This window comes from Streptomyces sp. NPDC054842, from assembly GCF_053611025.1.
Genome location: NZ_JBSGZN010000002.1, coordinates 226,495 through 309,158, shown reverse-complemented (window position 1 = coordinate 309,158; position 82,664 = coordinate 226,495). Strand labels below are relative to the sequence as shown.

The window sequence follows — 82,664 nt, the reverse complement described above, 5'->3', positions numbered from 1 at the left end:
GTCGAGTTCGACGCGCTGGCGGGCGTCTCGGCCAAGGTCAGGCGCGAGCTGACGAAGGCAGGAGCGCCGCGGCATCACGCCAACGGCGAGGGCTAACTGCTGGCAGGCGGCACTCGGAGCTGTTCACGAAGGGACGGCGGAGCGGGTCTCGACCGAGCGGGCTCTTTGCGGGCAGCCAGTAGGAGGGCGAAGACAGCACTCCCCCACCGGTCACCGAACTCGGCCCTCCCACCTTCACCTGCTCCCACAGCCTGGTCGGCCTCAGACGCAGCCGGTGCGGGAACTGCGCGCTCAGACAGGGTGAGTGCGCGCTCAGACGGGGTGAGTGCGCGCTCAGCAGGCCCTCACCCGACCGGGCCTCCACGGAACGCGGCCGCGGTTGTCGGAGCTCGGTGGAGGCCCGGTCGGCGTGTGAGGGAGGCTGCCCTCGCCCTCAGGACTACTCTCGCGAACTCACACGACCGCCCCCGTCCCTCTCTCCTTCTTCCTGCGCGCCTCCAACGGGCTGTACCCGTCGGCAACTTCCTTCACGGCGCGGCGGCGCGGTGCCAGTGGTGGCGGGTTGCGGTGTTCCAGGGCGATCGCGATCGGGACGGCGGTGAAGACGGTCGAGGCGATGCCGACCAGGACGCCCGCGATCAGCGCCACGGAGAAGTCCGCCAGCGAGTCGCCGCCCAGTACCGCCAGTGCGGTCAGGATGAACAGGGCCCCCATGCCCGTGTTCACCGTGCGCGGAAGTGTCTGGACCACCGCGTGGTTGGCCGTTTTCTCCAGGTCGCCTTGGGGGTCTCGGCGGCGCGCTTCGCGGACGCGGTCGAAGACGACCACCGTGTCGTTCACGGAGTAGCCGATCACCGTGAGCAGCGCCGCCAGGAAGACGCTGTCCACCGGCCTGCCCAGCCAGGCGAACAGGCCCACCACGAGGAGGACATCGTGGACCATCGCAGACACTGCCGCTGCCGCCAGGGTCCAGCGGAACCGCACGCTGAGGTAGATCAGTTGGGCGCTCACCGCGATGCCCAGGGCCAGGAGCGCCTTGTGGCGCAGTTCGCTGCCAAGGCTCGGGCCGATCTGTTCGTCACGCTCCACCGTGACGGTGCCGCCGGGCTTCTCCAAAGCCGCCTTGACGCGCCGCTGTTCGTCGCCGGTGAGCTTCTCCGTGCGTACGGTGATGTCGCCGTCGCCGGACTCCTGCACCACCGCGCGCGGGAATCCCGCGTCGGCCACGGCGTTGCGGGCCGTGTCCGCGTCGACGGACCTGCTGGTGCTGTACTCGACGAGGCGGCCGCCGGTGAACTCCACGCCGAAGTCCAGGCCGCGGATGACGATTCCTGCGACGGCCACCGCCACCAGGAGTGCGCTCCCGCCGAGCAGGCGGCGACGGTGGCGGACCAGGTTCGGGTTGCGGCCGGACAGCCATGTGCGGACTCGGCCCGTCGAGGCGATGCCCGTCAGACCCGGGCGCTTGCGTACGAAGCTGCGGGCGACGGCGAAATCCGCGAGCGCGCGGGTGATCACGAGCGCCGTAAGCATCGATGCCAGTACGCCGATGCACAGGGTGACCCCGAAGCCCTTGACCGGGCCCGTGGCGAAGAAGAACAGCAATCCCGCGGCGAGCAGCGTCGTGATGTTCGAGTCGATCACCGCGCTCCATGCCTTGGCGAAGCCGGTCTTCACCGGCTTCGCCAAGTCCTTGGAACAGGCGCCCAGGTACTCCTCCCTGGCCCGTTCGAAGACCAGGACGTTCGCGTCCACCGCCATGCCGATCGCCAGGACGAACCCGGCGAGCCCCGGCAGCGTGAGCGTCGCGCCGAGCGCCACCAGAGCGGCGTACGAGATGAGGCCGTACAGCGCGAGGGCCAAGGCGGCAAGCGCGCCAAGGAGCCGGTAGACGACGGTGATGAACAGTGCGCTCAGGGCGATGCCGGTGAGCGCGGCCTTGGTGCTCGCCTCGATTGCGTCGGCGCCGAGCGTCGGGCCGACCGTGCGCTGCTCCACGACGCTAAGAGGTACCGGCAGCGCGCCTCCCTTCACGAGCGCCGCCATCTCGCGCGCCTCGGCCCGGCCGAAGTCGCCGCTGATCTGAGTGGAGCCGCCGGTGATACCGGTCCCGCACACCACGTCCGCACTGACGCCGGGCGCCGAGATGATCTTGTTGTCGAGGGTGATGACGACGCGGCGCTCCGGAGCGCCCTGAGGCGCGCAGGCCGCGTCCGAGGTGATCTTCGCCCAGGTGTCGCCCGCGCCCTTGCGGAAGTCGAGGGAGACCATCCAGCCGTTCAGCGACTGCTGGTCCAGGACCGCCTCGGCGTCCTTGACCCCCTCGCCGGTGAGGGCGGTGGGGCCCAGCTTCAGGTGGTTGCCCGGCTGGTCCGGGTCGGGCAGGGTGCGCGATCCGTCGGCCCCGGGCTTCGCCGAGCCCTTGCCGGCCGTCGCCCCCGTCACCGGGTGGACCGTGAGCTGTGCGGTGCGGCCGATGACCTCGGCGGCCCTGCGTGGGTCCTGCACTGCGGGCAGTTCGACGATGATCCGTTTCTCACCGGAGCGGGCGATGCCGGGTTCGGAGACGCCGAGGGCGTCGACGCGCTGCCTGAGGACCTCCAGAGCGCGGTCGGTGGATGCGGCGTCGGCCTTGACGGTGGGTGAGTCCCGGCTCTCCAGGACGATCTGGGTGCCGCCGCGCAGATCGAGGCCGAGGCGGGCGGGTTGGGTGAGGGCGATGCACAGGGACAGCGCGACGGCCGCCAGCGCGACGACCGCCCTCCACAAGGATGGGCGGGACAAGGGTGGCCGGGACAAGGGTGCGCGAGACATGCGTACTCCACAATGAGGGCAGGACGGAGGGACGCGTGACCGGCCCCGCGCGGGGTGCGCCGGGCAGGAAGGGTCAGGCGTCGATGACGGTCTGCGTGCTCATCGGTGGGGCGGGCCGCGCGGGGCGGCGGACTCGGCCGCTCCGCGCGGCGGCGCGAGTGCGGTGGCGGGGCCCGTGTCAGGCCCGCCCAGGGCGCGGCGCGGGGCCGTGTCGACGGCCCCACGCGCGGGGCCCGCAGGCTGCGGGCCCGGGATGTGTGCGTCGGGTCGGTGCGTGAGCGCGACATGCAGCGCCGGGACGTCGTCCGGTCCTGCCCCTTGTCCGGCGTGCCCCGCCACCGTGTGGTGGGCGAGCGGCCTGCCGGCGGGCACGGGCGCGCTCTGCGCCCCGGCAACCGGGACGAACAGCGCGAGGACGGTGACGACGAGGGTCAGCGCGGACGCGGCCAGGCGCGCGGAGCGGCTCCGTCGCGGCACGCGTCCCCCATCCCTACGGTGCACATCGGGCGCGCACGGCGTGGCCCCGCCAGCACAACGTATGGGCGCCCCGGTCCGTTCCGCCTTTCCCGGTTCCCGACGGAGGCAACGCGGGCTCGAGCCAAACCGGCCAGCCCCGGGGGCAGTTGTCAAGCAGGGCCCTCATCCCAGCGGCGCGGACTGCGGACGGCCCGGGCCCACTGGGCCTCGAACTGGACGTCCTTGCGGCGGGCCCCAAGAGAGGATCGCAGCGCGCAGATCCGCAGGCCTGCCCAGGCCCGGGCCTCCAGCTCCAGGTCCGCCACGTAGGATCGACCGGTTCCCGCCCCGCAAGGAGTACTGCCCGGTGACCACCGTCGCCCCGCCCTCGTGAACCAACGTGGTCTACCGCGACAACTGCAACCTCATGTGGAACAACGACAAGGACACCATCTACCTGTACAAACCCTCCGGCAGCCGCGCCGACGTGCACTCCTACACCAAGAGCGGCTCCGACCCCGACAACAACGGCTACATCGGCTACCACAGCTGATGGCACCGGCACTCTGATGCCTCCTGGGCCGAGCTGGCCACCGGTGCACAGCTCGCCGCAGCGCACGGTTGGCCCGGGGCAGCAGAATTGCGCCCGCTGACATCGAGTAGTGGATCAATCCGGAATGACGTGTTGGCCACCGCCACGGCGGCAACGACCACCGCTCACCACCGAAGGGCAGGCGCTCGCAGCTTGTCGGCGCCGGACAGGCGCGACGGGAGAGCCGACCGGGATGCGAATGTCGGCGGGTGCTGCCGCAGCCAGACAATTTGCCGCGGCCCACGGCCCACGCCGTCCGGGTCACGCGTCGCCGGGGCCATCACGCCCCCGGTTCGCCACCGCCCTGACGGCACACCGTCGGGACTACCTCGGCTACTCCCCCGGAGTCTCCCACTGCCCCCTGACCACCCCGTCCGCGTCCGATACGGCGGCGCACCAGTCGCCCAGCCCGCATCGGCCAGCATGATTGGTGGCGGCCGTCGACGTTGTGGCCGAAGATTTAGCAGGGATGGCCCAGTGGCTTCGCGGCGGCGACCAGGCGGTGGTAGGGGCGCCCGTTGCGGATGCCGGCCACGGGCGCCACCTTTGCTTGCGTCAGGGCGCGTCGGTCTTTATGCCGTCGACGTAGTCGTCGACGTCCTTCTCCCAGTCGTCTAGGGCGTCGTTGAAGTCGTGGCGTGCCTACCGGCGAACTCCGCCCTGTAGGCCCGCACGGTCGCGTCGTCGACACCGTCGCACTCGGCGGGGCGGAAGAGGTGCTGTCCCTTCTTCATGGCGTTGAGGACCTGCTGCTCGATGGCAGCCTTGCATGCGGTCGTGTCGGCCTTGTCGTCGCTGCCGCAGCCGGTAAGCGCGGTAAGAGCGAGGAGGGCGGCGACTGTGACTGTACGGGCGTGCATAGTCCCCCAAGTTGTGAGTGCGTTGGGGGTCATGATGCCTCGTGGGGGGTATCCGGTTTTGGGCGTGCCGACCATGCGGCTCGCGAGGCTCCGCCCGGAGCCCTCCCCGGCGGGGGCTCGCCACGACGACCACAACGCCAGTTGCCCAAGCCCTTCACCTATTTTTCAGCTTGTTGAATTGCCCGTCCTCGTCCGTCCAGCCCGAAGCATCGATCGCCTCGGCCATGAGCAGCGTGTTGTAGTCGTCCTCCAAGAGCGGCTCGCACGCCTCCGGCCGCTTCTTGCCGCCCGCCTGCTTGAACACGGGCCTGGCGAACTCATGTGGCGTCCTGTGCCAGGTGACGAAGTTCCTTCTGCCTCGTTATCAGTGATCATCACCTTTCCATCAGGAGGTTGGTCACTCTTGCAACGGAGCATTAGATTCCACGCAGCCGCCGTAGGCGCGATGATGCTGCTTTCCGCGGGTGCCGCCGAGGCCTCAGCCACCACGGTCATCGGGTTCGGCAACGCGGCCATCGACAACGCATGCACCAACACGGGCACTGCCACTCCTCGCGGCGCTACCACCGCCGGACCGGGCGCCCTCAATGCACTGGCCGTGGCCCTGCCTGTCGGCTCGCCCAGCAACGGCTGCGGCGACCTCGGCGCCAAAGCCGGTGCCGTTGCGGGTGGCGTCGCGGGCTACCTGCTGGGCAAGTCGCCCTCCTGATGCAGCTCAGACTCCGTCGCCTAATGAGTCATCTCGTTTGGTGACCTCTCGATAACAAGGGTGCAGGCGAGGCGAACGCCGCCTTGAGGGCCTGCGATTTCCATCACCTCCATACACGGACGAGATCGTCCCATCCGGCGGCTGCCAGAAGCCGGCCGTCGGATGAGTATCCGACTGATACGAACGGCCGGCTGAGTCCGGTGAGCCGACCCAAGGCAGCGCCGGTCCTCGGATCCCACAACCCCACCTGGCTGTCCCACCCGGCGGTGGCAAGAATCGGGCCGCCGGGAGAGAAGGCGAGGTCGGGTCACATCGTCGCGGTGAATTGCGGTGAACTGGGTGCACTCTTCGCCGGTTGCCACATCCCAGGCCACGTCCGACGGGCACTGGCAGTGGCCAGCAGCGTTCCGCTGGGATCGAAGGCCAATGGGCCGGCTGCACCGGGGCGGCTCATCTCCCACAGTCGTTCATGGATCACCGCGTCCCGTATCACAGCGTTAGAGGCGGCAACGGCAGCCATGTATCGCCCGTCTCTATTGTAGGCGACCGCTCAGCCGTCGGTGTACCGACAGGGGTCGCCGCACCGGATGTGCTGAGGTGCTCAAGGCCGGACGGCGCTTGCGCCGGAGGTCGGCGAGCCCAGACGGCCCGCTCTGGTGGTTGCCGCGGTGCGCGGCCTCGGGGTCAGTGCCGCGCGCAGCGCCGGGGTGAGGATGTGGCGGGTCTGCGCTGGGGTGAGGGCGGCGGGGGTGGGGAGGGGGTTGAGGTAGCGGGTGTAGATGAGGCCGCCGAGGATCGTGACCACGGCCGTGGCGCGGGCGGTTGCGTCCTGACCGCCGAGATATTCAGCAAGCCGGGCCAGCAGCTCGCGTTCCAGGTATTCGCGGATCGCCTCGGCGGCCTCCTCGCCCTGGGTGGTGAGCTGTAGGAAGTCGGCGTCCTCCCACAGGTCCGTCACCGCGTCGATCAGGCGATCGGGGAGGGTGGCCGGGTCGCCGCCGAGGACGTCGTCCACCACCAGCGCGTTGGCGCACTGGAACTGCATCACGTCCGCGAACAGGCTTTTCTTCGAGCCGAAGTGGTACGAGATCAGCGCCGGGTCGACCCCGGCGGCCCCGGCCACCGCGCGGAGAGTGGTGCCCCGGTAGCCGCGCTCCAGGAACAGCGCCCGGGCCACCGGGACGATCGACTCGCGGGTCGGCGGGTTGCCGCGGGGGCGGCCTCGGGTGCGGGCGGAAGCAGGGGCGGCGTTATTCATCAGCGTTGAGCCTGCTTTGCCTGATCAGCACAGTCAAGGGCGTTCCGGTAAGCATATGAAGGGATGACCCCACGCCATGCGCATCGCAGTCTTCGGCGCCAATGGACCGACCGGCCGCCACCTCACCGACCAGGCCCTGGCCGCCGGCCACGAGGTCGTCGCCGTGACTCGCCGCCCCGGCTCCCTCCCCACGCGGCCCGGCCTCGCTGTAGCCGTCGCCGACGCCACCGACCCAGCGGCTGTCGACGCCGCGATCGCCGGGACGGACGCCGTCCTGTCCGCAGTGGGCGCGCGCCTCAGCAAGGAGACCATCACCACGTACTCGGCGAGCGCCAAGGCCATCACCGGGGCCATGCCCCGCCACGGCATCAAGCGGCTGCTCGCCGTCAGCTCCAGCATCGCCGACCCGAACTGGCGTCCCACCGGCGCGCACTTCTTCAACCACGTGCTCGACCCGCTGGTGAACCGACGCCTCGGCCGCACCCTCCACGAGGACATGCGCCGCATGGAGGCCGTAATCCGCCAGACGGACCTCGACTGGACCCTCGTCCGGCCCTCGGGCCTCTTCGAGCACCCCGTCGTCACGGACTACCACACCGCCGAGACCAGCGCCGACGGCGTCTTCACCGCCCGTGCCGACCTCGCCGCGAGCATGCTGCGCGAGCTCAAGGAGCGGCGGTACGTCCGTACGGCCATGGGCGTCATCACCACGGCCGTGAAGCCCAACATCGCCAAGCTGATCTGGAACGAGGGCGTGAAGAAGAAGTGAGCCGGGCGACCGTCGAACTCCGGGCCGCCACAAGGGCGTTCCTCACTCGCCCCCACACGGCCACCCTCACCACCCTCCGCCCCGACGGCACCCCGCACGTCACCCCTGTCCGCTTCACCTTCGACGCGGCCACCGGACTGCTCCGGGTGACCACCCGGGCGGAAGCGCGCAAGGCCCGGAACGTGGTGGCGGGCGGCCCGACGGCCCGTGTCGCGCTCTGCCAGGCGGACGGCTACCGCTGGGTCACCCTCGAAGGCCAGGCCACCGTCACCGACGACCCCGAGCGCTTGGCCGAGGCGGTCCGCCGCTACACCGTCCGCTACCGCGCGGCCCCGCCCGCCCCGCTGGACCTGGTCGTCGTCGAGATCGCCGTCGACCGTGTCCTGAGCCTCAACCTCTGAAACCCCCCTCCTGAAAGCGACGTGACACCGCCGTGCCCAACCTCCCCGTCCTCGACTCCACCCTCCACTACCGCGAGTCCGGCGACCCCGACGGGCTGCCGTTCGTCTTCCTCCACGGCAACCCCACCTCCTCCCACCTGTGGCGGAACGTCCTGCCGGGTGTGGCCGCGCCCGGCCGCCGCCTTCTGGCCCCCGACCTCATTGGCATGGGCGACTCCGGCAAGCCCGACCTCGCCTACTCCTTCGACGACCACGCCCTCTACCTCGACGCCTGGTTCGACGCCCTCGGCCTGGCCGAGGCCGTCCTCGTCGGCCACGACTGGGGCGGCGCGCTCGCCTTCGACCGCGCCGCCCGCCTCCCGGGCCGCGTCCGCGGCCTCGCCTTCACCGAGACGATCATCAAGCCGCTGATCGGTGACGAGTTCCCGGCGGCCGGGCGGGAGTTGTTCACCCTCCTGCGCACACCCGGGGTGGGCGAGGAGATGATCCTGGAGAAGTCCATGTTCATCGAAGGGCTCCCGAACACGCTCGCCACCCCGCTCGACCCTGCCGACCTGGAGGTCTACCGCCGCCCCTTCCCGACCCCGCACAGCCGCCGCCCGGTGCTGGCGTGGACGCGCATGATGCCGCTGGACGCCGAGCCCGCCGACATCGTGGCCCGCGTCGAGCACTACGACGCCTGGCTGGCCGCAAGCCCTGAAGTCCCCAAGCTGCTCGCCGCGTTCGAGCCCGGCCCGGGCGCGATGACCGACCAAGGGGCCGTGGCCTGGTGCGAGGAGAACATCGCGGGCCTGGAGGTCTCCCGCCACGGCCTCGCCGGCCACCACTCCCCGGAAGACCGCCCCGAGGAGCTGGCCGCAGCGATCAACGCCTGGGCCGACCGCCACAGGCTGGCGCGCCAGTAGGTGTCCTTGGTCACGAGGGTGCCGAACGTCCCGGGTGCGCACTTGGGACGCCACTGTGGAACCCAGGAGGAGACGATCGGGTCCGGGGGCCGGATGCCCTCTGCGGTCGAGCGCGGCCGGCCCCCGGCAGGTGGATGTGCGGTGACGTGCTGTGCCTGCTCGGGGTGCTGAAGGTCGCGACGGTCGAACAGATCCAGCAGATCGCGGCCCCGCACATGGGCTACGGGCACGGCCGAACGCGGCTACCCCGGTTCCAAGAGCTGGCTGGGAGCGGCGTCCGAGGCGTGTAAGCCCGGACCTACCTTGGTGAGCCGAAGCACGACAGGGGTCACCCGCATGGTCGGACGTTAGTCCGGAAGGACGGGTCGGGCGTTGTAATGAGCTGGCTGCGGCATCTCACGCAGCATGCGGATGGCGATGCTCCGCACAGGCCCGTCGCGGTCAGACTGAGGCCCCATCACCGGGTCCTCCGCCGGCTCCAGTGGGCGACGAGGCCCTGAGGGAACTACGGCGCGCTTCCCCAGGACACGACGGGCCCGCATCTCTTCGATGTCGGTGAGGCGGGCTCCGGGCAGAGAAGTGGGCGGATCGGCTGGGCGGCACGGATCGCGGACGTCTCCTGGCCGGTGCCGAGATGTCGACGGGCAGTCACGTGATTATCGTACGAGCGGGTCGGCTCGATTCCATCCGGATGCCTGGTGCCAGCGGTACAGCGAGCGTGGTGATTGGGCGCTGGCGGGGTTTCGCAGTTCTACTGGGGCATCTGCCACGGGTGGACGCACGTGACGAGCTCGGGGTGGTAGAGCGTGCCCGGCCCGCATTGGAAGTCGAAGCGCGTGAGCTCGCCATCTCCGAAGCTCACACAGCGGTAGAACCGAGACTGATCGTCCGGGTTGGGGAAGTAGCCTTCTTCCGTGCAAGCCGGAGGCTCGTCGGCCGCTTGAGCTGGGGCGGAGTATGCCAGGCCGGCAAGGGCGAGCAGCAGGGCGGCGGCAAAGTGATGGGTACGGGTCATGCCGTGCAAACGATCTCCGCCTTTTCTGGGTTGTGCCCCGTAGGAGTGAGGAGGATTGCACCGGGCAAGCTCGTTCCGGATCGCATACCGGTCACCAGGCCAACGAACTCCAGCTCCATGGCTGACCGCTGTTCACCGGCCTTCGTATGATGTTTGTAAGTCCGGGCGCGACCTGTCTCAAAGGGCTGCCGGGGACGATTGCGGGCTTGTCTTCAGGCTGCTGGTGGATCGGCGACGCCGCCCGCGTCGCGGGAAGAAATGGTGCGGCTGACCGAATGTGACCGGCCCGTCCGACGTGCGTCAGCGGCGTCGCTGGCCGGCGCGCAGTTCCAAGTCGCCATAGCTGTTGTCGACCGGGTTGACCGTGACGCCGGGGCGACGATCTCGTCGATGGCGTCGAGTACGTCTGACGACAGGGTGACGTCGGCGACGGGCAGGAAGGCCAACAGCTGTTCCATGGTGCGCGGTCCGTGCTCCGGCTCCTGAGGAAGGCCACTCCCGACGACCCTGCCAGCCGGACCGGACTGGTCGTACTGACCGGGCAGCACACACCCCACCGAGACCCGACTCAGCTCGGTGACGTCCCTCTCGCGCGGTGTCAGCCCGTAGGCCGCGGCGATCAGCCCGAAGTGCTCCTACGCGCGCGCCGGGAAGCACTGGAGGGGTTGTTCGCCGAGCGGGAGCTGACGGCGCCGTGGGCGCTGTGTCCGTCGACGACCGACCCGGACACCGCCCGCGAGTGGCTGACCTGGACCGACGTCGGTGGGGAAGGGATCGTTTTCAAGCGACTCACGGACCCGTACGGCGGGCGCCGGTGGAAGAAGTACAAGGTCCTGGCCACCACCGAGGCCATCTTCCCTGTCACCTTGTTGTGTTCGGCTTTGGGGGCTGTTCGGGGGAGGTTGTCATCGCAGTCCCCCGTGGCCTGGAGGCGGCGCAGGGCCAGGATCAGATTGCCGCTGCCGAACGTCGCGAGCGCGGCGACGCCCCACAGGGCCGCCGCGACACCGGCCCGGTCCAGCACGGCGCCCGCGGCCAGGAAGCCCAGCGGCCCGGCCAGGGTGCTGATCGTGACCACGGCCTGCAACACCTTGGGCCCGAAGCCGTCCGGCAGCCGGGCGGAGAGCAGGCCCATCAGCGGCGCGTTCGCCAGGGGCGCGGCGGCCGATGACAGGCCGACGGCGACGACGAGCACGCCGGCCGGCACGGGCACCAGGAGCGTCCACAGGGGCAGAGCGACGCAGACCAGGGCCGTACAGGCAAGTCGTACGGGAGCGACCCGTGCCGCCAGCACATAGGCGGCCACCGAGCCCACCAGGCCACCGGCGCCATCGGCGGCGATCAGCAGGCCGCCGACCCTGGCGTCCCCCTCGAACCGGGCGAACGCCAGCACCGGCAAGGTGATCATCAGGGTCCGCAGCATCAGCCCGAACACCACGGTGGACAGAATCGCCCGGCTCAGGAACCAGTCGCCGCACAGATACCGCACCCCCGCCCACAGGCCGCGGGGCCCGGCCGCGGACCCTCCGGCCCCGTCACCCCCTGCCGGGACGCGGAGCAGCAGCAACCCGGAGAAGGCGAACGTGGCCGCGTCCAGCCACACCACCGATGTGGTCCCCACCAGCGGGATCAGCGCGCCCGCGAGCGCCGGTCCGGCGAATGCCGAGCCGTTCTGCACACCTGCCAGCGCGCTGTTGGCGCGGGCCAGAGAGCGGGCGTGCGGGCTCAGCAGTTCCATCGCCAGCACCCGCTGTGCCGCGTGGTACGGAACGGCCAGCGCCCCGAGCGCCGCGACGATCGCCACGAGGACGGCCAGATTGAGCGCGCCCAGGGTCTGCAGCAGCGGGATCAGCGCCACCACCGGAGCGCGGGCGAGATCGGAGACGACCATGGTCCGGCGGGCGCCCAAGCGCTGGATGACCTCTCCGCCCGCGAAGCCGAGCAGCGCCATGGGCAGCACCTGGCCCGCGAAGACCAAGCCCGCCCGGGTGGCAGAGCCGGTGGTCTCCAGCACCAGCCAGGGCAGCGCGAGCATGGTCATCTGGGTGCCCAACGCCGTCACCGCCCCCGCGACATAGACCGCCGTCAGCGCACTGCTCGGCATGCCACCCGCTGTGCCGTTCGGCGCTCCGCCGGGTGGGAGGGGGGCTGCGCCGGGCCGGGTCGCCGCGATCGTCATCGGGTCGCCCCTTTCTCCTCGGTGGGTACGGGCCATGTGGCCGCCCCGCACCCTGTCGCCCGCCCACCGTCCGGTGCCAGGGAAGGGCCGGCAGTAGCTCACTGCCGGTGCCGCTGCGCTTTCTTCCCTGCCACGCAGCCCGCCCGTCCGGCAGTGTGATGGCCGTCGGAGCCCGTCACAGCCAAGGCCACCGGCGGCGGAAGCGGACACCAACGAAGGGAGGGACGGCGATGAGCGGCGGTATCGGAACGGCGGTGCACGTCCCGTCCTTCGCCGCCCGCGACGGACGGCGAGCGGTCGAGACCCGGTATGTGGACGGTCTCCCGCAGATCGTGGCCTGGGATCTGACGACGGATCAGCGCCGCCAGGCGACCACCGCACCGCTGGGTGTGGAGACCGCCGCCATCGAGCCGGACGGCCACGGCCTGTGGTGGTTCGACGCCGCTCCCGGCGGTCAAGGCCGCTGGCTGCGCGGGCCGTTCGAGGGCGGGCACCCGCGCCCGGCGCTCGACGGCGTACCCGCCGGGCGGATGCACGGCCTGGCCTTCGACCCCCGCAGCGGCCTCGCCGCCGTCGGCGTCGGGGTCGCGGACGGCTCGCGGTACTACCTCGGCCGACCGGGCGAGCGCGCCCGCCTGGTGGCCGAGGAGCCCGGCTATGCGGCAGTGGTGGGCCTGGCCCCCGGCGGCCGACTGCTGGCCACCGCGGGGTGCCCGGCCGGACCGGCCGCGGTCCGGCTGTGGTCACCGGCCTCCGGCGTCCTCGTGGACGCCATCCCCGGCGCGGCGGGGGACGGCGACGGCGGCTCGGTGTGGGCGCTGGGCTTCCGCCCGGACCTCACCACCGCACGTCCGGAACTGCTGCTCGTCCTCGAACGCGCGGGCCGCTACACCCTGGCCTTCTGGCGGCAGGGCGAGGGGATCCGTACGCAAGGTCCCGGCTCCGCCCTCGGCTTCGACACGGAGATCACCGCCTGCTGGTACGGGCCCGGCCGCACGGCGCTGGTCCAGCAGGACCGGGCGGGACGCAGCCGCCTGCTCCGCGCCGACCTCGACCGCGGTACGACGACGGTGCTTCCCACGCCCGAGGGCACGATCATCGACTTCTCCTGCGCACCCGACCGCACGGTCCACTGCCTGTGGAGCCGCGACGGCGAACCGCCCCGGCCGCTGATCTTCCACCCGGAAAGCCCGGAAGGCTCGGAAGGTGCGGAAGGTGCGGAGCACCCGGAACCCTCGGAACGTCTCGACCGCTCCGGCCACTCCGGCCGCTCCACGACGGCGTCACGCGGCACGGCGCCCGGCGGAACGACCGGATCCAGGCGCCGCGAGCTGTGGACACGCCGGCCGTACGGGCAGATCCACAGCTTTGTGGCCACCCCGCCCGGCCGCAGGGCCGGCCACCGCCCCTGGCCGACGGTCTTTCTCGTCCACGGCGGGCCTCACACCCACGACCGGGACGCCTATGACGCCCGGACCGAGGCCCTGGTCCGGGCCGGATTCGCCGTGGTGCGCACCAACTACCGCGGCTCGACGGGCTACGGCCCCCGCTGGCGGGACGACTTCGGCCACCGGGTCGGCCTCGCCCAGCTCGAAGACCTCGCCGCGGTGCGCGGCCACCTCATCGACGCGGGAGTCTCGGAGCCGGGCCGTACCGGCCTGTGCGGCTACTCCTGGGGCGGCTATCTGACGCTGCTGGCGATGGGCGTCCAGCCCCGGCTGTGGGACGTGGGGCTGGCCGTCGTCCCGGTGGCCGACTACACGGCGGCGTACCGGGCGACGACGCCGGCGCTGCGGGAGGTCGACGACCGCCTCTTCGGCGGCACACCCGAGCAGGTGCCACACCGCTATCGCGCGGCCTGCCCGATGACCTATGTGGGCCGCGTACGCGGCCCGCTCTTCCTCGCTGCCTCGGCGGACGACGAGAAGTGCCCTCCGGAACAGATCGAGCGCTATCTCGCCGCGCTGCGGCGCCGCGACGTCCCGCATCGCGTCCGGTGGCTCGGCGGCGGACACGACGTGGGCCGTGACCCAGCCGGACACGCCGCCGCCTGGGCCGCCATGGTGCGCTACGCCGACGACACGCTGCGCGCCTCCCCCAGAACCGCCGACCGCCGCAACAGCGGGCGGACCGGCTCGCACCACCCCGTCCACCACACCGAAGAAACCGAAGAAAGGTCAATCCCATGAAGCGTCACGGACTGCGCGTCGACCCCATCAGCGCCACCGAGCGGGAGCGCGGACTCATCATTCCGCCGCAAACCCAGGCCGCCCTGGACAAGGCGGTCCCGGTCCGGCCGAACGGCCCGGCGCGGACCTGCACCACCCGCACGAAGGAGAACACGGAGAAGAAGTCGCCTCTGCAGTGAGCCCAAGCAGCGCCGTAGCGGGGTGCCACGCCCGGCACCCCGCCGCGGCGCCGGCCGTGCCGGTGAGGACAGGAAAACATCATGACCACAGCTACGGCAGCACCCCGGACGAACAGTCCCCGGCCGGAGAAGCACCGGCCGGACGAGCCCGAGACGACGGAACCGCGCCAGAACCCGCCGACGTTCCTCAGCGACCCATACCCGACTCTGGCCAGGATGCGGGAATCGGCCCCGGTCTCCGTGCTGCACAGCGACGGCGGCCTGCGGCTGTGGATCATCCCGCGCTACGCCGATGTCCGGGCCGCGCTCTTCGACCGCCGCTTCGCGCAGGATGTGCGGCGCGCCCAGGCCCTGGCCGACAACCGGGTCAAGGGCGTCAACCTGGGCACCGAGATCACCCATATGCTCAGCAGCGATCCGCCCGACCACACCCGCCTCCGCCGCGTGGTCCAGGCGGCGTTCAGCCGCAAGCGGGTCGAGGCGATGCGGCCGATGGTCGAGCGCATCACCCTCGAACTCTTCGACGGGCTGGACGCGGCAGCCGCGCGCCACACGACCGGCACCACCACCGCCCCGGTGGACCTGGTACGTGACTTCGCCTTCCCGCTGCCGATCCTCGTCGTCTGCGAACTGCTCGGCTTCCCGCCCGAGGACCGCGACCTCTACCGGGAGTGGTCGACCGCCATCGTCACCCAGGAGGGCGACCACGCGGCGTTCCGGCGAGCCGTCCAGGAGATGGGCTCGTACGTCCTGGCCATCGCCGACCGGCGTATCCGCCGCAATGACCGTCCCGCCGATCTGCTCACCGAGCTGCTGGCGGCCCGCGAGCGCGGGGAGCTGACGGACGACGAGATCGTGGGCATGGTCGCCCTGCTGCTGATCGGCGGGCACGAGACCACCGTGAACCTGCTGAGCACCTCCTGCCTCGCGCTGCTGCGCGATCCCGCCCAGGCCGCCTGGCTGCGCGCCGATCTCACCCGGATGCCCGGGGCCGTCGAGGAGTTCCTGCGCTACGACTCCCCCATCTGTATGGCCACCACCCGCTTCACCACCGAGCCGGTGGACGTCGGCGGGGTGGTGATCCCGCAGGACGAGTTCGTGCTGCTGTCCCTCGGCGCGGCCAACCGCGACCCGGCGCGCTTCCAGGACCCCGACCGCCTCGTCCTCGACCGCCGGGACGCCGGCCATCTCGCCTTCGGCGGTGGCATCCACCGCTGCCTCGGGGCCCTGCTCGGCAAGCTGGAGACCGAGATCGCGCTCACCACGCTCCTCACCCGCTTCCCCGGAACGGCACTGGCCTGCCAGGAGCGCGACCTGCGCTGGCGCAACACGATGATGCTGCGCGGCTTGGAGGCGCTGCCCCTCACCCTGCGCCGCTGACCCCCGCCCTGTCCCTGCCGCCCTCACCGCCTCCCGAACCGTGGCGGCCTGGGGCAGGGGCGGTCAAGGAGAACGGGACACGGGGTGCGCAGGGTGGAACCGCGCCAGACGTACGGCAGGCGAACGGGCCGCCGACCGACGCCGGTCCGCCGATGCGCCGGTCCGCCGGTCCGCCGATCAGGCGCCCGCCCGGGACCGTAAGATCGGGTGCCCTGGGGGTGGGTGAATATGGTGACGCAGCCGGCCCCGTGCTTCACGCAAATGGGTCGCGTAGGCGGCACTGACCGACAAGAAGTCGCTCAACGGGCCCACCCCAGCTCGCTGTAGGAGAGGCCGGCCCGGATGCCCTCGATGGCGACACGGGTGTAGGGGACGATCGGCTCCGGCAGGTCCTTCACGTCCCACCACTCCCAGGCGAGACACCGGTCGCGTTCACATCCCCCGCTGCGCCCTCCCAGTGACGGGGCCGGAAGAAGAGCTGGATTCTCGGCCGGGCTCCGGGACGGTCCACCGTGTGCACCGTGTAGACGAGCTCGAAATCGGCCGGATCGATGACCGGCCCGGCCTCCTCGTAGGCCTCGCGGGCAAGACCGGCGGTCGCCGGCTCCGCCCCTATGCCTCCGCAGGATTGTGATCGTTCTGCTCTTGCGCCTGCGCCCAGGTGATCGCCCATTCGTTGAGCGGTTGTAGGGCCTGACTGAGTGCTGCCCCAAGACGAGTGAGTTCGTAGCCGTCGGCTGAAGGGGCGATGATCCCGTTTGTCGTGAGTTCGCGAAGCCGCTGGTAGAGGACGCTGGATGACAGTCCTTCGCACCGTGCCAGCAGCGTGCGGGCGCCGAGCGGACCCGCACGCAGCTCCCAGAGAATGCGCAGCGCCCATCGTCGGCCAAAGAGGTCCATCGCGGCCATGATCGGGCGGCCGGTCGTCGATCCACGGACCGATGTTCCTGGGCGCGGTGTCGGCATGACCCTCCTTGTGTTTCGTTATTCGAAACACTAGCATCCGTGCCGTGTTTCGAATTTAGAAACAACCTCAACAGGAGCGCCGATGCCGCGAATAGCCCTGCTGGAACTGCCGTACACCGACGAGGCCGACGCGCTGCTCGCGCGCATGATGCCCGGGAACGTCCCGCCGATCGGGCTGTTCCGGATGTTCGCCAGAAACCTCCCGATGGCCGGCGCCATGCACGGATGGGGGCGGTACGAACTGGGCCGACAGCTGACCCTGACCATGCGGGAGCGCGAGATCGCCATCGACCGGACATGCGCCCTGTGCGGCTGCGAGTACGAGTGGGGCGTGCACATGATGATGTTCGCCGAACGGGTCGAACTCACCCACGAGCAGGCGGCCTCCCTGGTGCACGGCGGCCCCGCTGACGTGTGCTGGACGTCCGAGCGGGAACGGCTGCTCGTCCTCGCCGTCGACGCGCTGCACGAGCGTTCCGACATCGATGACGCGCTGTGGGAACGGCTCGTGTCGGTCTTCGACGAGCTCCAGCTGCTCGATCTGCTTCTGCTGTGCGGTTGGTACCACGCCGTCAGCTTCGCCGCGCGCGCCGCGCGTGTGCCGCACGAGCCCGGCGCGCCTCGCTTCGCTGACTTCCTCCCCATCACGAGCGCGTCCGACCGGTGAGTACTACCCGAGAGCCCTCCGAGGCGCGGCTGCTGGTCCCCGCCCTGATGTTCATCGCTCTGGTCGTGGCGGCGGTCGCCAGCCTTGGGACGCCGCTCATCACCAGCGTGGCGACCTCGTTCCACGTCTCGCTCGGCAGTGCGCAGTGGACCCTGACCGTCGCGCTGCTCAGCGGTGCCGTCGCCACGCCGGTCCTGGGCCGGCTAGGAGCCGGCCCGCACCGGCGGGCCACGATCCTCGCCACGCTGGCGGTCGTCGTCGCCGGCAGCGCGCTCACCGTGCTGCCGCTGCCGTTCGCGTGGCTGCTGGCCGGCAGGGTGGCCCAAGGCGTCGGGCTCGGGCTGACGGCGCTGATGATGGGCGTGGCCCGGGACCACCTGCCCGAGGAGCGCAGCGCGGCCGTGATCGCCCTGATCTCGGTGGTCTCGATCATCGGGGCCGGCGTCGGCTACCCGCTGGCCGCGCTGCTCGCCGAGCTCGGCGGCGTACGGGCCGCCTACGGCCTCGGCCTGGTCGTCACCGCCGCTGCCCTCCTGACCGCGTGGCGCTCCATGCCCGAAGCCCCCAAGGGCCGCTCCGCCCACGTGGACGTGGCAGGCGCGGTCGTCCTGGCCGCTGCGCTGCTCCTGGTGCTGTTCCTCGCCGGCGAACGGAATCTGTGGATCCAGCACCTCGCTGTGGCGGCGGGCCTTTCCGTCGGCGCAGTGATGCTGCTCTGCGTATGGGCCGTCATCGAGCTGCGCAGCACGACGCCCCTGGTCGATGTGCGGGCTCTGCGGCACCCGGCGGTCGCCGGGGCGAACCTTGCCATGCTCGTGGGCGGGATCGGCATGTACCTCCTGCTCACGCTCATCACCCGGTACGCGCAGACACCGCACGGCGTCGGCCATGGCTTCGGGCTGACGACCTTCGTCGCCGGGCTGGTGCTCATCCCGTTCTCGGTGCTGGGGTTCGTCGCCGGCAAGTTCACGCCGCGGATCCGGGCGCGGATCGCGGAACCCCTGCTCCTGGCCGGCAGCGCTGTCGTGGTCGGCGGCGGGTTCGCCGTGTTCGCGGCGGCCCGGTCGGACCTGGCCGACCTGTTCGTGGCGATGGGCGTACTCGGCTTCGGCGTCGGCGGCTTCTCGGCCGCGATGCCCGGCGTCATCCTGGCCCTCACCCCCAAGAGCGAGACGTCGAGCGCCATAAGCTTCAACTACGTCGTCCGCAGCTTGGGGTACTCCCTGGGCAGCGCCATCGGCGGCCTGATCCTCGCCGCAGGCACCGGCCCCGGCCACCTCTTCCCCGACGGCAACGCCTACACCACCGCGGCGCTGGTCGGCATCGGCGCCATGGCGATCACGACGCTGATAGGCCTCTTTCTAGCCCGCCGACGCTCGTCCGAGACCACCCCGTAAAGCAAAATCACCACCGGGGCAGCAGGGCCAGGGCGGACCGCGCTGCATCGACCTCAGTGCCGACCGGCTCTGGTCGCCGCCGGTCAGGGCTGGTCGTCCATCAGGTCCATTTCGTTCCAGGCGTATTCGATACGCCCTCCCACCTCACCCGGTCGGGAGAAGTGCCCATTTCTCGGATTGCCTCGGCGATGTCGCGGATCGCCTCGACGGATTTTGCGGTGTTGAGTGCCTGCAGGTTCGCGGCGTACTGGTGCAGCGCCCGGGCGGCGGCGTCCTGCGCAGTGCTCGGTGCTCGTTCGGTTCCGGTCGGCCTGTCGAGGTAGAGGCCGCGCAGGCCCTCTCGCAGCGCCGGCCATCCGTCGAAGCCGAGCTGCTGGCGTCCGGGCAGCGTCACCCGACCGGGTACGTCATTTCGCTGGTCGAGGTCGCTGCCGTGATCGAGGGATCTGTTCTGGGTCAAAGCTGGGGTGAGCCCGTGGTTGGCCACTGGTCCTCAGTGCAGCCCGGTCCTGTAATGCTCTGGGGGACCGGGCTGCCCCACTATGGCAAGGCGAGCCTTTCCACACCGGGCGTGCGAACGGTGGAGGTGCCCGGACTGCGTCGAGGGTCGCGGAAGCCGGCCTGCGGGTCCTGCCCAGGCGCAGGTGTGCGCTCGGAACCGCGGCAGTGCCTGGCAGCGGGGTGGCCCGATGCCCGACGTTGTGGTCTTCGACCACTGGGGCGGCCAAGGCCGGCACAACGCCGAGGTCACCGGGATGTACGGCGGCAAGTCCGAAGAGGCTGCCGGCGGTTCAGCTACCAGGCCCGCTTCGCGGACATCGCCGACGACGGGCGTCGCGGCCGGGCACCGCAGCGGCCGCTCAGAGATGGCCGTCCAGCAACTTTCGTACTTCGGCGACGGTCATGAGCCCCGTGCTGGGCACCACCGCCTCTCCCTCTTTCAGCAGGACCCAGGACGGGGCTCCGGTGATCCCGTATCGCTCGATTGTGGCCGGACAACGTGTGACGTCGGCGCGAACGGCAGTCAGGCGGCCCGTGTAGTCGTCGGCGATGTCGTTCACGACGAGGTCCATCATCCGGGAGGGCTCGATTGCCTTGGGCCAGGTCCCGGTGAAGTATGCGAGGACCGGAACTTTACTCATCCCGAGGATGAAGTCGAACTCCGCGTCCTCACGTGGTCGGTGAACCCGTTTCGCCACAGTGGCTCCTGATCTGACGCCCGTCATTCCTTCTCCATCATCCCTGAACGGTGCGCCAGGTCAGAAGGGGAGGGCCGTCCGTCGCTGAACCACGGTGGTCCCTGGCGCGCCCACCACCCCTGGTGACTTGCCCTGGCCGCCCAGCCGGCCACCGCCGCCCGCCGCGCGTCCCCGCTCAGCTCCTGCCAGGACGGCTCCCTTCACGCCGGCATGAAGGCGGTTCTCCAGGGCGGAGCGGCCCCCTCACCGACCAGATGTTCCGTGAGCATGTCGACAAGCGGGCTGGTTCGCAGCGTCCGCTGAATCCATCCGAGCCGTCTGCCACCGCGCTTGCCAGAGACAGCGCCCCACGACGGGCGTGCCGAGGCTTGGTCCGGTCTCACACCGACCGGCGGTCCCAGCCGGCTGTTACTCCGCTCCCCCGGGCTGCATCAGCCATCCGATGACCTCGAGGCCGAGGCGGCACTCGTCAGCTGCCCTGGGAGACCCACCGCCAGCGTCAGTTCAAGGACCCGATGTGGCGATGAGAGATCGGGAAACAGCTCCCGCAGCTGCGACATCCGGTACCGGACCGTCTGGGGATGGACGAACAAGGCCGCCGCCGTCTCGTCCCGTCTCCCCTGGTGAAGCAGTGATGCCCGCAAGGTCTCCTCCAGCCGCCGTGCGGTCGCGATAGGCAGGGTCCTCAGCGGGGCGAGGGCTCGGGCACGCAGGTCTGCGAACGCGTCCGCGTCGGCGCTCAGCACCAGCTCGGGCAGGTGGTCCTCGGTGTCGCGAATGTCAGAGGACAGGGAACGCGCGCGTACGGCTCGTGCGTATGAGGCGGACGCTCGCGTCCATGGCCGGGCCGGGCCGATCACGGCGGTGGGGTCGGTCAGCTGCCGCAGGAGATGTGCTCGGTCGGCATCGGGGACGAGCAGTACACCGGTGGCGTCCGGCAGATCGTCGAGGACGAGGGTGCTCGGGTCCAGCGCGCGGTAGGCAGGCCGGGCCTGCGCCGAGGGCAGCAGGACCGCGGTCAGCGAGACCGGAGGCTGCCACCCGGCCCGTTGAGCAGAGGCCAGCAGCACGTCCGGATTCGCGCCGGCGAGGAGGTCGCGGGCCAGGTGTTCCAGGTGGCGCTCCTGGTCCCTGCCCCGGGCGGCCAGTTCGTCGGCGTGGCCCGCGGCGCTCGCGGCAGAGAGCTCGTCGATGTAGGCGAAGGTCAGCTCGGCGAACTTAGCAACCTCCGCGGCGGGCAGGCCTGCGGGTACGGCACCCGCTGCCAGGCATCGCCAGGCCACGCGGGCGCCGACGCGATAGGCGCTGAGCAGGGCGTCCATGGAACGGCCGTCGCGGACCTCGCCGCGGCCCAGTTCGTACGCCGCGTCACCGGCGTCGCCTCCTGTGGCGTTCCCGCTCGCGAGGTCCAGGTAGTGCCCCAGGGCGGTGCGGACGGCTCGGCGGATGGTGACGCCCATGTGGCCCGAAAGGGCGTTGGCGTAGGGCGGGACCTCATCGATGATCGCCTGGACGACCTCGTCGGCGGTGCTCTTGAGTGCGGCCCGCAGCGCGGTGACCGTCGTCTCATCCAGGTCCAGTTCGCTGGCCCGCTGGACTGCATAGCTCATCTTTTTGTTCCCTGCGAACAATTCGATCTTCCAGATTCACGTCCTGCGGTCAGGACTTTACGCCCTGAGACGCAGCAGGGTGGAGGCATGACGAGTACAGCCCTCCGCGGCAGGGCGTGGAAACTGCTCGAGATGGTGACGACGCCCCTGCTGCCGTCGGACTACCTCGACCTGGTCAGCCCGCTGCGTGCGGGCGCTGACCTGCGGGGGCGCATCGAGGCCGTGCACCCCGAGACGAATGACGCCGCGACCATCGTGATCAGGCCGGGACGAGGCTGGCGCAGCCACACAGCAGGTCAGTACGTGCGGATCGGGGTCGACGTCGACGGGGTGCGCCTGTGGCGTGCCTACTCCCTCACCTCGCCGACCAACCGCCAGGACGGCCGCGTCACGATCACCGTGAAGGCGATCCCGGACGGCAAGGTCAGCAACCACCTGGTCCGCAGGGCGAAACCTGGCACACTGATCCAGCTCGACCAGCCGACCGGTGACTTCGTGCTGCCGCAGGCCAAGCCGGCCAAGGTGCTCTACCTGACGGCCGGCAGCGGCATAACGCCCGTGATGGGCATGCTGCGCGACACCGAGATCGACGACGTCGTCATGGTCCACTGCGCGCCACGGCCGCACGACGTGATCTTTCGCGACGAACTGCACGACATGGTCGCGGACAAGAAGCTGCGGCTCACCGAGGTGCACACCGACACAGGCGGCGTGCTCGACATCGCCCGTCTCGACGAACTCGTGCCCGATTGGGCCGAGCGCGAGACCTGGGCCTGCGGCCCCGCGGGCCTGCTAGATGCCGCCGAAGACCACTGGACCAAGCACGGCATTCAAGAGCGCCTGCACACCGAACGCTTCCGCCCCAGCATCGTCGTCGCCGGTGACGGCGGCGAGGTCACCTTCAGCGTCACCGGCAGGACCGTCGACGGGGACGGCACTACGCCGTTGCTGGACATCGGCGAGGAGGCCGGCGTGCTTATGCCCTCCGGGTGCCGCATGGGCATCTGCTTCGGCTGCGTCTCGCCGCTCAAGGCGGGCGCCGTCCGCGACCTGCGTACCGGCGAGATCACCGAGGCCGAGGCGGGCGTCCTCATCCAGACCTGCGTGTCCGCCGCGGCGGGCCCCTGCGACATCGAACGGTAGGAGCACTTTGACCGCCATCGACCCCACTGCCCACCTGACTGCGGAGCAGATCGAGGAGCTGGGCCGCGAGCTGGACGCGATCCGCGACGAGGTGATCGCCGGCCGCGGCGAGAAGGACGCCGCTTACATCCGTAAGGTCATCTCCGCACAGCGCACGCTCGAACTGGCCAGCAGGGGCGTGCTGCTGTTCTCGATCTTCCCGCCCGCGTGGGTGCTGGGCACCGCCGGGCTGTCCGTGGCGAAGATCATGGACAACATGGAGATCGGCCACAACATCCTGCACGGTCAGTGGGACTGGATGCGGGACCCGAAGATCCACTCCACCACCTGGGAGTGGGATCACGTCTCACCGGCCGATCAGTGGAAGCACTCGCACAACGAGCTGCACCATACGTACACCAACGTGATCGGCAAGGACAACGACCTCGGCTACGGCATCATGCGCGTCGACGAGGACCAGAAGTGGCACCCGTTCCACCTCGGCCAGCCGCTGTGGAACTTCCTCAACGCCTGCTTCTTCGAGTACGGCATCGCGGCGTACGACCTGGAGCTCGGCAAAAACCTGAACAAGCGCCGCCGCAAGAACCCGGAGTTCCGAGCGCGGGCCAAGGCCGTGGGCCGCAAGATCCGCAAGCAGGTGCTCAAGGACTACGTGATCCACCCGCTGCTGTCGGGTCCCTCGTTTCTGCCCACGCTTGCCGCCACGTTCACGGCGAACCTGGTCCGCAACATCTGGTCCCACTCGGTGATCATGTGCGGGCACTTCCCTGAGGGCGTACAGGTCTTCGAGCGCCGGTCGATCCAGGGCGAGACGCGCGGCCAGTGGTACCTGCGCCAGATGATGGGCTCGGCGAACATCAGCGGCAGCAAGGTCATGCATTTCATGACCGGAAACCTGTCGCACCAGATCGAGCACCACTTGTTCCCGGATCTGCCGAGCAACCGGTACGCCGAGGTCGCGGTGAAGGTGCGCGCGCTGTTCGAGAAGTACGAGCTGGAGTACGTCACCGGGCCACTGCCCATGCAGGTGTTCTCCGCCTGGCACAAGGTCTTTCGACTCTCGCTGCCGAACAGGAAGCCCAAGGTGAAGACGCCGGACCACGAGCAGAACCTCGTCGCGGCCTGATCCGCCAGGCGGAGGAAGGCTTGTGTGTGGCTCTTGCCTCTGGCTCGGCAGCGGTCGTAGTAGCTGCGGGAGGCGGGATCGTGGAGGGCTGCGAACTCGGAGAGGAACATCGCGCGTTTGAGCTGTCGGTTGCCGCCTCGCGGGGCGTGTTCGCCGTGGATCGAGGACCCCGACGATTTGGTGGCCGGTGCAAGGCCGGCGTAGTCCGGTGCCCGGGGTGGGGCTACTTGCCCTTGGCGGCTTCCTTGAGCTTGGAACCCGCGGAGACCTTCACGCTGTAGCCGGCGGCGATCTCGAGCGGCTCGCCCGTCTGGGGATTGCGGGCCGTACGGGGGGCACGGTGGGTCCGCTCGCGCCCGGGATAGCAGTGATCTGCGGAGTCGACACCCACACGGACATCCACCAAGCCGCAGTGATCGACTCGGTCGGCCGTTCACGCAAGCGGCTGTACGGCAAGGATCTGGTGCATGCCACGGCGCGCCCCGCCGGCCTCCACCCGTCCGACCATGACGATCAGCACGCTCGGCAGGCGCGCGGTGGCCTGCCACGTCGCGTCCTACAACGCCGGTACAGCTCACCGTGACCATTGGCATCACCCGCGCGTTCGGCTACCGCATCGCCTCGACCGCGGTGCTCGCTGTGCGGCCATCAACGCCGGAACGTACGTCGCGATCGACCGCGGCGCCTTGCCGCTGTGGCTGGCGAAGAAGCCCAGCCTCCTCGACGGCGGTCCGACGACATCTGAAGGTGAGCGATCGCTGACGACAAGGGGGCGACCACAGGCCCGCGGTCCTGTTCAGGCGCCGACAGCAGTGACACCGAACATCAGGGTGCGGCGACTGACGTCGTAGTGCACGGTCGGTGTGCTGCGCAGGAGGTCCTGGAGCACGTCGGCGTCGTCGGCGTCGACGGTCAGTACCTCTTCCCAAGCGCCCTCGTCGAGGACGAGTTGCAGGGTGAGAGTGCCGCGGGCAGCGGGCTCCCCCGCCACCCAGCTGAACTGGTAGTGGCTGAGTTGGCGCACTTTGATGCTGTCGTCCGTCACGGGTTGCGCAACCTTGGTCGTGGCAGCTCTGGGCATGACGTCTCTCCTCGTGTGAGCTATGGCGGGTGTGCGCAGCGGGCCGTGTCCACTGCTCAGCAAGCAGCTGGCAGCCAGATGGACTACGCACGCCCCTGCAGGCTCAGGGCATTGAGATCAGACTCAGAAAGATCGGCGGAACCCGCCACATGTAGCGCGCACCTGGTCGAATCCCACCCCTCGTGGGGATGACGAAGGAGCTCACCGGCCCGGGTAGCGCATGGATGGAGCTGGACACGGCCCTCCACCGTGCCATCGGCATCGGTGCCGCCGCCGTCACCACCTGGCTCACCACCCGTACCGGCGGTTGGCGTCACGGCGCCCGCCTCGTTGCAGCCCAGGAGGCCGGTGTCGACGAGGACGAGCTGCGTCAGGTCGCGGCCGAGGCGCTGGATCCGGCGACGGTCGGGCGCCGCGCGGCCGACCTCCTCGGCCGGACGCCTCGCACCTGCCGGGCAGTGCTGCGCCCCGTCGGCCGGTGCAGGCGCCGGTCGCCGGTGCAGCCGGTGAAGGCTCCGGTGGCGGCGTACGAGTCGGGGCTCCGGCCGGCGGGTGGACGACGGCTACGTCCCGGCGGGATGGGGGTCACGAGGTGGCCCCGGGGGGCCGGGGGCGCGCGAGCCACCGGTCACTTCAGGTCGTTCACGGCGTCCTTCTGTAGTTGCACCGCCGCCAGCAGGCTCAGTTTCGGCTCCGCCTGGCGCAGCGCCTTCACCGCCGCGACCGAGTCGACGTCCCCGGTGAAGCCGACGTCCGCGAGTCGGGCCCGGACCCAGTCGGCGCGCAGTCGACTCTCGGTGGCGGCGGCGGTGGACTCCACGAGTGTGACGGCGCGTTCCAGACCAGGGCGTTCCTCCGGTGACGCCTCGGTCAGCGCCTGCCGCAGGGCGAGTGTGACCATGTCCGCGTCCCGGATGACCAGCACGAAGTCGTACTTCTTGTTCAGTGCACCAAAGGCTCCCATGAGGGTCACCGTCCCGGTCGTATCCCCTGTCACGCAAGGGACTTGAGTGTTTCCAGAGCCTCGCTCGCGCACGCGGCGGACCTAGGGCGCGGAAGGACCCCGCAGCTCACTACTTCGTCGGCAAGACGGTCTTGTCGGCAATCGGCCCCCAGCCGCTCGTCCTCGACGGGGTTCCGGCCCGGCGTCTGCGGTCCCTGGCCGAGGTGGTTGGTCGGGAAGTCTCCGCACCGCTACGCGGTCCACCTCTCCTTCATGCAGGCGGCTGCCGCAGCAGCGGTTCAAGGCGGTTCCACAGTTCATCCGACACGATCCACGGCGACGTCCCCACACAGGATCTAGTTACGGAGGCGGTCCCTCAGCTTGAGTCCATGATCGCCATGCAGACACATGAGGCACGCGTAGCCGGGGCCGGCACAACGAGCGCGACCGCGGTCTCTGCGGAGATGCGCTCCACCGGTTCACGGCACGGAATGCGGCTAGGTCAGGACATTCGCGAGAGATCGGTGAAGGGGCGTCATCTGATCGCTCAACCGAAGGTCCAGACGCCGTCGCCGAACAGTTGGTCCAAGTCATTGGCGACCTGCTCGATGAGGTCGTCTCCGAAGACGACGAGGGCTTGTTCGGCGTAGTGGGCGAACGTGCCGAGGCGGGCGTCCGCGGTGACGAGGAACTGGAACTCATCGTCGGCGATAGCGCTGCCCGGCCAGAGCGGCTGTCCCGGGCCGCCGACGCGGTGCGGATCGAACTCCCAGCCGTTGAGATATGGACGGCACTCGTAGACCCATTCACCGGGCCGGACGCAGGCACGCAGGCCGCGCTCGATGACGCCTTCGGCGGCTGAGATCGCCGGAGCGCCGCGGTCAAGCATGCCGTAGAACCAACGGCGCGAGTCGAGCGGCGCGGTATACCGTCCGCTCCCGCTGTCGTAGTCGAAGCCGATGCGAGCCTCGCCGCGACGCGCTATCCGTCCGGACTCGGCGTCGTGGAAAGAATGCCTCGCGGGCGGGGCCGCAGCGGGCTCGCCTGGCGGGGTCCAGCGGTGGGACCGGACCATCGTGACGTCCCGGAACCCAACGGCTACAAGGGCGCTGCGCAGCTGCCCGTCGGCCTCGGCGACCAGGAACCCCTTCGCCGGCTGCTGGAACCGCCACAACGGCAGCTTGGCGAGCAGTTCGGCACGTGAAGCGGTCAGGCCCCCGACAGCAGCGAACCCGGTGCCCCGAACGGTCTCCAGCCAGCACGCCGCGGCAACCCTTCCGCGGTGAGTCAGCACGCGGACATCGACGTCCCAGTACGGGATCGAGCCCATCGCATGCCAGACCGACAGGGGGACCCGGTGCGGCCCGGAGCCGGCGGAGAGGTCGAGCGCCTGCTGCACCTGCGCCTCATCCCACCGCACCGATTCAATTCCCCACTCCGGCTGCGGCTGGGGGAAGTCGAGCTCGGCGACTTCGCCGACAAGGACACTGCGCTCCCATCCTGCGGTGAAACCCGCTGCTTCCAGCGAGGCCGTCAGCCGTGACGCTTCTGTGTCGTGGGCGAACACGCGCCACTCCACAGGTTCCACACGCGCAGCCGCGCACTGCTGCACTTGCGAAGCAAGCTGCGCGGTCGAGATCGAGGCGTCCAGGGCGGGGTGATCGACGACGCAGTGGGTGCCGTAGTGCGTGAGGGTCAGCGGTCCGATCCGTTCGACCACGGTGCCGAATCGCGGATGCGCCGAATCGGGGCTACGCAGGCTGCGATCGTACGCTGCCAGCAGTTCGCCCACCTTCATGACCACCGCGGTATTCAAGCACTGCGGTTCCCGCGACGCCATCCGCGGGTGCGGGGAGCAGCGTGTCCGTCACCATCACGAGAGCGCGAGGGCGCGGTCGTGGCAGTGGAGCTGTTCGCCGGGGTCGCCGGCGTGCTCTGCGCGGCCGAGAAGGGTAATGAATTCCCTTACGTCCACGGTGTGTCCGTCGGTCTCGACCGCGTAGCCGTCGTGCGGGGTGGAGGCGGTGACGCCGTGCGGCCTGAGTGCGGCGCGCAGCCGGCCGACGTAGGTGTGCAGGGTGGTGCGGGCGATGGGTGTCGGCTGGGGCCGTCCGCATCCGCCGTTCCGCTCCGCTCCGAGGAGTTCACCATGCGCAGATACGTCCTGGCCCTTGCCGTCTGCGGCGTGCTCGCCGCCCCGCTCGTCACCGCCGTCTCGGCCTCCGCAACCGTCGCCCCGGGCTCGTGGGAGCCCTCGCGCTCGCCTTCCTGCACGTATCTGGCTGAGGTCCGCTGCGACGTCGCTGTGCACGGCGGCCCGCTCGTCGACGAGGTGGTACGGCGCACCCCCGCGACGTACGAGGACGGCACTCGAGTGGTCGAGTACAAGGGCACGCTGGTGGTCCGGATGATCAACTCAGGGACCGGTGTCTCCTACGACGCACGAGCGGCCGTGCCATACCGTCCCCCGCAACACCACAGGCACCTACGCCCTGGTCTCCGGGGCCACGCGCACCGTGAAGTGCGACTTCACTGTCCCCGGCCTCATCACGGCCGGCTCCCAGCTCCTCCCCGCGAGCGTAGAGCGCCCGTGCCCGCGAGCCCCCGCGGACCGACCGGGTCGGCGCCCCGGCACGCACGCGAGGGCGCGAGGTACGCCCCGATCGGTGACCCCGGCCAGGCGCAACGAGCGAGGCCCCGGGCTGTCGATCGAGATGCCGGACGTCTCGATCACTCTGCTCCGGAACCTCGTTGATCATCCGTCATGCCGCACTCGGCCTGCCTCATGCGCTCGTGGAGGGCACCGCTCCCGTGGCCCGTCCCCACTTCCGACTCCCCTGCATGCGTACCTGCTTTCCTGTCTCCTCGTGCAACCCTTCGACGCCTTCGCGAGTCTCCTGATTGCCGAACAGTGGATCAGTGGGTCATACATGGAACAACTTCGGGCAGGCGCCAACGGACCAGCACTCCATCGACCGGGATGTCCGCCGGATGTCCCGGTCCCATCACAGGATCTCAACGCATGGCCGAGCACAGGAGCATTCCCGGCCCCGCTCCCGACACGCGCCCACGTCCTTACCGCGAACGTCGCGGCAGCGCCCCTGACCGGCGGCCTCCCCGCCGCGTCGGCGGCTCGGCAGGCGCGGCCCACTCCGCCACGACCGCACGGCGGAGGTCGACGGGGAAGGCTGTGCGACGTTCTGGGCGAACGCCGGCTGCAGGGCTCGCCTCAGCGACCACCCATGGGGCGATCAGCACAGCAACGCCCGACTCGTCATCGGCAACAGCCCAGCGAAAGGCCCGTCCATGAAGCGAACGCTCACGTTGATCAGTGCACTGGCCATCACCGCGCTGTCGCCGACCACGGCGCACGCTGCGGTCAAGAAGGCCAAGACTCCCCTCAGTTGCGAGTCCCGGACGTTCACCTCGACACCGGGTCCTCGCTTCAACGACCCGGAGGACCCCGACGCCCGGATGAACGTCATGGACCCGATCATCGAATCGATCAACAGCGCCAGCTGCGGGCAGACCATACGCGTCGCCATGTACTCGATCGGCAGCACGCAGCCGGGTCCGGACTTCGCCAACGCCCTGATCGCCGCGCACCAGCGCGGCGTCATCGTCAAGGCGCTGATGGACGTGCACAGCGACAACGCGGTCTGGCAGTCGTTGGTCACCGAGCTGGGCAACGATCCGCAAGCCTCCAGCTTCGCCGCGCTGTGCCCGGGCGGCTGCCTGACCCACTATTCCGGCTCCTCCCTGCACGCGAAGTACTACATGTTCAGCGGCGGGAGCGACGCGAACAGGACCGTGACCGTCAGCAGCGCCAACCCCACGTCCGCCCAGGCCAATACCGCGTGGAACAGCAGCGCCACCGTCAAGGGCAACGTCGACCTGTACAACCTCTACGCCCGCTACTTCACCGCCATGGCCAAGGGGGCGCTCAACGGTCCGGGCCCGCTGATGCCCGACTACTACAGCTCCACCGACGGCCAAGCCGCCAGGACACTGTCCCCGCCCTCCTACCAGTGGCCCAAAGCACGCTCCAAGAGCGACACCTGGGTCGACTTCCTGAACAACGTCAAGGCGCCGGCCACGATCAACATAGCCATGTTCCAGTGGACCTCTCACGGGCAGCCGGGCGACCAGAACTATCTCGAACTGCCGAAGAAGCTGGTGAGCCTGGCACAGACCGGCGTCAAGATCCGCATACTCCTCACCGCCGGCCAAGTCGACAGCAGCGTGCAGAACTACCTGAAGGACCGGCCGAACATCTCCGTGCACGACACCAGCCGCGGAACCGACGCGAACGGCAACGCCCTGCACTACACGCACGACAAGTACATGATGGTCAGCGGCGGCTACGCGGGTGCGGTCAACTCCAGAATCGTGTTCGTCGGCTCCGCGAACTGGACGAGCAACGGCGTCTGGCACAACGACGAGTCGGACCTGAAGCTGGTCGGCCAGTCCAGCTATGACACGTTCATGACGGACTGGCAGAACCAGTACGACCGCTGCTGCGGGACCGCAACGCTGAAGCTGGGCGCCGAGGAGCGCGCCGAGAACACGGCACGCGAGATTCCGATCGACCCGAAGCAGGTCAAGGAGTAGGCATTCCCCGCCGCTCGGTGACCCCTGTGGGTACCGCACGGTGAGTTCTTCGAACCGCACCTGGTAATGCTTCGTTACGTCGGGGCCAAGACCGCCGTCATGCACTCCTCCAGGAACTCGGTCGCGGCCCGCTGATCCTTGAGAGAATCGGGGTCCACGCGGACGCGGCGGAGCTGTGCGAGCAGGGCGGCGGCAGCCCGTTCCTCAGCGGCGGACTTATGTCCGCGTCTACCGTCCCGGACCACGAGGACGGTCCCGAGGAGGCCGGCTACTGAGGTTTTCGCTTCGGGGTGACGGTGATCGCGCTGGTGGGTGTACCTCGGTGTGATGGGGTGTCCGGGTGGGGGCAACCTGACCGTGAAGCAGTGGGCTCAAGGACCTGTGCGGGTGGGGGGATAGGCTGCCCCGGGCCCAAGGAGGTGAGGGAGCAGGCTATGGCCCAACAAGATGGAACCCGCAGTGTGATTAAACTCAACTGGACGCTGCGAGCAGAGATCGACCTGCCGTGTCCGGGCGACGGCAGCGCCTACCGCGAACTGGCCGAACCCTGGTTCACGGCTGCGCTCACCGCACTCGCGGGGCCGCTGCAGGCCGAGTTCACGCCTGACGCGGACTTCTCCGGCCGTGCTGTCGCGCTCAGCCGCGGAGAAGCAGCGCCCGGGGAACTGTGGGCGACCCTGGTGGTGCTGGAACCGGCCAAGCGGCGGCAGAAACCGTACGAGGTCCCCTGGTCCCCGAAGAACTGGAGCGCCTTTCTCCGGGATCTGGAAAGCATGCCCGGTCAAGCGACGGTGGTCCTCAGGATCATCGGCCCCGACGGCCATCCCGACTGGCCGTGGCTCGACGTGTCCGTGGTCAGGGACCGCGACACCCCCGAAGTCGTCTCACTCGTCGCTTCCCGCACCACGGAAGAATTCGCCTCCCCGGGCGTCCGGAGCGAGGCGCAGGCCCGCTGGATCGATTTCTTCCGTACTCAGGTGCACCGGCACGAGGACATCCTGTACGGAAGCATCTCGGACGACGCCGAAGGTGTGACAGGAAGGACCGCACTCGAGGTCGACCTCGGGCTGCTGCTTGAGGACACTTTCCCTGACTTGGGCACCCTCCTGCGGGGATACGCGTGGTGGACGGTCTGTTCCCCGGGTGTTGTGGCGGAACTCGGCGGTGTCGAGGCCCTCCGAGCCAGCGGTGCCTTCCATGAGGTGGAGCCGCTGTCTGGCGGAGGGGCCTCGCTACGGGCGACTGAAAACGTGTGGGACTACGGTGAGGAACGGGTACGGGCGGTCTTCCGCACGTTGGCGCCCGCCCTGCCCGAAGGGGAACCGGTTAAGGGGTTTTCGTCGGACACTCGCAGGCTGGTCTACGAGGACGCAGCAGACTACCGAGGAGCGAGCCGCTGCTGAGGTTCTCGATTCTGGGTGACGTCATGGAGGGGCCGGGATGAGTCCGGTCTCGGTGCTGAAGCCATCGAGCAGGCCGGGCTGGTACTGCATGCGTTTCAAGCGGGTGCGGGCCAGCGCAGCGAGTTCGTCGATGCTGCACGGGGCGAGGTTGCCCAGGCTGTTCTTCAGATGTGCCCAGACGCCCTCGGCCGAGTTGAGGTCGGGTGCGTAGGCGGGGAAGCGGAAGACGGTCAGCCATTGTCGGGCGGCGATCAGCTCGCGCATCGCCGCATCGACGTGGTGGGTGTAGTTGTCCCACACCAGCACGACGGGCCTGCCAAGCTGCTGATGAGCCGCATCCAGCAGACGGGCGAAGTCCTTCTCGCGGAAACCCTTCTTCTCACCCTTGCGGCCGTGGTGCACCAGCATCCGGAAGATGAGCCGGGAGCGGTGGCCGGGCCTGTGGCAGACCAGTCCGGCCAGCGAGATCCGTCCCGATCCCGCGGCCCGGACGGTGACGCGGGGCGTGTGGCCGCGCCGGGACCAGGTCCGTGCCTTCGGCGGCCGCAGCAGCTGCCCCGACTCGTCCGCGAAGCACAACCACGCATCCTGGTCCCTCACCGTCTTTTCCACCCGCGGCCACGTCTCTGTGATCCAGCCGGTCACGGCGTCCTCGTCGCGTTCGGCGGCCCGGCGCTGTGGGACCTGCACGCTGAAGCCCATCTGGCGCAGGATGCGCCAGGTCTGCGCGGGGCTGAAGCGGACATTGAAACGCCGCGCGATCACCGTGGCGATGCGGTCCAGCGTCCACCGTTGGTCCTCCACCCAACCGTGCGCGGCCGGCCCCTTCTCCAGCTCGGCGGCCAGCCAGTCCCGCCAGTCGGGCTTCATCCGCGACTGCCGCCCCGATGCTCCCTTGGACCGCAGTGCCTCCACACCACCCTCCCGCCAGCGGGCATGCCAGGCTTAGGCGGACTTGCGAGAGACCCGTAACCGCCTGGCGACCTGCGGCGGCACGACCCGTTCCACGAATAACTCGGCAGCCTCGAACCGCACTTGCTCCCGCTGAGCCCGTTGCTTCACGGTCAGGCCACCCTCATCGGGGTACCGCATGGCACCGGGATACACCCTCTACCGAGATCACCGTCACCCTAGGTCGAAATCCTCAGTAGCGCGCCTACGAGACCACCGGTGATCGCTTCGAGCACGGCGTCGGCATTTCATCCGCGGACGCCGGGCGTACGGCTGTTGCAGCTTTCTGGCCGTGGCTATCGAGCCAATGGCTGGGAGTGGCCTGCTGTTTGGCGCCAGCAGGCGGACATGTCGGTCTGCTGGGCCGCGGCGCGCTTTGCGACGTCGGTCAACGGAACGAAGACGGCGGCGAACTGGTCGGCGACGCTGTCCAGGCTGGTGGCGGACGGCCCGCGGCCCGGCAATGCGGTGGGCGGCGGCCAGGGTGCGCGGCAGCTTCAGCACGTCGTCGGACGTCGCTGGCGGCCGGCGGCCCCGGGGTCAAGAGAAGCTGTTCGAGCTCCGACAAGACTGGCGCACGGTGGTCGAGTTGACGCGGCAAGATCCACGTTCTACACCGAAGACATCACCGCTCAATCGGACGTCGGCACCCCGTCCATAACCGCGATGTCCTGCTGGACCATGTCCGGGTGGGGTCACTCCGTTCGCCCGAACCTGGTACCCGCGGGCAGAACGCCTTCCCCTACGATCCAGTCCCGACCGCGTCCTCATCGATGAACCGCAGTTCAGGATGGGCCGGATCGGGCCTTGGCGTCCCCGGCGGCAGCACCGGCCGCAGTGCCTCGAACACCTGGCGCAGAGCCTCATCCGAGAACTCCGCGACGGTGGCGGTCGCCTGAAGGACCACCCCGCCCGCGGTCAGCGGAACGACCGAGTGGAATGCCCCGGATGCCCGCAGCTCCTCGGCCCCACCCAGCCGTTCGGTGAGTTCGGCCGGGCACACGGTGGTCCAGGAGTACCCACGCAGAAAGGTCCGCGCCTGAGCCACCGACCGCTTGGCCTTGCGGCCGAGCACGAGATCGAGCCCCGTGTGCTCGACGCGCGGCTCTTCGTCCGCACCCAGTCGCGCGAAAGCGGGCCCCACCCCATCCAGCGCGGCGACCAGGAACCCGACCGCACGCGCACAGAAGGCCGGATCGTCCGCCGCGGCCCCCGCCTCGTCGAACAGGAGCGACGCCTCCACGTTGGGCCGTCGCACGATGATGCTAGAGCTGCGCACATGGGCCACCGGCTTGCGGGAGCGCTCTCGGTGGAAGCGCACATGTGCCGTTTCGGGCGCCCTGAGAAGTTCCGCACCCATCGCGGGCCACTGCGCGGATACCGGCGAAAAGTCCAGGCGGGATGCGCATCCGTCGGCCTGGGTCCCGGCGTACGAAGCGCCGATCCCTTGCCGGTCCTCCGCCATGAGGTCACGTAGCGGACCGTCCAGGGCGGCTCCGAACCACGCGGCGAGCCCACTGCCGACCCCGCCTTCGGTGTGCGCGTCGAAGGTCGCGCTCGCCAGCATCCTCACCGTGCATCTGCCTCTCTGCCTCGTCGCGGTCCTTGCGCGCGGCCGCTCTTTGACCGTCAGCGTCGCTGCGGTGGCGGGGGCCGGCATCGGCGGCAACGCTGGGGGCTTCTTCTTACCGTCGACCTGGTCGGCGGTAAAGCCGGGGTACTGTCGAGGTTCTGGCGCGAGGGCTACCGCGCCGTGCGGGCCGAGCTCCGCGGCCGCTACCCCTGCCACCCGTGGCCGGAGGACCCGGCTGCGGCGGAGCCGACCCGGCGGCTCAATACGCCCTACAGGGGAGCGCCACCGGCAGTTCGGGGTCAGCCGCCACCCGAGCCGGCCGAGGCCGAACCGCCAGAAACCCAACCGGAGTTGGGCTGCGGCCGATCATGTGGCGGATGCCCCGCCGTCGCAGGTACTCGCAATGCCCTGCGCTCCCTCGGGGTCACCGTCCCTCCGGCCCCCGTTCGGCGCGTTGGGTGCGCCACTCCCGCGCGCTGCAGCCGAACTGCTCGCGGAACCAGCGGGAGAAGGCGCTCGGCGCGGAGAATCCGAGCAGGCCGGAGATCTCCGTCAGCGAACGCCTCGGGTTGGGCACGAGCTGTTCCGCCAGCTGGCTTCGCGTCGCGTTGAGGACGGAGGAGAATGTCTCGCCCGACGCCGCTAGGTGCCGGTGCACGGTCCGGCGGTCGACTCCCAAACTGCCGGCGACCTGCTCGATGGAACACCGGCCGGTCGGCAGCAGGACCTCGATCAGGTCCCGCACCCGGTCCAGCACGGTCGTGTCCCGCGAGGTCGCGATCGCGTCGAAGAACTGCCGTGCGTAGGCCCGCAGCATGGGATCCCCCAGGGGGTTGGGGGCGTGGAGGTCGCTGGCGTAGAAGACAATCCCGTCGAACTCGCCGTCGAATTCCACCACGGGACCGAAGACGCGCTGGTGACTCCCGGAATCCTTCGGCGCTCCGTGCGTGAGGCACACGGACAGTGCCTGCCATCGAGCGCCGAGGAAGGTGCGCAGCACTTGGTGGAAGGCGCCCACGGCCAGTTCCACGGACTGGCGGGTCGGCGTCGTCTCCCCCGGCTCCAGGTTCACCTTGAGTGTGGCCAGGCCGTTCACTTCGGACAGTCTGCTGTGCAGCAGCTCGTTGTACATGTGCTCGTGGCGGACGAGGAGTTCGAGCGCGCTGCGGACGTCCGGCTCCTCGCGAATGACCAGGCTGATGGGCCCCAGGCTGGAGAAGCGACGCCGCTCGGCGAGGAGCAGGCCGAAATCCTCCCGTCGAGCGGCCGCCGCCGACAGTTCGAGCAACTGGATCACGGCCACGCCGGAGATCCACCGGTCCTGGACCGCGAGGCCGGCGGGGTCCAGGCCGACCCGCTTCATCAGGGCTCGCGGGTCGATGCCGAGGGACTGGCTCAGCTCCACGTAGCCGCTCAGGGCGGCGTTGCGGACGAGGGGCTTCATCATGGGCGCACTCCCTGGGGTGTGTCCCTGATTGATAAGTCAGACGTCACGTCACGTCAAGCGCCACGACACGGGCTGCCCTACTGTGGCACCACTCGCGATGGAGTGAATCCCCCAGAATCCGGCGCCGAGACAGCGGGGACGCAAGGACATCCATACCGCTCCATCGGAATCCATCAGACGGTCGAAGGGGAGAAGTGTGTCCGCTGTGCACACAAACGCGATCGAGGTGCTGCGCCGGCCCTGCACAGGGCCGGCCGTCTGGAGCGGGGCGGACCTGGCAGATTCTGAGGAGTGGGTCCTGCGGCTGTCGCCCGAGCAGATCGAGGAGCTCGAGTCCGCTCTGCGCGTGGTCCGCGAGCGTGGTGTCCCGCTGCTGAAGGTGGGGGCCTCCGACTTCCCGCTGCCGACCCTGGCCAGCGTGCTGGAACGCGTCGTCGACGTGCTGGAGAACGGCCGGGGGTTCGTCCTGGTCAGACGCATCCCCGTCGAGCGGTACAGCAGGGCGGCGGCAAGCACCCTGTTCTGGGGGCTGGGGCAGCACATGGGCGTCCCGGTGTCGCAGAACGCGGCCGGTCACATGCTCGGTCACGTCCGTGACACCGGACGCACCCTGGCTGACCCGTCCACGCGCGGCTACCAGACGAGAGCGGCGCTGCCCTTCCACACCGACGGGTCCGACGTGCTCGGGCTCCTGTGTCTGACTCCGCCCCGCGCCGGCGCGCGCATTTCCCTGGTAAGTGCCGGCGCGGTCCACAACGCCGTCCTGGCGCGCCGCCCCGATCTCGTCAAGCGGCTGTACCGCACCCACTACCTCGACCGCCGGGGTGAACACGCCCCCGGCGAGCGCCCCTACCACGCAGTCCCCCTCGCCACCTGGCACGGGGGAAAGCTCAGCATGCGCTACCACCGCCGCTACCTCGAGTCAGCCCAGCGCATCTCCGGGGTCCCGCGCCTGGAGCGGGCCGATGTGGAGCTGTTCGACGTCGTCGACGAGGCGGCACACTCCCCCCGGCACCGCCTGGACCTCGACTTCGAGCCCGGCGACCTGCTGCTGGTCAACAACTACGCGGTCCTGCACTCCCGTACGGAGTACGAGGACTTCGCCGAGCCCGAACGCAAGCGCCACCTGCTGCGGCTCTGGCTGACCCTGCGCCAGGGACGCGACCTCCCTCCGCACTTCTGGGGTGACCTCCCGCACGCCGGGGACGGCTCCGGCCGCGGTGGGATCACCCCCCGCGACCTGGCCACGATCCCCGGCTCCGGCTACGCCGGCGGCTTCTGCCGCCCTGATCACCACCCCTCAGGCCCCGACAGGACGGACGACGAATGAACAACCTCGCGGCAGCACTGGCGGAATCGGCCAGAGCTCACGGCGACCGGATCGCCGTACGCCAGGACGACACAGTCCTCACCTACGCCCAGCTGGACGACGCCGCCGCACGCGTCGCCGCCCTCCTGCAGGAGCAGGGTGTCCGGCCTGGTGATCGCGTCGCGCTGGTCATGCCCAACGTCACTCTCTTCCCGGTCGCCTACTACGGCATCCTGCGGGCCGGCGGTGTCGTCGTCCCGATGAACCCGCTGCTCAAGTCCCGCGAAGTAGCCCACGCTCTGAGGGACTCCGGCTCCCGGATCGTGCTGACGGACCCCCTTTTCGCGACGGAGGTGGCGAAGGCCGCAGCCGATACCGGGGTGGAGTGCCTTGTCACCGATGCAGGGTTCGCCGCCCTGACCCGGGCTGCCGAGCCAATGGCCGAGGTCGTCGGGCGGGCGGACGGCGACACCGCCGTCATCCTCTACACCTCCGGGACGACGGGCACCCCGAAGGGCGCCGAGCTCACCCACCGCAACCTGTCGGCCAACGCGGTCACGACAGTGGAGACGCTGACCCGGATCGGGCCGGACGACGTCCTGTTCGGCGGACTGCCGCTGTTCCACGCCTTCGGGCAGACCTGCGCCCTCAACGCCGCCGTCGTCGCCGGCGCCACCCTGACCCTGCTGCCACGGTTCGAGCAGGCTGCGGCGCTGCGGATCCTGCACCGGGACCGGGTCACCGTCTTCCTCGGCGTCCCCACCATGTACACGGCCCTGCTCAACACCGGTGTGCCAGAGGACCACGACCTGTCCCGGCTGCGCCTCGCCGTGTCCGGCGGCGCCTCCCTGCCGGTGGAGGTGCTGCACAGCTTCGAACGGGAATTCGGCGTCACGGTGCTGGAGGGCTACGGGCTGTCGGAGACCTCGCCGGTCGCCGTGTTCAATCCCCCGGACCGTCCCCGCAAGGCCGGCTCGATCGGGGTGCCCATCCGCGGGGTCGAGGCCCGGCTCGTCGCGGACGACGCCACCGACGTTGGCCCCGGCGAGGTCGGAGAGATCGCGATCCGCGGCGAGAACGTGATGAAGGGCTACCGCAACCGCCCCGAAGCAACCGCCGAGGCCGTCCGCGACGGCTGGTTCCACACCGGCGACCTCGCCCGCATCGACGAGGACGGCTACTACTTCATCGTCGACCGCAAGAAGGACCTCGTCATCCGCGGCGGCTACAACGTCTACCCGCGCGAGATCGAGGAGGTCCTCTACGAGCACCCGGCCGTCGCCGAGGCCGCCGTGGTCGGTGTGCCGCACGACGTCCACGGCGAGGAGATAGCGGCCGTGGTGGCCCTCCGGGACGGCGCGGAGGCCACCACCGAGGAGATCCGGAACTTCGTCAGGGAACGGGTGGCCGCCTACAAGTATCCGCGGATCGTCGTCTTCACCGACGCGCTCCCCAAGGGCGCCACCGGCAAGATCCTCAAGCGCGAGATCGTCGTCGTGGAGCAGGAGGCCACGGGGCGCAGCGGCGGACGAGAGTCGCACTCGTGAGGAAGGAGAGGGACGCCCGGGGGGCCCCGGTCCACCCCGGACCGCGGTCCCCGGGCGGACGACCCCGCCGCGGCCGCGGCGGCCGCCGGCCGGCCGGTGCGCGGGTCCTGGATACCCGGGCTGGCCGTGGCCCTGGTCGTCGCGGTGGTGGCCATGGCGGTGGGCGAACGGCTCCCCGTTCTCGGCGGTCCGGTGACCGCCGTGGTCCTCGGCGTCCTGGCCGCCGCCGTCCGCAGCCCGGCCCCCCGCCTCACGCCCGGCCTGTGCCTGGCCGGCAAACCCGTCCTCCAGGCCGGGGTCGCCCTGCTCGGCGCGCAACTGTCGCTCTCCCAGGTGCTCCACGTGGGCGGCAGCTCCCTTCCGGTCATGCTCGGCTCCCTGGCCGCCTGTCTGCTCGCCGCCCGGGTCATCGGACGCCGGCTCGGTGTCGGCGGCGATCTGCGCACCCTCATCGGGGCGGGCACCGGCATCTGCGGCGCGTCGGCGATCGCCGCGGTCACCCCGGTCATCGGCGCCGCGAGCGCGCAGGTCGCCTACGCCATCTCGACGATCTTCCTCTTCAACATCGCCGCGGTCGTCGTCTTCCCTCTGGTCGGCCACCTCATCGGCATGGATCCCCAGGTCTTCGGCCTGTTCGCCGGGACCGCGGTCAACGACATGTCGTCCGTGGTGGCCGTCGCCAACGCCTACGGCCCCGGCGCGGTCGACGACGCTGTGGTCGTCAAGCTGACCCGCACCCTGATGATCATCCCGGTCTGTCTGGGCCTGGCGTTCCTGGCCGGACGCCGCACCGGCTCCGCCCCCTCCGCGCCGGTGCGGCCGGCCGGATTGGTGCCTTGGTTCCTCGTGGCCTTCCTGCTGGCGGCCGCGGCGAACAGCGCCGGTCTCATCCCCGCCGCGGCGCATCCGGGCCTCAAGGAGCTGTCCGTCTTCCTCATCACCGTCGCGCTGTCCGCCGTCGGCCTGTCCACCGATCTCACGGCCCTGCGCCGCACCGGCCCCCGCCCCTTGCTGCTGGGCGCCTGCCTGTGGGTGGTCGTCTCTTCCTCCAGCCTGGCCCTCCAGTACGCCTTCGGCGGCGGCCTGTCGTAGCAGCCCCGCCTAGACGGCTCCGGCCGCCGGCACCCCGGCCCGCGCCCCCACCGAGAGGGCCAGGTCTCCGGAGTGCCGGCGGTGCGCTCGTGACGGAGCCCGCGAGACACCGTCCTCCCCGGCCCGCCGCCTGCGCGTCATCCCCTGCGGCAACTTGGACGACCGGCGTGCGCCGCCCTTGCCGGTGCCATCTGAAGACGACCCCCGTGTCGTCCCCGGCGCACCACACTGGGAGGGATCATGCCCTTCGGTTATGAGACGTCATGGCTCACGGTGCGGGACGCCGGGCCGGAGGAGGCGGCCGACGCCCTCGGCCTCCGGCACCGGCGAATCATGGACTGGACGAGCGGCACCGAGCTGGCCCACCTTCACGGGGTTTCGTCGCCAGACCCGTCCCGGGCTGGACCCTCGCCCACGGCCGGATCCATCTGACGCAGAAGACCCACGCCACTCGCCCGGCCTTCCCCGCCTGCCTGCGGACGCCGGCCGTACGCGTCGGGGACCTCCAGTACTTCGGCCCGGACCGCATCGTCGACCACCACGCCTGGACCAGGGTCGACTCCGGTGAGCTGACCCGCGCCTACGGCTTCATCGGCATGACCGGCGCGGTTCCCCTGCGCCTCGGGGAGCCGGCCGCCGTCGAGAGGGAACTCGGAGTCGGCTGGTGGGCCGTGAGGAGGTCGGCGGGACTGGGGAGATTCCCAAGGGGACGCCTGGCACGCCGCCATGCCCACGGAAGTGCATGCGATGCGCCTTGCCGCGGACTGGAGCGTCGGTCCCCCAGCCATCGCGGATACGACTCTGTCGGCAGTTCGGGGATCCACGGGTTCCCGCCGGGTGTCGAGCCCGAGCGCACCTCCTGACCACCACCCGGCGACGGAGAAGACGCCTCGGCCCACGGGTACGGGCCGAGGCGTCTATTCCGTCCGCGCGAGGGCGCGGCTCACCCGCCCGTGGCGGAACGGCCCGCGAACTCAGCGAACCACGCCAGCATTTCAGGGTGGGTTACGGCGCCCGCACTGCTCACCTCGTCGACGCGGGCCCCCTGGAGGATGCGCTTGACGGGCACCTCCAACTTCTTCCCGGTGAGGGTGCGGGGCACGGCGGCGATCGGCAGGATGACGTCGGGCACGTGGCGTGGGGACAGCCGGCGCCGGACGGCGGCCGCGATGCGTTCGCGCACCGCTTCGTCCAGGTCGGTTCCCTGGGCCGGGACCACGAACAGGGGCATGAAGTAGCCGCCGTCCGGGCGTTCCACACCGACGACGAGGCTGTCCGCGACTTCGGGGAGCTGTTCGACGACCGCGTAGAGGTCGGCGGAGCCCATGCGCACGCCCATGCGGTTGAGCGTGGAGTCGGACCGGCCGGAGACGACGACCGACAGGTCGTGATGGACGGTGACCCAGTCGCCGTGCCGCCAGACACCCGGATACGTGTCGAAGTAGCTGTCCCGGTAGCGCGCCCCGTCGGGGTCGCCGACGAAGCGGAGCGGCATGGACGGCAGGGGCGCGGTCAGCACCATCTCGCCCTGCTCACCGGTCAGCGGCCGCCCCTCGGCATCCCAGGCGGCCAGCGCGACGCCGAGCGCGGGGCACGGGATACGGCCCACCCGCACGGGCAGCAGCGGGGAGCCGCCCGCCAGCACGGAACACACGTCGGTCCCGCCACAGACCGACTGGAGCCAGACACCCGGCGCGAGCCGTTCGTGGACCCAGCGCCAGGTGCCCGGCGGCAGCGACGAGCCGGTCTGGAGGATCGAGCGCAGTGCCCCCAGACCCAGTTCGGCCGCCGGGGACCCGCCCGCCTTCTCCCCGGCGGCGAGGTAGGCGGCCCCCACCCCGACCATCGTGGCTCCGGTCCGCTCGGCGACCCGCCAGGCGCCATGGACATCGGGAAACGTGGGGCTGCCGTCGTAAAGGACGACGGTGCTGCCGTGCAGCAGTCCGCCGACCAGGAAGTTCCAGACCATCCAGCTGGTGGACGTGACGAACAGGTAGCGGTCCTCGGCGCGCAGGTCGGCGCCCAGACCGAGGGCCTTCAGCAGTTCCACGACGATGCCGCCGTGGCCCTGGACGATCCCCTTGGGCACCCCGGTGGTCCCCGACGACCACAGGATCCACAGGGGGTGGTCGAAGGGCACGTCGGCGAACTCCAGCGGCCCCTGCGCGGTCGGCAGCGCGGACCAGGAGTGCTGCCGTACGTCGGCCCGCGGCGCCCACGGCTTGTCCGGAGCGGGGAAGAGGTGGCCGACCGCGAGGACGTGCCGTACGGAGGGCAGCCCCTCCACGAGCTCGGCGACCACCGGGCGTTTGTCGTACCGCTTGCCGCCGTGGCGGTAGCCGTCCGCCGCCACCAGGACGGCCGGGCGTGCCTGCCGCAGCCGGGCGAGGACGCTGGGCGTGCCGAAGTCCGGGGAGCACACCGTCCACACCGCGCCGAGGGAGGCCGTGGCCAGCAGCGCGACGACGGTCTGCGGCAGGTTGGGAAGCAAGCCAGCGACGCAGTCGCCGGGCCCCACGCCCATCCGGCGCAGCGCCGCGGCGACGTCCGCGACCTGCCGGCGCAGCTCCTCCCAGGAGGTCTCCACGGGTATCCCGTCCTCGTCCACGAAGACCAGGGCCGGGCGGTCGCGGGCGGCGTGCGCGAAGCACCGTTCGGCGAAGTTCAGCCGGGCGCCGGTGAACCACCTGGCGCCCGGCATGGAGGTGTCCGCCAGCACCTCGTCATAGCCGGACACGGCGTCCAGGCCGTAGAACTCCCATACGGCGGACCAGAAGCCGGGCAGGTCGGTGGAACTCCACCGCCAGAGCTCGGCGTAGTCGCGGAAGTGCAACTCCCGGTGGGTGCCGAGCCACCGCAGGAAGGACGCGACGTTGGAGTCCCGCGTCTCACGGCGACCGGGCGACCAGAGGAGATCGGTGTCGGTGTCGGTGTTCATCGGTGCCTTTCGGGAGCCGCCGGCCGGGGCGGTGTCTCAGCCGTGATCGGGGTCGAGTTCGCGGAGCAGTTCCTCCGCCTCCGGCCACGGGCCGTAGCCGGAGGCGGGGTTGAGGTGCCCCACGGCTCCCAGCTCCACGAACCCGCTCTTCCAGGCCAGGGCCAGCGCACGGACGCGGTCCAGGCCGCCCAGCGGGTCGTCGGAACTGGCCGCGACAATGCTGGGGAAGGGCAGCGCCGACCGAGGGACCGGCGTCCAGCCGTTCCCGGCCAGCACTTCTGGGGCGGGGTAGCCCTCCGGGAGCGGAGCGTCGAAGTCCGGCGGGGTGACCAGCAGCGCGCCCCGGACGTCGGCCCGGTACTCATGGGCCCAGTGCACGGTGGTGATCACGCCGGCGCTGTGGGCGACCAGGACGACGGGTCCTGCGAGCCTCGAGACCACCTCGTCCAGCGCGGCCACGCGGGCCTTGCGGCTGAGTCCGTCATGTGTCAGCGGCGGCACCGTGCGGACGGTGCGGCCCGCCTCGGCCAGCCGGCCGGCGAGCAGGGTCTGCCAGTGCCCGTCCACGTGGTCGCGCAGGCCCGGGACGATCACGATCGCCGGGGTTGTGGTGCGGGTCATGAGGACACCTCCGTTCGCGTCCTCTCCGGGCCGGCCGGCCCGGACAGTTCGGTGATGCGGAGCAGATCCCGCTCGTAGTGGTGCCGGCCGACCACGAAGGCCACGGTGGCGCCGAGCGCGACGAGCGGGACGAGCCGGAGGGCGTCGAGCAGGCTCGTACGGTCGGCGAGCATGCCCGTGACCGCGGGGCCGGGAGCCAGGCCGAGCAGGCTGTTCGCCAGGGTGAGGGTGGCGAACGCCGTGGCGGCGATAGTCGCCGGGGTCAGGTTCGCCACCATGGCGGCGGCCGGGCCGGCCGTGCCGGCCGACAGCATCGCTCCCGCCGCCAGCGTCATGATCTGGAGCGAGCCGGTGGGGAGGTGGAAGGCGCTCAGCAGCAGGACCAGCGAGCCGAGGCTGCAGACGATCGCGACAGACCACTTCCTGACCGGCCGCGCTTTGCTGATCCGGTCCGAGACGATCCCGCCGCCGATCATCCCCACGCCGATGATCAGGGCGAAGACCCCGGCGGCGGCGCCGGCCTGCGCCGTGGGCAGGTGGTAGTAGCGATCGAAGTAGCTGGGCAGCCAGGCGATGAGGGAGCCCGCGATGAACAGCTGGAGTCCGCTGCCGATGTACGCGCCGATGACGGAGGCTGAGGAGAACAGCCGCGGCAGGAGGGCTCGCAGATGCTCGCGCGGGGCGGTGGCCACGTCCTCGGCGGTGTCCGCCTCTGGCCGGGTGCCGGTGGCCGCACCGCCGTCCGCCGCGTTCCTCGTGTCCGCGTCCGTCTCCGCCCGCGGCCGCAGCCGCTTCTCGGTGACCACGAGGCCGTAGCACGCGGCGAGCACCAGCCCGAAGCCGCCCATCACGCCGAACGCCCAGCGCCAGCCGAACGTCTCGGCCACCGCGCCGCCGATCGCGACGCCGAGGACGGAGCCGAAGGCGCCGCCAGCGATGAAGGCGCCGGAGAGCGTGGCCCTGAGCACGGGCGGGAAGACGCTCAGGACCACCGCGATCCCGACGCTGCCGTAGGCCGCCTCACCGATGCCGACGAAGATCCGGCCGGTCATCATCTCGCCATAGCCCGCGGACACCGCGCACCCCAGCGTCGCCAGGCTCCACACGGTGGCGGCGATCAGCAGGCTCCGCACCCTGCCCCAGCGGTCCGCCAGCAGGGACAACGGGAAGGCCAGCACGCCGACCGCCAGCGCAACGACCCCGCTGAGCGATCCCAGCTCGGCGTCGGACAGCAGCCATTGGGCCTTCAGCATGGGAAAGACGGCGTTGAGGACCTGCCGTGACATGTAGTCGGACAGCAGCAGGCCGAAACTCAGTGCGAAAACGACCCAGGCATAACGCCGGGACACTGGCCAGACGGACGGGAACGCCCTCTCCGGCGGGGACTGCTCAGTGGTGGGGAACGCCATTGTCATCACCTCGCGAGCTTCTGAAGAAGGGGTCAGAACGGTCTGTCGCCCGTGATCCCGGCGCGCTCCATCTTGCGGACGGCGGGCCAGTAGTCCTGGACGGCGTAGTGCTGGGTGGAGCGGTTGTCCCAGATGGCCACGCTGTTCGGCTGCCAGCGCCAGCGCACCTGGTACTCGGGGACCGCGGCTTGGCTGAGCAGGTAGTTGAGCAGCAGGTGCGCGCCGGGGGCGTAGTCCTGCCCGAAGCGGACGTTCCTGGGGGTGTGGAAGTTGACGAAGTGCGTGGTGAAGCTGTTGACGAAGAGGATCTGCTCCCCGGTCTCGGGGTGGGTGCGCACCACCGGGTGCTCCGCGTCCGGGAAGCGGGCCTTCAGCTCGTGGCGCTTCTCCTGCGGCATGACGGCGCCGAAGGACGCCTCGATGCTGTGCCGGGCTCGCAGGCCCTGGATCTGGGTCTTGACGTGGTCCGGCAGCCGGCGGTACGCCTCGACCATGTTGACCCAGATGGTGTCCCCGCCGACCGGGGGCGACTCGACGCAGCGCAGCACGGCCCCCATGGCGGGCGCCTCACGCCAGGTCCCGTCGGTGTGGAGGGCGTTCTCGTAGTGCTCGGCGGGCGAGCCGAGGTCCTTGTAGATGCGGACCAGGCCGGGGTGGTCGGGGTCGCTGCCGGCCACCGGGTGGTCCTCGAGCGCGCCGAACCGCTCGGCGAACGCGACGTGTTCGGCGCGGGTGATGTCCTGGTCGCGCAGGAACAGGACCTTGTACTGGAGGAGCAGGGCCTTGATCTGGGCGAACAGGTCCTCGTCGCGCGCGGCGTCGCCGAGGTGCACGCCGCAGAGTTCGGCACCGATGGTGCAGGTCAGCGGCTCGACCTTGATCGAGCCGAGGGAGTGGGCGCGCACCGTCGCGGGTGCGCTCTCCACCGGGGCGAGGGTCTTTTCCACGGGGCTTCCTCCTGTTGAGGGACGTGATGGGCAGTCAGGTAACTTGCCGGAAAGGCCTGTTCAGAGGACGAAGACGGACGACCCTGTGGTCCGCCCCGCCTCCAGGTCACGGTGGGCGCGGGCGGCGTCTTCCAGCGCGAAGCGCTGATTGACCTCGACGGTGATCCGTCCGGAGGCGACGTGGCCGAAGAGTTCGCCTGCCAGCTCGGCCCGTTCGGCGGGGTCCGCGATGTAGTCGGCGAGCGCGGGCCGGGTCACGAACAGCGATCCCTTGAGCGCCAGTTGCATGGCGTCGATGGGCGGCACGGGCCCGGAGGCCGTGCCGAAGCACACCAGCAGGCCGCGCCGCCGCAGCGAGGCGAGGGAACCGGCGAACGTCGTGGCGCCGACGCTGTCGAAGACGACCGGCACCCCGGCCCCGTCGGTCAGTTCGCGCACCCGCGCGGCGACGTCCTCACGCCGGTAGTGGACGATGTGGTCGCAGCCGTGGGCGCGGGCCAGCTCGCCCTTGGCTTCAGTGGAGACCGTGCCGATCACGGTCAGCCCCAGCAGCTTCGCCCACTGGCACAGGATGAGACCGACACCGCCCGCTGCCGCGGTGAGCAGGATCGTGTCGCCGGCCTTCAGGGGGTGGATCCTGCGCAGCAGGTAGGCGGAGGTGAGGCCGCGCATGGTCATCGCGGCGGCCGTCTCGAAGCCGATCGCGTCCGGCAGCCTGATCAGGGCATCGGCAGGCATCACCCGCTCGGTGCTGTACGCGCCCAGCGGGCTGCCGGTGTACGTCACCCGGTCGGCCTCGGCGACGTGCGTCACCCCCTCGCCCACGGCCTCCACCACACCGGCGGCCTCGACGCCCAGTCCGGCGGGCAGTGGCGCCGGGTACAGGCCGGTGCGGAAGTAGGTGTCGGCGAAGTTGAGTCCGACCGCCGCGTGCCGGATCCGCACCTCGCCCGGACCGGGGTCGCCGACGTCGACCTCTTCCCAGTTCAGGACGTCGGGACCGCCGGTTTCCTGGAAGCGAATGGCGTGTGCCACGGGAGTGCTCCGTTGTTCGTTGCGGACGCCTGCCGGGTGTGCGGGGGCACGGCGGCAGCGGGGAGTGGGGTGGGAGGAGGGGGCCGCCGAAGTCAGTGGATTGCTCCGGCGGCCCCTCATGCCGCGCGCGCCGAGCGGAGCGCCGCGCGGTGGTCCAGTGCGGGTGGGGCGTGCCCGGAGGCGAACGGACGAGATCAGACGTCGCGGAGCATGAAACCGCGCTGCCCGGGACGGCGGTTCGGCACCATGCCGAGCCGGGTCAGGGTCTCATCGGCGTCCGCGTAGTACTCCCCGAGCCGGTAGATCTTCTTGGCCTCGGCGCCGGTGGCGATGTCACGGCCCAGCGCCTCGGAGATCTGGACCATCTGCTCGACCTGCTCGACGGTGGTCATGCGCTCGCCCTTGCGCCGCCACAGGTTGTCCTCGTTGCCCACGCGCACATGGACGCCGAGCGCGATGCCGATCGCGTTCATCGGCGCCACGGCCCGCATGGAGCTCTCGATGGTGAGGACGGCGCCGTCCGGTGTACGGCGGACGAACTCGATCAGGTCTCCGGGGTGGCGGCCGGCGAAGCCGCCCCCGATGGCCACGTAGTTGAGGATCAGCGGGCCGGTGTAGACGCCGGACCGGATCAGCCGCTCCACGGTCTCCAACTGGGCCAGCGTGGCGAGCTGGAAGTGCGGCTGGATGCGGCTGGCGTGCAGGCGCTCCAGGTGCTCCAGGTAGAAGTCCGGGCCGGCCTCGACGACCATGTCGCGATAGGCCTTGTAGTACTCCGGCTTGGCGATCGAGGTGCCCTCGAGGTCGTCGTCGGTCATGATCTCGACGATGTTCATCTGGCTGGTGTTGATCGCGATCGTCACCTGGTCCGGCGCCGGTGTGAGGTCGGCCAGCAGGTGACGGGTGTCGTAGCTGAGCCACTTGGCCTCGCTGCCCTCGTCCTCGGGGGCGAACGAGATCGAACCGCCGATCTGGAGGACCATGTCCGGCACGGCCTCGCGCAGCCGTCCCAGCAGCTCGTTGAACATGGACATCCGCTTGGAGCCCTTGCCGTCGAGCTCGCGCACGTGGATGTGCAGTACGGTCGCGCCGGCGTTGTAGCAGTCGACGGCCGCCTGTACGTGCTCGTCCATCGTGAGAGGAAGGTCGTCGGCGTCACCGGGCAGCCACTCCGGCCCATAGGGAGCGGCCTGGATTACCAGCTTTTCCTGGTTCTCGGGGAAGAGTGAGTCGTCGTGGAAGTGCACGGTCCGTCTCCTGTCGGATCGGTGGTCACCCCGTCGCGGGCGACCCGCGCGGGGTGCGCGCGGGCAGTGAACCGGGGCGAGGGGTTGATGCGGTGATGCGGGGCCGAGAACGCGGGCCTGGACCGGCCTGTCCGAAGGGGACGTGCACAGGGAGTGGTGTGCCCCTTCCGGTGCCTGGCCGCGTCTCTGCGGTGGTGTCACGGTAGAGCTGGACGGGTCTGGACTGCTTGACTGAAGGAGACACAGGACTTGCCATTTGGGGACACCGGACAGGGGTCACCGGACATCGGACATCTTCCGGCTCGCTTCCCCCGAGGCAGGAGCCGAGGAACCCGCCAGGGCCGACTGACCGCCATGCGGAGGGATTTCCAGGTCAGCACCGGAGCGTTCCCGATGAAAGGCCCTGGTCATGCCGCAGATATCGAAGGTCGAGCCGTACGCGGCGATCCGGCGGGACCATCGCGGTGGCGCGACGCGCTGGAGCTGGGGCGTACGTACAACGTCGCCTGGCGGAGGTGTGCACCGCCCTGGACGCCGCTCGGCCGGAGTCGCACAAGAGCCGAGGCCTCGGGATGCCACCGCAACTGACGTGATCACGGTTGGGCGGCCCCGGGATGGTGCCCGCTGCGCCTACAGCCCCTACCTCGCCATGCCTGAAATCTGACCAACCGCTCCTCGCGACAACGGTTCCGGAGCCAATCCCCGCAGGACTTCTGGAGCCGACCACTAGCACTGGTCCGGTTCCCGTTCCCGTTCCCGTTCCCGTTCCCGAGGGAGGATTGCTGCCGCGGCCGGGACATACCCCTGCCCCGTCAGACGTACTTCGGGGGCAGCTCAAGCAGCCACAGGAAGCGATCTTGCCCGGGCGCGAGGACAATAAGCGCGAAGAGATCCTGTCGCTTGTGGCGGGATGCGTGCTTCTGCGGTCCGAAGGACGTGGGACATGGAATCAGTGCGGCCATGACGATCGACGGGCACGCTCCTCACGTCGTACGCCTTCCCGACGAAGACGAGGGCTCGCATCGGCGCCCCGAGCCCGTGGCGCGCGCCGGCCCGGCAGCCCCGCCGAACCTCCCCTCCCACGGCTCACCGAACGAAACAGCGTCCATCCGGAACATAGTGGCGCGGCTGAGTGCCGCCTATCCCTCGGTCGACGCGGGCATCGTCGAGGTGACGGTCATGGGCGCGTACGACGCATTCCGCCAGGCCAGAGTCAGGGCCTACGTCCCGATCCTGGTCGAACGCCAGTCCCGCAGGGAACTCCGCGCCGCCTCTGGTCCTGCCGTCGACGGCAGGGCGGCCCCCGGAACGCTCCGCGCACCCCCCGGACCGGCGAAGGACTGATCGTGATGACGGACGAGAAAGCCGAACGCATCGCGACATTCATCGCGCCGCTCCGGGTGAAACCTGGGTCGAAGGTGCGTCTGGACCGCGCCTTCGATCCCCGCGACAAAGCCGAGGTTGGGACGCGGGACGGGAAAGAGCTGCTGCGGACCGGGGTGTCGCTGCCGGCCGAGTACCAGGAGCGACTGGCCTCCCAGGATGCGTACGGCCTCCTGCTCTGCCTGCAGGCACTTGACGCCGGCTGCAAGGACAGGACGATCCGCCACGTGACGAGCGGCGTCAATCCTCAGGACGTACGGGTCAGCAGCTTCAAAGTGCCCTCCGCCGAGGAACTCGACCAGGACTACCTGTGGCGCTACGCACGGCGGCTGCCCTCGCGCGACGAGATCGCCCTCTTCAACCGCTCGCACTACGAGGAGGTTCCCGTCGTGCGGGTCCACCCCGACAGCTTCCTCCGGCAGAGAACTGCCGGACGACTCGCGAGGACCGGGCATATGGGAGCGGCGCTACCGGGAGACCAAGCGCTGGGAGCGCTACCTCACGGACATCGGGTTCAAGGTGGTGAGTATCTTCCTGAACCTGCCCAAGGAGGAGCAACGCACCCGCTTCCTGAAACGGATCGACCTGCCGGACAAGAACTGGAAGTTCTCGGCGGCCGACGTCCCGGAGCGGCGCCACTGGGAGGAGTACCAGCACGCGTTCTCGCAGATGCCGGCGGCCACGAGCACGCGGTGGGCGCCGCGGTTCGTCGTGCCGGCGGACCGGAAGTGGTTCGCGCGGATCTGTTCACCGCCCTCGCCCTCTGCCTCGTCGTGGCCGCGTTCGAATGCCGCAGCGAGACGGACTCGGTGCTGACGACGTCCACCTTCGACAGCAGGCAGATGAACTGGGTGGCTCTGACCCAGTTCGTGCTCGCGGTGCTGGTGACCCAGTTGGACGGCTTCCGCCGCATTCTCGGGACGACCGAGATCACCGCGCGGCAGTTCGGCTGGGCGCTGCCAGCGGCTCTCGCGCTCCTGCTCCTGTGGGAACTGGGCAAGCTCCTGGCCCGCAGGCCGAGAGGCGTCTGATGCGTCTAGGCCGGTTGCGTGCCGTGCCCGGGATCCGGGCGGTGTCGACCTACCGGCGCGAGTGGCTCCTCAAGGACCTGGTCGCGGGAGTGGTCCTGACCACGCTGCTGGTACCCCAGGGCATGGCGTACGCCGAGTTGGCGGGCCTGCCGGCCATCACCGGCCTGTACACGTCGATCCTCTGCCTGCTCGGCTACGCGGTGTGCGGGCCGTCTCGGGTCCTGGTGCTGGGCCCTGACTCCTCGCTGGGGCCGATGATCGCCGCCACCGTGCTGCCCCTGGTGGCGGCGGACGGGGATCCCGACCGGGCGGTCGCGCTGGCGTCGATGCTCGCCCTCATGGTCGCGGCCATCATGATCCTGGCGTCGGTGGCGAAGCTGGGTTTCATCGCCGACCTGATCTCCAAGCCGACGATGATCGGCTATATGAACGGCCTGGCCCTGACCATTCTGATCGGTCAGCTGCCCAAGCTGCTCGGCTTCAAAGTCGAGGCGGACAACCTGATCGGCGAATGCGCCGGCCTCGTGCGGAAACTCGCCGACGGGGCGGCGGTGCCGGCCGCCGCAGCCGTGGGCGGCTGCGGGATCGCCCTGATCCTGGTCCTGCAGCGCCTACTGCCGAAGATCCCGGCAGTGCTCGCGATGGTGGTCCTGGCGATCGCCGCAACGACCGTCTTCGACCTCGGGGCGCACGGCGTCGACCTGGTCGGTGAGCTGCCCGAGGGCTTCCCGCCGTTCACGGTCCCCGACGTCCGACTCGCCGACCTCGCGCCGCTGTTCGGCGGTGCGCTGGGGATCGCCCTGGTGTCCCTGGCCGACACGATCTCCAATGCGTCGGCCTTCGCGGCCCGCTCGGGGCAGGAAGTCCGCGGCAACCAGGAAATGGCCGGCGTCGGGGCGGCAAACCTGGCGGCCGGTCTTTTCCAGGGCTTCCCGGTCAGTGCGAGCGGATCCCGTACGGCGGTGGCGGAGCGCGCGGGGGCCAAGAGCCAGCTCACCGGGGTCGTCGGCGCGGCGCTCATCGTCCTCATGCTCGTGCTGGTTCCGGGCCTGTTCCGCAACCTCCCCCAGCCGGCCCTCGCCGCGGTGGTCATCACCGCGTCGCTGTCCCTGGCCGACATTCCGGGGGCGGTACGGCTGTGGCGGCAGCGCCGGGTGGAGTTCCTGCTATGCCTCGCGGCCTTCACCGGCGTGGCCCTGCTCGGCGTGCTGCCCGGCATCGCCGTCGCCGTGGCCCTGTCCGTCCTCAACGTCTTCCGACGCGCCTGGTGGCCGTACAACACGGTGCTGGGGCGGGTGGAGGGCCTGGAGGGCTACCACGACGTGCGCTCCTATCCGCAGGCCGCGCAGTTGCCGGGCCTGGTGATCCACCGGTTCGACGCCCCGCTCATCTTCGCCAACGCCAAAGCCTTCCGCGACGAGATCCGGCGCCTTGCCGACACGGACCCGCGGCCGACGTGGATCGTGATCGCGGCGGAGCCCATAACGGACGTGGACACCACGGCCGCCGACGTCCTGCAAGAACTCGACGAGAGCCTCAACGCCCAAGGCGTGCACCTGGTCTTCGCCGAGCTCAAGGACCCCGTACGGCGCAAGATCGAACGGTACGAGCTCACCCGTACCATCGACCCCCGGCACTTCTTCCCCACCGTGGAGGCCGCTGTCGACGCCTTCCGCCTGCGCACCGGGGCGGAGTGAGCACCCCGCAGGTTCCCGCCCGACATCGCTCCTCTTCCGCCCGCCGACGAGCGGTGAGCTGAGTCGACCTCTGACACGAGCCCTCGGGCCGTCGCCGTCCGGAGTCTCGTGCCTTCAGGGTGAGGGCGTGAGTCGGTGCCACATGAAAATGCAGCTCTTCAGGCCGGCAAGTGACGGCATGGGCAGCACGGACCGGATCTTCTCGGTCCCACCAGGACGACGGACATCCGGCGTTCGCGGTCCTGGAACAGGCTCCGCAGCGCGTAGACGTACTGCAGGGCCTCGGTCCGCAGCAGATGGGCATCGCGTACGACCACCACGGGCCAGGCAGGAGCGGCAGACGACTTCGTTCTCGCCGTCCTGCTGTGCGTCGGCCAGCCGTCGCGGCCGCGGACACCGAGGCTCGGCGCGTCACTGCCCACGGTGCTCGTCAGGGGGCAGCAGCCGCGATGAGCCGTCCCCGTAATCCCACGCAGCCCCCGACGTTCCAGAAGTAACAGGCTGAGGACGTGTGTTGACGGCAGGCCTGCCGCGCTGAGGAACGTCGACCGGACCGTGGGCAGGACAGCGTCCGCTCATCTGGTGCGACTACGAAGCACTGCTGCTCATCCCTGCCTACGTTGATCTCCACGAACCCGTTCGTATCCGGCCCTGGACACGGGAGCCGCCTTCAGTGAGCGTGCTTTCCCCGCGACTGATTGGGCTGTCGGCCTTCTCACGCTGACGGCGCCATAACCGGCTGATCACCTCGTGTGACCATGAAGGCGGCAGCACCTCGGCTGCCCGGAAACAGAGCGGCACGGCCGCTCGCTCGGGAAACCGCTGGAGGGGCGGTGACCCTGTCGGTCCCGGCAGTTGACGGGTTACGGCAAGGCTGGTGGTGTGGGGAGGCGGGGTGGTGACGGCCTCCGTACGGTGTGCGCGTGGCGCCGGCCGGGTGCGGTGAGGTGGCTGAGAAGGCGCAGGACGGTCGGGGATGCCGGCGTCGAAGCGGTCATAGCCCGCAGACGGGCGGCTCAGAACCTGCCCGGGCGGCAGGTGGGCGGCTGTGCCGGTGACGGTGGCGGCCTCCTTGGCTGGGCTACTGGGTGGCGTTCGGGGTCTCGCTCTGAGAGGCATGTGTCTTTGCCGGCCGCGTTTCCCGGGGCAGGAGAGCTGCCGCAGCCAGACCACCGACGCCGATGACGGCCAGGGTGATCAACGCGGCGGCGTAGGCGCCCTTGGTGAGGCCGGCGACGAGGATGGTGCCGGCGATGGCCGTACCGAAGGACGATCCGAGGTTCGACACGCTCCGGGACAGGCCCGAGATTTCCCCCTGCTGTTCCTCGGGGAAGCTCGACTGCACCACATTGACGGACGGGGTCAGCATGACGCCCAGGCCGAGGCCGATGAGCAGGAGGCCGGGGACGAAGGCCCACGCCGTGGCGAAGCTCTCGACAAGAGTGATCAGCACGGCCACCCCGGCGACGGAGAGGGCGAAGCCGGTCATGATGAGCGTGCGCTGGGGGTGTCGGCGGGCTAGGCGCTCGGCGGAGAGGGACGTGGCCAGCAGGCCCAGGGTGGCGGCTGTGAAGACGACTCCGGTCTGGACGGCGTCGTAGCCGCGTACGACCTGCAGGTAGGCCGCCACCGTGAACGACGTGCCCATGAGGAGCAGCCATTGGGCGTTCTGGGTGACGAGTCCGAGGTTGGACGTGCGGTTGTCGAACAGGCGCAGAGACAGTAGCGGTTCTTGGCCGGATGCCTCCTTGGCCCGGACGGAGCGGAAGAATGACCAGAGGACGAGTGCGCCGAGGACCAGCAGCGTGATCATGAGCCAGATGTTGTCGTCCGCGGCCAGGATGCCCGTGACGATGAGGACCAGTCCGACGGCGGACAGGACCGCTCCTGTGGTGTCGAAAGAGCGGGTCGGGTCCGGGGGCAGCGGGTCTTCGATGCGACGGCTGAGTACGACGATGACCGCGATCACCATCGCTTGGAAGACGAAGGCGGCGCGCCAGCTGATGGCGGTGGTGATGAGCCCGCCGATCAGGGGCCCCGCGGCGGCCCCGATACCGCCCAGTGCCATGACGACCCCGAACGCGCGGGCGCGGGAGGTGACGTCCGGGTAGAGGAGGGTCGTGAGGATGTAGACGGGTGGGATCAGCAGGGCGGTGCCGATGCCTTCGAGGATCGAGTTGCCGAGGATCAGAACGCCGAGTCCTGGGGCGGCCGCACTGAGCAGGGCACCGATCGCGTAGACGACGAGGCCGGCCAGGAAGCAGCGTTTGCGGCCGTAGCGGTCGGTGAGTTTGCCGCCGGGGATCATCAGCGCCGCCATCACGAGCAGGAACACCGTGATCGCCACCTGGACGCCCTGGACGGTGGTGTCCAGGTCCTCACTGATGTCGTTGATCATCACGTTCATGTTGGAGCCGGCGAAGCTGCAGATGAACTGGGCGAGAGCGAGAGCGGCCAGGACGCGTCCGTGCCCCGTCGGCCGAGCGGACCTCGCGTTCTCAGCCACGGGCGCCGCCTGTGTCCGTCTCCTCCTCGGGCACCGTCAGGCCGTGCGTGGCCGGTTGCCCGAGGTCGCCGTGGCGTGCGCCGGCCTGTGCCTTCTCCAGTTCCTCGTCGAGCGCCATCGCCGCGGTGACCAGGGCGAGATGGGTGAACGCCTGGGGGAAGTTGCCCAGTTGCTCGCCCGAGGGGCCGATCTCCTCGGCGAAGAGGCCGACGTGGTTGGCGTAGGTGAGCATCTTGTCGAAGGCGTGGCGTGCCTGGTTGAGCCTGCCGCTGCGGGCGAGCGCCTCGACGTAGAAGAAGCTGCACAGGTTGAAGGTGCCTTCAGAGCCGCGCAGGCCGTCGGGGGACGCCTTGGGGTCGTAGCGGTAGACCAGGCTGTCACTGACGAGGTCCTCGTCCATGGCGTCCAGGGTGCTCAGCCAGTCCGGATCGTGCGGCGAGACGAAGCCGACCCTCGGCATGAGCAGGAGTGAGGCGTCCAGCACGTCGGTGTCGTAGTGCTGCACGAATGCCTGCCGCTTGTCGTGCCAGCCGCGCTCGATGATCTGGCGGAAGACGGCGTCCCGGGCGCCGGTCCAGCGAGCCACGTCGGCGGGGCGGGAGAAGTCGGTGGCCGCGCGTACTCCGCGGTCGAACGCCACCCAGGTCATCAGGCGGCTGTAGGTGAAGTCCTGACGGCCGCCTCGAGTCTCCCAGATCCCTTCGTCGGGCTGGTCCCAGTGGTCGACGAGCCAGTCCAGGACGCCGCTCAGCGCCTTCCAACCGCGGATCGCGCCGATGTCGCCGCCCACGATCAGGGCGTCCGACGCCTCACCGTAGATGTCGAGTTGGAGTTGGTCGGCCGCGGCGTTGCCGGCCCGCACCGGGCTGGACCCCAGGTAGCCCTCCAGGTGGTCGAGGGTCTCTTCGCTCAGGTGTGGGCTGCCGTCGATGCGGTACATGATCTGCAGCGGGTCCCCCGATGTGTGACCGCCTGTCTCGATGCGTTCGCGCAGCCAGCGGCGGAAAGCGTGCGCTTCCTCCTTGAAGCCCAGGTCGATCAGGGCTCTGACGGACAGCGAGGCGTCACGGACCCACGTGTAGCGGTAGTCCCAGTTGCGCTCACCGCCGACCTGTTCGGGCAGGCCCATCGTGGCAGCGGCGATGGGTGCACCCGTGGGGGCGTAGGTGAGCAGCTTGAGTGTGATCGCCGACCGATTGACGATGTCCTGCCAGCGACCGCGGTAGGTGCAGGAACGCAGCCACGACAGCCAAAAAGCGCGGCAGGACTCGAATGCGTCGGCGACCTCGCCCAGCGAGGGGTGAGGCGGGGCCGGATCGCCGCTTGCGGTGCTGGTCAGCACGACGGCGGCGGCTTGGCCGGCGGACAGGGTGAAGCGGGCGGTGATGTCGTTGCCGTCCGCCAGGAGCGCGACACCTTGGGTGGACTGAAGGTGCAGGTCCGTCCCCGGGCCGCGGAACAACACGGAGTGATCATCGGTGCGCGAGAGCGTGTGGGTGGCACGGCCGTAGTCGAACCGCGGCTGGCAGGTGAGGGCGAAGGGCAGACTGCCCCGGACGACTCGCGCCACTCTGATCAGGCGGTGTGTCTGCGTAGGGGCCGAGGAGTCGATGGGCACCATGAAGTCGGCCACCTCGCCGACTCCACCGGGTGCCATGAAGCGGGTGACCAGGACGGCCGTGTCGGACAGGTACAGCTGTCTTACGCTCATGCCGTCGCCGTCCGGGAACTCCGCGGCAAGACGGCAGTGCCCACCTCGTTCGCTGTCCAGGAGCGAGGCGAAGACACTGGGCGAGTCAAATCGGGGCGTGCACCACCAGTCGATCGTTCCGTCGGACGACACCAAAGCGGCGGTCTGCAGATCGCCGACCATGCCGTGTTCCGCGATGGGCGGGTACCGGTTCACGAGACCTCCCTGCTTGGTCCGACGCGCCTAGGGCGACTACGCACACACATCAGCCACCCGTCCACACCAAGCGTTCACTCGCACCGCGACGGCAACCTCACCCGTTGCGGGTGAAACCCGCCACCCAACCGGTGCACCGCCCTCAGGCCGGACTCCCGAAGTGCTGGAGGGACCTCAGCCCGCACTCGCGTGACGGCAGCAAGCGCGGCCGCGTTGGACGATGCGAAGGGCCCCGGGGATGTCGTGCCTGAACCGTCGTTGTTCACCCCTTACGGGTTGGAAGGTCATCAGCCGCATGCGAACGGCACTCGCCCCCGCAGCAGCGATAACGGCTTTGGTGGCGAGCATTCCAGCATCGTCAGCCGTCACAGCCACGCCTCCGACCAGGAGCGACGAAACCCTCGTTGCCACCGCGCCTGATCTGGTCCTCCCGCCGCGTCGATCACCCCGGGCAGTTTCACGGCACAGCAGTCCGGGAGCAACTGGACCATCAAATTTTCACGCACCCTCACTTCTCCTCGTTCGAGGTGAGTAAACAGTTCCCATTCCAGGCATGGGTCGAATGTGGGAGCAGGACGAGTCCGATGACGACTTCACCGGACGCACTCGCGCGTCCAACGTTTCCCCCCAACTCCGGTACAACGCTCACTGCCCCTTTCAGGCGAACAAGCAGCCAACTGGACACCGAGTTGGGCGGCGCGGAGATCTACGCGAAGGCCCTCCTGAAGCACCTGGAGACCGGTCAAGTTTTCCAGGTGGCGACCCGCCGCATCCCTGAACGACCACAGCGGTACCTCCCACTGCCGCCCTGGCCTCACCCCTTGGAAGGGCTCGGCACCGGGAAGGACAGCACCGGGGCGCCGGCTACTCCCGTCCCGGCTCCGCCGCCGGGCTGACGGCAGCGAGGCGCGGCGGACCCCGACGGGCAACGGGTTCAGCGCGCCCCCACGCCGGCCGCGGCCACGCCGCCTATCGATGGACGTATTCGAAGGGGCGAGCGGCTCTGGCAGCAGCGCGGCCCTCGTTCTCGTACACATTTCTGAAAACAGCATGAGAGTGCGAAAAAATGCGCCGGGCTCTGCTCGCTCCGGATTTTTTGCGATCGAATCAAACCGAGCATAATTCGAATTCTTCGGTCGCGTGTTCGCTGGGAAGCTGTGCGTCCTGTCGGCTTAGCCGGATGTTGTTGAAATGCCGCCGAAATGCCTGCGACGGTCTTCGCGCGCCTACTACTGTGGCGCGTAAGCGGAGTGGGGACTCCGGGGGAACCTGCCGTCAGAACCGTGCCTGCACCACAGGGCATAGTCATGTCTGCAGCACGGTGAACAGCGGCGACGGGATGCGGATTCGACGCACCGGCGCGGCGGGGGCGGGGGATCGTGCGGGTGAACACCATCAGGCCCAGTCAGGGCGTGAATCTGTATGCGGCACTTCGTGTGGCGGACGTCTTGGACGCGTCACGCGAAGACGGTGAATCGGCACCCGCAGTACCAGAATGCGGAACGTTCGACGACCTGTTGGGGTGCCCTCCTCCCGCGCCCCAGGTCTGGCGTCGCGCCTGGCACGACGTATTGGCCGGAGAAAGAGCCCGGGTAAAGAGGTCGGGCCTAGGCTGGACACTCACGTCCTTTGCCTGCGGGCGTTTCCCGGCCATGACCATTCTCGAGGTCGGCTGCGAGCGGCTCCGTCTCAGTCGCGTGTCCTACGACTCGGCGGGTGCGGGACCGGAAATGCGTCAGCTCACCGAATCGACGTGGTCCGAACTCACGGCAACCGACAAGGAGTTGCCCGCCGAGCGGCTTCGACGGCTCTTTCTGCTGGCGGGCGGGACGGCCTCAGACGACGACGGTCGCGCCGGCGCGGGCCGCGGGGCTCACGCATCCCGAAGAAACTCGGGCGGTACGGCCACCGGCACCGACGGCGAGCCCGTGGAGATCGCCGCACGGCTCGGGCGGCATCTGCATGCTCTGGCCCGTCGGTCGACGCCTCGGACCGGGCCGCTCCTGCTGGTCGTACGCGCAGTGGGCTGGCCGTCCGTGGAGCGGGCCGCCGAGTCGTTCAGGGACGACGACGGACCTGTGCTGCGTCTGCGGCTGCCCGCCCGCTGGCCGCAGACACCGGGCGATCTCCTCGCCGCACTTCCTCTACGTCGTTCCATCTGGCTAGCGGGGGCCCGCGTCGACGGAGTGTCCGGCACGGTAGGACTGGTACGGCGGGTCCTCTTCCCGGCGGGCAGCCGCCCGAGCGATTCCACCGGTGCCGCTCCCCTCGTGCCCGTGCCCGTGGCCGCGCCGCCCGGGGGCGCCGGAGCGGGCCACAGTGTCGCGGCGGTCGTCTCGGCCGGGCGCGAAGAGCCGGCGGTACTGTGGCGACCGGTGCGCATGGACCGGCTTGAGCTGCCGCCGGGTGCCCGCGTCGCGCTGGGCTACCGGCTCGCCGGACCGGACAGGGTCGAATTCGACTACAGCGGCCCGCACGAGCCGGAGACGTCGCCCTGGCCCGCCCTGGCGCTCTGCACCCCACGGCGCCTCTCCAGGCCCCGCCCCGTCGACCTGGTGCTCGCGGTGGAGACGGCGGGCCCGCGGGCCGACGGGGCAGTCGCCGTCGAGGAGCGCCTGCAGGAAGCGGCGGCCGTCGTCGCGGCCGTCAGGGACGCCGTCGGCGATGAGAGCGCGCTTCGAGTCGGGCTCATCGGCTACCGCGACCACGCGCCGCTCGACCGGCGCCACCACAGCGACCCGCTCGTGCACCGCGTGGGCCTGTCGCCCGCCCGGACCGCCGAGGACGTACTGGCCGAGTGGCGGGGCAGCGCGCTGCGGCACGACTTCGCCACCGGTCTGGAGCACGTACCCCACGAACTCGCCCACTGGCGCGACGCCTGGCGGCCGGACAGCCACCGGGTACTGCTCGTCGTGGGCTCCCGGCCCCCTCATCCCCACAGCCGGCCACCACAAGTGCTCCGGCGCGGCGCGGCCGTGCGCATCTGCCCGGACCGGCTGGAGTGGGAGAGCGCCCTGGAGTCCCTGCGCCACTACGACGCGGTGACCTGCTTCGCGGTCGTCGACGAACCGGCGTGGATGGACCGGCTGGCGGGCGAGCCCCACCTGGCCCGGTGGGCGGGCCGGGCCTGGGACCTGTTCGGCGCCGAAGGCCGCTTCCCGGCGGGGCACGATCCCCGACTCATCGCCTCAGCGGTCGCCGCGCCGGCCCTCTGCCTGCCCGAGGACGGCTCCCCGATCCGGCTGGTCGTGTCGGACGGTGCGAGCGGCGACTGGCGGCCCGCCACGGCCGGCTGACCGCACCAGTACGCGGTCGCGCACCGGAACGCGCGACCGCAGGCAACCACCGCGGCGGACCCTTTCGCCGCCGATATGGGGGAGACCACCATGGTCATGGAAGACGAACGAGCCGAGAGCAGCGGCGAGGAGAAGCCGGGGCGGAAGAAGCATGACAGAACGGGCGAGGGGCCCTTCGCCGTATGGGACCCCTCCACACTCGTCGGCGGCCGGGCGGCGCTTCCGGCGGCACCCGCCCAGGCTCCGGCGGGACCTCCGCCTGGCACCGCCGCCGGCCCCGGCGCCGTGACCGGAGGGCCTCCCGCCCTGTCCCTGCCGGCGCCCGCCGCGCCGCGCGACGACAAGGCGAGGGCGCCCGGCGCACCCCCCGCGGACGCCGACCGCAGGGCCGAGGCACCGCCGCCGGTCTTCATGGAGAAACTCGAGAAGAACGGCCGGAGCGACAAGCCGACGAAGGCGCCCACGGCGAAGTCCGACCGGCAGGAAGCGGGCCAGCAGGGCGCCGAGAATCCCGGATCCGCCCCGGAGTCGACCATCACGCTCTGGGGTGGCATGGGAAGCGGCAAGTCGACACTGCTGGCCGCCCTGTCCCGCGCCGTGCAGGACCCGATGTACGGGAAGTGGAGCATGTGGCCGGAGGACCACGCCTCGCAGAAGTTCCTCAGCGACCTGGCGCACATCCTCTACCGTGACCGGACGTTCCCGAACGCCACACTGACCGAACAGCGGCCGGTCCGCTTCACCCTCGCCGGCGATCTCACCGGGACACGGTTCTCCCGCGGCGGCCGGAGGCGCTGGCGGCGCGGCACCGACAGCCGTGACATCACCGAGTTCAAGGTGACACTCCGGGACCTGCCGGGAGAGGCCTTCGACCTGCGGTCCCAGACCGGAGCGGCGCTGGGCGGCAAGCTCATCAAGGACCTGGGAGCCGCCCGGGCCATGGTGTACGTCGTGGACCCGGTCCGCGAGTGGCAGGTCAACGGCGACGACGGACCGCTCGGTGACGACGCCCGCCAGAACGCGGACTTCTTCACCGATGTCCTCGGAGGCGTGGCCACCGAGGTCAATATGCGCGGCGAGCGGCACGGCAACCAGCTGCCCCACAGCATCGCCGTCTGCCTCGCCAAATTCGACGACGACCGGGTCTTCCGCTTCGCCTGCGAACAGGGCAACGTCCGGCTCAACCCGCGCACGGGCCAACCCGAAGTCATGGACGCCAAACGGCTGTTCGACGGGCTGTGTCAGGCCTTCCCCCAGGGGAGCCTGCGCGAGATTCAGCAGCAGATCGAGCTGTTCTTCGCCCCCGAGCGCGTCGGGTACTTCGTATGCTCCGCCGTCGGCTTCTGGATCGATCCCGAGCGCGGCTTCGACTTCGAGAACCCTTCGCTGGTGAATCCCGTGGAGGACGCGGTACGGCTGGTCGCTCCGCCCCGGCCGGTGAACATCCTGGAGCCCTTCCTCTTCCTCCGGGGCGTCGGCCCCCGGCAGGCCTGACCCGTCACACGAGAGGAGACCACGCCATGCCACCGGGACTGACGGCCGACTGGGCCCTGTGGGGCAAGGAGCCCCGGACGAACAGCGGTTACAAGGTGCTGGCGGCCTGCCCGCCCGACCGCAGCGCCGAATTCAACACCGCCGTCCACCACTGGTCGCCGGGCACACCGGGGCGCGGGACCCAGCTTCCCTGGATCACCATCGGACCGGGCACGGCCACGGACGGGACCGCCACCGTCGGCATCTTCCTCCTGGACGGCACCGACGCCGTCGACCACACGAACCGGCCGATCCACCGCATCACCCACTTCGCGGTCCCCACCGTGAGGGTCGACGAACTGGGCCTCAGCTGGAGCACGTTGGCCAGAGCAGCGCTCGATGCCGCACCGCTGCTCCCGACCCACGACAGCGCGCCCGCGCACCTGTCCGTGGGGGAGGGCGGCCGGCTCCTCGACCACGCCGGCAGCGTCTTCACCGACCGGGTGACCGAGGTCAGCCACTGGCTGGCTGCGGCCGCCGCCTACCTCCTGGACGGCAGAGTGGTGGTCACGGGGGACCGCAACTACGAGCCCCTCGAACTGCTCCACGTCCTGGACTGTGTCGCCGCCATGCTGCCCCTGGGCCTGCGCGGCTCGCTGTCCGCCGCGACCGGCAGCTCCTCCGGGTCCCAGGTGCCGATGCGGCTGTACTGGGGAGCCGTCGACGACACGCCGGGTGTCCGGGGCCTGGCCTGGGGCGGCGGACTGCCGGACCTGTCCGGCCTGTCCCCCGACGCCCGCTCCTACTTCGACCTGCTCGTCCAGGCGTGGCAGGTGCACGGAGGCGAGAGCGTCGTCGCCCACCTCGCCCGATCCCGCACGCCGCTCGACATCGACTCGGGACGTGTGCACGCGGACGCGCTGCACGTGCTCTCGGGGCTCAACCCCGGGCTGGCACTCGTCCAGGAGATCCGCGGAGGGCGGGCGGTGGACAGCGACCGGATCGACGAGGCACTGCGCCACGAGGTGTTCGACTCGGACTCCGTCGCCCTGCTCTCGGCCGTCAAAGTGGACCTTCACTCCAGCGATCTGAGCAGCATGGCCCGCCACCTTCCCCAGGCCGAGGTGTCCGAGGCGTTCTGGAACAAGATCGTGAACGACCTGCTCGAGGGAAGCCCCGAGAGCGCCCGCACCGGCTTCGAATCCGTCCGTGAGGCGACTCCCGACACCAGGGAGGGCCGGGACCCGCTGGACCGGGCACTTGCCTGCGTGCTCCACGAAGTACGGCAGCGCGCCTCGACGGAGACACGGGATCCCGTGGTCGACGAACTCCTGCCCACCATCGCCCCCTTCACCCCGGGCACGATGGCCTTCACCCAGTCCCAGCTGCGTACCCTTCCCGGGCTCGCCAGCCGACTCGTCCAGGCGGTGTGCGCCCGGCCCGACCCGGCAGCGCGGGTCCTCGCCTGGTTGCGCTGGATCGGTGACGGGTCGGCACCCGAGGTGGCCGGGAGCCCGGAACTCACGTTGCTGTACGACCTGCTGGAGTCCGGGACCACGGCGGGCGAACCGTCGAGGAAGTGGGTCGCCGCCCATCCGGCGTCCGCCGCACGCCTGTTGACGGCCGCGGCGGCCTGCGGGCGCGTCGACCAGCTCCTGTGCGGCGGCTTCTTCCAGGGGCTGGTGGACTGTGCGCGGCAGACTGCCTCGGGCGACCCGTCCGAGGCAGCCACCCGGGAACTGCTCCATCGTGCGCTGGAACGTCCGCCGAACGGGGCGCGAGCGGAGACCGCAGCACGCTGGGACCTGCTGTGCACGCTCACCGGACGCCCGCCCGAGGCCTTCTTCGACCTGATGCGGACGCCCCAGGAGCGCGGCTCCGCCGGCCACACCCGACTCACCGGCTATGCCTCGACGCTGCTCGCGGAGCTCGATCTGCCCGCCGTGCGCGGCCACGTACAGGTGATCGTGGAGGGGTTGCTGGAGGAGATCCTGTCGGTCGACCCGGACACCGGCGAGGGGCCCGAGGACACCGGTCGAGAACTCGCCACGCGGCTGCTGGAGCGGCCCGGCCCCCACGTCCATGTCGTGGTCGAGGCCGTCGGCCGGCTGACGGAGAAACCCCACTGGCACGAGACGGAGCAGGACGCCCACTGGCTGGACCGGATTGCCGAGCGGCATCCGGACCTGGCGTCGGCTCTCACCCTGCGCAGGGTGTACCGCGCCGTCCGGCTCGCCGGCGACTCCCCCGAGGAATTGCGTCAGCTCGCGGCTCAGCTGTACACGGCACGACGAGAAGGCGTCGGACACGACCAGCTCTGCGCGCCGTTGCGGTGCTGGGCGACCCGGGGCCGGACCGGGGAGCGGCTTCTCGGCATCATCCGCGCCTACTGCGACGTCTGGCAGTCCTACGCGGGCAGGGACCAGGCCCACCAGGAACGCAGCCAACTCGAACGCGCACTGGGCCGGGGCCCGGACCCCACCGTGTGGCAGGCGTACCTCGATCACGCCATCGGCTGCCTGAAGAAGCGCAGAGCCGAACACGCGCGCCAGATGCAGGAGTTGATCCGCGAACAGAAGCGGGCCGACGACGAGATCGATCGGCTGCGAAGACTCGACTCCGGTGCCCGCGGTCGTCTCTAGCCGCACCTTCGGTCCCGGCGGACCGGGACCTCTCATCCGCATACGCACGTCCTAGGGGGACACCTCATGCACACCATCCGGCGGACTGCGCGCCGCGCCCTGCTGCTGGCCACGGCCGGTGCCCTGGCGGCCTCCGGCACGGCACCGGCCGAGGCCGACGACAAGCCGCTGCCGCGCGACGGCATCTACCGCTCGCTGAAGGTGGACGACGTCCCCGCGGCCTACGTGGTCCTCGTCGACACCTCCAGCTCGATGCAGGACGAGGGTCCCGACGGGAAGCCGCTCTACGCGACCGTCAAGAAGCGTCTCGATGCCTTCCTCAAGACCCTCACCCCGGCCGACGAGGTCGCCGTCGTCACCTTCGGTCGAGCGACCAGCGTCGTGCACCCCATGTCCCCGGCGAACGAGACGGGCAACCTGGTCGCCAAGGAACTCCCGCGCTCCGCGAAGGAGCTGGCCAGCGATCACGGATCCGCGCTGAATGTCGCCGCCGACCAGCTCGACCACAGTGCGGCGCCCGTCGGAGCGGTGCTGATGCTCACCGACGGTGCCGTCAACGCGCCCGGCAGCCCGTATGCCCGCCTCGGCAGTCCCGCCTGGAAGCAGCTCAGGAAGCGCTACAACGCACTGGGAACCGACCACGACGTCATCGGCTACGGTCTGCCGCTGGCGGACGGCACGCAGGTCTCCGAAGTCCTCGGCAGCGCCTTCGGAGCACCCCGCATCCTGCCGGTCGACCCCGCGGCGCTGGGCTCGCAACTCAACGACGCCAAGGAGCGGGTGCGCGCGGAGAAGGCCCGGAGCCTGCTCCGCGCCGACCAGGGCGAGCAGGTCACCGTCTCCGTGCGAGGTGACGGCGTCGAGCGGCGGGGCGCGGGCAAGGCCGTGCTGTCGGCCGGAGACCGCACCGGCGCCCGGTCCAGGACCGTGAGCGTCACCCTCACCTCGCACGCCCGGCACGTCCCACTGCGGGTCCGCCTCGACGCCGAAGCCCTGCCCGGAGACGCGGCGGTACGCTTCGACGGTCCGGCCGTTCCGGTGACGATCGCCCCCGGCCGGAGCCGGACCGTCGACGTCCGGCTGACCTGGCCGCAGGACGCCGAGTTCAGCCTGGTCCCCGGTACCCGCGACTTCCGCGCCGGGGTCCGGATCCGTGCCGAGGCCGCCTCGCCGTGGACGCGGACCGTGCGCGGGTCGATGGGGTACGCGGACTTCTCCACCGGTCGGCCCATCGTGACCGAGGTCGAGGTGGTGGGCACGGTTCCGGGCCGGACGCCGGGCTGGCTGTACCCCCTTGTCCTGCTCGTCGCCCTGCTGGGGTCGGCGGCGGCCTGGCGCTCGTACAAGCGGCGCAATCCGGTGCTGTCCGGCGTGCTGGTCGTGACGGACCTGCGCTCGGGCGAGCGGCAGACCGTCGTACTGCGGGGCAGGGAGGTCAGCCAGGGCACCGACGCGGGGAACGTACGAGCGCGGATCTCCGTGCGCGGCCGGCACGAGGGCGGCAGGCTCGTCCTCGCCGTGGAGTGCGTGCGCGAAGCGCCCGGCGGGGAGCGTCTGCGCGACAGCGGCAGGTGCGACCTCGGCAAGTCGACCGTGCTGTGCGGGATCGGGTTCTCCCATGAGACAGCAGATCAGGCGTCCGTCGTCATGCAGTGACAACGGACGCCGCCCCAGCCGAGGAGTGTCCCTCCTCGATCCGCCCGCCGCGCTTCGTCATCGCCGCTCAGGAGAGGACCCGTCATGGTGCAGCCGCTGGACCCGGCCGTCGATCCGTCGGAGGCCGGGGGGTTCCGTCTCCTGGGCAGACTGGGGGCGGGTGGATTCGGCACGGTCTACCTCGGCCGGCCCCTGAGACAGGACCACGGTTCGGACACGCTCGGTGCCGTCAAACTCATGAGGCCCGAGTTCGCCGACGACACCCAGCACCTGCAGCGCTTCCACCAGGAGAGCAAGGCACTCGACCGGTGCAAGGGTGCCCGCATTCCCGAACTGCTCTTCTTCGACTTCGGCAGCGGTCGCCGGCCCACCCTGGCGACCCGCTTCATTCCCGGCCTGTCGCTCCACCACGTTGTCGAAGCGCACGGCGGGGCGCTGCCCCGCGACACCGCCCACGCCGTCGCCGCCGAACTGGTCGACACACTGAACACCGCACACAGCAAGGGGCTGCTGCACCGGGATCTGCATCCGGGCAATGTCCTGCTCACCTCCGACGGTCCCTGGATCATCGACTTCGGTCTGACGCGCATCCGGGGGCAACGCGTCACCGTCTCACTGGACACCGTGATCGGCCATCCCCACTTCTGCGCGCCCGAGCAGGTCCTCGGGCTGTCGAAGACCACCGGCGCGACCGATGTCTTCGGTATCGGCGGAGTCGTCCTCTACGCGCTCACCGGACACCCTCCGTACACCGGGGAGAGCGACGCACGAGCCATGCTCATGCGCCGTGTCTCCGGCGCGGGGCCCGACCTTTCCCGGCTGCCGGACGACCAGGTCGGAAGGCTCGTCCGCGCCTGCCTTGCCCAGGACCCGGCGGACCGACCCTCTCTCGACGAGGTCGCCGACTGCTTCGGCGAGCGGGGAACTTTGCGGCTGCCGGACGATGTCGGCCGCAGGCTCGCCGACTACCGGGCCGAGCTGAGTGCCTTCCTCACCGACGCGGGCCACACGGCCAGCCTCACGGTTCCCTTCCGCCCGGGCCGGCGCAGTTGGCGGACCGACGTGGGCGAGTGGCCCCACCAGGCCGTGGCCACCGAGCACGGCCAAGTGGTCGTGGCGGACGGCGACGGCGTGCGGTGGCTGGACGCGGTGACGGGGGCGGAGGGAAAGCTCCTGGGAGACTTCACCGCACCGGTGCAACTGCAGACCGAGGGAGCCCTGCTGCTCATCCGCGACGCCGCCGGCCGCCTGGAGTCGTGGGACACCCGGGCCCGCACGCGGTGGTGGTCCGTCCCCGCGGACAACCTCTCCGACGTCCGGGTCCTGCTGCGCGGGCAGAGCGTGTTCCTCGGCGACGGCGGCGGCTGCCTGCACCATTTCGACGCCGTGACCCGGCGCGTCTGGTGGCGGACGGAACCGCTCACCGACGGGGAAGGCGGACCGGTCGAGCCGGTCGCGGCAGACGTCCGCCGCGTGTACCTGTCGGCCGGTGGAGGCCATGAGCTTCTCGCCGTCGACGACGAGGACGGCAGCGTCTGCTGGAAGCAGCCGGTACAGCTGCCCGCGACCCTGCTGTCCGCACCCCTGGTCCTGGACGACACGCTCCTTCTCGCGGACGCGGACGGCGGCCTGCACTGCCTGGCCGGCGGCGACGGCTCCTCCCTGTGGGAGACAGGACTGGGCGCGCCGGTCGTGGCCCCGCCCGTCCGCGTGCAGGACAGGGTGATCGTCGGCGACACGGCGGGGCTCGTGCACTGCCTCAGCAGTGCCACCGGCGAGGTGCTGTGGCGTGTCGAACACGCCGACGGGGAAGAGCTGTTCGCCCTGTGCACCGACGGATCGGTCGTCTACACCGGCGGCTGGAACGGCCGGCTTCAGCTCATCGACGTGGCGGACGGGTCGTCGCTGCAAGGCTTCGACCTCGGCGGCCAGATCCTCGCCGTCACTTATGCGCCGGGCAGCCGCACCGCCTTCGCCACCGCCTCCCACGGCGCACTGCACGCACTGCCTACGGCCGGGGGCCCGGAGGTTGTCCGCGGGGGCTGAGCAGCAGTCGCACCGCGCCATGCGGCGCGATGCGACTGCCTGAGCGTATGGACCGACGGCGGTGCCAGGGGCCGGTGCTGGTCTTCGTCAATGGCCAAGGGCGATGGTGTGGGTGCCGTCGTCTGCCTCTATGGCGGCGCGGGGTTGGTCTGGGCGGCACGCAGGGTGAGCCAGTAGCGGCCGTGCGCGAAGCGGGGGGCTCGCCAGGTGGCGCCGACGTTTACGGCGGTATGGCCAGCCGCGGGCGCAGCGGCAAGCAGAATCTGGTGAGTGGCGGGCCGGGTGAGCGGGGGCAGGGCGGAGGCGGTTGGCAATGTCCCTGATCTCCGTGCCGCGCTGCGCGCCGGTCTGGCCCGCACTGAACGGCTGGTGGCTGGTGTCCTGTTCGTGCTAATGGCGGTTGCGCATGTCCTCGTCCCACAGGGACAGGCCACGGCGTCGGCGTTCGTTGGGGCCAGCGCCGTCGATGGGCCACAGGCCGGTGGCAGAGGTCTTCAGGGCGCCGCGCAGCAACGTCCAGGGACTGGTGGGGTCGATCTCGCCAGCTGCTATGAGGCGGCGGAGGGCATCGGCGTGGCCAGGCCTGCGGTGTAGGAGCACCGAGCCAGGTGCGCGATGGTGTCAGGGCCAAGCGGAGCATCGTCGGCGGCCAGGCTGCTGGTCGGATGCGGGGCGGGCAGCTGGCGGTAGGCGCCCTCACTGCGGGTCTGCGCTCGCGGCATGGCACGAAGGCGCTCGCGCACCGCCGGGTGCCTTTCTGGCGGCCCCCACAGGGCAGGTTCGGCGAGCGGCCACGACCGCCTTCTAGAAGCGCTGACACACTCATCGCATGTCTTCTGCGGCGGACTTGCGCGCCCACTGCCGCACGACCTTGCTCTCCGCCGTCGGGTCTGCGTGCCGTTCCCGTTGCGTTCCCGCATCTCAGGCGTTGACGTTTCCGCAGGTCGTGAGGGGTGAGATGGTGCGGCGTTGCAGGGTGGGCGGTGGGTCTTGTCCCTGGATCGCGGCCTGTTCGATGGTGTGGCTGTCGCACCGGCTGACTCAGTCGGCCGTCCTGCGGAGCGCCTGATCAACGGCGTATGCGGCGTCCTGTCGAACGAAAAGGAACACGCACATGAACGTGAAATCTCTTGTCGGCGGTCGCACTGCCGTGGCTGCGGGCCTCGTCCTGGCGCTGGGCTGGGGGGTCTCGGCCCAGGCGTCCACCACCGCGCCGGACACGGACGGGGGCGCCGGGACGGTGGCCTCGGCGCCGGGCGGCCGTGGCGCCAAGGCCGCCGTCGCCACCTGCTCCCCCAAGGTCCTCGCGGTGTCCGCTTCGAAGGAGCCGGCGGACGACGAGGATGCCCGGCACCTCCTTCTCACCGTGCAGAACGCCGGCCACGAGAAGTGCAACCTGTACCGCTACCCGCTCGTGCGGCTCGGCGACGGTCGCACCACCGCTCCCGTGATCGAGGAGAGCGACCCGGACCCGGGGAAGCCCTTGACCCTCGCCCCGGGCGAGGAGGCGTACGCCGCGCTGCTCGTCAACGGCCCCATGGACGAGTACGAGGCAAAGAGCATCACCCTCACCCTCCAAGGGCGCAGGCCCGGCGCGGGCGCGGGCGGGCCGATCGACGTCCCCATGCCCGTCGCCACGCTGTACGCCAACGACGGGCAGCGCGTCACCTACTGGACCACTGCCCCTGGGTACGCACTCGACTTCATCATGTCGAGGTGACGGAGTCCGTCCTCCTCGCGGCCGCGGGGGTCCTCGCCGGGCCCCCGCGGCGGCTCCGTCAGCCGCCGCCGTCCGTCTCCTCGCGGGTGGTGGTCATCGGGATCCAGCCGCGGGTGGTGCGGTACCAGTAGTGCGGCAGCCCCTTGACGCTGGTGGTGCGGAACGGCCGGCCGTGGTCGTCGATGCGCGTGGTGCCGGTCCGGCCTTCGGAGGACCAGTCCAAATCGACGTACCAGTCGCAGGTGCAGGACAGGGTCCGTACGGAGAGCAGCAGGACCTCCGGTTCCCGCAGGGACACCTGGTACGGGAAGCCGGTCGGCGTGGTCGGTTGGCCCGGTTCGTTGCCGCGGACGGAACGGGCCAGCGGGCGGCGCGCGTCGAGATCGACCGAGAAGTGGCGGGGGACGAGGGTGGCGCCGCAGCCTTCGTACATCGAGTAGGCGACCTGCGGGCGGGCGGCGGGGGCGCCGCGGTTTACCACCCGCACGTGCAGCGCCTCCAGGACAACGGCGGCGGAGCCCCGCCCCTGCACCGTAATCCGCAGGTCGGTGGTGCGCCCATGGACCGCTTGCAGGGAAGTGGCCCACGCTTCGGCGTCCGCCGGGGTCGGCGGTGGCGGGACGTCCTGCGGTTGCTTGGCGATGACATAGTCGTGATCGCATTCGAGGCGCCAGAGGTGGGAGTTGGCCGTCCAGGTGAGTGGAGGCTTCGGCGAGAGCGTCTCGTTGCCGGCTCCGCTGCCCCGCGGGCTGCCTTCGTCCTTCCCGGAGCGCGCCGAGGGGGGCCTGGTCGCAGTTTCGCGGGCGGACGACCGGTCCCGTCCCGAGGGCACTTCGGTAGGGGTAGCGTCGCTGGTGGGTTCGGCCGGTGGCGGCTTCGGCGTGGCTCCGGCGGATGCGGACCGTTCAGCGCCGGCGGAGGGGGGACCGGCAGCCGGTCCGGTGAGGCTGCCGAGCACGGCGGCGAGGAGCGCGGCCAGTGCCGTCGATCGCCCCGGCCGCCGTCGGACGCGTGCGGGGCGGGACGGCGGGGCGCTCCGTGATATCTGCCGGGAGGGTGGGGCGAATCCCGGGCCGGGATCGGCCGGTGCGTCTGGCTCGGGTCGCCGGTCCGCTGGGATGCCGTGGAGTCCTGCCGCAGACGTCGGCGTGGCGCTCGCGGTGTCGGGGGCCGGACGGGGGCCGGACGTGCGCGATCGCTGCCGGGCAGCGACCGCCAGGACCCATCGGCGGTGCACCTCCGTGCGTTCCTGCGGGGAAGCCCCACAGAGCACCGCGAACCGCTCGATCCCCGCATAGTCCAGGGGAACTGACTCACCGGCGCAGTAGCGGTGCAGCGTGGAGGCGTGCACGCCCAGACGGTTGGCCAGCGCCGCATAGCTGCGGTCCGTGCGTGCCTTCAGCCGCCTGAGGAGGGACGCGAACTCCGCTACATCGTCGTTCTCTGTGTCCATGCAGCCGTACTCGCATCCATCCGTCGGTGTGGGCGGTCGTGTCGCGGACAGGGGCGGCGGCCACGGCGCTCACTCCCCCGTACCTGCACGTCGGCTCGGCGGGAATGGTAACTGAGCCCGGCGTCACGGCCGTAGAGAGCGGTGGCCGACGGCCATGCGCAGGCGCGGTCCGTCCGCCAGGAGTCGGCGGGCCTCGGTGTGAGGGGCCGTGCCGTGCCGTGGTCACCCCAGGTTGGGTGCGAGGGATCAGGAAGCATGGATCGAGCCGTGGTGCGTCTGGCGTTGCGGGTCGCCGAGGTCGTAGCCGTGTTCGGCCTGGTCGGTGCGCTGCGGCCAGACGTGCTGGCAGCCATGGCTCGGGGCAGCCGGCCCGCGGCCGCCGACGCCATGCGAGCCCTGCTGTCCGTCGTCTCCTTGCAGACCATCCGCCGCTGGCCGTACCCCGGTGTGCAGGGGCCCTTTCCTCCTCCCGCCGCTCCCCCGCAGCCGCGCCTTCGCCGCCCGGCGTCGCCGGGACGGTGAAGCCAGGTCCGGTGCCCGGTGCCCCACCGTGTCCCCCGGTTGCCATGCCGCCGCCTGTCGGACGCCAGAGACAGCACCCGACGCTCACGACGCACCTGAGAGGCGACAGCACCCCAACTCCCTTGTGGGGGAGGGGATTACGGGACTGTCGGATGGCTGGCCATGTTCGCACTCTGGTTGGGCCGATGTCCCGACCCTCTACCAGCCAGCCGCCCATGGAGGCTGCCGTTATGGTCTCTCCTCGAACTCACGCACTGAGGCCTGGCCGAGAAGATAGTCGAGGTCTTCTGCAAACACAGGAATACCGAGAGATCGCACCTTGATTCCTCACGCCTCGTCAAATGCCTCGAGCAGGCGCTCGTACGCCGGTTTCGGCCGCAGGGCCGCGTCCCACGGCAGGGAATCGGCCGTGCGCGGAGGATAGATGTTGGTGTCGGCGGTGGAGCCGTACCGGTCGGTGAATCCCCATGTGGAGAACGATGTGCAGTTCGGCTCCTCCAGGCAGACCCGCAGCTTGCCCGCCATCTCGTCAGCCTGGGTCTGCCGCCCGTCCTCCTCGTCCTCACCTATGGGGACGTCCATCTCCGACACCCGCGCCTGGACCCCGAGTTCCGCCAGATCCCGCACATGGCTGCGGAAGGTCTCCGGGTCGATGCGGTCGCCGGGTGCGTACTCATGGTTCTGGAAGCCCACGCCGTCGATCGGTACGCCGCGTTCCTTGAGCCGCTTGACCAGATCGTAAAGGGCGTCCCACCGCTCGCCTTCCTCCTCGACCCCGTACTCGTTGAGGAACAGCCGTGCCTTCGGATCGGCGCGGTGGGCGGCCCTGAACGCCTCGTCGATGTACTCCTCGCCCATGGCCTCGAACCACGGGCTCTGCTCGGAGCGCAGACCGAGATCCCCGTTGGTGTAACTCTTCTCGTCGTCGGACATGGGCTCGTTGACCACATCCCACTCCGCGGCCTTTCCCTTGAAGTGCCCGGCGACCTTGGCGATGTGCCGGAGCATGGTCCGGCGCACCTCCTCGGGGTCGTCGTTCTCCCGCATCCAGTTGGGCAGAGCCTCGTGCCAGACGAGGGTGTGCGCGTGCACCTTCATGTCGTTTGCGCGGGCGAAGCGTACGAGTAGGTCCGCGTCGCGGAAGTCGTAGACGCCCCGGCGTGGGTGGAGGAACTGTGGCTTGAACGCGTTCTCCGGAGTGAGCATGGAGAACTGGCTCCCCGCGAGCGCCCGGTAGCGCGAGTCGGTGAGCAGCGGGTTCTCGGCCAGGGCGGCGCCGACGTCGAACGGCCGCCCCACGTCTGCGGCCCGCGCACGCAGCGAGTCGTCGGACTGTTCCTGGCGTAGCCGCGGCGCCTTGATCACGCGGAGCGAGTCACCGCTCTCCGCCCGCGCGATCAGCTGCGTCAGACGCCATCCCTCACGGCGCTCGTCTTCGCCCGCGTCCGCCTCCAGACCGAACCAGACAGTGCCCTCGGCGAACACCCCCGGGTCCTGCACGGTTCCCAGCCGCCGCCCGTCGGCCTTCACGCGGAAGGTGTCACCGATGCTCGACACGGCGAGCGTCACCGTCCCGGAGCAGGCGCAGTCGAAAACCTTGGAGGTGGCCGGCTCATCGCCCTCGCCGTCCCATATCTGTACCTTCACTTGTCCGTCGGCGGTCACGCCGACGCGGAGTGAGGACCGCTCCTGCCGCCACTCGTCGTAGATGACCGGTACCCGTCCGTACAGCCGCAGCCATGAGTCGCCGTCACCGTCACCCACACCGGACATGCGCGCGGTGACGGTGAAGTCGCCATCGGACCTGAGGTGCGGGCCGGCGAGGTTCAGCGGGGGGTCGGGCTGGCCGCCGGAGGAGTCCTGCTCCACGATGTGCCGATTCAATGCGCTGACCCGCAGGATGTCGTTCCGCGCGGTGGTGCCCGGCATCTGCGTCCAGTCGTGGTTCCGCAGCAGGTCTTCGTCGTTTCCGCCGCCCGCGCCTTCCCCCTGCCCCGTACACCCGGCCGCCACGGCCATGACGAGCAGCACGGCGGTCAGTCGCTGCCACGTCCCCCTATCAAGGTCCACGGTCCCTCCCACTCTCTTGTTCGAGACGAGGTCAACGCCTCCAAACCGGGCCACAGTTCATCACACATGAGGTAGGGCGGCCTTGTATGGCACGTCCCAGCTCGTGTGGCGGAGCGGGCCCGGATCGATACCTCTGCTTTCAACGATGCGGACGACGCCGAGCACGGGTGACGGGCCTCTACAGCTTGAGTGACAGCGCGCTGCCGCCAACGCGTTGGGCTCCTGGCGCAGGTCGGCGAAGAAGCGCAACCGGACGCCGGGCTCGCCCGGCTCTCGAGGCGTTCCATCCGCGCGGGCTGTAGCCCAGCGCTCGGTGAGCAGTTGCTGGATGGCGAAGGCGGTTGCGTCGTCGGCGGCCGCGATCTCTACTACAGCAAGGCCTGGTTCGGCCACGTGCACATCGAGGATTGGTCTCATGCTCGGCACGCCGCGCCGCCGTGGCCGGCAGTTCTCGGAACCGGACAGCGTCACCCGACTGGGTATGTCCTTGCGTTGGTCGGGGTCGCTGCTGTGATCGAGGGACCTGTACTAGAGGCTGTCTCCTTGTACCGCTGCCCAGCTGGATGACGGTTGCTTACTCATCTACCCGTCTGCCATCGATCTGTCCAGCCGCGCCCTTCAGCACCTATCCGGTCTTCTCGCTGGTCACCGCCGCCGGATCGGCTCTCGCTGGCGTCGCCTGACCTGTGGTCGGCAGGCCCTGCTCGCTCTCGCCCACCTGCGCTGCGGCGACACCTACGCCCGCCTCGCCGCGGGCTTCCGTATCGGGATCGCGACGGTCTACCGCTACATACGTGAGGCCGTCCCCCTTCTGGCCGCTGTCGCCCCCACGCTCGAGCAGGCCATGGCGACAGTGCGGAAGAAGGCGTACGTGATCCTCGACGGCACCGTCCTGCCAATCGACCGTACTGCCGCCGACCGGCCGTACTACTCAGGGAAGAAGAAGCACCATGGGATGAACGTGCAGGTCCTCGCTGACCCGGCCGGGAGCCTGATCTGGGCCTCGGACGCGCTGCCGGGAGCCACGCACGACCTGACCGCAGCCCGGACCCACGGCATTCCCGCAGCCCTCGCCGACGACGACATCAAGTGCTGGGCGAACAAGGCGTATCAGAGTGCCGGCCCCGCAGTCCGCGTCCCGATCCGAGGCAAGAACCTGCGCGGCTGGTGTCGACGTCACAACCGAGACCACGCGAGCGCCGTGGCGATCCTCAAGTGCTGGCGGGTCCTGAGGAAGCTCCGTTGCAGCGCCACCCGGATCACCGCCGTCGTCCGAGCCGTCGTGAACCTCGAACTTGCCAGCTGATGAAGATGAGAGCGCTCAAATCGGTGGGGTCAGGTCACCGAGATTTGCCACTTGCCGTGTTCGGACAGTGTGACGTATCCGTGCTGCGGGAGGCGCAGGGTGCCCTTCTGGTTGGCAGCGGAGGTGAAGCGGATCAGCTGCTTCCCGCCGTTGGCCGGCGTGTAGATGATGGTGCCGCAGGAGTCGATGAAGTCGTAGTGCAGGACCGGTGCGTATTCGAAGTACGGCTTGGGGCTGAAATAGCCGAAGGTCTGGGTTCCCTTTCCCTGGGCTGTTTTGGTCGGGAGCTGAGGCAGCGCGTCGCTGTCCACGATGCGCAGCTTCCACCGGCCCAGGCCACTGGCGCCCTCGTTGCCCACCGTGATTCGCCAGATGGCGAGGGCGTCACAGTCGGCAGGCAGGACAATGTGCGACGGCCCGGTCCGGCCGATGGTGACGAGTGTGTCCTGGGCCCGCTGATGATGGGGGCCCTTGCGCACGGTCGACAGGCTGAAGCTTGTAGTGAATCCGGCGCGGAACTCCAAGAGGACCGGCTTTCCGTCCCCTGCGCCGGGTATCTCGACAGTCCGGCTGCGCCAGCCGGACCATTTAGCGGACGTGGTGCTGCCCACGTTCCCTCCCCTGCGTCGGTTGCGAAGCGCTCGGGAGGCATGATGGCACGCGGGTCCGGGCACCGGCTCCGACTGCTGAGCAGGAGAAGAACCTGGCAATCTCCTGGGTGCCAGGCATCGCCGACTTCGGGGCGGCCTCCGTCATCGAAGGACCGGCTTCCGCACTTGGCGGGGTGCCGACCGATGAGGGTCAAGGAGCTTCGCGTCCTCGCCTCTGGCGCGTGACCAGGGGGCCGCCTGCGTCGGGCCCCTGGTCACGCGACGGGAGTCTGCCCGTGGCCCTCGCAGGCCCTCGGGCGTCGACGGACGGCTGAGGTCAGCCGCGGACGATGTTCTCGGCCTGGGGGCCCTTCTGGCCCTGGGTGACGTCGAACGTGACGTGTTCGCCTTCGACCAGCTCGCGGTAGCCGTTGCCGGAGATGTTGGAGTAGTGGGCGAAGACGTCCGGGCCGCCGCCCGCCTGCTCGATGAAGCCGAAGCCCTTTTCGGAGTTGAACCACTTCACGGTGCCGCTGGCCATACTGCTGTCCTTTGAAATAGCGCCGGGACTCCCCCGGCTGATCTGTGACAGATGCGTCTCCGTCGCCGGAGTGCACCCGACACCTGTTCTACCCCAGCTGTCACGCAGATCAACCACCGAAAAATCGCCCATCCCCACCGTGCGGGCCGCCAGCCGCAGCGAGCTGGCACCATGCCCTCCAAGCGCGCGGTCGTACCGGCTGTATTCAATTCCGGTTCACGGCGAGCACGAGCGCGGCCGGGGCAGTGGCGGACCTGGTAGTCACCAGGCCCCATCTCTCCCTCGCGTTCTGGAAGCGCTACTCGGAGGGCGTTTGCCTGCTCGCCGCCTCGACGAAGTCACGGATGAGAGGAGATCGGCGGGACGCCACCCACGCCAAGGCAACCTCGGTGGGGCCGATGTCCTCCACCGGCAGGGCAATGACATCGGGGCGTGTGTAGAAGCTGGCGGTGGACAGGGGCAGGACGCAGATACCTGTTCCGGAGGCCACCAGCTCCAGCTTCTCCTCCACCTGGTGGATGACGGGCACCTCGGGACGTCTGCCGTCACGCAACTCCAGTGCCACGGTGCGCCACTCGGGTACGGCGTCGGGGTCCTGGAGCAGATGCTCGCGAGCCAGGTCGCCGATGGTCACAGACGCACGGTCGGCCAAGCGGTGGCCCGCCGGGAGGATGACGACCCGCGGTTCCTTGAACAAGGGCCGCACCTGGAGGTCGTGCTGGTCAATGGGCAGTCGTACGACGCCGATGTCCGCCCTGCCGTCCAGAAGCACCGTCACCTGATCGACCCAACTGGTGCGCAGCAGACGTACGTTGACGTCCGGACGGACAGCGGAGAAGGCGGCCAGGGCGGCGGTGACCGTGATGCCGGGCATGAAGCCGACAGTCAGCGTCGGCGTACCCTGCGCCGCCGCTTGCACCCGCCGAAGTAGACCCTGCGCCGAGGCGAGCAGCGGGACGGCGTCCTCCAGGAGCTGCCTCCCGGCCGCGGTGAGCAGTGTCCCGCGCCGGTCACGGTCGAAGAGCTGCGCACCCAGATCGTCCTCCAGGCTCCGGATCTGCCGGGACAGCACCGGCTGCGCGATGTGCAGACGCTCCGCCGCGCGTCCGAAGTGGAGCTCCTCGGCCACGGCCACGAAGTACCGGAGCTTGCGCAGATCAAGTTCCACCCGGACGCACCGCTCACTTTCTCCGTCTCTCCAGGACGACGGCCCATCGGCGCCCCGCTGTCCGGGGACGACTTTCCGATCGCCCCGGGCCGGTAAGGGGGACGAGCGAGACGGTTAGTCATAAATCTACTGCTCGACCATCATGAACCGCCGCCGTCGGCACCGCCTCTGCCCGGCCGCGTCACGCGCCGTCGGCCAGGACGGCCAGCGGGTCGGTGTGCGCGGGCACCCATCCCAGCTCGGCCCCGGCGCGCGCCGGGGTGAACCGCTGGTCCAGGGCAAAGGCGTCCGCGATCGGGCCCATCTGCGCGCGAGCCTCCTCCAGCGTGATGGAGGCGACCTTGCCGTCGATACGTCCGGCCCGTGCCACGGCCAGCGAGCACTCCTTGGCGGTCGGGTTCACCCCGCCCACGCCCACGTACACGGAACCGGGCTTCGCCCTGAGCGCGGCGACGTACAGTTCCGCGACGTCGTCGACGTGCACCAGCGCCCAATGGTTGGCGCCGTCACCGATGCACGGAATCGCGCCCGCCTTCGCGCCCGGAGCGCTGTAGAAGATGTCGATCAGCCGGTTCTCACCCCCGTACAGCAGGCCGGGCTGCACCACGACGGGCCTGCCACCCTGCTGTGCGCGCCGCAGGACGGCCTCCTCCACAGGCTTGCGCCAGGCGACCACGGCCGGCGGGTTCCAGGGCGCGGTCTCGTCCGCTACCCCGTCGGTGTCGCCGTAGACCCACGTGCCGCCGGTGTGGACGTACGCCCCGGTGCCGACGCCGTCCTGCATGGCGGTGGCGGCCGCGAGGTCCTCATCGCCGGTCCCGGCCTGCGCCAGGTGGATGACGGCCTCCGCGCGGGCCGCGGCCGTGTTCAGCACGCCGAGATCTCCCAGCCCTCCGCGTACCGGCGTCGCCCCGAGCGAGCCGACGGCCTCGGCGGCCCGCTCGTTGCGGGCCAGCGCCTCCACTGTGTGCCCGTGCCGGATGAGGGTGGCGATCGTGGCCTTGCCCAGATATCCGGATCCGCCGGTAATGAAGATCTTCATGGTCGTGGTTCCTGTCTTCGTGGGGCCGCTGACTACGCTGACCAGCCTGCGTCCCGGGGCGGATCCCCGTCCAAGACCTCTTTCGACGTCTCTGATACCCGTCGGGCATCAGAGACGGTTTCTTTAGCGGCCCGGGCCCCCAATACCGAGGCGCCGTTCCCGTCCAGCCCACCGGCAGAGGCGGGCGGGCACGGCCGGGGCCAGCGGGCACAGACGAACAGGTTTGCGAGAAGGGCGACGTCCGGATCAGCGAGTGACGCGCGGGCGAGTAGCCCAGGACCTTCCAACACTGGGCGCCGTCCCGACGCGGCGGTGAGTGCCAAACACGCTTGGCCTCTGACTCGGGCCGAAGGGGCCAACCGCGCCTTGAACACTGTGTCGGCGTCTACACGCAGGGTCAACACCGACCCCACCGGTGGCAGTTGTCGCGGTGGATTCGAGCTGGCTCGAATACTTTCCGGCGTGAGGCCCACGCCTGCTTGAGTCGTGTTGTCGAACAACGGCACCAACGTTCAGTGCCCGATCTGAGGCGGTCGCCTCCGCACTTACGCATCGGGCACTCGAGGAACCTGGGAGTGGTTGTCATGGTGACGTTGAAGGACACAACGAAGGTGAAGAGCCGCACGAGGAAGGTCGGCATGGCCGTGACGGCAGCCGCGTCGGTTGCCGGAAGGTCTTAGCGGCGGCACCCGCTACCGCCGCCGGTGGCGCCACCTTCTCGATCGAGTACGGGGCGAGCTGCCACAAAGGCACGGCCGGCTGGTCCAACCGGTCGGTCAGCGTCGACGGATCCAACGTCGGTGCGCGGCTCCGGTGTCATTGAGCGGTGACACCGCTCGGTTGGCCCAGGCCTGCTCCAACGTACGTGTTCGGCACCCAGAACCGACTACGCAAGGGGAATCGATTCCATGACCGTCACAGCAGCACGCCGCACCATGTCACCGCGTCGCTCCACCGCCCGCACGGCGGCCGTGGCGGCCCTGTCCGCCGCCGCCCTCCTCGGCGGTGGGCTCACGGCCCAGGCCGCCGCACCCGCCCGCACCACGGGCGCGGCCGTGGAGCTCGCGCCGGCCGGTGTGCTCGCCACCCGGTGCTACTACAGGGTCAACGCCAGCGGCGGGCTGCTTATCCGCAGCGGTCCCGGCACCAGTTACTCGGTCGTCGGGTCCTACGCCAACGGCTCCACGATCCTCGCGTCGGCGTCTACCACCAACGGCTTCCGCCAGGTGGGCACCAACCGCTGGGTCTCCTCGGCGTACACCGTCCGCATCACCAGCTATCCCTGCGAGTGACAGGGACCCGCGCCGAGGACACCGTTCCCAAGCCCTCCAACAGGCCGCCGGGCGGCCGGATATACCTCCGGCGGTAGGCGGCCTGTCCGCTGCCTCCGACCGGCCTCCGACGCACGGCTGGGCAGTCGGACGATGGTGAGCCAGTCCGTGCTCCGCACGGTTGGCAGGCACGACACTGCCGTCACCGGCCCGGACCACCTTATGCTGCACGCCGTGGCACGGTCTTTGCCAGATCCAGTACTGCAGCCCCCCCCATCGCTGGATGTCTCACAGGGTGGCGAGCGGCGCACCAGAGCGCGAACCCCGTGCGCCACAGCTGGACCTTGGCGACGACCGAGTAGTCCCCCCTGGTCCTCTCGAGAGGTTGAAGGCGCAGGTCGCGGCCGCGCAACCAGAACTGACCGAAGAAAAGACCAGAGCGGTTGCCGGCGCGTTCCTCTCCGGGCTGTTGCTCAGCTGCCATACCGCCGCGCCAGCGAGCGTTCAGCCTCACTGAGCGAGGGGGCGTGAACGAAGGTCGGCATCCAGCATGCGGATCAACTCACCAACCCGTCCGCCGCCACTCGGCGCTGCCGGGAAGCGTTTGAGCACGTCAACGACGGCCGGTGACGCCCAATGCAGGGTCTGCTCAACGTGCTTCGCACCAACGCTGCGATCGTCGTCAGCGACGAGTTCAGCGGCTCTGGCCGCGTATGCGCCAGCTCCAAGGATGTGCTTGACCTGGGTGGCCTGGGCCAGCGGATGCAGGTAGGGGGCGCCTGCCGCAGACATCGCTGCCCGGGCCGCCTCGCGTGCAGCGGCAGTGTCCGCGCTCCTGGCTGCCTTGAGTGCGGCCCATGCTCCGTCGCGCAGAGCCTTCCCCCGCTCACCGCCTCGAGCGAACTCCCATGCGGCGCCGATAGCCTCCCGAGGCCGCGCGTCGTCCGGCTGATCGCCCTCGAATACCTCGAGAGCCCCTTCCGCGCACGCCGCAGCGAACGCGGTGACCTCACGAAGATCTTGCTTACTCAGAGCGATCTCGCTCAATTCCCCTGTCATGGCTCCATCCTCGGCCAAGGCGCTGGACAGCACAGCGGCTGGAGCAGCTCCCGCACGCCCCGGAACAGCAAGTCGCAACGGCGCCGCGGACCGTCAGACGGTCGGGACGCTGCGGCGGCGACCGAGAACGCGTACGGGTCCGTCGCCGTAAGCCCCGTCCTGCGCACCGCCGTCGCCGGTTACTGGGAGCGACGCGGCCTGGGAGTCGATCCGGGGCTCGTCGTCGCGGGGCCCGGCAGTAGAGCCCTGCTGGGGCATCACGCGCCCCGCGAGCCGCTACGCGACGGCGGGACAGGAGACGAACGCGAGGCGTCGGCTGTCGGCGCCCGGCTGTTGACGTTCGAAGTGCCCGGCGTAGAACGTGGCGGCCGGGAGGACGGTTGTCCGTATGTCGGCCCTGGTGCCGCCCTCTCCCGGTGGCACGGCACCAGGCCCGTCTGCGTACCTCACCATCGGCGAGATGCTCAACTTCAAAGGGCTCGGCAACGGCCTGCTCGGTGGAGATCGTGAGGGACCATCTCCTGACCGGCAGCGGGCCCGGACGAAATGGGACGCGTCAAGGTCATCGCTGTCCAGGTGGTACGTCTTCCTGGGGCGACCACTAGGGCCGATGTCAGAGGCGATTGGCAAGATTGCGGCCATGAAGGTCACTCCCGTCACCCCGCCACGGCCGATCGACGTTGCCGCCGTCTTTCCCCAACTGGCTCCGCTGGCCCGCACGGCGACCCGCCTGCACCCCCGCCCTGGGGCGCCGACGTGGCACGACAGCTCGATCGGCGGGCCGCTGCTGTGGCCCGCTGAGGAGCCGTGGCCGCACTGCGAGGAACCGCATGTGGTGGATGGCATCAACCCAGCCCGGTCCCCGGCGGATCTGCGGCTGGAACGACAGATCTTCGCCGCCTCGCACGGCCGGGACCTGACTCCGGAGGAACGGCAGACTCTCGAGCGGATCCGACCCCCTCGGACGTATCCGGTGATGCCGGCGGTCCAGGCGTACGACGGCCCTATCGCGATGCTGCCCGTCGCGCAGCTGTACGCAAGGGATGTGCCAGATCTGAGCCCGCCGGAGGGCAAGGACCTGCTGCAGGTTCTGTGGTGCCCCTTCGATCATCCGATCATGCCCAAAACCCTGCTGATTTGGCGCTCGGCAGCCGCCGTCACCGACATCTTCGAGATGCCCCCCGAGCCGCCCGCACTGCAGTTCGACGGCTATCTACCGGAACCGTGCGTGCTCGAACCGGAGCAGATCACGGAGTACCCCGACCATCTGGAGCTGAGCGAAGAACTGCGGGAGCAGCTCAAGCGGTGGAGTGTGCCGCAGGCGGCACGGGAAGACATGGACCCGGACACCTACTACGACTGTGTGTTGTCCAACGCACCCGGCTGGAAGGTCGGCGGCTGGCCCGCCTGGAACTCCACCGACCCCAGCCCGCAGTCCTGCTCCGAGTGCGGCACCGGCATGGAGGTCCTGATGACCGTCGCCACGTTCGAGGATGGGGACGACGCCGGGAACAGCTGGTCTCCGCGCCCCCACCCGGGTGCTGGACCGTACCCCGGCCACCGCGGCTACAACGCGACCGGTGTCCAGATAGGCAGCGGCTACCGGCAGCACCTGTTCGTCTGCCCGGCGGAGCCAGAGCACCCGCACATCGAGTTGATGACGTAGCCCGTCGTTCCGCGAGCCCTCCTACGGGAACTGCTTCTCCTCGCGGCCGATGTCGTCGATCGGGCCGAGGACCGTCCAGCCGGGCCCGAGGGGGCGGGTGGCGCGGAAGCCGTGGGCGTCCGCGTACTCCTCGGCCTCCTCCGCGGTGTCCTCGGGGGCGCGCATGATCGTGTAGCGCGGAGGGTCCTCGTGGTAGAAGCGGTAGAACGTGCGGCCCTCGTCCTTGGACTGGTAGAGGATCACGCTGACGCCCCAGAGGGCGTCGTACACCTTCTGATCGCGCGGGGGCGTCGTCGTGCACGTGTCGGAGGGCCGGCCGGGCTCGCGGACGCAGGTCCGGTACCGGCTCCAGTCGATGCGTTCGGCGCGGGGGTGTTCGGCGATCAGCTTCCGCATCCGGGCGTCGGCACGGGCGAAGGCCTCCTCGCGGCGGTCGTACTCCTGCTGCAGCCGGTTGAAGCGCTGCTCGTCGAAGCCGCTGCCGAAGTGGGCCATCAGGCCCGCGAGGACGGCGACCCGCCAGGCCAGGTACCCGGCCGTCACGACGAGCAGCGTGACGACCAGGACCCGGCCCGGCGAGCGCCTGTGGGGCATCAGATCGGCGACGTCAGAACGTGCCGCTGATGGGGATCGAGATGTCCGCCTGCGCGAT

The 82,664-nt window shown here is 70.1% G+C and carries 67 protein-coding genes and 8 pseudogenes (1 of these 75 running past the window's edge); 33 read left to right on the top strand and 42 right to left on the bottom strand.

What is annotated here, in order from left to right; genetic code table 11:
- Window positions 1-453 precede the first annotated feature (453 nt).
- Window positions 454-2,814, bottom strand: a complete 2,361-nt coding sequence (secD, locus tag ACWGIS_RS03115; RefSeq protein ID WP_453360676.1) for a protein translocase subunit SecD — start codon at window positions 2,812-2,814, stop codon at window positions 454-456.
- Window positions 2,815-2,913: 99 nt separating this feature from the next.
- On the bottom strand, window positions 2,914-3,291 hold the full coding sequence (locus tag ACWGIS_RS03110) for a hypothetical protein (RefSeq protein WP_453360675.1): 378 nt from the start codon (window positions 3,289-3,291) through the stop codon (window positions 2,914-2,916).
- A gap of 376 nt (window positions 3,292-3,667) precedes the next feature.
- On the opposite strand from ACWGIS_RS03110, the pseudogene ACWGIS_RS03105 reads away from it, so the two are divergent.
- Window positions 3,668-3,823: pseudogene (locus tag ACWGIS_RS03105) on the top strand (lamin tail domain-containing protein); the annotation flags it as partial.
- Between the two features lie 653 nt (window positions 3,824-4,476).
- On the opposite strand, the gene ACWGIS_RS03100 reads toward ACWGIS_RS03105, so the two are convergent.
- Together ACWGIS_RS03100 and ACWGIS_RS03095 are read right to left on the bottom strand one after the other, a co-directional pair.
- Window positions 4,477-4,722, bottom strand: a complete 246-nt coding sequence (locus tag ACWGIS_RS03100) for a hypothetical protein (protein WP_453360674.1) — start codon at window positions 4,720-4,722, stop codon at window positions 4,477-4,479.
- Window positions 4,723-4,876: 154 nt separating this feature from the next.
- Window positions 4,877-5,026: a hypothetical protein gene (locus ACWGIS_RS03095; protein ID WP_453360673.1), complete on the bottom strand. Its 150-nt coding sequence runs from the start codon at window positions 5,024-5,026 to the stop codon at window positions 4,877-4,879.
- A gap of 141 nt (window positions 5,027-5,167) precedes the next feature.
- Between ACWGIS_RS03095 and ACWGIS_RS03090 the strand changes: the two genes are divergently transcribed.
- Window positions 5,168-5,431, top strand: a complete 264-nt coding sequence (locus tag ACWGIS_RS03090) for a hypothetical protein (protein ID WP_453360672.1) — start codon at window positions 5,168-5,170, stop codon at window positions 5,429-5,431.
- 103 nt (window positions 5,432-5,534) lie between these two features.
- On the opposite strand, the gene ACWGIS_RS03085 is transcribed toward ACWGIS_RS03090, so the two are convergent.
- The 3 genes and pseudogenes from ACWGIS_RS03085 to ACWGIS_RS03075 all read right to left on the bottom strand — a co-directional run bounded on the left by ACWGIS_RS03085 (window position 5,535) and on the right by ACWGIS_RS03075 (window position 6,689).
- Window positions 5,535-5,678 (bottom strand): hypothetical protein, encoded by a 144-nt coding sequence (locus tag ACWGIS_RS03085; protein ID WP_453360691.1) that lies wholly within the window; start codon window positions 5,676-5,678, stop codon window positions 5,535-5,537.
- Window positions 5,673-5,726, bottom strand: a pseudogene (locus ACWGIS_RS03080) (hypothetical protein); the annotation flags it as partial. The pseudogene ACWGIS_RS03080 and the gene ACWGIS_RS03085, both read right to left, overlap by 6 nt.
- 306 nt (window positions 5,727-6,032) lie before the next feature.
- The gene (locus tag ACWGIS_RS03075) at window positions 6,033-6,689 is read right to left on the bottom strand and encodes a TetR/AcrR family transcriptional regulator (RefSeq protein ID WP_453360671.1); all 657 of its coding nucleotides are present in this window, start codon (window positions 6,687-6,689) and stop codon (window positions 6,033-6,035) included.
- Between the two features lie 76 nt (window positions 6,690-6,765).
- On the opposite strand from ACWGIS_RS03075, the gene ACWGIS_RS03070 reads away from it, so the two are divergent.
- From ACWGIS_RS03070 to ACWGIS_RS03060, 3 genes are read left to right on the top strand one after another with little or no spacing between them, the layout of a single operon-like run.
- The gene (locus tag ACWGIS_RS03070) at window positions 6,766-7,458 is read left to right on the top strand and encodes an NAD(P)-dependent oxidoreductase (RefSeq protein WP_453360670.1); all 693 of its coding nucleotides are present in this window, start codon (window positions 6,766-6,768) and stop codon (window positions 7,456-7,458) included.
- The gene (locus ACWGIS_RS03065) at window positions 7,455-7,859 is read left to right on the top strand and encodes a pyridoxamine 5'-phosphate oxidase family protein (RefSeq protein ID WP_453360669.1); all 405 of its coding nucleotides are present in this window, start codon (window positions 7,455-7,457) and stop codon (window positions 7,857-7,859) included. The genes ACWGIS_RS03070 and ACWGIS_RS03065 overlap by 4 nt, the downstream gene beginning before the upstream one ends.
- A 32-nt stretch (window positions 7,860-7,891) precedes the next feature.
- Window positions 7,892-8,764 carry a haloalkane dehalogenase gene (locus ACWGIS_RS03060; RefSeq protein ID WP_453360668.1) on the top strand — a complete coding sequence of 291 codons (873 nt, stop codon included), beginning with the start codon at window positions 7,892-7,894 and terminating at the stop codon, window positions 8,762-8,764.
- A gap of 751 nt (window positions 8,765-9,515) precedes the next feature.
- On the opposite strand, the gene ACWGIS_RS03055 is transcribed toward ACWGIS_RS03060, so the two are convergent.
- The 3 genes from ACWGIS_RS03055 to ACWGIS_RS03045 form a co-directional block, all read right to left on the bottom strand.
- Entirely contained in the window at window positions 9,516-9,779 is a 264-nt protein-coding gene (locus ACWGIS_RS03055; protein ID WP_453360667.1) for a chitin binding peritrophin-A domain-containing protein, read from the bottom strand.
- 212 nt (window positions 9,780-9,991) lie between these two features.
- Window positions 9,992-10,237 carry a hypothetical protein gene (locus ACWGIS_RS03050; RefSeq protein WP_453360666.1) on the bottom strand — a complete coding sequence of 82 codons (246 nt, stop codon included), beginning with the start codon at window positions 10,235-10,237 and terminating at the stop codon, window positions 9,992-9,994.
- Between the two features lie 161 nt (window positions 10,238-10,398).
- Window positions 10,399-11,883 carry an MFS transporter gene (locus ACWGIS_RS03045; protein ID WP_453360665.1) on the bottom strand — a complete coding sequence of 495 codons (1,485 nt, stop codon included), beginning with the start codon at window positions 11,881-11,883 and terminating at the stop codon, window positions 10,399-10,401.
- Between the two features lie 305 nt (window positions 11,884-12,188).
- Here ACWGIS_RS03045 and ACWGIS_RS03040 point away from each other — a divergent pair, with 305 nt between their 5' ends.
- The 3 genes from ACWGIS_RS03040 to ACWGIS_RS03030 all read left to right on the top strand — a co-directional run bounded on the left by ACWGIS_RS03040 (window position 12,189) and on the right by ACWGIS_RS03030 (window position 15,706).
- Window positions 12,189-14,147, top strand: a complete 1,959-nt coding sequence (locus ACWGIS_RS03040) for a prolyl oligopeptidase family serine peptidase (protein WP_453360664.1) — start codon at window positions 12,189-12,191, stop codon at window positions 14,145-14,147.
- Window positions 14,144-14,326 (top strand): hypothetical protein, encoded by a 183-nt coding sequence (locus ACWGIS_RS03035; RefSeq protein WP_453360663.1) that lies wholly within the window; start codon window positions 14,144-14,146, stop codon window positions 14,324-14,326. The genes ACWGIS_RS03040 and ACWGIS_RS03035 overlap by 4 nt, the downstream gene beginning before the upstream one ends.
- 81 nt (window positions 14,327-14,407) lie before the next feature.
- A complete protein-coding gene (locus ACWGIS_RS03030) occupies window positions 14,408-15,706 on the top strand; it encodes a cytochrome P450 family protein (protein WP_453360662.1) in 1,299 nt (432 codons plus the stop codon).
- Between the two features lie 612 nt (window positions 15,707-16,318).
- Here ACWGIS_RS03030 and ACWGIS_RS03025 read toward each other — a convergent pair.
- Window positions 16,319-16,615 (bottom strand): winged helix-turn-helix transcriptional regulator, encoded by a 297-nt coding sequence (locus tag ACWGIS_RS03025; RefSeq protein ID WP_453360690.1) that lies wholly within the window; start codon window positions 16,613-16,615, stop codon window positions 16,319-16,321.
- Window positions 16,616-16,754: 139 nt separating this feature from the next.
- Here ACWGIS_RS03025 and ACWGIS_RS03020 point away from each other — a divergent pair, with 139 nt between their 5' ends.
- Together ACWGIS_RS03020 and ACWGIS_RS03015 are read left to right on the top strand one after the other, a co-directional pair.
- Complete coding sequence (locus tag ACWGIS_RS03020; RefSeq protein ID WP_453360661.1) at window positions 16,755-17,339, top strand: carboxymuconolactone decarboxylase family protein; 585 nt, start codon at window positions 16,755-16,757, stop codon at window positions 17,337-17,339.
- Window positions 17,340-17,386: 47 nt separating this feature from the next.
- A complete protein-coding gene (locus ACWGIS_RS03015; protein WP_453360689.1) occupies window positions 17,387-18,736 on the top strand; it encodes an MFS transporter in 1,350 nt (449 codons plus the stop codon).
- Between the two features lie 100 nt (window positions 18,737-18,836).
- Here the strand turns inward: ACWGIS_RS03015 and ACWGIS_RS03010 are convergent, their stop codons facing one another.
- From ACWGIS_RS03010 to ACWGIS_RS03000, 3 genes are all read right to left on the bottom strand, one after another.
- Window positions 18,837-19,223: a hypothetical protein gene (locus tag ACWGIS_RS03010; protein WP_453360660.1), complete on the bottom strand. Its 387-nt coding sequence runs from the start codon at window positions 19,221-19,223 to the stop codon at window positions 18,837-18,839.
- A 373-nt stretch (window positions 19,224-19,596) separates the two neighbouring features.
- A complete protein-coding gene (locus ACWGIS_RS03005; protein ID WP_453360688.1) occupies window positions 19,597-19,935 on the bottom strand; it encodes a thioredoxin family protein in 339 nt (112 codons plus the stop codon).
- Window positions 19,936-20,366: 431 nt separating this feature from the next.
- Window positions 20,367-21,545, bottom strand: coding sequence for a PucR family transcriptional regulator (locus ACWGIS_RS03000; RefSeq protein ID WP_453360659.1), 1,179 nt, complete (start codon window positions 21,543-21,545; stop codon window positions 20,367-20,369).
- Between the two features lie 87 nt (window positions 21,546-21,632).
- Here ACWGIS_RS03000 and ACWGIS_RS02995 point away from each other — a divergent pair, with 87 nt between their 5' ends.
- The gene (locus tag ACWGIS_RS02995; RefSeq protein WP_453360658.1) at window positions 21,633-22,688 is read left to right on the top strand and encodes a ferredoxin reductase; all 1,056 of its coding nucleotides are present in this window, start codon (window positions 21,633-21,635) and stop codon (window positions 22,686-22,688) included.
- A gap of 7 nt (window positions 22,689-22,695) precedes the next feature.
- A complete protein-coding gene (locus ACWGIS_RS02990; protein ID WP_453360657.1) occupies window positions 22,696-23,814 on the top strand; it encodes a fatty acid desaturase family protein in 1,119 nt (372 codons plus the stop codon).
- A gap of 2 nt (window positions 23,815-23,816) precedes the next feature.
- On the opposite strand, the pseudogene ACWGIS_RS02985 reads toward ACWGIS_RS02990, so the two are convergent.
- From ACWGIS_RS02985 to ACWGIS_RS02960, 6 genes and pseudogenes are all read right to left on the bottom strand, one after another.
- Window positions 23,817-24,017: pseudogene (locus ACWGIS_RS02985) on the bottom strand (transposase); the annotation flags it as partial.
- 20 nt (window positions 24,018-24,037) lie between these two features.
- Window positions 24,038-24,166: pseudogene (locus ACWGIS_RS02980) on the bottom strand (HU family DNA-binding protein); the annotation flags it as partial.
- 444 nt (window positions 24,167-24,610) lie between these two features.
- Entirely contained in the window at window positions 24,611-24,895 is a 285-nt protein-coding gene (locus tag ACWGIS_RS02975; protein WP_453360656.1) for a hypothetical protein, read from the bottom strand.
- Between the two features lie 628 nt (window positions 24,896-25,523).
- The gene (locus ACWGIS_RS02970; RefSeq protein ID WP_453360655.1) at window positions 25,524-25,859 is read right to left on the bottom strand and encodes a hypothetical protein; all 336 of its coding nucleotides are present in this window, start codon (window positions 25,857-25,859) and stop codon (window positions 25,524-25,526) included.
- Between the two features lie 526 nt (window positions 25,860-26,385).
- Window positions 26,386-27,636 carry a DUF2716 domain-containing protein gene (locus tag ACWGIS_RS02965; RefSeq protein ID WP_453360687.1) on the bottom strand — a complete coding sequence of 417 codons (1,251 nt, stop codon included), beginning with the start codon at window positions 27,634-27,636 and terminating at the stop codon, window positions 26,386-26,388.
- 75 nt (window positions 27,637-27,711) lie between these two features.
- Window positions 27,712-28,149 carry an AfsR/SARP family transcriptional regulator gene (locus ACWGIS_RS02960; protein WP_453360654.1) on the bottom strand — a complete coding sequence of 146 codons (438 nt, stop codon included), beginning with the start codon at window positions 28,147-28,149 and terminating at the stop codon, window positions 27,712-27,714.
- Window positions 28,150-29,144: 995 nt separating this feature from the next.
- Here ACWGIS_RS02960 and ACWGIS_RS02955 point away from each other — a divergent pair.
- Window positions 29,145-30,449, top strand: a complete 1,305-nt coding sequence (locus tag ACWGIS_RS02955; protein ID WP_453360653.1) for a phospholipase D-like domain-containing protein — start codon at window positions 29,145-29,147, stop codon at window positions 30,447-30,449.
- A gap of 434 nt (window positions 30,450-30,883) precedes the next feature.
- Entirely contained in the window at window positions 30,884-31,852 is a 969-nt protein-coding gene (locus ACWGIS_RS02950) for a hypothetical protein (RefSeq protein WP_453360652.1), read from the top strand.
- Window positions 31,853-31,873: 21 nt separating this feature from the next.
- On the opposite strand, the pseudogene ACWGIS_RS02945 reads toward ACWGIS_RS02950, so the two are convergent.
- Window positions 31,874-32,944: pseudogene (locus tag ACWGIS_RS02945) on the bottom strand (IS630 family transposase).
- A gap of 601 nt (window positions 32,945-33,545) precedes the next feature.
- Window positions 33,546-34,370 carry a hypothetical protein gene (locus ACWGIS_RS02940; RefSeq protein WP_453360651.1) on the bottom strand — a complete coding sequence of 275 codons (825 nt, stop codon included), beginning with the start codon at window positions 34,368-34,370 and terminating at the stop codon, window positions 33,546-33,548.
- A 153-nt stretch (window positions 34,371-34,523) separates the two neighbouring features.
- On the opposite strand from ACWGIS_RS02940, the pseudogene ACWGIS_RS02935 reads away from it, so the two are divergent.
- Window positions 34,524-34,643, top strand: a pseudogene (locus ACWGIS_RS02935) (ATP-dependent helicase C-terminal domain-containing protein); the annotation flags it as partial.
- Between the two features lie 157 nt (window positions 34,644-34,800).
- Here the strand turns inward: ACWGIS_RS02935 and ACWGIS_RS02930 are convergent.
- Window positions 34,801-35,823 (bottom strand): AraC family transcriptional regulator, encoded by a 1,023-nt coding sequence (locus tag ACWGIS_RS02930; RefSeq protein WP_453360650.1) that lies wholly within the window; start codon window positions 35,821-35,823, stop codon window positions 34,801-34,803.
- A 205-nt stretch (window positions 35,824-36,028) separates the two neighbouring features.
- Here ACWGIS_RS02930 and ACWGIS_RS02925 point away from each other — a divergent pair, with 205 nt between their 5' ends.
- The 3 genes from ACWGIS_RS02925 (at window position 36,029) to ACWGIS_RS02915 (ending at window position 39,771) form a co-directional block, all read left to right on the top strand.
- Window positions 36,029-37,153 carry a TauD/TfdA family dioxygenase gene (locus tag ACWGIS_RS02925; RefSeq protein ID WP_453360649.1) on the top strand — a complete coding sequence of 375 codons (1,125 nt, stop codon included), beginning with the start codon at window positions 36,029-36,031 and terminating at the stop codon, window positions 37,151-37,153.
- The gene (locus ACWGIS_RS02920) at window positions 37,150-38,679 is read left to right on the top strand and encodes a long-chain-fatty-acid--CoA ligase (RefSeq protein ID WP_453360648.1); all 1,530 of its coding nucleotides are present in this window, start codon (window positions 37,150-37,152) and stop codon (window positions 38,677-38,679) included. The genes ACWGIS_RS02925 and ACWGIS_RS02920 overlap by 4 nt, the downstream gene beginning before the upstream one ends.
- A gap of 126 nt (window positions 38,680-38,805) precedes the next feature.
- On the top strand, window positions 38,806-39,771 hold the full coding sequence (locus ACWGIS_RS02915; RefSeq protein ID WP_453360647.1) for a YeiH family protein: 966 nt from the start codon (window positions 38,806-38,808) through the stop codon (window positions 39,769-39,771).
- A gap of 943 nt (window positions 39,772-40,714) precedes the next feature.
- Here the strand turns inward: ACWGIS_RS02915 and ACWGIS_RS02910 are convergent.
- The 6 genes from ACWGIS_RS02910 to ACWGIS_RS02885 form a co-directional block, all read right to left on the bottom strand.
- Window positions 40,715-42,709 carry an acetoacetate--CoA ligase gene (locus ACWGIS_RS02910; protein WP_453360646.1) on the bottom strand — a complete coding sequence of 665 codons (1,995 nt, stop codon included), beginning with the start codon at window positions 42,707-42,709 and terminating at the stop codon, window positions 40,715-40,717.
- Window positions 42,710-42,745: 36 nt separating this feature from the next.
- Entirely contained in the window at window positions 42,746-43,330 is a 585-nt protein-coding gene (locus ACWGIS_RS02905) for an RBBP9/YdeN family alpha/beta hydrolase (RefSeq protein ID WP_453360645.1), read from the bottom strand.
- The gene (locus ACWGIS_RS02900; RefSeq protein ID WP_453360644.1) at window positions 43,327-44,679 is read right to left on the bottom strand and encodes an MFS transporter; all 1,353 of its coding nucleotides are present in this window, start codon (window positions 44,677-44,679) and stop codon (window positions 43,327-43,329) included. The genes ACWGIS_RS02905 and ACWGIS_RS02900 overlap by 4 nt, the downstream gene beginning before the upstream one ends.
- A gap of 92 nt (window positions 44,680-44,771) precedes the next feature.
- The gene (locus tag ACWGIS_RS02895) at window positions 44,772-45,686 is read right to left on the bottom strand and encodes a TauD/TfdA dioxygenase family protein (protein WP_453360643.1); all 915 of its coding nucleotides are present in this window, start codon (window positions 45,684-45,686) and stop codon (window positions 44,772-44,774) included.
- A gap of 60 nt (window positions 45,687-45,746) precedes the next feature.
- Window positions 45,747-46,721: a quinone oxidoreductase family protein gene (locus ACWGIS_RS02890; protein WP_453360642.1), complete on the bottom strand. Its 975-nt coding sequence runs from the start codon at window positions 46,719-46,721 to the stop codon at window positions 45,747-45,749.
- Between the two features lie 194 nt (window positions 46,722-46,915).
- Window positions 46,916-47,968 (bottom strand): 3-keto-5-aminohexanoate cleavage protein, encoded by a 1,053-nt coding sequence (locus ACWGIS_RS02885; RefSeq protein WP_453360641.1) that lies wholly within the window; start codon window positions 47,966-47,968, stop codon window positions 46,916-46,918.
- 960 nt (window positions 47,969-48,928) lie between these two features.
- Between ACWGIS_RS02885 and ACWGIS_RS02880 the strand changes: the two genes are divergently transcribed.
- From ACWGIS_RS02880 to ACWGIS_RS02860, 5 genes and pseudogenes are all read left to right on the top strand, one after another.
- The gene (locus ACWGIS_RS02880; protein WP_453360640.1) at window positions 48,929-49,312 is read left to right on the top strand and encodes a three-helix bundle dimerization domain-containing protein; all 384 of its coding nucleotides are present in this window, start codon (window positions 48,929-48,931) and stop codon (window positions 49,310-49,312) included.
- Window positions 49,313-49,317: 5 nt separating this feature from the next.
- A pseudogene (locus tag ACWGIS_RS02875) lies at window positions 49,318-49,692 on the top strand (polyphosphate kinase 2 family protein); the annotation flags it as partial.
- On the top strand, window positions 49,595-50,167 hold the full coding sequence (locus ACWGIS_RS02870) for a hypothetical protein (protein ID WP_453360686.1): 573 nt from the start codon (window positions 49,595-49,597) through the stop codon (window positions 50,165-50,167). The pseudogene ACWGIS_RS02875 and the gene ACWGIS_RS02870, both read left to right, overlap by 98 nt.
- On the top strand, window positions 50,080-50,382 hold the full coding sequence (locus ACWGIS_RS02865; protein ID WP_453360685.1) for a cation-translocating P-type ATPase C-terminal domain-containing protein: 303 nt from the start codon (window positions 50,080-50,082) through the stop codon (window positions 50,380-50,382). The genes ACWGIS_RS02870 and ACWGIS_RS02865 overlap by 88 nt, the downstream gene beginning before the upstream one ends.
- The gene (locus ACWGIS_RS02860) at window positions 50,382-52,079 is read left to right on the top strand and encodes a SulP family inorganic anion transporter (protein WP_453360639.1); all 1,698 of its coding nucleotides are present in this window, start codon (window positions 50,382-50,384) and stop codon (window positions 52,077-52,079) included. Before ACWGIS_RS02865 ends, ACWGIS_RS02860 begins: the two co-directional genes overlap by 1 nt.
- 1,081 nt (window positions 52,080-53,160) lie before the next feature.
- Here the strand turns inward: ACWGIS_RS02860 and ACWGIS_RS02855 are convergent.
- Together ACWGIS_RS02855 and ACWGIS_RS02850 are read right to left on the bottom strand one after the other, a co-directional pair.
- Complete coding sequence (locus ACWGIS_RS02855; protein WP_453360638.1) at window positions 53,161-54,585, bottom strand: MFS transporter; 1,425 nt, start codon at window positions 54,583-54,585, stop codon at window positions 53,161-53,163.
- Complete coding sequence (locus tag ACWGIS_RS02850) at window positions 54,578-56,491, bottom strand: glycoside hydrolase family 15 protein (RefSeq protein WP_453360637.1); 1,914 nt, start codon at window positions 56,489-56,491, stop codon at window positions 54,578-54,580. Before ACWGIS_RS02850 ends, ACWGIS_RS02855 begins: the two co-directional genes overlap by 8 nt.
- Before the next feature lie 1,652 nt (window positions 56,492-58,143).
- Between ACWGIS_RS02850 and ACWGIS_RS02845 the strand changes: the two genes are divergently transcribed.
- The 6 genes from ACWGIS_RS02845 (at window position 58,144) to ACWGIS_RS02820 (ending at window position 69,324) form a co-directional block, all read left to right on the top strand.
- Window positions 58,144-59,787 carry a hypothetical protein gene (locus ACWGIS_RS02845; protein ID WP_453360636.1) on the top strand — a complete coding sequence of 548 codons (1,644 nt, stop codon included), beginning with the start codon at window positions 58,144-58,146 and terminating at the stop codon, window positions 59,785-59,787.
- Between the two features lie 90 nt (window positions 59,788-59,877).
- A complete protein-coding gene (locus ACWGIS_RS02840; protein ID WP_453360635.1) occupies window positions 59,878-61,281 on the top strand; it encodes a hypothetical protein in 1,404 nt (467 codons plus the stop codon).
- 26 nt (window positions 61,282-61,307) lie between these two features.
- Complete coding sequence (locus ACWGIS_RS02835; protein WP_453360634.1) at window positions 61,308-63,902, top strand: hypothetical protein; 2,595 nt, start codon at window positions 61,308-61,310, stop codon at window positions 63,900-63,902.
- A 66-nt stretch (window positions 63,903-63,968) separates the two neighbouring features.
- Entirely contained in the window at window positions 63,969-65,558 is a 1,590-nt protein-coding gene (locus ACWGIS_RS02830) for a VWA domain-containing protein (protein ID WP_453360633.1), read from the top strand.
- Window positions 65,559-65,642: 84 nt separating this feature from the next.
- Entirely contained in the window at window positions 65,643-67,604 is a 1,962-nt protein-coding gene (locus ACWGIS_RS02825) for a protein kinase domain-containing protein (RefSeq protein WP_453360632.1), read from the top strand.
- Between the two features lie 1,114 nt (window positions 67,605-68,718).
- A complete protein-coding gene (locus ACWGIS_RS02820) occupies window positions 68,719-69,324 on the top strand; it encodes a DUF4232 domain-containing protein (protein WP_453360631.1) in 606 nt (201 codons plus the stop codon).
- Between the two features lie 58 nt (window positions 69,325-69,382).
- Here ACWGIS_RS02820 and ACWGIS_RS02815 read toward each other — a convergent pair whose 3' ends face one another.
- Both ACWGIS_RS02815 and ACWGIS_RS02810 read right to left on the bottom strand, forming a co-directional pair.
- Window positions 69,383-69,811: a hypothetical protein gene (locus ACWGIS_RS02815; protein ID WP_453360692.1), complete on the bottom strand. Its 429-nt coding sequence runs from the start codon at window positions 69,809-69,811 to the stop codon at window positions 69,383-69,385.
- A gap of 762 nt (window positions 69,812-70,573) precedes the next feature.
- Window positions 70,574-70,777 (bottom strand): annotated as a pseudogene (locus tag ACWGIS_RS02810) (helix-turn-helix domain-containing protein); the annotation flags it as partial.
- Window positions 70,778-71,032: 255 nt separating this feature from the next.
- On the opposite strand from ACWGIS_RS02810, the gene ACWGIS_RS02805 reads away from it, so the two are divergent.
- The gene (locus ACWGIS_RS02805) at window positions 71,033-71,299 is read left to right on the top strand and encodes a hypothetical protein (RefSeq protein ID WP_453360630.1); all 267 of its coding nucleotides are present in this window, start codon (window positions 71,033-71,035) and stop codon (window positions 71,297-71,299) included.
- A gap of 327 nt (window positions 71,300-71,626) precedes the next feature.
- Here the strand turns inward: ACWGIS_RS02805 and ACWGIS_RS02800 are convergent, their stop codons facing one another.
- Together ACWGIS_RS02800 and ACWGIS_RS02795 are read right to left on the bottom strand one after the other, a co-directional pair.
- The gene (locus tag ACWGIS_RS02800) at window positions 71,627-73,369 is read right to left on the bottom strand and encodes an endo-1,4-beta-xylanase (protein WP_453360629.1); all 1,743 of its coding nucleotides are present in this window, start codon (window positions 73,367-73,369) and stop codon (window positions 71,627-71,629) included.
- Window positions 73,370-73,429: 60 nt separating this feature from the next.
- Entirely contained in the window at window positions 73,430-73,786 is a 357-nt protein-coding gene (locus ACWGIS_RS02795) for a DUF6207 family protein (protein ID WP_453360628.1), read from the bottom strand.
- Window positions 73,787-73,928: 142 nt separating this feature from the next.
- Between ACWGIS_RS02795 and ACWGIS_RS02790 the strand changes: the two genes are divergently transcribed.
- Complete coding sequence (locus ACWGIS_RS02790) at window positions 73,929-74,675, top strand: transposase family protein (protein ID WP_453360684.1); 747 nt, start codon at window positions 73,929-73,931, stop codon at window positions 74,673-74,675.
- A 29-nt stretch (window positions 74,676-74,704) separates the two neighbouring features.
- On the opposite strand, the gene ACWGIS_RS02785 is transcribed toward ACWGIS_RS02790, so the two are convergent.
- The 4 genes from ACWGIS_RS02785 to ACWGIS_RS02770 all read right to left on the bottom strand — a co-directional run bounded on the left by ACWGIS_RS02785 (window position 74,705) and on the right by ACWGIS_RS02770 (window position 78,016).
- Window positions 74,705-75,286 (bottom strand): hypothetical protein, encoded by a 582-nt coding sequence (locus tag ACWGIS_RS02785; protein ID WP_453360627.1) that lies wholly within the window; start codon window positions 75,284-75,286, stop codon window positions 74,705-74,707.
- Between the two features lie 316 nt (window positions 75,287-75,602).
- A complete protein-coding gene (locus ACWGIS_RS02780; RefSeq protein ID WP_453360626.1) occupies window positions 75,603-75,806 on the bottom strand; it encodes a cold-shock protein in 204 nt (67 codons plus the stop codon).
- A 298-nt stretch (window positions 75,807-76,104) separates the two neighbouring features.
- Window positions 76,105-76,974, bottom strand: coding sequence for a LysR family transcriptional regulator (locus ACWGIS_RS02775; protein WP_453360625.1), 870 nt, complete (start codon window positions 76,972-76,974; stop codon window positions 76,105-76,107).
- Window positions 76,975-77,155: 181 nt separating this feature from the next.
- Window positions 77,156-78,016: an NAD-dependent epimerase/dehydratase family protein gene (locus ACWGIS_RS02770; protein WP_453360624.1), complete on the bottom strand. Its 861-nt coding sequence runs from the start codon at window positions 78,014-78,016 to the stop codon at window positions 77,156-77,158.
- A gap of 908 nt (window positions 78,017-78,924) precedes the next feature.
- On the opposite strand from ACWGIS_RS02770, the gene ACWGIS_RS02765 reads away from it, so the two are divergent.
- The gene (locus ACWGIS_RS02765; RefSeq protein ID WP_453360623.1) at window positions 78,925-79,308 is read left to right on the top strand and encodes an SH3 domain-containing protein; all 384 of its coding nucleotides are present in this window, start codon (window positions 78,925-78,927) and stop codon (window positions 79,306-79,308) included.
- 489 nt (window positions 79,309-79,797) lie between these two features.
- On the opposite strand, the gene ACWGIS_RS02760 is transcribed toward ACWGIS_RS02765, so the two are convergent.
- Window positions 79,798-80,346: a putative immunity protein gene (locus ACWGIS_RS02760; protein ID WP_453360622.1), complete on the bottom strand. Its 549-nt coding sequence runs from the start codon at window positions 80,344-80,346 to the stop codon at window positions 79,798-79,800.
- A 640-nt stretch (window positions 80,347-80,986) separates the two neighbouring features.
- On the opposite strand from ACWGIS_RS02760, the gene ACWGIS_RS02755 reads away from it, so the two are divergent.
- Window positions 80,987-82,012, top strand: a complete 1,026-nt coding sequence (locus ACWGIS_RS02755; protein WP_453360621.1) for a hypothetical protein — start codon at window positions 80,987-80,989, stop codon at window positions 82,010-82,012.
- A gap of 21 nt (window positions 82,013-82,033) precedes the next feature.
- Here ACWGIS_RS02755 and ACWGIS_RS02750 read toward each other — a convergent pair whose 3' ends face one another.
- Both ACWGIS_RS02750 and ACWGIS_RS02745 read right to left on the bottom strand, forming a co-directional pair.
- Entirely contained in the window at window positions 82,034-82,606 is a 573-nt protein-coding gene (locus ACWGIS_RS02750) for a hypothetical protein (protein WP_453360620.1), read from the bottom strand.
- Window positions 82,607-82,619: 13 nt separating this feature from the next.
- A protein-coding gene (locus ACWGIS_RS02745) for a DUF3289 family protein (RefSeq protein WP_453360619.1) crosses the window boundary here: on the bottom strand, window positions 82,620-82,664 show its end. The gene runs 2,121 nt beyond the window's last position; only the last 45 of its 2,166 coding nucleotides appear in the window; the start codon falls outside the window, past its right edge — the gene reads right to left on this strand; it ends in the stop codon at window positions 82,620-82,622.

Bases quoted from the DNA above. Each gene is read 5' to 3' on its own strand.
- ACWGIS_RS03045 (WP_453360665.1), bottom strand. From the start codon at position 11,883: ATGCCGAGCAGTGCGCTGACGGCGGTCTATGTCGCGGGGGCGGTGACG.
- ACWGIS_RS02780 (WP_453360626.1), bottom strand. From the start codon at position 75,806: ATGGCCAGCGGCACCGTGAAGTGGTTCAACTCCGAAAAGGGCTTCGGC.
- ACWGIS_RS02955 (WP_453360653.1), top strand. From the start codon at position 29,145: ATGAAGCGAACGCTCACGTTGATCAGTGCACTGGCCATCACCGCGCTG.
- ACWGIS_RS02830 (WP_453360633.1), top strand. From the start codon at position 63,969: ATGCACACCATCCGGCGGACTGCGCGCCGCGCCCTGCTGCTGGCCACG.
- ACWGIS_RS03040 (WP_453360664.1), top strand. From the start codon at position 12,189: ATGAGCGGCGGTATCGGAACGGCGGTGCACGTCCCGTCCTTCGCCGCC.
- ACWGIS_RS03075 (WP_453360671.1), bottom strand. From the start codon at position 6,689: ATGAATAACGCCGCCCCTGCTTCCGCCCGCACCCGAGGCCGCCCCCGC.
- ACWGIS_RS03100 (WP_453360674.1), bottom strand. From the start codon at position 4,722: ATGCACGCCCGTACAGTCACAGTCGCCGCCCTCCTCGCTCTTACCGCG.
- ACWGIS_RS02950 (WP_453360652.1), top strand. From the start codon at position 30,884: ATGGCCCAACAAGATGGAACCCGCAGTGTGATTAAACTCAACTGGACG.
- ACWGIS_RS03070 (WP_453360670.1), top strand. From the start codon at position 6,766: ATGCGCATCGCAGTCTTCGGCGCCAATGGACCGACCGGCCGCCACCTC.
- ACWGIS_RS03090 (WP_453360672.1), top strand. From the start codon at position 5,168: ATGATGCTGCTTTCCGCGGGTGCCGCCGAGGCCTCAGCCACCACGGTC.
- ACWGIS_RS02835 (WP_453360634.1), top strand. From the start codon at position 61,308: ATGCCACCGGGACTGACGGCCGACTGGGCCCTGTGGGGCAAGGAGCCC.
- ACWGIS_RS02975 (WP_453360656.1), bottom strand. From the start codon at position 24,895: ATGCCCAGAGCTGCCACGACCAAGGTTGCGCAACCCGTGACGGACGAC.
- ACWGIS_RS02910 (WP_453360646.1), bottom strand. From the start codon at position 42,709: ATGAACACCGACACCGACACCGATCTCCTCTGGTCGCCCGGTCGCCGT.
- ACWGIS_RS02825 (WP_453360632.1), top strand. From the start codon at position 65,643: ATGGTGCAGCCGCTGGACCCGGCCGTCGATCCGTCGGAGGCCGGGGGG.
- ACWGIS_RS02995 (WP_453360658.1), top strand. From the start codon at position 21,633: ATGACGAGTACAGCCCTCCGCGGCAGGGCGTGGAAACTGCTCGAGATG.
- ACWGIS_RS02930 (WP_453360650.1), bottom strand. From the start codon at position 35,823: ATGATGAAGCCCCTCGTCCGCAACGCCGCCCTGAGCGGCTACGTGGAG.
- ACWGIS_RS02940 (WP_453360651.1), bottom strand. From the start codon at position 34,370: ATGCTGGCGAGCGCGACCTTCGACGCGCACACCGAAGGCGGGGTCGGC.
- secD (WP_453360676.1), bottom strand. From the start codon at position 2,814: ATGTCTCGCGCACCCTTGTCCCGGCCACCCTTGTCCCGCCCATCCTTG.
- ACWGIS_RS02965 (WP_453360687.1), bottom strand. From the start codon at position 27,636: ATGAAGGTGGGCGAACTGCTGGCAGCGTACGATCGCAGCCTGCGTAGC.
- ACWGIS_RS03055 (WP_453360667.1), bottom strand. From the start codon at position 9,779: ATGACCCGTACCCATCACTTTGCCGCCGCCCTGCTGCTCGCCCTTGCC.
- ACWGIS_RS03050 (WP_453360666.1), bottom strand. From the start codon at position 10,237: ATGGAACAGCTGTTGGCCTTCCTGCCCGTCGCCGACGTCACCCTGTCG.
- ACWGIS_RS03020 (WP_453360661.1), top strand. From the start codon at position 16,755: ATGCCGCGAATAGCCCTGCTGGAACTGCCGTACACCGACGAGGCCGAC.
- ACWGIS_RS03035 (WP_453360663.1), top strand. From the start codon at position 14,144: ATGAAGCGTCACGGACTGCGCGTCGACCCCATCAGCGCCACCGAGCGG.
- ACWGIS_RS02805 (WP_453360630.1), top strand. From the start codon at position 71,033: ATGGATCGAGCCGTGGTGCGTCTGGCGTTGCGGGTCGCCGAGGTCGTA.
- ACWGIS_RS02765 (WP_453360623.1), top strand. From the start codon at position 78,925: ATGACCGTCACAGCAGCACGCCGCACCATGTCACCGCGTCGCTCCACC.
- ACWGIS_RS02750 (WP_453360620.1), bottom strand. From the start codon at position 82,606: ATGCCCCACAGGCGCTCGCCGGGCCGGGTCCTGGTCGTCACGCTGCTC.
- ACWGIS_RS02970 (WP_453360655.1), bottom strand. From the start codon at position 25,859: ATGGGAGCCTTTGGTGCACTGAACAAGAAGTACGACTTCGTGCTGGTC.
- ACWGIS_RS02840 (WP_453360635.1), top strand. From the start codon at position 59,878: ATGGTCATGGAAGACGAACGAGCCGAGAGCAGCGGCGAGGAGAAGCCG.
- ACWGIS_RS03015 (WP_453360689.1), top strand. From the start codon at position 17,387: ATGTTCATCGCTCTGGTCGTGGCGGCGGTCGCCAGCCTTGGGACGCCG.
- ACWGIS_RS03030 (WP_453360662.1), top strand. From the start codon at position 14,408: ATGACCACAGCTACGGCAGCACCCCGGACGAACAGTCCCCGGCCGGAG.
- ACWGIS_RS03000 (WP_453360659.1), bottom strand. From the start codon at position 21,545: ATGAGCTATGCAGTCCAGCGGGCCAGCGAACTGGACCTGGATGAGACG.
- ACWGIS_RS02845 (WP_453360636.1), top strand. From the start codon at position 58,144: ATGACCATTCTCGAGGTCGGCTGCGAGCGGCTCCGTCTCAGTCGCGTG.
- ACWGIS_RS02860 (WP_453360639.1), top strand. From the start codon at position 50,382: ATGCGTCTAGGCCGGTTGCGTGCCGTGCCCGGGATCCGGGCGGTGTCG.
- ACWGIS_RS02755 (WP_453360621.1), top strand. From the start codon at position 80,987: ATGAAGGTCACTCCCGTCACCCCGCCACGGCCGATCGACGTTGCCGCC.
- ACWGIS_RS02770 (WP_453360624.1), bottom strand. From the start codon at position 78,016: ATGAAGATCTTCATTACCGGCGGATCCGGATATCTGGGCAAGGCCACG.
- ACWGIS_RS02760 (WP_453360622.1), bottom strand. From the start codon at position 80,346: ATGACAGGGGAATTGAGCGAGATCGCTCTGAGTAAGCAAGATCTTCGT.
- ACWGIS_RS02820 (WP_453360631.1), top strand. From the start codon at position 68,719: ATGAACGTGAAATCTCTTGTCGGCGGTCGCACTGCCGTGGCTGCGGGC.
- ACWGIS_RS02880 (WP_453360640.1), top strand. From the start codon at position 48,929: ATGACGATCGACGGGCACGCTCCTCACGTCGTACGCCTTCCCGACGAA.
- ACWGIS_RS02905 (WP_453360645.1), bottom strand. From the start codon at position 43,330: ATGACCCGCACCACAACCCCGGCGATCGTGATCGTCCCGGGCCTGCGC.
- ACWGIS_RS03025 (WP_453360690.1), bottom strand. From the start codon at position 16,615: ATGGCCGCGATGGACCTCTTTGGCCGACGATGGGCGCTGCGCATTCTC.
- ACWGIS_RS02795 (WP_453360628.1), bottom strand. From the start codon at position 73,786: ATGAGACCAATCCTCGATGTGCACGTGGCCGAACCAGGCCTTGCTGTA.
- ACWGIS_RS02920 (WP_453360648.1), top strand. From the start codon at position 37,150: ATGAACAACCTCGCGGCAGCACTGGCGGAATCGGCCAGAGCTCACGGC.